The organism is Kribbella sp. NPDC104218 (genome assembly GCF_055584105.1).
In genome coordinates, this window is sequence record NZ_JBVJMQ010000005.1 from 1 (window position 1) to 114,390 (window position 114,390).

The following is a 114,390-nucleotide window of genomic DNA, read 5'->3' on the forward strand; positions in this document are numbered from 1 at the left end:
GAAGTTAAGCCCTTCAGCGCCGATGGTACTGCGATCGGGAGGTCGTGGGAGAGTAGGACGCCGCCGGACTTTCACACTGTTAAGGGCCACCCCGTTCCGGGGTGGCCCTTGGCATATCCACAGCCTTTTGTGCGCCCCGCAGTAACCTGCCGCCGGCGAACTCACGCATCCTCACCCCCGGCCAGCGCCGCAAACACAACAACCCGCGATCTGCCGACCCCAACACAACCGCCGGCCCGCCCCAACCCCCTCGTCTCCACCGCGCTGCCCCTCAACCGCGGCACACCGGCACCATCCAGTCGTCCCACGACTGCCGATACCTACCCTCGGTCGCGGGCATCCGCCGTCCCCCTCACCGCAAACGTCGCAGCACGCTGCAGACATCAGCCGGCGACGGTCTCTCCGGCTCCTCAACGCGCCGTACCGGCACAAGACGCACCCGTTCAACTGCCTGCCCGCAATGGCTTCCGTCCCACCTCCCCCGCTCACCAGGCCGATACGTTCGCCCAGCGCACCCAAACCGTGCCCGCCGGCTACGCCCCCGCTGCCTCGCTCTCCCCACCAACGCAAGATCCCGCGAATAGTCGAACACAGCGCCCCACAGGCCCACCAACAATTCCCATCGCCAACCCCGGTCGCGCGCCACCGCATCAGCCGGCGCCATTCGTCGTCCCACCGCACGCCCGCTAGCCGCCCACAATCGCGAACCCGCCCATCCCAACAACATCCCGGCGCGTTCCCGGCCCACGAGCCGTCGGCGGCCCTCGTCAATCTGACAAACCGAAACGGCCGAACATCGCACAGCCCCGCCCGACGACCTGTCCGCGCTCGCAACCCCCGCCGTCCACCTCCCCAGCTCCCCAAACCGGAACAGTCGCCCAGTGCGTCGGAGCCCGATCCGCACGTGGCGCCTATCCGCCTCGCCGGGTTTGTCGACGGCGTCGATCCCAGGGCGGGCCTATAACCCCAGACACAACAGCCCGCCTCCGGCCTCCCGCCGGCTACCTCTTTCGCGTCGACTTCGGTAGCCCTTCAAACGCCATCAACCGGAGCGGCCGATCGGCGTCGGCCTTCGGGAACGCGAAGACGCCGAGGTCGTCGCCGAGCGCCTTCTGCATCGCGGCGCACCGCGGCCGATTACCCGTCCGCGGTCGCGACCCCGCCGTCCGCCTGGCTTGACCCGCCAAGCCGAGAACAGTCGTCCAGTGCGTCGGAGTCCGATCCGCACTTGGCGCCGACCCTCGCTATCCGCCTCGCCAGCCGATAGCCCCAGACACAGTCAACCCGCTCCCGCTGGCTACCTCTTCGCGTCGACCTCGGTCGCTCTTCAAACGCGATAGGCCGGAGCGGTCGAACGCGGCGCCACCGCCGGCCGACTACCTGTCTGCGCTCGCGACCCCCGCCGTCCACCTCCCCAAACCGGAACAGTCGCCCAACGCGCCGAGTCCGATCCGCACGTGCCGCCTACTCTCTTTCCGCCTAGCCGACCCATAACTCCAGACACAATCAGCCCGCTCCCGCTCCCGCTCCCGCTCCCGCTCCCGCTCCCGCTCCCGCTCCCGCTCCCGCTCCGCGTCCCGCTCCCGCTCCCGCTCCCGCTCCCGCTTGGTACCTCTTCGCGTCGGCCTCGGTCGCCCTTCAACGCGAAAGGCCGGAGCGGCCGGTCGCGACGCACCGCGACCGACTACCCGTCCGCAGCTGCGACCATCGCCGTCCACCTCGCCGGCTCGCCAAACCGAGAACAGTCGCCCAGCGCGCCGGAGCTCGATCTGTACGTTGCGCCTACTCTCGCTATCCGCCTCGCCAACCCGTAACCCCAGACACAATCAGCCCGCCTCCCGCCTCCCGCCTCCCGCCTCCCGCCTCCCGCCTCCCGCCTCCCGCCTCCCGCCTCCCGCCTCCCGCCTCCCGCCTCCCGCCTCCCGCCTTCCCTGGTTCCCTGGTTCCCCGCTCCCTGGCTCGCCGCTGGTTACCTCTTTGCGCCGACCTCGGTTGCGCTTCAAACGCGATCAGCCGGAGCGGCCGATCGCGGCGCGCCGCAGCCGACTACCTGTCCGGGGTCCCTGCCCCCAGGGTCCGTGTCGTTGGCCTGTCGGGCGTGGCAGGGCGGGGGTGGGCAGCCCAGGGTGCTGCGGGCCTGCTGCCTCGCAGGCGATTGCTACCTCCCGCCTGCCAATACCTCTCGAACGCGAGACGCTGGGAAGGTTCGGCCCGCCCGCCGAGGGCCCGTTGGCCGCCCGCCGCCGCTGCCATCGCCCGTCTTGTTGGGCGTCCAGTTCGGCAGGCCGGGGTGGGGCAGCCCAGGGTGCCGCGGGTCTGCTGCCCCGCCGATTGCCACCTCCCGCCGCCGATACACCCATCAAACGCGAGAAGCTCGGACCGTTCGGCCGGCCCGCCGGGGCGCGCTAGCCGCCCGCGGCCGCTGTCGTCGTCCGTCTCGTTGGACGTGGAGTGCTGCAGGCCGGGTGGGGCAGCCAAGCGTGCTGCGGGCCTGCGACCCTGCCGGCGACTGCCAGCCCTCGCTGCCGGCATACCCCTCAAACTCGAGAAGCTCGGAAGGTTCGGTGGTGCCGCTGAGGACCTGGCGTTCGTTCGGGATGGCTGCCTCGCCGACTTTGTTGCTGTCAGACCGGACGAGTCGGGATAGCCCGCCGAGCGGCCTGCTTGCCTACTGCCTGTGTGCGGCCGCTGCCCCAGCTCGCTCGTAAAGCGCGGCAGGGTGGGGCCCGATCGCGTAGGTCACCAGTCTGGGGGCGACTGGGCAGCCCGACGAGCGGCATGGCCCGCCGTGGGCCGTCGACTGGCTGCACGCTGCCTGCGGCGTCCGACTCGATGGGCCAGCAGGGTCAGACGCCGCGGGCTGCCGAAGTAGGTTCGCCTGTTCGCCTGTTCGCCTGTTCGCCTGTTCGCCTGTTCGCCTGGGTGGTGGGGGTGTGGGGGTGGTTTGGTGGGTGGGGAGTGGCTCGATGCGGGAGGTTGGGGGGTTGGGCGGTAAGTTTGTGCGGTTACAGTTCTTCGGTTTGAGCATCAGCGGCTGATTGTCAGCAGCGTTAGGAGTCACCTGTGGCTACGCCACCTCGTAATCCCCGCTCCGGGTCCGGGGACCGTCGCGGTTCGTCCGGGGGCGGTGGACGCTCCGGGGGGAGCTCCGGGTTCGGCGCCGGACGGTCGGGGGCCGGTCGTTCGGGAGGCGGTGGCGCTGGGCGCTCCGGTGGGGGCCGGTCCGGTGGGTCGGGTGGCTCGAGCGGTGGGTCGCGGAGTGGTGGTGAGCGGGGCGAGACGCGTCGCGGGTTCGCCGGCTCGCGGGGTGACGACAAGAGTGAGCGGGATCCGTTCGGCGGCCAGTTGGCCGGTCGGGACGATCGGTCCGGTGGGTACCGGGGGCGCTCCGGCGGCCCGCGCCGCGACGACCGCTCCGGCGGCGACCGCGGTGGGTTCCGGCGGGATGATCGCGGTGGACGTGATGAGCGGCCGGCCGGTGGTGGGTTCCGTCGGGACGATCGCGGCGGGCGTGACGAGCGGTCGGGTTCTGGCGATCGCGGTGGGTTCCGCCGGGACGATCGCGGCGGGCGTGACGAGCGGTCGGGTTCTGGTGACCGTGGCGGGTTCCGTCGGGATGATCGCGGGGGCCGGGACGAGCGGTCCGGGTCTGGCGATCGCGGTGGGTTCCGCCGGGATGACCGTGGTGGGCGTGGGGAGCGGCCTGCTGGTGGTGGGTTCCGTCGGGACGAGCGGTCTGGTGCTGGCGATCGCGGTGGGTTCCGTCGGGATGATCGTGGTGGGCGCGATGAGCGGCCGGCGTATGGGGATCGCGGTGGGCGGGATGAGCGGTCTGGTGCTGGTGAGCGGGGTGGGTTCCGCGGGGATGCGCGTGGTGGGTCTCGGGCCGGTGGGCCGGCTCGGGGTGAGCGTGGGGCGTTCCGGCGGGATGAGCGTGCGGGCGAGCGTGGTGGGCCGCGGCGCGATGAGCGTGGGGTTGCTGGGCGGCGGGATGAGCGGGGTGCTGGGCGTGGTGGGCCGCGGCGGGATGACCGGCGTGGTGGGTTCGGGCGTGAGGAGCGCGAGGAGAAGGCTGGTCCGCGTCGCGACGACCCGGTGATCCCCGAGGGCATCACGGGCGCCGAGCTGGACCGGGGCGTGAAGGCAGAGCTGCGGTCGTTGCCGCGCAGCCTGGCGGACCTGGTCGCTCAGCACCTGGTGGCTTCCGGCCGGTTCCTGGACGACGACGCCGAGCGTGCCTACCTGCACGCGCGGACGGCCCGACGGCTGGCCGCGCGGCTTGGCGGCGTCCGTGAGGCGGTCGCGATCACGGCGTATCTGGCTGAGCACTACGACGAGGCGCTGACCGAGTTCCGCGCGGTCCGGCGGATGACGGGTAACCACGAGGTCATCGCGATGATGGCGGACTGCGAGCGTGCGCTCGGGCGGCCGGTCAAGGCGCTCGCGCTGGCGCAGGACAAGCATGTCCGCGATCTGTCCGAGGCCACGCAGATGGAGCTGCTGATCGTCACGGCCGGTGCGCGCCGCGACATGGGCCAGACCGCTGCCGCCGTCCAGATGCTCGAGGTGCCGGAGCTGTCCAAGCGGACGCGGGCGGAGTGGCTGCCGCGGCTGCGGTACGCGTACGCCGACGCTCTCGAGGCGGCCGGGCGGACCGAGGACGCCGTGATCTGGTTCCACCGTGCCGCGGGTTCGGACGCCGACGGCTCGACCGGCGCCGCTGAGCGCGCGGCCGCGCTCGAGGGGCTGGAGTTCACCGACCTCGACGCCGACGAGGACGAGTACGTCGACGAGAAGCCGGCCGACGACACCGTCGCCACCGCCGGAGCCGACGAGGATGACCTCGACGAGGACGACGAAGACGACCTCGAGGCGGATGACGACGACCTCGAGGACGACGTCGACGGTGACTCGGATGACGACGAGGATGACGGCGACGAGGGCGACTCGGACGACGAAGGTGACTTCGATGCGGCCGGGGACGGCGACGAAGACGGAGACGGCTCGGCGGAGGTCGGGTCGGGTGCGACGGCCGATGAGACCGATGGCGGGAAGTCCAAGGAGTAAGCGACTCGCGTGAGTTCTCCCGGGGGAGCGGGAACCCCGGGAGAATGGTGCGATGAGTGAGAGCGTGAGGTCGTGGAGCGGTCCGCCGACGGCGGACGCTCCGGTGGGTGTACTGGTGGCGAGCGCGCTCTCGAAGGGCGCTGTGCGCCTGCAGCGCGCGATCGGGATGGTCGAGAAGGACGAGGACGACGCCATCCATCAGGTGCGGGTTTCCTGTCGGCGGCTGCGCAGCAACCTGAAGCTGTTCAAGAAGGTCCTGGCCGGCAGCTGGTCGACCGGACTGCGTGCCGACCTCGCTGCGCTCGCTCTGGCCTGCGGGGAAGCGCGTGACCTAGAGGTGATCGCCGCCCTCGTCCAGGAGACAGCCGGCGGTGAGGACGACGCCGCACGCGTCGAGTGGATTCTGGGCACGCTGCGGGCCGGTCTGACCGAGGCGGCGACCAGAGCCAACGCAGTGGTGACCAGCGAGGCGACTGCGGCCTTGCTGGTCCGGCTCCAGCAGGCAGCGGCTGCTCCGGAGCTCAAACCGCGAGCTGACGAGCGCTGCGGCGACGTCCTACCTGAGCTGCTGGCCGGCGCTGTCGGAGCGTTCGCCCAAGAGGCCGACAAGCTTCAGCCCTGGACTCCGGACGACGATTGGCACGAAGTCCGCCTGTTGGCGAAGCGGTCGCGGTACGCGGCCAAGACGTGTGCCGCCGTCCTCGGTGAGGAGGCGCTGGCGACCGCTGTGCAGGCCGCCAAGTACCAGGAGCTGCTCGGCCAGCATCAGGACCACTGCGCCGCCGCAGATGCCCTGACGGCGCTTGTACCGGCTGCTGAGCCGGAGCTGGCCTTCACCCTGGGCCGACTGGTCGAGCGGCACCGAGCAGCCCGCAAACCGCTGCGTGAGGAGTTCCTCAGCCTGTACCACCGCTCCTGAACGAGCTCACAGCATTCTGAAGAGCAGGCCGACGCGCGGTTTGGGGCCGAAAGAGGTCGCCTTCTGCGGCAGTACGACGCCCTGGATCGCTGAGGCGAGTACCTGCTCCAGATGGGGTGCGGTGAGCTCGATCGCAACCTGCTCAGGCGTAGCCAGCGCCAACGCGTCCGACCAGGTGTGATGGAAGGTGACGTCGTCCTCGATGGCTCCCCAGGCGGGGAGCAGGTGCTCGTGCAGTGACGAGACGACCGGGACTGTCTGGCCGTTGGACGGGCGGACAGTAAGCCAGGTGCTGCCGTCCGTGATGGCGAGGCGGTCGCGCAGCTCGTCGGACCGGCCAGGGAGCACGTTCCAGCCCGCAGGTGTGCGGGACCGCACCATTTCCAGCGTCAGCCCGGGAACGACGCGGTGGATCGGGTCCAGCGTCAGGGGGTGCCGGTTGTAGTCGACCAGCATGGCAAGGCCTACCGACGTGCTGGCGCGCCCCGGCTCCCGGCGCTGGCGTTCGAGGTACGCCGCGTAGCGGTGGTGACCGTCAGCGATCAGCGCCTCATGCTGACCGATCTCAGCTGCGATTACTGCGAGCGTTTCTGGGTCGTCGATCCGCCAGATGCGGTGCTCGGCGCCGTTCTCGGTCTCGGCCTCCACCCACGGCTCACCGGACCGGGCCGCGTCCACAGCGTCGCTGGCGGCGTGGCCGTCGCCGTACGCGAGCAGAATGGGCTCCAGATCGGCGTCCGTGGCTTCCATCAGTTCCAGCCGGTCGTCGACCCAGTGCGGCATCACGTTCTCGTGCGGCAGCACTACCTGGCGCTGCGGATCCAGACCAAGCGAACCGACCAGACCGCACAGGACGGCGTCGCCCAGCGTCTGCTCGTAGACGTACAGCGCCGGCCGCTCGTCCTGGACGACGATGCCGTCGCGCTGCCAGCCGGTGAGCCGCTCCGCGGGCTCGTCGTACCGGCTCGGACCCAGGTCAGGGTCGCGTGGAAGGATGAGCCTCACCATGTTGTGCAGATCAGACGCAGTCAGCCGCCGGACGATGGCGGGTTCCAGCACGTCGTACGGGGGAGAGGTGACGGCGCCCAGCGCGCTCACCTTCCCAGCGACGAACCGCCACGCGCGCAGCGGTTCCAGCCGCAGCACGCTCGCCTTCGCATCCGGCATGAGCGGCATCGTACGGGCGGACGCATGAGCCCGCACGGCGAAGCGCCAGCACCTTTGTCGGAGTGTGATGAACCGCTCGCGAGCCGGTACGACGTCGCGCTGCTCGACCTGGACGGCGTTGTGTACGTCGGACCCGACCCGGTCCCGGACGCCCCGGAGAACCTGCGCCACGCCGCCAAAGAGGGCATGCGGATCGGGTACATCACTAACAACGCCAGCCGGCCGGCACGGGTCGTAGCCGAGCATCTGGCGTCGTTCGGGCTCGATGTGATCGCGGACGACGTCGTGACGTCCGCACAGGCCGCTGCGAAGCTGATCGCGAGTGAGTACCCGAAAGGCTCGCCGGTGCTCGTCATCGGCGGTGAGGGCCTGTACGCGGCGCTGGAGGAGTACGAGCTGACGCCTGTGCGCAGCAGCGACGCAGACCCGGTGGCTGTCGTGCAGGGCTTCCACCCGGACGTGAACTGGGTGATGCTCGCCGACGGCGCGCATGCGATCAACGAGGGCGCCAAGTGGTTCGCCACCAACCTCGACCTGACCATTCCGACCGCAGGTGGGATGGCGCCGGGCAACGGCACGCTGGTGCAGGCGGTGCGTGCCGCCGTCCAGATCGACCCTGTAGTCGCGGGCAAGCCTGCTCCGCCGCTGCTGGAGACCAGCATCGAGCGGCTGTCGGCCAAGAAGCCGCTGATGATCGGCGACCGGCTGGACTCAGACATCGCAGGCGCCCACGCGGTCGGCATTGCGAGCCTTTGGGTCGCCACCGGCGTACACGACGCGCATGACCTGGCCAGAGCACCGAAGGACGAGCGCCCGACGTACATCTCGCCTGACCTGGGTGGGCTGGCGCAGAAGCACCCAGGCGTTCAGGTCGACGGCGGCCGGCACACCTGTGTCGGCTGGACCGCTGAGGTAGTGAACAACGCAGTCACGGTCAAAGGTGAGGGGGAGCCGTACGACGGCCTCCGGGCGATCCTGTCCGCGGTCTGGTCTGCTGTCGACGCTCCGGCCAAGCCGGTCACCAAAAAGGCGACTGGACGCGGCAGCCGCCGTCCGCTGCCCAAGCCGGGACCGGCGCTGGGCACGATCGACATCAACGCCGCGCTGCACCGGGTCGGCCTGGACAAGTGAACCCGAAGCGCTACCGTTGCTGGAACGAAGCGAGGAGGCAGTCATGGTGATGGACGCACTGCGCGGCTACGTACAGCTGGCGAACGGCCTGACCGAGGTCACCAAGCAGAGGGCGCAGGCGGCAGCGAAGGCATTGCTGCAGCAGACCGGTGCGGACGCGCTGACGTCCGGGCTGACCACCAAGGTGAGCGACCTGGCCGACGAGATCGTTGCCACCAGCAAGAGCAACCGCAAGCTGCTCGAGGCGATCGTGACCAACGAGGTCGAGGGCGCGGTCGCGCGGCTCGGGTTCGTCCGGTCCGAGGAGGTCGACGCGCTGACCCGTCGGGTGACGACGCTGGAGTCGGAGCTGGCGGACGCCCGTGCGGAGACCGCTGCGGCCTCGGTGGCCGCTACCGCGCCGGCCCCGGTGCAGACTCCGGTCAAGAAGGCGCCGGCCAAGAAGACCGCGGCCAAGAAAGCCCCGGCGAAGAAGGCCGCTGCCAAGAAGGCTCCGGCGAAGAAGGCGCCTGCGAAGAAGACGACGGCGAAGAAGGCCTGACGTGACCGAACACCCTGGCGAGCAGTTCCCCCCGGACGTCGATCCCGACGTGGAGCCGGACTACGCGCCGGACGGCGAGGAGACCCCCGCCCAGCCCGACTACGACGCCGAACCGGCGCCGGAGAGCTTCGAGTACGCCGAGGAGCCGCAGCAGCACCTGGACCCGGCTGAAGTCGAGTTCGGCCCGGAGTTCGCCCGGGAGCCGGGTGAGCAGCACGAGCGCCCGTTCACCGCGGAGTCCGCTGACGACGAGGCGGAGTCCGGGCATCCGCTGGTCGAAGAGGTGATGAGCCGGCTGGACGACCTGCGCGAGCGGCCGGTCGGGGAGCACGCCGAGGTGTACGCCGACCTGCACGAGCGGCTGCAGACCGCGCTCGTCGAGGCGGACTCCGACCAGAGCGACAGCAGGTAAGTGGCCAAGGGAGTCAAGCGCTCGCGGCTCGACGCTGAGCTGGTCCGGCGGGGGCTGGCGCGGTCGCGCGAGCAGGCGAGTGAGCTGATCGCCGCCGGCAAGGTGAAGGTGTCCGGGACAGTCGCGTCCAAGCCAGCGACCGGTGTCGGAACGGACGCTCCGATCGTGGTGGACACTTCTGACGCCGACGACCCGGGCTACGCCAGCCGCGGTGCGCACAAGCTGATCGGCGCGCTGGAGGCGTTTCCGGAGGTACAGGTCAAAGGGCGGACCGCTCTGGACGCAGGTGCCTCTACTGGCGGTTTCACCGACGTACTGCTCCGCAACGAGGCCCAGCACGTGTACGCCGTTGATGTCGGCTACGGACAGCTGGTGTGGGCGCTGCAGACCGACGAGCGAGTCACAGTCATGGACCGGACCAACGTCCGGACGCTGACGCTGGAACAGATCGGCGGCGAGCCGGTCGACCTGGTGGTCAGCGACCTCAGCTTCATCTCGCTGACGCTGGTGCTGCCGGCGCTACTCGCGGTGGTGAAACCGGACGGCGAGCTGATGCTGATGGTGAAGCCGCAGTTCGAGGTCGGCAAGGAGCGGCTCGGCAAGGGCGGCGTCGTCCGGGAGCCGGAGCTGCGCGCGGACGCCGTCCGCGGAGTCGCTGCGAAAGCGAGCGAGCTGGGCTGGGGGATCGCCGGGGTCGCGGCCAGCCCGCTGCCGGGTCCGTCGGGAAATGTCGAATACTTCCTGTGGATACGGCGTTCCGCGCCGCCGCTGGATGAGACGATGCTCCAGACCGCCATCGAGCGCGGACCCCAGTGAGTTGGAGGCGGAGTGGCTGAGGTTGAGCCGCGGTGCGTGCTGCTGGTGACGCACACCGGTCGGGACGAAGCGGTCGAGGTCGCGCGCGCCGCGCACCGGCTGCTGACCGACGCCGGGCTGCAGGTCCGGCTGCTCACCGATGAGGCCGAGGCGCTGAAGCTGGAGCCGGTCGACATCGCGGCGGATCCGGAGAAGGCCGCTCAGGACGCCGAGCTGATCATCGTGCTCGGCGGCGACGGCTCGATCCTGCGCGGCGCCGAGCTGGCCCGCCCGCACGGGACGCCGGTGCTCGGCGTGAACCTCGGCCATGTCGGGTTCCTGGCCGAGGCCGAGGTCGACGACCTGGAGCGGATCGTCCAGGTCGTGGTCGACAAGAGCTACACCGTCGAGGAGCGGATGACGCTGGCCGTCGACGTCCGGCTGGACGGCGAGCTGATCGTCGAGTCCTGGGCGCTGAACGAGGCGAGTGTCGAGAAGGCCGCCCGCGAGAAGATGCTCGAGGTGCTGGTCGAGGTCGACGACCGCCCGCTGTCGCGCTGGGGGTGCGACGGCGTCGTCGTCGCGACTCCGACCGGGAGTACGGCGTACGCGTTCTCGGCCGGCGGGCCGATCGTGTGGCCCGAGGTCGAGGCGATCGTGCTGGTGCCGGTCAGCGCGCATGCGCTGTTCTCCCGGCCGATCGTGGTCGCGCCCTCGTCGCGGCTGTCGATCGAGCTGGTCCGCAGCTGGAACGGCCGCGGCGTCCTGTGGTGCGACGGCCGCCGGATGGCCGAGGTGCCGCCGGGGGCCGAGATCGTCGTCCGCCGCGGCGCCCGCCCGGTCCGCCTGGCCCGCGCCCACGAGGCGCCCTTCACCGACCGGCTGGTCGCCAAGTTCGATCTCCCCGTGCTCGGCTGGCGTGGTGCCGCCGAGCGCAAACGCAACCCCAACGGAAACGGGAACTGAGTCAGATGCTTTCTGAGATCCGCATCACCGGCCTGGGTGTGATCGAGGACGCGACCCTGGACCTCGACCCCGGGTTCACGGCCGTGACCGGTGAGACCGGTGCGGGTAAGACGATGGTCGTCACCGGCGTGAACATGTTGCTGGGCGGGCGTGCCGACAGCGGCCTCGTGCGGCACGGCGTCCGGCGGGCCCGGGTCGAGGGCCGGGCGACCGCCGTACCGAAGTCCATCGTGCAGCAGGCCGAGGACCGTGGCGGCGAGCTGGACGACGAAGAGCTGCTGATCGCGCGCGAGCTGTCGTCGGAGGGGCGGTCGCGGGCGTTTCTGGGCGGCGCCTCGGTGCCGGTGTCGGTGCTGGGTGAGGTGTCGGGTGACCTGGTCGCAATCCATGGCCAGGCCGACCAGTGGCGGCTGCTGCAGCCGGCCCGGCAGCGCGAGACGCTGGACACCTTCGCCGGTAAGCCGGTTCTGGTGCCGCTGCAGGAGTATGTGACCGCCTACAAGCGACACCGTGAGGTGGAGGCGGAGCTGACCGATCTGACCACCAGACAGCGCGACCGGCTCGCAGAGGCGGATCTGCTGCGTTTCGGCCTCGAAGAGGTCGCCAAGGCTGAGCCGCTGCCCGGTGAGGACACTGAGCTCGCAGCGGAGGAGGAGCGGCTCGCATACGCCGACGGACTGCGGACTGCGGCCACCACCGCGGCCGACGCGCTCGCGTCCGAAGACCTCGATTCCACCCGGCCAAACGACGTACTAGGCCTGCTGTCGTTGGCGAAACAGGTCCTGGACGGCGAACGCGAGCATGACGCGAAGCTGGCCGAGCTGGCCGATCGGGCCGGTGAGCTGGGCTATCTGGCCGCAGACCTGGCCGGAGAGCTTTCGTCGTACGCCGCTGACGTCGACACCGACCCGGCGCGGCTGTCCGTCGTCAGTGAACGCCGTGCCTTGTTGACCACGCTCATCCGCAAGTACGGCGCTGACGCGGGCACTGTCGATGAGGTGCTCGACTGGTCGAAGCGGTCCGCTGCGCGACTGACTGAGCTGGACGGCAGCGACGAGCGGGTTGAGCTGCTGACTGCGGAGCTGGCCGAGCTGGCTGCGACGCTGACCGAGCTGGGCCGACAGATCCGGGAGGCGCGGATCGATGCGGCGCAGCGGCTCGGCGTCCTGGTGTCGGAGGAGCTGACCGGGCTGGCGATGCCGCACGCGACGCTGTCGGTCGAGGTACACGAAACGGCCGCTGGTCCGTTCGGGATCGACGAGATCGAGTTCTGCTTCGCGGCGAACCCGGGCAGCCCCGCGCGTCCGCTGCAGAAGTCCGCCTCCGGCGGTGAGCTGTCGCGGGTGATGCTGGCGCTCGAGGTGATCCTGTCCGACACCCACAAGGTGCCGACGCTGGTCTTCGACGAGATCGACGCCGGCATCGGCGGCCGCGCCGCGGTCGAGGTCGGAAAGCGCTTGGCCCGCTTGGCGGAGAAGGCCCAGGTCATCGTCGTCACCCACCTGCCGCAGGTCGCGGCCTTCGCCGATCGGCACGCCGTCGTCCTGAAGAGCGACGACGGATCCGTCACCACCAGCGGCCTGGTCGCCCTCGACGACGAGGCCCGGCTCAAGGAGCTTTCCCGGATGATGGCCGGCCTGGAGAACTCCGACGCCGCCCAGGCGCACGCCGAAGAACTCCTCGCCCTGGCCGCCGAACGCCACAAGAAGCCCCGAAAGGGTCGTTCCAAAGGATGAATTGACTGTTCGGTCCGGTGAAATCGGCGGCTGATCGGCCGCCGGGAGCAGGAATGCGCCGGAACGGGCTGCCGGACGTGGCAGGATGAGAGCGCGATGAAACTGCCCAGCCTGCGGAGAGCACGCCCGACTGAACTGCCCGGCATCACCGGTGTGGTCCGGCTCGATCGCCGTACCAAGAATCTCACCAAACGGCTCAAGCCGGGGGAGATCGCGGTGATCGATCACGTCGACCTCGATCGGGTGAGCGCCGAGGCGCTGGTCGACTGCAAGGTGTCCGCGGTGGTCAACGTGGCGGACTCGATCAGCGGCCGCTACCCGAACCTGGGCCCCGAGATCCTGGTCGGCGCCGGCGTCCCGCTGGTGGACGGCATCGGCCGCGAGGTGTTCTCGGTGCTGCACGAGGGCGAGCGGGTCCGGGTGCACGACGGCGCGCTGTACCGCGGCGACGAGGTCGTCGCGAAGGGCGTCGCGCAGGACACGCAGAGTGTCGCCGAGATGATGGACGACGCGCGCGCCGGGCTCTCGACGCAGCTGGAGGCGTTCACCGCCAACACGCTGGAGTACCTGCGCCGCGAGCGCGATCTGCTGCTGGACGGCGTCGGCGTCCCCGAGATCCACACGCACATGGACGGCCGGCACGTGCTGATCGTCGTCCGCGGGTACGACTACCGCGACGACCTGGTCGCGCTGAAGCCGTACATCCGCGAGTACCGGCCGGTGCTGATCGGCGTCGACGGCGGCGCCGACGCCCTGGTCGAGAACGGCTACGTCCCGGACCTGATCGTCGGCGACATGGACTCGGTCCGCGACGAGACGCTGAAGAGCGGCGCCGAGGTCGTCGTCCACGCCTACCGCGACGGCCGCGCGCCGGGCTCGGAGCGCCTGGAGCGCCTCGGGGTGGACTCGATCGAGTTCCCCGCCACCGGCACCAGCGAGGACGTCGCGATGCTGCTGGCCGACTCCAAGGGCGCCTCGCTGATCGTCGCGGTCGGCACCCACAACTCGCTGGTGGAGTTCCTCGACAAGGGCCGCTCCGGAATGGCCAGCACCTTCATCACCCGCTTGCGCGTCGGCGCCAAGCTGGTCGATGCGAAGGGCGTCGGCCGGCTCTACCGCAGCCGGGTCTCGACGTTCCAGATCGTCGCGCTGGTCGTGGCCGGTCTGTTCGCCCTCGGTATGGCGATGGTCGCCATCGACGCCGACGAAGTGCTGTGGTCGATCCTGCGGGCGCGCTGGAACGACTTCACCTACTGGATCCGGGAGCTTTTCACGTGATCGACTTTCGCTACCACATCGTCTCGATCGTGGCGATCTTCTTCGCCCTGGGCGCCGGTGTGGTGCTCGGCGCCGGCCCGTTGAAGGGCACCGGCAGCGACATCATCCAGAACCAGGCGAACGTCGACCGCGCGAACCTCGTCGCCGCCCGGGACGAGATCAACCAGCTCAAGGCGCTGAACAAGTACCACGAGGACTACGAGGCCAAGGTGACGGCCGGGCTGGCCGACAACAAGCTGAACGGCAAGCGGATCGCGATCGTCACGATGCCGAACGCCGACGGCGACGAGGTGAACACGATCGCCGACGAGCTGCAGGCCGCCGGTGGCCAGGTCACGGTCCGGGTCGCGCTGGACGCCAAGCTGCTGGACTCCGGCCAGCGGCAGCTGGTCGAGCCGCTCGTGCAGAACCTGGTCGCCGCCGATCTGGACTTCCCGCAGAACTCCACCACCTACGAGCGCGCCGGGCTGATCCTGGCCCGCGGCGTCGCGGCCAAGGACGAGGGCCGGACGGTGGACGCCGACGCGACCAAGATCATCAGCGGGCTGACCGGCTCGAAGCTGGTCTCGCTGAAGCCGTCGCAGGTCAAGGACCGGGCCAGCCTGATCGTCGTGGTGGCCGCGAAGCCGCCGACGCCGGCGCCGGACAACTCGACGTACAACGACGCGATCGATCTGATCGAGGGGCTGGACCAGGGCAGCGGCGGCGTCGTCGTGGCCGGCACGGCGGAGACCGCGAAGGACGGTGGGCTGCTGAAGGCGTTGCGCAGTGACTCCGACGCGACCAAGATCGTTTCCTCGGTGGACGTGGCCGATCTGCCTGCCGGGCAGATGACGGTCGTCTTCGCGCTGGTCGAGCAGACGACCGGAAAGGCCGGCCAGTACGGCGCCTTCGACGCGAAGAACGGCATCGCGCCGGCGGACGTACAAGTGAAGGACAACTGACGTGGGACTTTTGAGCGCCGTCGTAGCCGCGGCCGCCACTGCCGCACTCGAGAAGGCCGCGGAGAAGCTGCCGAAGGAGAACCGGCAGCCGTTCGAGCGGACCAACCACCGCGGCGAGACGGTCACGCTGCTGGAGGGGCCGGTCGCCGTTCTGGGCGCGCTGGCCGGTGTCGTCGCCGCACCGTCGACCCCCGGCAAGGTGAAGGCCGCTGCGCTGCTCGCCGGGTCGGTGTCCGGTGCAGTCGGCGCGTACGACGATCTGCGCGGGACTACCCAGGCGAAGGGGTTCCGTGGTCACCTGACCGCGTTGAAGCGCGGTGAGGTGACCAGTGGCGCCGTGAAGATTCTTGGCGTCGGAGCCGCTGGTCTGGCCGCTGCGGCCTTGCTGCCGCGCAAATCTTCCGGTGTGAAGGCGCTGGCCGGCGTCGTGGCCGACGGTGCCCTGATCGCCGGTACGGCCAATCTGACCAACCTGCTCGACCTGCGGCCCGGCCGAGCCCTGAAAGCAGTAGCGGCCGTCAACGCGCCCCTGGCTGTCGTCAACGGCCCAGCCGGCGCAGTAGTAGGTGCCGCCACCGCCTCAGCTCCCTCCGACCTCGGCGAACGCTCCATGCTCGGTGACTGCGGAGCCAACGGCCTGGGAGCCATCACCGGCACCGCCCTCGCCGCCTCCCTCCCGCGCCCGCTGAAGACGCTCGCCCTGGCCGCCGTCGTAGCTCTCAACCTGGCCAGCGAAAAAGTCAGCTTCACCAAGGTCATCGCCGAAAACCCCACTCTCGACAAAATCGACCAGTGGGGCCGACGCCCCCGGTGAACGACCAGACGCCGGGCGCCAAGCGCCCGGCCGACGCCGAGCACGACCAAGCAGGAGATGGAGCCGGTCCAACCAGCAGCTCTTCCTTGGGGTCGCGCTTAGCGCGGGCGGTCTTGTTGGTGGCTGTGGTGACCGTGCTGGCTCGGGTGGTGGGGTTCGGGCGGTGGCTGGTCTTCTCGAAGACGGTGGGCGCCGGGTGTCTGGCTGAGGCTTATACGACGGCGAACCAGCTGCCGAACATCTTGTTCGAGGTGGTTGCGGGCGGTGCGCTGGCCGGGGCGGTGATTCCGGTCCTGGCGGGGCCGGTGGCCCGGGGGGATCGGGCGGCGCAGGGGCGGATCGTGGGCGCCTTGTTGTCGTGGTCGTTCCTGTTGCTGGCGCCAGTAGCTGTGCTGTCGTGGGTGCTCGCGTCGACGTACACCGATGTGATGCTGGACGACTGCGGTGGAACGGCCGGGACGGCCACGCGGATGCTGATGATTTTCGTGCCGCAGGTGTTCGGGTATGCGGTGGCGGTGATTGCTACGGCGGTTCTGCAGTCGCACAAGCGGTTTGGGGCCGGTGCGTGGGCGCCTCTCATTTCCAGCCTGGTCGTGGTCGCGACCTACTTCGCCTTTGCGGCAATGGCTCCGGACGCCGACCGCGCGTCCGGTGCTGCACATGACCTCCTCGCATGGGGGACGACGGCCGGCGTGGCCGCGCTGGCGCTCACCGTGCTGATTCCGATGCTGATGCTGCGGCTGCCGATCAAGCTCACGCTCAGGCTCGACCCCGGTGTCGGTCCGGTGCTGCGCAAGCTCGCGCTGGCCGGTATCGCCGTACTGGTCGCGCAGCAGCTCACCTTCGTCGTGACGACCTACCTGGCCAACCACCGCGGCGTAGCGGGCAGCATCGCGGTCTACACCTGGGCGAACGCGGTCTACCTGCTCCCGTACGCCGTACTCGCAGTCCCGATCACCACCGCGGTGTTCCCGCGACTGGCGGCGGCGTACGAGGCGGGGGAGCGGTTCAACAGCTACGCGGCTGGTTCGACGCGTGCGGTGATGCTGGCCGGCGGTGCGGGCGCAGCACTACTCGTAGGCACCGCCGTCCCGGTAGCGCGCATTTTCGCGTACGACGACGGCGCAGTGCGCGAAGCGCAGGCCACCTCACTCGGTGACGCGCTGGTCGCCTTCGCTCCAGCTGCCATCGGTTTCGCAGTGCTCATGCACATCGGCCGCGTGCTCTACGCGAGGCAATCCGGCCGCCAAGTCGCCGTCGTCACCTCAGCGGCCTGGGTGCTGGTCGCAGCCGCTGGCATCGCGCTCACGACCCAGTGGGACGCCGTACCGGCGCTGGCAGCCGCGATGTCGATCGGCATGGTCCTGGGAGCGGTCGTGCTTCTCGGCGTACTGCGCAAGGACGCCGGTCCGGACGCGTTGGCCGGGCTGGCTCGTGCCACGTTGGCTGCCGTCGTCGGCGCCGTACTGGCTGGTGCTGCGGGCTGGGCGGTCGCACTACCTGCACAGGACGGCGGAGTCGGCAGCGCAGTCCTGTTCGCGGCGCTCTCCGGCCTGGCTGTCGTCGCTGTGTACGCCGTCGTCGCCGTAGTACTGGATCGCGCAGACGCGCGCGCTCTGCTTCGTAGAGGTGTTGTGGAGGAGACGTCATGAAGATCGGTCTGCTGCTCGCGGAATCGCGAGGCGGGATCGGACAGCACGTAGCCTCCCTGGTGCCGCGCTACCTGGCCGCCGGGCACGAGGTGGTCGTTTGCGCCCCGCCCGGCACCGCAGAGCATTTCGACTTCGGTGCGGCGTCCGTAGTCACCCAGGCGCCGGCGCTCCGCGGCTCGGACGTCATCCATGCCCACGGCTACCGCGCCGGTATGACCGCGCTGCGCGACCGCGCCAACCTGCGCCCGCTTGTCGTCACCTGGCACAACGCGGTGATCGCTGCCGGCCCGCGTGGCCTGGTGATGCGCCTCGGTCAACGCCTGGTCGCCAAGGGCGCAGACCTCACGCTCGGCGCATCCAGCGACCTGGTGGAGCTCGCCACCAGCCTCGGCGCCCGTGACGCCCGTCTGGCGCCGGTAGCCGCGCCGACGATGCCGCAGGCGACCGTGAGCGCCGCCGACGTCCGCCAGGAGTTGGGCGTCGGTGACCGGCCGCTGATCCTGACTGTCGGCCGCCTCGCGCCGCAGAAGGACTACCCGACGCTACTGTCCGTCGCCGCTTCCGTCCGCGAATCGACCCCGGACGCCGTTTTCGTCGTGGTTGGTGACGGTCCGCTCAAGGACAACCTCCAGGCTCGCGTCGACGCCGAGCAGCTGCCGGTCCGCCTGGTCGGGCACCGCAGCGACGTCGCAGACCTGCTCAACGCCGCCGACGTCTTCCTGCTGACCTCGCACTGGGAGGCCCGCGCGCTGGTGATCCAGGAGGCGATGCAGGTCGGCGTACCGGTCGTGGCGACCTCAGTCGGCGGCATCCCGGAGCTGGTCGACGACAGCGCCGTACTGGCGTTTCCGGGCGATTCCGACGGTCTGGCCGACGGAGTCCGCGCGGTGCTCGCCGAGCCCGACACGGCGAACGCTATGCGGACACGTGGCCGCGAGCTGGCCGCCAGATGGCCGGACGAGGACGCCGTCGCGAAGAATCTGCTCGACATCTACGCGGGTCTCGTCGCGACCACCCCTTGACAGCAGGTAGGCTGGAGGCCCGTGGACAGGGTTTCGAACTCTCAGCAGACCAAGCACGTTTTCGTCACCGGCGGCGTCGCCTCCAGTCTCGGTAAGGGGCTGACGGCATCGAGCCTCGGCAGTCTGCTGACGGCACGGGGCATCCGGGTCACCATGCAGAAGCTGGATCCGTACCTCAACGTCGATCCCGGCACGATGAACCCGTTCCAGCACGGCGAGGTGTTCGTCACCAACGACGGCGCCGAGACCGATCTCGACATCGGCCACTACGAGCGGTTCCTGGACCGCGACCTGTCACAGGTCGCGAACGTGACGACCGGCCAGGTCTACTCCCACGTGATCGCCAAGGAGCGGCGCGGCGAGTACCTCGGCGACACCGTCCAGGTGATCCCGCACATCACCAACGAGATCAAGGAACGGATGCTCGCGATGGCGGGCCCCGACGTCGACGTCGTCCTGCACGAGATCGGCGGCACGGTCGGTGACATCGAGTCGCTGCCGTTCCTGGAGGCCGCGCGCCAGGTCCGGCACGACGTCGGCCGCGACAACGTCTTCTTCCTGCACATCTCGCTGGTGCCCTACATGGCGCCGGCCGGTGAGCTCAAGACCAAGCCGACCCAGCACTCGGTGGCCGCGCTCCGCTCGATCGGTATCCAGCCGGACGCGATCGTCTGCCGCGCCGACCGCCCGATCCCGGACGGCGTCAAGCGCAAGATCTCGCTGATGTGCGACGTGGACGTCGAGGCCGTGGTGGCCGCCGCCGACGCGCCGAGCATCTACGACATCCCGAAGGTGCTGCACGCCGAGGGCCTGGACGCGTTTGTCGTCCGCCGCCTCAACCTGCAGTTCCGCGATGTCGACTGGACCCGCTGGGACGAGCTGCTGAAGGTCGTGCACCACCCGAAGGACGAGGTCACGGTCGCGCTGGTCGGCAAGTACATCGACCTGCCGGACGCGTACCTGTCGGTCGCCGAGGCGCTGCGGGCCGGCGGTTTCGGCAACGACGCCAAGGTCAACCTGCGCTGGATCGCCTCCGACGAGTGCGCCACCCCCGAGGGCGCCGCGAAGCTGCTCGGCGAGGTCGACGCGATCTGCGTCCCCGGCGGGTTCGGCGTCCGCGGGATCGAGGGCAAGATCGGCGCGATCCGGTTCGCCCGCGAGAACGGCGTCCCGATCCTCGGCCTGTGCCTGGGCCTGCAGTGCATGGTGGTCGAGGTCGCTCGCGACCTGGCCGGCCTGACGGTGGCGAACTCGACCGAGTTCGCCCCGGACGCCGAGCAGCCGGTGATCGCGACGATGGAGGAGCAGAAGCACATCGTGGCCGGCGGCGGCGACCTGGGCGGCACGATGCGCCTCGGCCTCTACCCGGCGAACCTGGCCGACGGCTCGATCGTCCGGGAGCTGTACGGCGCTCCGCAGATCCAGGAGCGGCACCGGCACCGCTATGAGGTGAACAACGCCTACCGCGACAAGCTGGAGGCTGCCGGCCTCGTGTTCAGCGGCCTGTCGCCGGACCACGAGCTGGTCGAGTTCATCGAGCTGGACCGCGCCCAGCACCCGTACTTCGTCGCCACCCAGGCGCACCCGGAGCTGCGCTCGCGGCCCACCAAGCCGCACCCGCTGTTCGCCGGTCTGGTCGCGGCCGCTCTGGTCCGCCAGCGCGAGTCCCGCCTCCCGGTGGAGGAGCCGACCACCCCGAAGAAGCCCGCGAGCAAGGCCAAGGCCGAAGCGGTCAAGGCCTGATGGACCACCCCGAGCTGCGCTTCGGCGCCGGTCTGGCCGACGTACCGGAGAAGTGGCCGGTTTCGGCGTCCGAAACGGTGCACTCGACGGGCCGGGTCATTTCGGTCCGTCGGGACACCATTGAGCCTCCTGGCGCCGAGGCGTTCGTTCGGGACGTCGTCGTGCACCCTGGCGCCGTAGGCGTCGTGGCGCTCGACGACAAGAACCGGATGCTGCTGGTACGCCAGTACCGGCACCCGGTCGGCTACCGGCTCCTGGAGCCGCCTGCTGGGCTCCTCGACGTCCAGGGCGAGCAGTACCGCCTGGGCGGCGAACGTGAGCTCTGGGAGGAGACAGGCACCAAGGCGGCCGACTGGCGCGTTCTGGTCGACGCCTTCACCTCCCCGGGCCTCACCAACGAGGCGGTCCGCATCTTCCTCGCCCGCGACCTGTCCCCGGCCGACGAGGCCTACGACCGCCTCCACGAAGAAGCCGACATGGAGACCGTCTGGGCCCCGCTGGTCGAGGTAGTCGGCGCAGTCCTCGCCGGCCACCTCCAAAACCCCATCCTCGTCATGGGCTCGCTAGCCGCCTGGACAGCCCTCAACGGCCCCGGCTTCGAATCCCTCCGCCCAGCCGACTCCCCCTGGCCCGCCAAGGACCTGTAGTGCGCTGAGTACTTGACCTGGAACGGTCGGTAAGGGCATCTTCTGCTGACGTCGAAAGACCCCGCTGCAGCAGGAGGACAGTGATGAGAGGTGTGATCGCAGGCGCGACGCTGGTGGTTGCGAGCTTGCTGATGGCCACTCCGGCCAGCGCGGCTCCGGCCGAGGCTTCCGCGCCCCCGACCGGTACGAAGGGTCCGTGCGGTTACACCACGACCCCGGACGAGCCGCCGGCCCGGCCGGTCTCGCTGCCGCCGGACCCGAAGCGCACGCCGGACAAGGGCGTGGTGAAGGTGCTGATCGCGACGAACCAGGGCCCGATGCTGCTGTCGCTGGACCGCGCGAAGGCGCCGTGCACGGTGCAGAGCTTCCTGCACCTGGCCAAGAGCCGGTTCTACGACTTCACCACGTGTCACCGGCTGACGCTCTACCCGACGCTGAAGGTGCTGCAGTGCGGCGACCCCAGCGGCACCGGCTCCGGCGGCCCGGGCTACTCGTACAAGGACGAGCTGCCGACCGACCTGCCGAACTGGCCGGACGACCCCACCGGCACCCGCAAAATCTACGCCCGCGGCACGCTCGCCATGGCGAACGCCGGCCCGAACACCAACGGCAGCCAGTTCTTCCTGGTCTTCGGCGACTCCCGCCTGCGTCCCGACTACACCGTCTTCGGCTCGGTCGACCGCCTCGGCCTGAAAGCCCTCGACAAGGTAGCCGCCGGCGGCATCAACCCCACCGCCGAGGACCCAGCCCCCGTCGACGGCCCCCCGGCCCGCAAGACCGACATCCTCGTCGCCCGCTCACTAGGCGTCTGGTAACACCGAGCCGCCGCCCTCCGCAAGGGCGGCGGCCACGGTCCGCCTGTTCACCACGAACTCACCCTCCGGCACCTTCGGCAACATGTCGTCCCAGAACGCGATCCCAGCGCCGCGTAGCTGCATCATCCCGACCGGCCGCGCCAAGAACCACATGTGGAAGTGCTCGCTCCCATCACCCCACCGGTTGATGTGAGTCCGTCCCACACCCTCGATACGCCCGACAGCACCAGCCACCCGCTGCAGCACCGGCCCCAGCGTCGCAGTCAACTCAGCCGGCAGCGTGTCCAGCCGGTGGTGCTCGCGCGACACGAGCAATGCGACCAGCGGCAGCCCCGTCGGACCAAACACCTTCAGCAGCCACTGCTCGTCACCCCACACCGCGTCCTTCGTCGGTTCGACACACGTAGGGCACTCAGCACCACCCGGCGCACCCGCCCGCGGCGGCTCCGGCAGCGTCAACTCAGCCAACGGAGCCACCGTCACCTGCTCGAACGGAAAGAACGGGTGCCCGAGTAACGGCTCCGCCGACAGCCGTTCGCCGTACGGGAGCCTGCGGTGATAGTCAGACGGCAGTTCGCTCATGCGCCGTACTGTGCCCGAGGGATCGGGCAGGTGTCAGCAGGACCTGAGAATGAACTGGCAAGCGCTGCAGCTCACGCCGCCACCGGGGAGGGTGCGGCAGGTGCGGTACCACTCCATTCGCTGCGGCGTCTCGTCGGTCGGCCTGCACCAGCAGTACTCCGTCCACTCCTCGCCGGCCTCCGCTGTCACTGCCGGTACCAACTTTCCGACCAGACGGTCAGCCATCGACATGACTTTGTCGAGCATTCGCATACTCCTTCGCTAGCACCGGTTGAGGGGTCCAACGGGCTGATGATAGGCAGCGCGTGAGGGCATCGGCTCGATAATCCGGTGGGCCATTCGAGCAGGGTCGAAACGGCCTCCGGTGAGCCGTTCCCGCTCTAGCCTGACTGGCGGGCCGGACGAGCGCGAGGAGCACAAATGGCAGTACTGACCGCCGCGGTCGTTGCCGTCGGCATCTTGGTTCTGTTCGACCTGTTGCTGACCCTCGGAGTGATTCGCCGGCTACGGCAGCATGCCGGTCTGATCGATCAAGCCCTGACGAACCGCCGCTCGGGTGTCGCCGACACCTCCGGCACACCGCGGCCCGGCGCTGTGGTGGCTGACTTCGCCGCGGTGACGATCGATGGTCGGCAGGTCTCGCGAGACTCACTCGCCGCAGGCGCGACGGTCGGGTTCTTCTCGACGTGGTGCAGCGCCTGCGCGGAGCACCTGCCGGGATTCGTGACGTACGCCGAGAAACTCGGCCGCGACCGTGTCGTCGCGGTTGTCCAAGGCGATGAGCCCGCCCTCGCGGATCTGGTCGCCGCGCTCGCTCCAGTCGCGCAGGTGATCGTCGAGCCCGACCGGGGTCCGGTCGCCACTGCTGTCGGTGTCGAGGGGTTGCCGACCATGGTCGTACTCGACGGCGGACGGGTGCGGGCGAGTGGGTTCAGCGCCGACCAGTTGACCGCCGGCCACGGATGACCGAGCGGCTCCGCGGGTGGGCCGCTTCGTGGCGCGAGCTGAGGACGGCAGTCAGCAGCTCCTTCACCCTGGCCTGGAAGTCCGGTCCGGTTCAGCTGCTGGGCTACGTCCTGAGCACGGTCCTGGCCGGTTTGATGCCGGTGGGCGTGGTGTGGCTGACCAAGCTGGTCCTGGATCGGCTCGTCAGCGGGAATACGGCAGCGGGGCCTCTTCTGCTGCTGGTCGGGGGCCTGGCCGCGGCAACCGTCGTCGCCGGGCTGATGACGGAGCTCAACCGCTTTCTCGGTGCTGAAATCGGCCGCCGGGTCAGCTGGCTTGGCCGCGAGCAGCTGTACGCCGGCCTGGACCGCCTGCCCGGGCTGGCGATGCTGGAGAGCCCCGCTTTCAGAGACCGGCTGCGGATGGCGGAGCAGCACAGCGACTCCGGGCCGAGGATCATCCTGGATGCGGTCATCGGCGGCCTACAGGCGATGCTGACCGCGGTGGGTCTACTGGTCACCTTGCTGACACTGAATCCCGCGATGGCGCTGGTTGTGCTGGCCGGGGCGGTGCCGGCCCTGATCGCCGAGATCAGGCTCGGACGGCGCCGCGCCACGGTCGCGATCGGGCTCAGTCCGGTCGAGCGGCGCGAGGCCTTCTACCGGCATCTGATGACCGACCTCCGTGCCGCACAGGAGTTCCGGTTGCTCGGGCTCTCCCGGCTGTTCCGGCGCCGGATGCTTTCTGAACTCGGCCGGTCACAGGCCGCCCGCCGGCGCCTGGATCAGCGCGATCTGATGGTCCAAGGCCTGCTGGGCGTGCTGGGCGCGGTGATTGCCGGAGCAGGCCTGGCCTGGGCGGTCCTCGAGGCACACGGACGACAGCTGACGGTTGGTGACGTCGCCATCGTGGTTGCGGCGATCACCGGCGTCCAAGCGGCCCTGCTCGGGCTGGTCGCCCGCGTCGGGACGGCGTACCAGGCGATGCTGCTGTCCGGCCACTATCAGGCGGTGATCGAGATTTCGCCGGACCTGGCGGTCGCGGCCGATCCAGTCCCAGTTCCCGAGTTGCGGCACGGGATCGAGTTCCGCGACGTGTGGTTCCGCTACAGCCCGGAGCACCCTTGGGTACTGCGCGGAGTCGACCTGTTCGTGCCGTTCGGGCAGTCATTGGCCCTGGTCGGGCACAACGGCGCCGGGAAGAGCACGATCGTGAAGCTGCTCTGCCGGTTCTACGACCCGACCAGAGGCGCGGTGCTGTGGGACGGCGTCGATCTGCGCGCCCTCGACGTCCTGGAGCTGCGGCGGCGGATCGCAGCGGTCCTTCAGGACTTCATGTGCTACGAGCTGACGGCCGCCGAGAACATCGCGCTGGGACTGGTCGACGGCGCCGAGGACGTCGACGACGCGCCCCGGGAGCAGATGCGGGCCGCGGCCGCCGAAGCCGGCATCGATGAGGTGCTGACGGCGTTGCCGCGCGGATACGCGACGTTGTTGTCGCGGATGTACGTCGATCAGCAGGACAAGGAAGATCCCGCGACCGGCGTACTGCTCTCGGGCGGCCAGTGGCAACGGGTGGCGTTGGCCCGGGCCTTCGTTCGCGGCGGACGAGACCTGCTGATCCTCGACGAACCGACCGCCGGTCTCGACCCCGATGCGGAGCACGAGATCCACAGTGGGATCACCCGCCATCGAACCGGCCGCACCAGCGTTCTGATCTCGCACCGGCTCGGCTCGGTCCGGAACGCCGACCGGATCGCCGTCGTCCAGGCCGGCCGGGTTGCCGAGCTGGGGAGCCATGAGGCGTTGCTGGCCGCAGACGGCAGCTATGCCCGGATGTTCGCCCTGCAGGCGCAGAACTACGTCGGCGCGGGCGAGGGCGACTGATGGCCGGCCGGTGGCTGCGGGCTGTCGCCGTCCTCGTGACGGCGGGTATAGGGCTGGGGGTGTGGCTACTGGCTCGCAGTCGGTTCGTGGTCACGGTTTCCGGGCGGAGTATGGAGCCGACGCTGCTGAACGGGGACAGGCTGCTTGCGGGCCGTCTCCGGTCGCAGACCGGTCTGCGAGTGGGAGAGCTGGTTGTCCTGGTGGAACCGCGGGTGACGCGGTCCGGCCGGGACGAGCAGCGGTGGCTGGTGAAGCGCGTCGCGGCGGTGGCGGGCGACGCCGTACCGGCTGCGGCAGCGGGAGCAGTAGCGGCTGGACAGGTGGTGCCGGCCGGGCATCTGATGGTGCTTGGCGACAATCCGGACGTGAGTTACGACTCGCGCCAGACCGGGTTCGTCGCGCTGGAGCGCGTCGTCGGGCGAATCATCCGGCCGCTCCATGGCGGAGAATCGCGGTATGGAGAAGCCGGAGCTTGCTGAACTGCTGGGACTAGAGGCGCATCCTGAGGGTGGGTGGTATCGGGAGACGTGGCGGTCCGGGGTGGGGTTCGAGCCGGAGGGGTATGGCGGGGAACGGGCCAGTGCTACGGCGATTTACTTCTTGTTGGGGGTGGGGGAGGAGTCGCGGTGGCATCGGGTGCGGTCGGCGGAGATCTGGTTGTGGCACTCGGGTGGGCCGTTGACGTTGGAGTACGGCGAGTCGCCGGAGAGTGCGGTGGCGGTGACGCTGGGGCCCGACGTGCGGGTGGGCGAGCAGCCGCAGGTGGTGATCCCGGCCGGGGCGTGGCAGGCGGCGCGGCCGGCCGGGGATCAGGCGGTGCTGGTGTCGTGTGTGGTGTCCCCGGGGTTCGACTTCGAGGACTTCACGTTGTTGTGAGCAGTTAGGCCAGGACGGTCGCCAGGGCCTCGTAGCCGGGCAGCAGGTCGATTTCCTCGCGTCCGAGCTGTTGGATGGCCACGTGGTCCGCGCCGGCGTCCAGGTGCGCTCGTAGGCCCTCGGCGACCTCTACTGCGGAGCCGTGCAGCACCAGGGCGTCGATCAGCCGGTCGCTACCGCCGTCCGCGATGTCGTCGTCGTTGAAACCGAGGCGCTTCAGGTTGGCGACGTAGTTGTCCAGCTGCAGGTAGGTGGCGAGGTAGTCGCGTGCTGTGGTCCGGGCGATCTCCTCGTCGGTCTCGAGGACGACCTTCTGCTCCGGCGCGAGCAGAACGCCCCCTCCGAGGACGCGGCGCGCCTCCCGGGTGTGCTCGGGGGTGGTCAGGTACGGCAGCGCTCCGGTCGCTCTGGTGCCGGCCAGGTGCAGAACCTTCGGACCGAGCGCGGCCAGCGCCCGTCGCTCGACGGGGACCTTCGCGTCGTCCAGCTCGTCCAGATAGCTCACGATCGTCTCGTACGGCGACCGGTACTCCGCCGTGTGCTCCGGGTGCCCGATCCCGACCCCGAGCAGGAAGCGCCCCGGAGCGGCGTCTTCCAGCCGGTGGTAGGACGCCGCCACGTCGGCCGCCGGCGACTTCCACATGTTCACCACGCTGGTGCCGACGGCAACCGAATTCGTTGCGGCGAGCAACACCTCCGCATCGCGCAGCCCCGCGTCCGGGGAGGACCCCAGCCACAGCGCGCCGTACCCGGCCGCTTCCAGACCGGCGGCCAGTTCCGGGCCCCAGTGCTGCGCACCGTGCCAGACCCCGAACCGTCCCAGTTCGATCGCCACGTCGTACCCCTCTCGTCATCCCACTGTCCAGGCGCGACCCGGGGCGGACGGGTCGGGTCATCCTCTCCGACGAGGCCACACTCCCGTCAATGATGGTTGTCACGTCAAGGTGACTTGCCATCACGGTCCGTTCGGGTGCCCTACTCGCGAGTCACCAGCCGATGGGACCAACCGATCGGGTGGTATGGCCCCGACGGGCATACACTCGGCAGCGACCTGGCTGTCCCCTCGGTGCCGGGTCGCGGACACAACGAGGTGAGCCGCACACCGGGAAGTGAAAGAAGGACACGCAGTGAAGGTCGGAGTTCCGAAGGAAGTCAAGAACCACGAGTACCGGGTGGCGATCACGCCGTCCGGGGTGCACGAGTTCGTGCGCAACGGTCACGAGGTTCTGATCGAGCAGAGCGCGGGCAGCGGATCGCTGATCCCCGACGAGGAGTTCGTCGCCGCCGGCGCGCGGATCGTGCCGACCGCGGACGACGTCTGGGCCGAGGCGGAGCTCGTGCTGAAGGTGAAGGAGCCGGTGGCCGAGGAGTACCACCGGATGCGCAAGGACCAGGTCCTGTTCACCTACCTGCACCTGGCCGCGAGTCGTGAGTGCACCGACGCGCTGATGGCCTCCGGGACGACCGGTATCGCCTACGAGACCGTCCAGCTGCCGGACGGGTCGCTGCCGTTGCTGGCGCCGATGAGCGAGGTCGCGGGCCGGCTCGCGCCGCAGTCCGGCGCCTACCACCTGATGCGCAGCGGCGGTGGCCGCGGCGTCCTGCTGGGCGGTGTCTCCGGCACGCACCCGGCCCGCGTCGTCATCCTCGGCGCCGGCGTGTCCGGTATGAACGCCGCCGCGATCGCGCTCGGCATGCAGGCCCAGGTGCAGCTGTTCGACCGCAACATCGCGCGGCTGCGCCAGGCCGACCAGATCTACCAGGGCCACCTGCTGACGATCGCCTCGAACGCCTACGAGATCGAGCGCGCGGCCCTCGAGGCCGACCTGATCATCGGCGCCGTGCTGGTCCCGGGCGCGAAGGCGCCGAAGCTGATCGACAACGAGCTGGTCAGCCGGATGAAGCCGGGCAGCGTGCTCGTCGACATCGCGATCGACCAGGGCGGCTGCTTCGAGGACTCGCGTCCGACCACCCACGCGGACCCGGTCTACCAGGTGCACAACTCGCTGTTCTACTGCGTCGCCAACATGCCCGGCGCCGTCCCGAACACGTCGACGTACGCGCTCACCAACGTGACGCTGCCGTACGCGATCGAGCTGGCCAACCTGGGCTGGCGCGAGGCGCTGAAGAGCGACCACAGCCTGGCGCTGGGCCTGAACACCTTCGACGGCCACGTCACCTACGGCCCGGTCGCCGAGGCGCACGACCTGCCGCAGCTGAAGCTGGACGAGGTGCTGGTCTGAGCGTCAGCCGTGCGGTTGGCGCTTATTTGGACCACCTGACGGTGGAGCGCGGCCTCGCCGCGAACACTCTGGCGTCGTACCGGCGTGACCTGCGCCGGTACGACGCGTACCTCTCGGGGACCGGGATCGACGATCTCGGCCGGGTCACCGAGGCTGTGGTCAGCGACTTCCTGATGCGGTTGCGGGAAGGCGATGAGGACCACCCGCCGCTGACGGCGTCCAGTGCGGGGCGGACTGTCGTGGCGGTGCGCGGATTCCACAAGTTCTGCCTGCGGGAAGGGCTCACCGCGGTCGACCCTGCGGCCGCGGTGAAACCGCCGGCGCCGCCGCAGCGGCTGCCGAAGGCGCTGTCGGTCGATGAGGTGACCCGCATCCTCGCTGCGGCCGCAGGAGCCGAGGCGGAGCCCGCAGTACTCGCTACGCGGGACGCTGCGCTGCTGGAGTTCCTCTACGGGACCGGTGCGCGGATTTCGGAGGCTGTCGGGCTCGACGTCGACGACATCGATCTGGAGGCCGGTGCGGTCCTGCTGCGCGGTAAGGGCAGCAAGGAGCGGGTAGTACCGGTCGGCACGTATGCGCTGAACGCGCTGTCCGCCTACCAGGTACGTGGCCGGCCGGATCTGGTCTCCCGTGGGCGCGGTACGCACGCCCTGTTCCTCAACGCACGTGGCGGCCGGCTCTCGCGCCAGAGTGCCTGGACCGTACTGCGACGCGCGGCGCAACGAGCCGGGATCGCGAAGGAGATCTCTCCGCACACACTGCGGCACTCGTTCGCCACCCATCTGCTGGACGGCGGCGCCGACGTCCGCGTGGTGCAGGAGCTGCTCGGCCACGCGTCGGTGACCACCACCCAGGTCTACACGCTGGTGACGGTCGACAAGCTCCGCGAGGTCTACGCGACGTCACATCCGCGGGCGCTGTCGTCATAAGGTGGACCCGATGCACGGCGGATCGAAGCGATGTGCAATGATCTGCTCACAGTCGGTCACCAGTCCGGGGTGATCGGCCTACCGTGGATTGCCGAGGGAAAACCACTCGACCCGGGTGCGGAGTGGCCGCTTGAGAGTGCTTGAATGCACGCTTACAGTCGCAAGCGTCGCCCGTATCGGTTGAAAGGTTTGGCGAGTCATGAACGAGTCGACATTCCCGGGCACCGAGCAGCAGTTCAACGGCTCTGAGCAGTACCCGAGCTCCGAGCCGCCGACGCCTGCGCAACCGATCGCGCCGCCGCCCCAGCGGAACCTGACCCCACCCGACAACTATGCGGCGATGCCGAGGCCGACGGCCAAGCTCACCGCGGAGGACCTTGCACCTGTGAGCGATCCCAGCGGCCCGCGCAAGATCGGGCCGACCGGCCGTCCGGTCCCGGACCTGCCGGAGCCCTTGCCGCCGACCCGAACCGGTCCGGCGCAGGTGATCGCGATGTGCAACCAGAAGGGCGGCGTCGGTAAGACGACGACCACGATCAACCTCGGCGCCGCGATCGCCGAGACCGGCCGCAAGGTGCTGCTGATCGACTTCGACCCGCAGGGGTCGGCCTCGATCGGGCTCGGCGTCCAGCCGCACGATCTGGAGCTGTCGGTCTACAACCTGCTGATGCAGCGCGACATCACCCCCGCCGAGGTGATCCAGGCGACCCGGGTGCCGAATCTCGACCTGCTGCCGGCCAATATCGACCTGTCCGCGGCCGAGGTCCAGCTGGTCCAGGAGGTCGCTCGCGAGTACACGCTGCAGCGCGTCCTCGAGCCGATCATCCCCAACTACGACGTGATTCTGATCGACTGCGCTCCGTCGCTCGGTCTGCTCACGGTGAACGCGCTGACCGCGTCGAACGGGATCGTCGTCCCGCTGGAGTGCGAGTTCTTCGCGCTCCGCGGGCTGGCCATGCTGACCGACACGATCGGCAAGGTGCAGGACCGGCTGAACCCGAAACTGGAGATCGTCGGGATCCTCGGCACCATGTTCGACGGGCGCACCACGCACGCGCGTGAGGTGCTCGACCGCGTCGTCCAGGCTTTCGACGAGCGCGTTTTCCACACCGTCATCCGGCGTACCGTGAAGTTCCCCGAGACGACTGTCGTCGGCGAGCCGATCACGACGTACGCCCCGTCCTCGTCCGCGGCCACGCAGTACCGCGATCTTGCCAAGGAGGTGCTGGCGCGTTGTCCCGCCGGGTGAGCCTGCCAGGTGCCAGTGAACTCTTCGGGGGTGCGGCACCGCAGCAGACCAGACCCGAGAAGCGCACCACCACAGAAGGACCGTCATCGGTACGGTCCCGGACGACGGTCGCCGACGACCGGAAGTCCAGTGGACGGATCCGCCACGACACGAAGATCACCGTGTACGTGACGGAAGAAGAGCTGCTCGGATTGGAACAGGCGCGGCTGGCGCTGCGGGCCGAACACGGCCTCAGCGCGGACCGCGGCCGGATCGTCCGGGAGGCGATCGACGTCCTGCTGGCCGACTTCGTCGACCACGGGCCGGACTCCGTCCTGGTACGGCGGCTCAAGGCTTCGGAGTGACGGTGTCGGATCCCTTGCCTGTTGAGGTTCCAGCCGTGGACGACGCCGTCCCGACTGTTGCTGAGGGCAAGAGTTTCGAGGTTCACCTGGAGAACTTCGACGGGCCGTTCGACCTGTTGCTGCAGTTGATCAGCAAGCACAAGCTGGACATCACCGAGATCGCGCTGTCCGTCATCACCGACGACTTCATCGCGCACATCAAGGCGCTCGGCTCGGAGTGGGACCTCGACCAGACGTCGGAGTTCCTGCTGATCGCGGCGACGCTGCTCGACCTGAAGGCGGCGCGGTTGCTGCCCAAGGGCGAGGTCGAGGACGACGAGGACCTCGCGCTGCTCGAAGCGCGGGACCTGCTGTTCGCGCGGCTGCTGCAGTACCGCGCCTTCAAGCAGATCGCGGCGCTCGTCCAGGAGCGGATGGCGCAGGAGGGCAAGCGATTCCCGCGCGCCGTCGGCGTCGAGCCGCGGTTCGCGGAGCTGCTGCCGGAGGTGCTGCTCGGCATCGACCCGGCCGGCCTGGCCGCGCTCGCCGCGAAGGCGCTGGCGCCGAAGGACAACATCCCCGAGGGCGTCTCGCTCGCCCACCTGCACGCGCCGGCGGTCACCGTCCGCGAGCAGGCCCTCGTCATCGTCGACCGGCTGCGCCGCCAGCGCAGTACGACGTTCCGGATGCTCGTCTCCGACTCACCGGACACCGTCACCACGGTCTGCCGCTTCCTCGCCCTCCTCGAGCTCTTCCGCTCCGCCGACGTCTCCTTCGACCAGGTCACCCCCCTGGGCGAGCTGACCATCCGCTGGACCGGCACCGACGAGGGCGACATCTCCGTCAGCGACGAGTTCGACGAAGAGAACCTCCCCGCCGCCGACGACGGCGAAGCCCCCGTGGTCACCGACGACGACTCCTTCCTCGAACCCGGCGACTCCCACACCGAACACCAGGACCCTGAGGCTCCCGCCCAGCCCGAATCACCCCCCGAAACGGTGCCCCAGTGACCCACCCCACCACCCCCAACCAGCAAAGCGCCCCAGCCGACGCCGTACACCCCATCCCGGATGCGAACGTCGAGCAAACCGCCGGAGATGCGGACGCCGAGCACGCGGCCGGCACCGACCCTCAGCTGACTGCAGGTGACACGGGGGCTGCTGACGCGCCCAACCCCGAGGCGGGTGGCGGTGATGTGGTCGGAGTGGACGCCGAGGAGGCTGTCGCGGCCGCGGCCGCGGGTGTGGACGCTGGCGTACCGGGTGTGGACGCCGAGCAGACTGCCGGGGATGTGGACGCCGAGCACACCGAAGGCGCAGATGCGGATGCCGAGCACGCGGCCGGTGCCGACTCCCAGCTGACTGCCGGTGACGCGGGGACTGCTGACGCGCCCAACTCCGAGGCGGGTGGCGGTGATGTAGTTGGAGCGGATGCCGGGGAGGCTGCTGCGACTGCGGGTGTGGACGCCGGCGTACCGGATGTGGACGCCGCCGAGCAGACCGGCGGGGATGCGGACGCCGAGCAGACTGTCGGGGATGTGGACGCCGAGCACACGACTGGTGCCGACTCCCAGCTGACCGGCGGTGACGTGGGGACTGCTGATGCGCCCAACCCCGAGGCGGGTGGCGGTGATGTGGTCGGCGCGGACGCCGAGGAGGCTGCCGCGACTGCGGGTGTGGACGCCGACGTACCGGGTGTGGACGTCGCCGGGCAGGCCAGCGTGGGTGCGGACGGCGAGGCTGTCGCGACTGCGGATGTAGTGGGTGGGGTGGATGAGGATTACTTGGCGCCGGGGCAGACTGAGGTGCCGGTGGGGGATGAGGTGGTTGTTGATGACGCCACCATGCGGCGGGCGCTCGAGGCGATTTTGATGGTGACGGATGAGCCGTTGCCGGTGTTGACGTTGGCGCGGGCGGTGGGGCGTCCGACGGCGGATGTGTCGGGGGCGCTGGCGGAGTTGTCGGCGGAGTACGGCGAGCAGGGGCGTGGGTTCGACCTGCGGGAGATTGGCGGGGGCTGGCGGTACTACACGCGGCCTGAGGCTGCTGTGTACGTCGAGCGGTTTGTTCTGGACGGGCAGCAGGCGCGGCTGACTCAGGCCGCGCTGGAGACGCTTTCGGTTGTCGCGTACAAGCAACCGGTCAGCCGCGCGCGCGTGTCCGCCATCCGTGGAGTGAACGTCGACGGCGTCATGCGCACGCTGATCGCCCGCGGTCTGGTCGAGGAGGCCGGTGCGGACACGGAGTCCCAGGCGACGCTCTACCGCACGACCACCTACTTCCTCGAGCGGATGGGCATGCAGTCCCTCGACGACCTCCCCGAGCTCGCCCCCTACCTCCCCGACATGGACGACATCGAGGAAGAGCTGGCCGCCCAGTCCGCCCCCGAAGCGCCCACCCCACCCGCCGAACCCGAAGAAGCCCCCGGCCCCCTCGAGAACGACCTCGCCCCCGAACCCCAGTCCCCACCCCAGGACGACGACGAGGACGACGAATCCGAATACGGCGCCACCGCCGGCCCCCCACAGCCAGCCGTCACCGAAGACGAGTCGGCCGGGGAGGTGGACGCCGCCGAGAGCAGCTCCGTAGCTGACGAGGAGCCGGAGTCCGGTGACGCTGGTGGGTCCGAGTTCGGCGTTCCGGAGTCAGGCGGCGTGGAGGACGAGTCGGCGGGGGAGGTGGATGCCGCCGAGGGCAGCTCCGCAGCTGACGAGGAGCCGGAGTCCGACCGCGCTGGCGAGTCCGAGTACGACGTCCCGCAGCCAGCTATCGCGGAGGACGAGGACTCCGAGGAGGTGGACGCCGCCGAGGGCAGCTCCACACCTCACGAAGAGCCGGAGTCCGGCGAGGCTGGCGGATCCGAGTTCGGCGTCGCGCAGTCGGCTGTCGCGGAGGGCGAGTCGGTCGAGGAGGGGGATGTCGCCGAGGGCAGCTCTGTAGCTGACGAGGAGCCGGTGTCCGGTGACGCTGGTGGGTCCGAGTTCGGCGTTCCGGAGTCAGGCGGCGTGGAGGACGAGTCGGCTGCGGGCGGCTCTGTAGTTGATGGGGAGCTGGCGTCTGGTGGCGCTGGTGGGGCTGGGGATGGCGGTTCGCAGTCGGGTGGCGTGGGTGAGGTGCGTAGTCGGTGGTATCCGTACGACCGGACGGCGGAGGAGATCGCCGCGGAGGGTGATGGGGAGCGGCGTGGTTGAGGACGAGGGCATTCGGCTGCAGAAGGCGTTGGCGCAGGCGGGGGTTGCCAGCCGGCGGAATGCGGAGCTGTTGATCGAGCAGGGCCGGGTTGAGGTGGACGGCGCTGTGGTGACGGAGTTCGGGACTCGGGTTGATCCGGCGGTTTCGGTGATTCGGGTGGACGGGGAGCGGATTCCGCCGACGAGTGCGCATGTGTACCTGGTGCTGAACAAGCCGCGCGGTGTGGTGACGACAATGGCCGACCCGCAAGGACGCTCGTGCATCGCGGACTTCGTGCAGGACCGCCCCGAGCGCCTCTTCCACATCGGCCGCCTCGACACCGACACCGAGGGTCTACTCCTCCTGACCAACCACGGTGAGTTCGCGCACCGGCTCGCGCATCCGTCGTACGAGGTTTCCAAGACGTACGTCGCCGAGGTCGAAGGCAACGTCAAACCGGGAACGCTGCGCCGCCTGCTCGACGGCGTCAAGCTGGAGGACGGACCGGCCCAGGCCGACACCGTCAAGGAGATCTCCAGTATCCGCGGCCGCACCCTCATCCAGATCACCCTGCACGAGGGCCGCAACCGCATCGTCCGCCGGATGTTCGACGAGATCGGCCACCCGGTCAAACGCCTGACCCGCACCGCCATCGGCCCGGTCCGCCGCGGCAACCTGCACACCGGCGACCTCCGCGAGCTCGACCAGAAGGAGCTCGGCCAGCTCCTCGACCTGGTTGATCTCTAGCCCGGACGTCCGCCACTCACCAACACCGCGGAGTAGCTGCCGCGCCCGCTCAGCCGCGCGCCGAAAACACCTGTCGGCGCGAGTTGGTGAGTGGGGGCGGTCCGGTGCCGATGACATCAAAGGGGTAACGCCGACGGGCGGCGCGCCTGAGACAGCGCACGGTTGTCGGAGGTGCGACGTAGTGTGGGGGATGTGAACCGGCGAATCTTCGGTCTGGAGAACGAGTACGGCGTCACGTGTACCTTTCGCGGTCAGCGCCGACTGACCCCTGACGAGGTGGCGCGGTACCTGTTTCGGCGGGTTGTGTCCTGGGGGCGGAGCAGCAATGTGTTCCTCCGCAACGGGGCGCGGCTCTACCTCGACGTGGGCTCCCACCCGGAGTACGCCACCGGCGAGTGCGACTCGGTCACCGACCTGATCGCGCACGACAAGGCCGGTGAGCGGATTCTGGAGGGCCTGCTGGTCGATGCGCAGAAGCGGCTGCACGACGAGGGCATCTTCGGCGACGTCTACCTGTTCAAGAACAACACCGACTCGGCGGGGAACAGCTACGGCTGCCACGAGAACTACCTGGTCAGCCGGCACGGCGACTTCGCGAAGCTCGCCGACGTGCTGATCCCGTTCCTGGTCACCCGGCAGCTGATCTGCGGGGCCGGCAAGGTGCTGCAGACGCCGCGGGGCGCGGTGTACTCGGTGAGCCAGCGGGCCGAGCACATCTGGGAGGGCGTCTCCAGCGCGACGACGCGGTCCCGGCCGATCATCAACACCCGTGACGAGCCGCACGCGGACGCCGAGCGCTTCCGCCGGCTGCACGTGATCGTCGGCGACTCGAACATGTCCGAGACCACGATGCTGCTGAAGGTCGCCAGCACGGACCTGGTCCTGCGGATGATCGAGGCCGGTATCGTCATGCGCGACCTGACGCTGGACAACCCGATCCGGGCGATCCGCGAGATCAGCCACGACATGACCGGGCGCCGCGAGGTCCGGCTGGCGAACGGGCGTGAGGCGAGTGCGCTCGACATCCAGACGGAGTACCTGACCAAGGCGCGGGACTTCGTCGACCGCCGCGAGCTGGGGACGCCGGCCGTCGAGCGCGCGCTGAACCTGTGGGAGCGCTGCCTGAAGGCGATCGAGTCCGGTGACCTGTCCGGGATCGAGCGTGAGATCGACTGGGTGATCAAGTACCGGCTGATCGAGCGCTACCGCCAGCAGAACAACCTCGGCCTGGCCAGCCCGCGGGTCGCGCAGCTCGACCTCGCCTACCACGACATCCACCGGCCGCGCGGGCTGTACTACCTGCTCGAGCGCAAGGGCGCGGTCACTCGCGTCGTCGACGACCTGCGGGTCTTCGAGGCCAAGTCGGTGCCGCCGCAGACGACGCGGGCCCGGCTGCGCGGCGAGTTCATCAAGCGCGCGCAGGAGCGTCGCCGCGACTTCACCGTCGACTGGGTGCACCTCAAGCTGAACGACCAGGCGCAACGAACCGTGCTGTGCAAGGACCCCTTCAAGTCCCATGACGAACGCGTCGAGAAGCTCATCGCGAGTATGTGAAGGGAAGGCGGGGCGGTGGGGCGTTCCCCCGACGAACGCGTCGAGAAGCTCATCGCAAGTATGTGAAGGGGCGGTGGGGCGTTCCCACGACGAGCGCGTCGAGAAGCTCATCGCGAGTATGTAGCTGAGGGTTAATTCGGGTGACCGGCTGGATCGGACCGTCTAGACAGTTCCTATGACGATCGAGATCCGGCCGATTACCCGGGCCGAGGCTGTGGAGTACTTGCGGGTGTTGCCGTACGTGAACGGTTTCCCGCAGGAGGAGCCAGAGCCGGCGGCCTGGTACGCCGGGCGCGCGGCGTGGTCACCGCAGAGCCCGGCCGCGCCTGCTGAGGTGGAGCGTTACGCCGAGGGTTTGCTCAGGGAGGGGTTCCGCCCGCAGGCTGCGTTCGTCGACGGCAAGATCGCGGGTGGCTCGGCGATCGTGTCGGTTGAGCTCACCCTGCCCGGTGGTCGTCAGGTTCCGATGGGCGGTGTCACGGCGACCGCGGTGCTCCCGACGTACCGACGACGCGGTCTGCTGCGCCAGATCATGGGTGCGATGCTCGACGACTGCCGTGAGCGCGGTGAGTTCGTCGCTGGGCTCAGTGCGAGTGAGGCGACCATCTACGGCCGCTACGGCTTCGCACCGGCGACCTTCGCGCACCGGTGGGAGGTTCGGCGTACGGACGCCGTCTTCAGCCGGCCGCATGACGACCCGGGCGCGCTGGAGCTCGTGGACGCCGCCGCGGCGTCCGCACTGTGGCCAGTACTCCACGAACGCGCCCGCGCGGTTCGAGTAGGCGAAATCAGCCCACTACCTGGCCGATGGTCGAGCTTGGACGAGCTGCCGGCAGATGGCTCCGGCCGCGCCCACCACCTCGTCCACCGTGACGCAGCAGGTGAGGTGGACGGCGCTGCGATCTTCCGACTGCCCTGGTCACCAGACCCGGAGTACGCCGGTGAGCTGCAGGTAGAGGCGTTCGAAGCCCTCACCCACGACGCCTACCGCGCCCTCTGGGGCCTGCTGCTCGATTTCGACCTCACCAAACGCGTAGTAGCCGGACGCCGCCCGGTCGACGAGCCGCTGCGCTGGATGCTGAAGAACTCACGGGCCCTCAAGCTGACCCGGACGCGCGACAACCTCTGGCTGCGCATCCTCGACGTCCAGCGAGCGCTGGAGGCCCGTACGTACGCCGCATCTGACGCGCTGGTGCTGGAGATCGACGGAAAGACCTGGCAGCCGGACGCTGACCCGGCAGGTGCCACCTGCAACCCCATCTCCCGGGAGCCCGATCTGAGCCTGTCGACCAACGAGCTGGGGTCGCTCTACCTCGGCGGCGTCCGTGCGACCGAGCTCCGGGACGCCGGATGCGTGCAGGAGCACACCAGCGGCGCAGTGTCCCGTCTGGACGCGTTGCTACGGCCGGACCGTGCTCCGTACAACGCGGTGGGCTTCTGAAGCCCGTGACTGTACGTGGTGTGACGTAATGGTGACGCAGGTGTCGCGGGGTGAGGTTGCGCTTGCAGGCTAGGGTGGTCCGCGTTGTTGACCGTGGATCGCGAGAGGCGCTGACCGCGCCGGGATGTTTCGAGGTGCAGGTTCGTGCGCAAGTTGCTGAGTCTGGTCGCAGTGGTGGCCCTGGGGTCGTCGCTGGCGGCTTGTGGTTCCGACAAGAAGGACGACTTCGGAGCCGGTGGAATCAAGGTGACGTCGGAGTTCGGCCAGAAGCCGACCATCACGCACCGCGAGGGTGACCCGGACAAGGCCCTGGTGACCGAGGTCCTCAAGGAGGGCGACGGTCCCGAGGTGAAGAAGGGCGAGCTGCTCACCGCGAACTACCTCGGCCAGATCTGGCGGGACGGCAAGGTCTTCGACAACTCCTACGACCGCGGCGCGCCGTCGTCGTTCCCGATCGGTATCGGCGGCGTCATCGGCGGCTGGGACGAGGGGCTGGTCGGCAAGAAGATCGGCAGCCGCGTGCTGCTGTCGATCCCGTCCGACAAGGGCTACAAGGAGAAGGGCAACGAGCAGGCCGGGATCAAGGGCGACGACACGCTGATCTTCGTCGTCGACCTGGTCGGTTCGGCCGCCAACGACACCAAGCTGGACGCCGACCCGGTCGCGCCGGCCGCCGATGCCAAGATCAAGGTCAGCGGCGAGCTGAACGCGGCGCCGACGGTCACCGTCGCCGCGGGCCTCAAGGCGCCGGCCAAGCCGGGCAAGCCGGTCGTCATCGCCAAGGGCAAGGGCAAGGCGATCGAGAAGGGCAGCCAGCTGATCGGCCGGTACGTCGTCTTCGACTACACCGGCAAGAAGCAGGCCAGCACCTGGGACGGCCAGCCCGCCAGCCAGACCGCCCCGGCGCAGCCGGGCGCCCCGACCGACCAGCTCCAGGTCGGCCCGGGCCCGAACGGACAGGCCGGCGCCCTCGACGCGCTCGCCGGGGTTCCGGTCGGTAGCCGCGTCCTGGTCGAGCTGCCGGCGTCCAAGGACGCCAAGGGTAAGTCCGTCAGCGCCTTCGCCGTCATCGACGTGCTGAACGCGTTCCCGGCCCCGAAGCAGCAGGGCCAGTAGTTCCTCGCAGACCGCCTGACCACACCCGTGGTCAGGCGGTTTTGTGTTGCCGGAACCAGCTGTTGGTGTCGGCGTGGAAGGAGAAGGCCAGAGCGGTCAGGACGGCGGTCAGGTGCACGCTGCGCAGTGCGAATGTCAGCACGTACGACGGCGTCCAGTCGAGGCTGTTGAGGTCGTGGTCCAGCAGCCAGGTGATTGGCCCCCAGACGAGCGAGGCGACGCCGACGGTCCCGAGGAGACCCGCGAGCAGGTAGCGGGACCAGCGGACGCCGTTCCGGAAGTAGCGGTCGATCACGACGAACAGGGCGCCGTACAGGAGCGCGCGGACGGCGACCTGAGCGGCCAGGGCGGGTATCGCGACGCCGTCCTCGATCGCACCGACGACTCCGACCACGGACTCCGCGACTCCGGCCCCGACGGCGAGCAGCCACAGCATGGTGGCCCACCGTGCGGTCAGTGGGGCTTGGAAGGGGTTCATGCTTCCAGAGTCGGCCGAAAGGCCGTCGCAATCAGGAGTACTGCGACTACACCCCGGGTGGTGGTACATCCACCAATCGGGCCGCATGCCGGCCAGCAGCGGCCGCAGCCTCGAAGTACGCCCGGTCCTGGTCCAGCGAGCGGCCCATCGTGGACAGCTTCACCGGCGCGGCCTGGAGGACGTCGTACAGGCCCTCGACTCCGACGCGGACGACGCGGTGCCGCGCCTTGAGCGGCTCGGCCGCATCCCGGACGGCATCGCCGAATTCGCCGTCCAGGTCCGGCACGACGACGTCCGCGGGCTGGAGGGCGACCCGGCCGTAGGCGGTCAGGCTGTGGTGCGAAATACCGCGGTGGCGCGGCCGGGGGTCCGCCTCGGAGATGCGGAGCGACGCCACAGCGCGTCCGCCCAGGGTTCCGACTGCGTTGACGGCCTCACCCGACTGCACACCGCTGAACCCCCAGCGAGTGCCCGTCCCCAGGTTGCCCGGCCCCTGTGTCAGGACGACGAGCTCGGCGGTCAGGACGTGCACAGCGGTCAGAAGGCCGGTGTGGACCGTCACAGCTTCCCGATCGCCGCCGTACGCCTGGCCGACGGTCACAGTGCCGCTCAGCCAGCTGCAGTCGCGCAGCGCTGCCACAGTCCGCGAGAAGGCGAGGGGGAGTGCACCGCCGTCGGTCATCACGTAGACGACCCGTGTGTTCGGCCGGGCCTCGTACACCCCGGCCAGGACGGCGGGTAGTGCTGAGTGCAGGTCAGCCACGACGACCGGCGTCCCGAACAGGTCGTCGGCGTCCCTCAGTACTGCGTGGTCGGGGGAGTCCTGCTCGTCGGCGCCCAGCACCATCGCCTGCAGCGGCGTGTAGCGCGCTTTGACCAGATGTCCGCTTTCCGGTGGGTCCTCCGGCAGGCGGTCCGGCAGGGCGACCACCAGTGCGTAGCCGCCGGTGCCCAGCCCTTTGGCCAGGGCTCCGACGTTCAGCAGCACCCGGTCGCCGGCAACCGGCGTACCGACCAGCTCCGGGTAGGCGAGCGCCCGGACCGGCTGCTCACCGACCTGCACTGTCAGCTCGACCGCACCGGCCCAGCTCCGACCGACCTGCGTCACCACGCCATCGCGCCACCGAATCACACGGTGACTCTAAGGGACCGGACTGCGGTCCGAACACTTGTTCGGTGGCGGAGAGGGGTTTTGGCGCGGTCAGGCCGTAAGGTGGTCGGGTGTCGGCGCGCAAGAGTGAGCGACTGCTCAACGTGGTCATCTGCCTCCTGGTGGCGCGCACCTACGTGACCAAGGAGCGCATCCGCGAGGTCGTCGAGGGGTACGCGGGCCAGACCGACGACGCCTTCGAGAAGATGTTCGAGCGCGACAAGGACGAGTTGCGCGACCTCGGCATCCCGATCGAGATGGGCACGATCGACAAGTTCTTTTCCGACGAGGTCGGCTACCGGATCCGCCGGGACGTGTTCGAGCTGCCCGAGGTCCAGCTCGAGCCGGATGAGGCGGCCGTCCTGGGCGTCGCTGCGCGCGTCTGGCAGCATGCGGGGCTTTCCGAGGCGACGACGTCCGCAGTGCTCAAGCTGAAGGCCGCAGGGATCCAGACCGACCAGTCCGCGCTCAGCGCGATCGAGCCGCACGTCGGTGCCTCGGAGCCGGCGTTCGACCCGCTGTGGGCCGCAGTGGTCAGTCGGCGGGCGGTGCGGTTCCAGCATCTCCGCAGCGGTGCTTCCGAGCCCACGACCCGCACGCTCGAGCCCTGGGGCATCGTCTCCTGGCATGGTCGCTGGTACGTCGTCGGCCGGGACAGGGACCGTGAGGCGACCAGGATGTTCCGGTTGTCGCGCATCGGCGGCGACGTGAAGACTGTCGGTGAGGCCAACGCGTTCACCGTCCCGGAGGGCACAGACCTGCGTTCGCTGGTCTCCGAGCTCGCACCGCCGCGGCCGACGTCCGAAGCCAAGGTCCGCGCGCGCACCGGCTCTTGCGTCAGTCTGCGCCGCCGTTCGAACGCCATCGAGCCGTACGAGGAGGGCTGGGACCTGCTGCACGTCCCGTACGCCGATTCCGCCGTACTCGCCGAGGAGATCGCGTCCTACGGTCCGGACGCCGTGGTCGAGGGCCCCGGTGAGGTCCTCGACGGAGTGCTGCGGAAACTCCGGACGGTGGCCGGTGTCTAACGCGCGCGACCAGGTGCAGCGGCTGCTCGCCCTGGTGCCCTACCTGCGGGAGAACGACGGCGCCCGTGTCGAGGACGTCGCGAAGGAGTTCGGCGTCCGCCCGAAGCAGATTCTGGCCGACCTGAAGGTGCTCTGGTTCTGCGGGCTGCCGGGCGCCCAGATGGGCGATCTGATCGAGATCGACATCGAGGCCGCCGAGGGCGACGGCGTCATCCACATCAACAACGCCGACTACCTGGCCCGCCCGCTGCGCCTGGCCGCGGACGAGGCGCTGGCCTTGCTGACCGCGCTGCGCACGCTGCGTGAGGTGACGGCCGGCCACGACCGGGACGCCGTTGACCGGGCGATCGCGAAGCTGGAGCGCGCCGCCGGGGAGGCCGCGGCGGCGCACGAAGGCGCTGCCGCGCACGTCCACGTCGAGCCGGCCGACCCCGAGATCGCCGCAACGGTCAACCGGGCCCTCGCCGGGAAGCGGCGGCTGCACCTGACGTACGACGTCCCGTCGCGCGACGAGACCACCGAGCGGGATGTGGACCCGATGCGTCTGGTCGTCTCCGACGGCCGCAGCTACCTGGAGGCCTGGTGCCGGCTGGCTGAGGACGTGCGGCTCTTCCGGCTGGACCGGATCGCCGGGGTGAAGCTGCTCGACCTGCCGAGTGAACCGCCGCCCGAGGCCACCCCGCGGGACCTGTCCAACGGCATGTTCCAGCCCTCCGAGCGGGACCTGCTGGCGACTGTCCGGCTGGCGCCGCCGGCGCGCTGGGTCGCGGAGTACTACCCCAACGAGTCGGTCGAGGAGGGCCCGGAGGGCTCGCTGATCGTCAAACTGCGTGTCGCCGACACTGCCTGGCTGCAGCGGCTGGTGCTCCGGCTCGGCGGTGCCGCCACCGTTCTGGACCCGGCTGACCTGTCGACCCAGATCGCAGCCACCGCACGCGCTGCGCTCGAGGCCTACGACTTCTGAGCGCTGATCTGCTTCTCCAGTGGGGAGCGGAAGCGCGGCGTGACACGGACGCCGGCCAGCCACGCAGTCCAGCGGGCGGCCTCGGCCTCGATCAGAGCCTCGGTTTCGCGGCCGACATCCGTCAGCAGCTGGTAGCGGACCTCACCGGACTCCGGCTGCCCCCAGGCGCCGACGATCCGCCCGTCCGCCCAGACCGTCGAGCCGATGTTGCCGGTCGAGTCGAACAGCTTGGACTTGTGGGCGCCGACGTACCAGTCGCGCTCCTTCCAGCCCATCGGTGTCGGATCCAGCGTCGGGAGGAACGCGACCCACGGCTCGACCGGGACCTCAGGCTCCTCGTCGCCGGGCAGCACGTACCCGATCTGGCCGTCCAGCTCGACGGCGACCGCCTCAACCGCGATCAGGGCCTTCTTGGTCTGCCCCGCCGTCCAGCCGGCCCACCACTGCAGATCGGCCGCCGTCCCGGGCCCGAACGCCGTGAGCCAGAAGCGCGCCAGCGTCACCCGCGCCTCCTCCGCAGCGGGCTTCACACCGAGCCCTCCGCTCAGCCAGCCCTCCACAGGGGACCACTGGTGCTGGCTGCTCAGCCACGTCCCCACTGGGCGGCCGCGGACGATGCGCCCGTCGACAGCGAGCTGGAACAGCACTCGGCTGGTCACGTACGGCGCTGCGGCGTACGGCTTGCCGTCGGCCATGCTGAGCCTGGTCCGCAACCGGGGCTCGTCAGCGGACAGCTCCTGCGCCGTAGCGGAGCCCCGCAGCGCCAGAGCGGTCGCAGTCGACTCTTCAACCGCCCGCAGCCACAGCCCGCAGGACTCCGCGTCCGCTGCGACGCCTGCCTCGGTCAGATGCTTCACGAGCAGTCGGCGCTGTTTGGCGGCGATGTCGTCGGCACAGGCGGCCTGCACGATCGGCGCGAACCCGGTCGGGACGACGAACACCGTACGGCGCATCCCGAGCAGCCGGATCAGCGTGCGATCGTCGTACAGGGCACGCTCGGTAGCCGCGACGTCACTGCCTGGTACGCGCGCGGCGACGGAGAGATGCACGGTCGCTGGATCCGTGGCATGGAGGGCGACCATCGACGCCGCCGCCTGAGCCGCGTCGGCCGCCTGCGCCGACGCGGCGAGCCGATGCCGCCGCCCGATCCGCCGTCGCCGCTCCTCGACCCCGATCCGCAGCACGCGCGCTCCCTTTCGCTCCTGTTCGAACACCGAGTTTTACCATCACGTTCCGACACCGGACGCCCCCGTGGACGTGGGTCCGGGCCGGGAAGGGGCTAGGCTCCTGATCATGTACTGGTTCCTGCTCTTCCTGGCAGTGGTGGCGGTGTGGCTCCTGGTCCTCGCCCTGCTGGCGCTGAAGCTGTGGGGTCAGGCCAAGGCGCTGACGCGTGAGTTGGTCGCCGCCCAGTCCAAGCTGGACGCTGCCCAGGCCCCGGATCGCGTCCGGGCGTAGTATTCGCCAGGCAGCTCCTGCGTCAGCCCATGAGTTGAAGTTCTGTGTAAGGGAGACCGAGATGAACCCGCTCATCACAATGCCCTCCGGTGCCGAGTGGCTCATTGTCCTCGCGATCGTCGTCCTGCTCTTCGGATCGACCAAGCTGCCGGCCCTGGTCCGCCAGCTGGGCAAGTCGAAGAAGATCTGGGAGGAAGAGGTCGGCCCCAAGAAGAAGAACGCCGAGCTGACCGACGAGACGAGCGCGCCGCCGGCGCAGGCTCCCGCGCAGCAGGCCCAGGCCCAGGCCCAGCCGAACCAGGCCAACGGCCAGGCGCCCGGCGACGTGCCGCCCAGCCACACGGCCAACTGAGCCGAGTTTCCAGCCTTGACGATGGTGAGGTTCGGGCGACGTAAGGAGAAGAAGGAGCGCCGCCCGAAGGACGAAGAGGGTCGGATGACCCTGCGCGAGCACATTGTCGAGCTCCGCAACCGGTTGGTCATCTCGGTGCTCGCGATCGTCGTGATGACGGTGGTCGGCTACATCTTCTACGATCACGCGCTCGAGTTCCTGAAGAAGCCCTTCGACGAGGGCGTCGCCGACCTGCTCGCCAGCAAGAACGGCGGTAAGCGGCCCGAGCTGACCTTCAACTCGGTGACCTCGCCGTTCACCTTCCAGATCAAGATCTCGCTGGTCTTCGGTCTGGTCCTGGCCAGCCCGATCTGGCTGTACCAGCTGTGGGCCTTCATCGCGCCCGGTCTGCACCGCGGCGAGAAGAAGTGGGCCTACCTGTTCGCGGCGATCGCCACCCCGCTGTTCGCGGCCGGTATCTGGGTCGCCTACTGGACGCTCCCCAAGGGCATCGAGATCCTGATCGGCTTCACCCCGGAGTTCGCGCAGAACCTGATCACCCTGCCCGAGTACCTGGACTTCGTGCTGCGCACGATGCTGGTGTTCGGGATCGCGTTCCTGCTGCCGCTGGTGGTCATCCTGCTGAACCTGGTCGGCGTCGTCCCGGCCGCGGCGCTGTCGAAGTCCCGGCCGTACATCATCATCGGGATCTTCCTGTTCGGCGCGATCGCGACGCCGTCCGGCGACCCGTTCTCGCTGATGTTCCTCGCGGTACCGATGTGCCTGTTGTTCTTCGGGGCCGAGATCATCGCCCAGCTGAACGACCGCCGGAAGCGTCGCCGTACCGAAGCGTTACTGGCCGACTGATGACCCGCAGGATCGCGCTGGTGGTGAACCCCACCAGCGGCAAGGGGCTGGGCGCCCGCGTCGCGCCGGTCGTCCGCGCGCGGCTGGAGTCGGCCGGTCTGAGCGTCGACACCTACGAGACGACCTGCGCCGAGGACGTCGGCCGGATCTCCGCCGACGTGATCGCCTCCGGCGCGGACGCCGTCACGCTGGTCGGCGGCGACGGCACGATCCACCTCGGCGCCCAGGTACTGGCGAAGTCCGGGATGCCGTTCGGCGTCGTCCCGGCCGGCACCGGCAACGACTTCGCGCGCGGCGTCGGCATCCCGCTGAAGGACCCGGCCGCCGCGGCCGACCTGATCGTCGCCGGGAAGACCCGCGCGGTCGACCTGGCCGTGGCCGAGGGCGAGTTCATCACCACCGTCGTGGCCGGCGGCTTCGACTCCCTGGTGAACAAACGCGCCAATGCGATGAGCTGGCCGAAGGGCAACTCCCGCTACACGGTCGCCACCCTCGCCGAGCTGCGCACGTTCTCCCCGCTCGAGTACGTCGTCACCGTCGACGGTGAGGTGATCGAGACCAAGGCCATGCTGGTCGCGGTCGGCACCGGGCCGACGTACGGCGGCGGGCTGCAGATCTGCGCCGGGGCCGAGATCGACGACGGGGTGCTGGACGTCACGATCATCGAGCCGGTGTCCCGGCTGACGCTGCTGCAGCTGTTCCCGAAGCTGTCCAAGGGCACTCACGTCGGCCATCCGGCGGTCCGCACGCTGCGCGGCCGGTCGATCCGGATCGAGTCGCCGGGGATCACGGCGTACGCCGACGGCGAGCCGCTCGGGCCGCTCCCGGTCGACGTCACGATCGCCCCGGGCGCGCTGACCGTCTTCGCGTAGGCCCGCAAAAAACATTTGTTCCCGAACTATTCTCACCTCCGGTCTCCGTCTGATAGTAAAGATTCCTATCAGTTAGTAATCCTTCGGACGCCCCACGGAGGTACAGATGGACTACCGCCCCACGCGCAGAAACGCGCTCCTGCTCGGCCTGAGCCTGGCCGCTGCCCCCGCAGCCGCGACGCTGCTCACCCGCTCCGCGAATGCCGCCGTCCAGGCGGTCAACCTCGACGATCCCGCGAAGAAGGAGATCGCGATGAAGATCGTCTGCAGCGCCGAGAACTCGTCGCTGAACTGGAAGAACTACTACAAGTACATCGAGGACATCGACGACGGCCGCGGCTACACCGCGGGCATCATCGGGTTCTGCTCGGGCACCGGTGACATGCTCGAGCTGGTCGAGCTCTACGCGAACCGCAAGTCCGGCAACATCCTGCAGAAGTACCTCCCGGCCCTGCGCCAGGTGGACGGCAGCGACTCGCACGCCGGGCTCGACCCGAACTACACCCGGGACTGGGCCACCGCCGCGCAGGACTCGGTGTTCCAGCAGTGCCAGAACGACGAGCGCGACCGCGTGTACTTCCGGCCGGCGGTCGCCCAGGGGAAGTCCGATGGCGTCCGCGCCCTCGGGCAGTTCGCGTACTACGACGCGATCGTCATGCACGGTCCCGGGAACGGCGGCACCAGCTTCGGCGGTATCCGCAGTCGCGCGCTGGGCAAGGCGAAGCCGCCGTCCCAGGGTGGTAACGAGACCACCTGGCTGAACGCCTTCCTGGACGCGCGCGTCTGGGCGATGAAACAGGAGGAGGCCCACAGCGACACCAGCCGCGTCGACACCGCGCAGCGCGTCTGGCTCCGCAACGGCAACCTCGACCTGAACACCCCGCTCGACTGGCAGGTCTACGGCGACAGCTACCACATCGGATGAGCCGACCGGCCGGGCTCCACGCGACGTGGGGCCCGGCCGGCGGTAAGTACGTGGGTTTTTGGGGGAGGGGTCGAATAGTGTGGACCCATGAGTACCCCGTCCGAGAAGTACGCCGTTTTCCGCTCGGACCAGGAGCATCCTGCGGTCAAGGAGTTCCGCGGCCTCTACGACTTCGCGCTGGACGAGTTCCAGCTGCGTGCGTGCGCCGCTCTGGAGGACGGGCACCAGGTGCTGGTGGCCGCGCCGACCGGCTCCGGTAAGACGCTGGTCGGCGAGTTCGCCGTCCACCTCGCGCTGCAGCGGGGGCAGAAGTGCTTCTACACGACCCCGATCAAGGCGCTGAGCAACCAGAAGTACTCCGATCTCGTCAGCCGGTACGGCGCCGACAAGGTCGGCCTGCTGACGGGTGACAACTCGATCAACTCCGAGGCCCCGATCGTCGTCATGACGACCGAAGTGCTGCGCAACATGCTGTACGCCGGTTCCAGCACGCTGCTCGGCCTGTCGTACGTCGTGATGGACGAGGTGCACTACCTGGCCGACCGCTCCCGCGGCGCGGTCTGGGAAGAAGTGATCATCCACCTGCCCGACTCGGTCTCGGTCGTCTCGCTGTCGGCGACGGTGAGCAACGCCGAGGAGTTCGGCGACTGGCTGGCGACGGTGCGCGGGAACACGGTCGTCGTGCTGGAGGAGAAGCGGCCGGTGCCGCTGTTCCAGCATGTGATGGTCGGCAAGCGGCTGCACGACCTGTTCGCGGGGGAGACGCCGACGGCGGGGGCCGGCGCGCAGGCGCAGTTCGGCCCGTCGGCCGGCCGGCCGAACCGCTCGGGCAACCCGGCGAAGGCAGCCGGCAAGGGCTCGACGACCGACCTTCGTGATCTGGTGAATCCGCAGCTGGTCAAGATCGCCCGGGACGACAACCGGATCTTCCGCGACGACTCGCGGAAGCCGCGCCGGCGCCGCGACCTGCCGAAGGGCCGGCCGACCCGCTCGCACTTCACGCCGTTCCGCTCGGATGTGGTCGAGGAGCTGGACGCCGGGGCGCTGCTGCCGGCCATCTACTTCATCTTCTCCCGCAAGGGCTGTGAGGACGCGATGCTGCAGTGCCTGCGCTCCGGGCTGCGGCTGACCAAACCGTCCGAGCGCGACGAGATCAAGCGCGTGCTCGCCGAGCGGACCGTCGACCTGCCCGACGAGGACCTCGGCGTCCTCGGGTACCACGATTTCGCCGAGGCGCTCAGCCGGGGCATCGCCGCGCACCACGCGGGCATGCTGGCGGCCTTCAAGGAGGTCGTCGAGGAGCTGTTCGCGCGCGGGCTGATCAAGGTCGTGTTCGCGACCGAGACGCTTGCCCTGGGCATCAACATGCCGGCCCGCACCGTCGTCCTGGAGAAGCTCTCCAAGTGGAACGGCGAGGCCCATGTCGACATCACCCCGGGTGAGTACACGCAGCTGACCGGCCGGGCCGGGCGGCGCGGGATCGACGTCGAGGGGCACGCGGTCGTGCTCTGGCAGCCCGGGTTCGACCCGCGCGCGGTCGCCGGCCTGGCCTCGACCCGGACGTATCCGCTCCGCTCGTCGTTCTCCCCGTCGTACAACATGGCGGTCAACCTGGTCCGCCAGGTCGGGCGGACGCGCGCCCGCGACATGCTCGAGCTGTCGTTCGCGCAGTTCCAGTCCGACCAGGCCGTGGTCGGTCTCGCGCGGCAGGTGCAGCGCAACACCGAGGCCCTCGAGGGGTACAAGGAGTCGATCGACTGCCACCTCGGCGACTTCCTGGAGTACGCCGCGCTGCGCCGCCGGATCGGCGATCGGGAGTCGTCCGGTTCGAAGGCCCGTAAGCAGGACCGGCGGGTCGAGGCGCAGGAGTCGATCGAGAAGCTGCGGATGGGCGACATCATCCGGATCCCGGCCGGCCGCAGCGCGGGCTGGGCGCTGGTGCTCGATCCGGGGATGCGCTCGGAGCGGGAGGGGCCGCGGCCGACCGTCCTGACGCTGGACCGGCAGGTTCGCAAACTGTCGATGATCGACTTCCCGACGCCGGTCGAGGCGATCGGGTCGCTGCGGATCCCGAAGAAGTTCAACGCGCGGAACCCGCAGCAGCGGCGTGAGCTCGCGCAGGTGCTGAGGGTGCGCAGCGACATGCTCGGCGAGGACGGTCCGCCCTCGCGGGCCCGCGGCCGGGACGCCGTCAGCCACGCCGACGACCCGGAGCTGCAGGCGATGCGGGCCGAGCTGCGCGCGCATCCGTGCCACGGCTGCTCCGACCGTGAGGACCACGCCCGCTGGGCCGAGCGGTACTTCCGGCTCGACCGGGAGAACCGCGACGTCCAGCGCAAGATCGAGCAGCGGACGAACACGATCGCCCGCCAGTTCGACCGCGTCTGCCAGGTGCTGGACGCGCTGCACTACCTCGATGGCGACAAGACCACCGAGGCCGGTGACCGGCTGGCCCGGATCTACACCGAGCTCGATCTGGTCGCCGCCGAATGCCTGCGTCAGGGCATCTTCGACGATCTCACCGTCCCCGAGCTGGCCTCGGCGCTGGCCGCGCTGGTCTACGAGTCCCGCTCGAAGGACGAGCCGACCTCACCGCGCCTGCCGCGCGGCGACGTCCGGATCGCGCTGGAGAAGATGGGGCAGATCTGGCGCGAGCTGTCCGCCCTCGAGCGGGACATGCGCGTCGACTTCCTCCGCTCGATGGATCTCGGGTTCTGCTGGGCGGCCTTCCGCTGGTCCTCCGGCGCCTCGCTGGCCGAGGTTCTCTACGAGTCCGACCTCGCCGCGGGGGACTTCGTCCGCTGGACCAAACAGCTCATCGACCTCACCGAACAGGTCGCCGACGCGGCCGGCGACACCCCGCTGCGGAAGACCGCGCGGGCCGTCGTCGAGGAGATCCGCCGCGGCGTCATCTCCTATGCCGCCGTGGTGGACGAATCGTGAGGGAGCTGTCCCGCCGCCGCTTGGGGAAGCTCACGATCGCCACCGGTGCGGCCGCGGCGATCGGGACGGCGGCAGCGGCGTCCGCCGAGGCCGCGACCTGGAAGGTGACCGGTACGGCGGTGCCCGCGCTGGCCGGTTTCGACAACCAGGTCAAGGCATTCATGCAGGCCCGCGGGGTCACCGGCGGGCAGCTCGCGGTCACCTACAAGGGCCGGCTGGTGCTTGCCCGCGGCTACAGCACGAGCGAGACGCTGGCCGTGCAGCCGACGTCCCTGTTCCGGATCGCCAGCCTGTCGAAGTCGCTGACCGCCGCGGCGATCCTGCGCCTCGAACAGGACGGCAAGCTGACGCTCTCGGCCAAGGTGGTCGATCTGCTCGGGATCACCGCGCCCGTCGATCCCCGCTGGTCGAACATCACGCTGTGGCGCCTGCTGCAGCATCTCGGCGGCTGGGACCGTGCCGTCTCCGGCGATCCGAACTTCAAGGACGCCGCGATCGCGCAGGCGCTCGGCGTACCGATGGAGCTGAAGCACGCCGACGTCATCAAGTACATGACCGCCCAGAAGCTGGATGTCGCTCCGGGGGCGAAGTACGCCTACTCGAACTTCGGCTACCTGCTGGCCGGGCGGGTGATCGAGAAGGTCAGCGGGCTGAGCTACGAGGCCTACGTCCAGCAGAAGCTCCTTACGCCGTTGAAGATCAAGCGGATGGCGCTCGGGTGGAGTATCGCGAAGCACAGTGGTGAGCTGTCGTACGAATCGCAGTACACCGGGCGGACCGTTCTCGACATGTCGGGCCAGACGGTCGCATCGCCGTACGGGACCTTCAGCATGCGGACGCAGGATGCGAACGGCGGCTGGATCGCCAGCGCACCGGATCTGGTCCGCTGGGCGAAGATGTTCGACGCGCCAGGCGCCGTACTGAACAGCACGTCGCTCGGTCGCGTCTGGGCCAAGCCGGAGACAGGTGTCGAGCCCGGCGGTGCGTACTACGGCCTTGGCTGGAGCGTGCGTCCCGTGACGACCGGCGGCACCGGCCGAAACACCTGGCACACCGGCAGCCTCCCGGGGACCTCTACTCTGCTCGTCCGCACCTATCACGGGATGAGCTGGGCGGTGCTGTTCAACCGGCGGGACGACCCGTCCGGTAAGCCGTACGGCGATATCGACGCGGCGCTGTGGACGGCGGCCAACGGCGTCACCACTTGGCCCACTCACGACCTCTTCCCGCAGTACTTCGCCTAGACGGTCTAGGTTGAGACTGATTGGTTTCAGCCGAGTGGGAGGTCGTGGGATGCCGGAGATCATCGAGGTGGGGGAGCGGCCGTACGTCGCGCTGCGCGGGACGGTCCGGATGGACGAGATCTCCGCGTTCGCGGATCGGATGCACGAGGTGATCGGCTGGCTGGCGGCGCGGGAGATCGCGCCGAACGACGCGCCGTTCTTCCGGTACGAGGTGGTCGACATGGAGGCCGGGCTCGTGCTGGAGATCGGGTTCCCGGTGGACGACGTCCACAGCGGTGAGGGCGAGATCGTGACCGGCGTGCTGCCGGCCGGGCGGTATGCGAGTGTCGAGCACCACGGCCACCCGGACGGGCTGCTGGAGGCCACCCGCGAGCTGCTGGCCTGGGGCGAGCAGGAGGGCATCGAGTGGGATGCCGTCGGTGACAAGTGGGTGTCACGGCTGGAGATCTACAAGTCTGACCCGCGGGAGGTGCCGAGCATGGCGGACTGGGACACCGAGCTGCAGTTCAAGCTGAAGGACTGACACTGCCTACCGTTCTCGCCGGAGCCGGCCGACTGGCGCCGGAGCGCATTCGGCACGTCGCCTCACCCCTGATCGAGCTCGGCTGCGCACTCCACGTGCTTGCGGCGCCAGGGCATCACGACCGGGCCGAGTGGGCGTCCGGCGTCCCCCTGTCTGTTTCGCTGCGCGAAGAGCTCGCTCAGTGGACGTGGACTGTGCGCGCCGTCCGAGCGCGGTTCTTCGTGACCAGTACGGCGACCGGCGTACCGGCCTGGGAGGACGAGCTGGCCGCGCTGCGCGCCCGTCCGGCGGCGGAGCTGGCTGCTGAGCTGGTGCGGCCACTGCGGGGCCGTCCGCTGAGTAGCCGCGAGGTCGACACGGACGCCGTCCGGCACTGGTCGCGTAGCCGCGGTCCGGAGGTCTACGGGCTGGTCACCGCGCTGCTGGATGCACCTGACGAGCCGGTACGTCGTTTCCTCGACCTGCTCGACTCCTGCTGGGCGACGTGGTTCCACGAGGTCTGGGCCGAGTCACGCGACGCTCTGGCCGCCCGCGGTCGCCAGGACCGTGACCTCGCCGTCCGCGACGGAGTCCTGGCGATGCTGAGCTCACTCGACAGCTCGATCGAAATCCGCGACAGCGACAGCGCCGTCGTCCAGAAGGTCCAGAACAAGCGCGTCGACCTCGCCGACCGCTCCCTCCTCCTCGTCCCCAGCAACCACATCGCCCCGCACCTCTTCCTCGGCGAGATCCCCGGCGAACCCCTCACCCTCATCTACCCCGCCACCGGCCGCGGCCCCGCCGTCCCCTCCGCCGCCCAGCTCCGCGCCCGCCTCGAAGCCCTCTCCGCCCCCGACCGTCTCCAAGTCTGCCGAGCCGTCGCCAGCGAACCCCGCACCGCCGGCGAAATCGCCGCCCTCTGGAACCTCCACCCCACCCAAGTAACCCGCCACCTCAAAGCCCTCACCCGAGCCGGCCTCGTCACCGCCGAACGCCAAGGCCGCTTCGTCACCTACCACCTCAACGAACCCACCCTCCAATCCCTAGGCCCCCACCTCCTAACCCTCATCCTCCGCTAACCACCCCCACCCCCGGCTGTAGTCGCCGGGGGCCTCCTGGGTGGGCGATGGGTTTAGTGGTCCCAGACGGTTGGGACGAAGCGGAAGGCGTTGCCGGCTGGGGCTACGTGGCAGACGGAGGGGAAGGGGAGGTGGGTGGCTACTAGTTGTTCGCCGCTGGCGGCGAGGTCTTGGAGGAGGCGGATGCGGACGCGGGCGGACTCCTCGGGGTCGTGTTCGAAGCCGTTGTACCAGCCGGGGTTGTCGAAGCCGGGCTGGAAGACGGCGTCGCCGGCGAAGGTGAGGCTCTCGCCGCCGGACTCCAGGCGGACGATGCTGTGGCCGGGGGTGTGACCGCCGGTACGCCGGATGAGGACGCCGGGCGCGACTTCGTACTCCGTTTCGAACGGACGGAGCTGGCTGCGGTACATGTCGAGGAAGCGGGCGGCCGTGGTCCGCAGGACTTCGGGGATGGGCGCGGGCATGACGGTGCGCGAGAAGTCGGGCGCCTGCCAGAACTCGGCTTCGGCGGAGGCCAGATGGACCTGTACGTCGGGGCGGAGCCGTCCGCGGAGGCCTTCGACGAGGAGCCCGCCGATGTGGTCCATGTGCAGGTGGGTGAGGATGACGTCGGTGACGGACGCCGGCTCGATTCCGGCGCCGACCAGGCGCAGAGCGAGCTGGCCGGCGCGTGGGAAGCCGGGGAACTCGGTACCGAGGCCGGAGTCGATGAGGATGGTCCGGTCGCCGCTACGGACTACCGCGACGTTGAGCGGCCAGTCGAGCATTTCCGGCGGCAGGAACATCTCGTCGAGCCACGCGGCCAGCTCGGCCGGTGCGGCGTTGGTGGCCATGGTGGTGGCAGTGATCGGCAGGACGCCATCGCTGATCACGAGGACGTCGATGTCGCCGACCTTCAGCGCGTAGCGCGAGGGGACCAGCTCGTCGGGGCGGGTGGGGTTGTTCAAACTCACGTTCAGCTCCTCGGGGATGTGTCGATCGACTGCGTCATCGTCACCGGAGCGGAGCGGGATTGACGGGGTGTGAGACTCCTACCGTTCGGCCAGCTCGCGGAGCGCATGCTCGGTCGTACTGCCAGGCGCGGCCTGGAACACTTTGAGGAGCTGCCAAGGCATGTCGTTCACCGTGAGCGTGTGATACGCCAGATCGAGCCGTCCGACCACAGGGTGCCGAATGCGCATGACCTCGTACTTCGTCCGGCGTACCTCGTGTTGCGCCCACAGCCGCGCGAACTCGGGGCTCTCGTCCGACAGCTCCTCGATGACTGCCTGCCGACGCAGAGGCGAGTCGGGTGCGGCGGCTCGCAGTGCTGCGACACCGCGGCTGGCCACGATCGGCCAATCGACGAAGAACTCGCGCGCCTGCGGGTCGAGGAAGGTGAACAGCAGCAGGTTCGGCCGCGGCCCTGCGGGTGCGTAGAGCGCCTGGCCGAGCGGATTGGCGATGAGGATGTCCAGCGCCGAGCTGACGACCAACGCAGGGGTGTCCGCCCAGGCCGTCAGCAGCCGCGCGAGATTCGGGTCAACCACCTCGGATCCGAAGCCGACATGCGCTGGCGGCGGATGAGCGAGCTGGTGCAGATGTTCCGTCGCTTCGGCGTCCAGCTGCAGTACCTCGGCCAGCGCCGCAAGGACGCGATGCGACGGACTACGCTCGCGCCCCTGCTCCAGCCGCGCAAGATAGTCCGTGCTGATACCCGCAAGCGTCGCCAGGTCGTCCCGCCGCAGCCCAGCCGTACGCGTACTCCGTGGTCCGGCGAGACCGACGTCCGCAGGGCTCAGCAAGTCCCGCCGAGCCCTGATGAACTCCCCAAGTCGGTTCCCCGCCGCCTCGTCTACGGCCGCCCCCAATGCGCTTCGAGCAGTACAACAGGCACAGCTGGCTCCTTGTGGTCAGGACGGGTACGTCGTCAACAGGGAGACAGGGCGGGGTGGGTGGGTGTGACGGGTGGGTCAGGGGTTGAGGAGGGTGCGGAGGGCTCGGGCGGCGGTGAAGCCGGCTCGGTTGGCGCCGATGGTGGAGGCGGAGGGGCCGTAGCCGATGAGGTGGATGCGGGGGTCGAGGGTGGTGGCGGTGGAGGTCATGCGGATGCCGCCGGAGGGCTCGCGGAGGTGGAGCGGGGCGAGGTGGGCCAGGTCGGAGCGGAAGCCGGTGGCCCAGAGGATGGTGTCGATGTGTTGGTGGCGGCCGTCGGGCCAGGTGGGGCCGTCTGGTGTCAGGCGGGCGAACATGGGGAGGCGGGTGTACACGCCGCGGTCCCAGGCGGACTGTTCTTGTGGGCGCAGGTGCAGGCCGGTGACGCTGACAACGCTCCGCGGCGGGAGGCCGGCGCTGACGTGCTCTTCGACCTTGGCGATGATCTTTCGGCCCAGCTCGGGGGTGAACTCCTCGTCGTTGTGCCACTCCGGCGGCCGACGCGTCACCCAGGTCGTCGACGCCACTGCAGAGATTTCGGCCAGCAGCTGGACGGCGGACGCGCCACCGCCGACCACGAGCACCTCCTGGCCTGCCAGCTCCGCCGCACCGCGGTAGTCCGCTGTGTGCAGCTGACGCCCGGCGAAGGTCTCAATGCCCGGGTACCACGGAATGAACGGCCGATCCCACGTCCCCGTTGCGTTCACGATCGCGGCCGTCCGGTACGTCGTACTGTCCGTGCGGACCTCGAAGCCGCCGTCGATCCGCTGCACGCTCTCGACCGCGACCGGCCGCAGTACCGGCAGCTCGAACCGCTTCTCGTACTCCGCGAAGTACGACGGCACAAACACGTTCGCTCGCTCAGAATCCGCGGACTCCGGTACGGACGTGCCAGGCAGGTTCGCAATGCCGTGGACGTCGTGCATGGTCAGCGAGTCCCAGCGGTGCTGCCACGCGCCACCCGGTGCGGCGTTCCGGTCCAGTACGACGACCTTGTCGTACGGCGCGAACCCCATCCGCACCAGGTGGTAGGCGGCCGACAGCCCAGCCTGTCCGGCTCCGATCACCACGACGTCGAGCATGTCAGGCACAACGCCGCCCGCCCCGAACCTCTTCCCGCAGTGGCGCCTCAGCTCAGGGAGAGAGGTTCAGAGCAGGCGGTCGATCTTGTCGTGGTACCGCTGGCCGGCCTTGCCGCCGATGACGGCAGTCAGCAGTGTGACGACCAGCATCGCCGCAGTGGCCAGCACACCGCCGGTAGTCATCGCCTCGGTGGACAGTGCGATGTCAGGACGGCGTACGTCGCTCAGCCAGTCGTACTGGCTGTTCAGCAGCGCACCGGCGCCAGCCGCGAGTACTAGTACCAGTAGCGCGACCATCCAGACGCCGAAGCCGTTGCGGGCGCCGTCGAAGCGAGCCAGGCGTCCGGCGACGTATCCGCCGCTGTAGAAGGCCACACCCATCACGACAATCGCCATGGTGGCTGCGGTGATCCCGGCGGCTGCGGGCTGTGCAGCAGCGTCACCGCGGCGGTAGTCGAGGATCTCCGCAGTCAGCGCGGCCACCGCGGAGACGGCTGCGGACAGCAGCACGCCCATCGCGATCGCGATCAGCCAGCCGAAGAAGGCTGCACCGAACTTGAACCCTCGGTAGACCAACAGCTCGTTGTCGGTCGCCGGCTCCGTGTCCGCTGCGACGATCGGTCGCTCCGGGACGGTCGTGACGTTGCTCATCGTCCGATCTCCTCACAGGTCAGCTTCCCCGCGACCAGTACCCGCCTGTGGTCGACCTGACACCGTGAGCGCGACAGATTTAACCTGGATAGCGACGCGGGGTGAAGACCAGCGGCCCGGCTGCTCGCTGGACCGTGCGCGTCTGCGAGGAGCCGATCAGCAGCAGACACCGCATGTCGACAGTCTCCGGATCCAGCTCACCCAGCGTCGTCACGGTAACCGTTTCACGCGCTCCGCCGACAGCACGCCCTACTACAACAGGCGTTTCGGCGGACCGATGCTCCAGCAGCAGGTCACGCGTTGCAGCGACCTGCCAGGTGCGTGTCTTCGAAGCAGGGTTGTAGATCGCGATTGCCAGGTCCGCCGCGGCAGCCGCGCTCAACCGCTGCGCGATCACCTCCCACGGCTTGAGCCGGTCGGACAGCGACAGCACACAGAAGTCGTGTCCAAGTGGCGCACCGACCCGGCTGGCCACCGCCTGCGCCGCGGTCATCCCAGGAAGGACCTGTACGGCGATGTCCGCGTACTCCGGCTCAGACGCGACCTCTGTCACCGCACTGGCCATTGCGAACACACCCGGGTCACCGGACGAGACCACGACCACTCTGGATCCCTTGCGAGCCAGGTCGAGCGCAAACGCGGCCCGCTCGGACTCCACCCGGTTGTCCGACCCGTGCTTGCGCTGTCGCGCCCGGTCCGGCAGGCGGTCGACGTACGGGCCGTAGCCGATCAGATCGTCCGCACCGGCGATCGCTGCGCGCACCTCCGGCGTCATCCACTCCGGCCCGGCCGGGCCGAGCCCTACGACCGTCACCGACCCCTCGACTGCAGTTGCAACAGTCGGAGCCGAGTGCGTGTTGTTGATCGGGCTCGGCAGCAACGCGAGCGAAAAGTACGGGACGTCGTCCGGATCGACATCTGTCAGCGGAGCGGTTCGCTGCGCTGAGGTGGTCGCGCGTTCGACGTACCAGGCCTCGTCGGCGCGGCCTGCCAGCTCGAAGGCCTCACGGACGTTGGCGAACGTTCGGCCGAGCTTCATCACCGCAGCGGCGTCCGTGTTCCGAAGTCGCTCAGCCAGGACATCCGGCGGCAGCGTCCCCGGCAGCACCGTCAGCACTTCGTCCCGCTCACAGAGCGGCCGTCCCAGGACGGCGGCCGCGGCACTCACCGAAGTCACACCCGGAACCACCTCACACGGGTAGCGATCGGCCAACCGCTTGTGCATGTGCATATAGGAGCCGTAGAACAACGGGTCGCCTTCAGCCAGTACGACGACGTCACGCCCCGCATCGAGGTGTGCAGCGAGCCGGGCGGCGCAGTCGGTGTAGAAGTCGTCCATGGCGCCCTGATAGCCGCCTGGGTGGTCAGTGGTCTCGGTAGTCAGCGGGTAGACCAGGTGCTCCTCGATCTGTCCGTCCCGCAGGTACGGCGCGGCTACCGAGCGCGCGATGCTCCGGCCGTGCCGCGCGCTGTGGAACGCGATCACGTCCGCAGCGCCGATCAGCCGGGCCGCCTTGACCGTTACGAGTTCAGGGTCGCCCGGTCCGAGCCCGACACCCCACAGCTGTCCGGTCACTCTTCCTCACTCGCAATCGCATTGACGGCCGCAGCGGTGATCGCACTGCCACCACGACGACCCCGGACCACCAGATACTCCAGCCCAAGCGTGTTGGCGGCCAGCGCCTCTTTGGACTCCGCAGCGCCAATGAAACCAACCGGAATGCCCAGGACGGCGGCCGGCCGCGGCGCGCCCGCTGCGATCAGCTCAAGCAGCCGGAACAGCGTTGTCGGCGCATTGCCCACTGCAACGACCGCACCGGCCAGATGGTCGAGCCACAGGTCGACAGCGGCCGCGCTGCGAGTTGTCTCGAGCTGCTGAGCCAGCTCGGGGACACCCGGCTCGCTGAGCGTGCAGATCACCTGGTTGTCTGCGGGCAGTCTGCGCCGGGTGATGCCGGCCGCCACCATCTGTGCATCGCACAGGATCGGCGCACCGCCTTGAAGGGCCGCACGCGCGTTCTTGACCACGCCGTCCGACCAGGCCAGGTCGGCGACCAGATCGGTCATGCCGCAGGCGTGGATCATCCGGACGGCGACCTGCGCGACGTCGGCCGGCAGCTCATCGAGCGCGGCCTCGGCCCGGATGGTCGCGAACGACCGCCGGTAGATCTCCGCGCCGTCGCGCACGTACTCGAACCCGCTCACCACTGCTCCCTCGGTTCCCCGTCGACCAGATATCCGTTGCCCACAGCAAGTACGTCGACGAAGTCGCCGACCGGCTTGCCGCACCGGCGCTCACAGCCCGACCAGTGCATCCGTCGTCCGTCCCGGGCCAGCCGCGGCAGGATGCGCCGCGCATCGGCCCGGACGTCGGCCAGCGCCTTGGCGCACCCCGGTCGGCCTGCACACGCTGTCACACCGTTCCACGGCGAGTTAGCGGTTGTGACTAACCCGACAGCTGCCAACGACTCAACATCGACTGCGGGAATCACGACAGAACGCCATGGCGTCACCCGAATCCACGCAGCGTGCTCAGCAAGCGCCACCGCCTGCTCCTGAGCGAGTGAACCCAGCGGAACGGTCACCGCCAGTGCACCGCCATACGCACCGGCCGCAACCGGCAGTCCGCGCACCGGCTGTTCGCTACCGGGCAGCAGACCGAGCCGCTCGAAGATGCGGCTTGCGCCGTCAACCACCTCGGCGATCCGCCACTCCTGCGCGTCCCGTACCGCCAGAAACGCTGCAGCGGCGTCCAGCAGAACTTCGACTGCGTTCTCCCAGGCCACCCGCACGCTGAGCGTTCCGATGCACAGCAAGGCCTCAGAAGCGTCGATGGCCTGCAGCAGCACGTCTGCGCCGAGCTGCGCCAGATCGCCACGTCCGTCGTCCACTGCGAACAAGAACCGCCCAGGCAGCCCGGCCAGCTCAGGCCGCGCGCAGAGCGCCCGGTCCAGCGCTAGGGCCACCGGAAGTACGTCGTGCCGGCCGTCGAGCCCGGACAGCGGTGAGGCGAGGATGTTGCGGACTCGCTCGTGCTCCAGCGACGGTAGTAGGCCGGCTGCAAACAGCCGGTCCGACAGCTCGCGTGGTCCGTCTGGTCGCAGCGCCCGAACCTGAAGGTTTCCGCGCGACGTCAGCTCCAGTCTGCCGTCGCCGAGCTCGGCACTCGCCAGCCGCAGCACCTCGAGCTGCGTCACACTCAGCAACCCTCCAGGCACTCGAACCCGAGCCAGCCCGCCATCGGCCGCCTGGTGCACTGCCAGCACACCCGGGCACCGGTCGCTCTCGGTCCTCGCCACACGCCGATGCTACGTCCCGAGCGCGGAGGTGATGATCTGACGCGGGATGATCCGGTGCGGGATGATCCCGAGCTACCCTCGACAGATGGCGAGTATGCGGACGGTTCCTGATCTCACCGGCTACCTGAACCATGCTGGGCATGTGCTGGAGACCCAGCTGCACGCGGCGCTGGCCGAGATCGGGTTGACCACGCGCATGCAGTGCGTGCTGGGCCACGCGCTGGAGGCGGAGCGGACGCAGATCCAGCTCGCCGAGCTGTCGTACCTGGACAAGACCACGATGGTGGTCACCGTCGACGCGCTGGAGAAGGCGGGGTACGCCGAGCGCAAGCCGTCGGCCACGGACCGGCGGGCGCGGATCGTGTCGGTGACCGAGGCCGGCGCCAAGCTGGCGCGGGAGGGGCAGGCGATCGTCGACCGCGTGCACCGGGAGACGCTCGCGGCCCTCGCAGCGGACCAGCAGGCGCCGTTCGTGGCGGCTCTGGAGACGCTGGTCGACGGCCACCTGGCCACGCCGGTCGAGGCGCAGCCCGTGCGCCGTGGGCGGCAGCGGGCCGGCTGAGCCCACTGCCTGGTGACATAGGCTGCCGCGCATGCGGGAGATCGTGGTGATCGGGATCGGGGCCGGTGATCCGGACCAGGTCACGCTGCAGGCCGTCAAAGCGCTCGGCCGGGCGGACGTGTTCTTCGTACTGGACAAGGGCGACGTCAAGCAGGAGCTGGTCGACCTGCGGACGGAGATCCTGAGCCGGCACGCGACCGGTACGCATCGGGTAGTGGTCGGCCGCGACCCCGAGCGGGACCGGACGACGTCGGCGTACGTCGAAGCGGTGGACGACTGGCGCCGCCGCCGGGCCGACGTCTGCGCGGAGCTGATCGCGGCCAACCTCGGCCCGGACGACGTGGGCGCGTTCCTGGTGTGGGGCGACCCGTCGCTCTACGACAGCACGCTGGCGATCCTCGACGACATCCTGGCTCGTGGCGAGCAGACCTTCGCCGTAGAGGTCATTCCGGGCATCAGCAGCGTCTCGACGCTCGCCGCCCGGCACCGGGTCCCACTGAACCAGGTCGGCCGCCCGGTCCAGATCACCACCGGACGCCGGCTGGCGCAGGCCTGGCCGGACGGCGTGGACGACGTCGTCGTCATGCTGGACGCACAGACCGCCTTCACCGCCCACACCGACCAGGACGCCGACATCTACTGGGGTGCCTACCTCGGGACGCCGGACGAGCTTCTGATCGCCGGACCGGTCAGCGAGGTCGCACCGGAGATCGAAAAGGTCCGCGCCGAGGCCCGCGACCGCAAGGGCTGGATCATGGACACCTACCTGTTGAGGCGCCGCAGTTAGACCAAAGGCGGTGGCGGCCTGACCGTCCGGCCGAAGCCGCCGACAGCTACTCCGGCCGAGGCTGTCAGGTATGAAACTCCTGACAGCATTCGCAGTCATCCCACTGCTGCTTCCCGGTAGCGCCCCACACCCGGACGACGTCGTCCAGACGGACGCCGGTCAGGTGCGCGCGAAATCCGTCGGCCAGGCCCGCGTGTACGACGGCATCCCGTACGCCGCTCCACCGGTCGGAAAGCTCAGGTGGCAGGCTCCGCAGCCGGTGCGGCCGTGGGACGGCGTCCGCGAGTCGAAACTTGGCAATCCGTGCCCGCAGCAGCCCAACTCCGAAGTACCCAAGGGCTCCAGCGTCGAGGACTGTCTGTACCTCAACGTCACCACGCCGGCGGCGAAGGCGAGCAAACCGCGCGCAGTCCTGGTCTGGTTCCCAGGCGGCGGGTTCTTCGAGGGTGCGGGTAACAGCTACGAGGCATCGAAGCTGGCGAGCCGCGGTGACGTCGTGGTGGTCACGGTCAACTACCGGCTGGGGATCTACGGCTTCTTCGGCTACCCGGGCCTGCCTGGGTCCGGAACGTTCGGACTGCAGGACCAGCAGGCCGCACTGCGCTGGGTGCAGCGCAATGCGCGCGCCTTCGGTGGCGACCCGCGGAACGTAACGATCGCGGGGGAGTCCGCTGGCGGCATGAGCGTCTGCGCTCAGCTGACCGCACCGGCCTCAGCAGGCCTGTACAGCAAGGCGATCATGCAGAGCGGCTCATGTGCCTTCGACTGGCCGGCCAACAGTCAGTACCCGGGCCAGGCTGCCGACTCCTTCTGGCACCCGGTTCGTCAGGTCGAGGCCGACGGTAAGGAGTGGGCTGCGGCGAAGCGACCCGAGCTGGCCTGCAAACCCGGTCAGTCCACGCTCGACTGCCTTCGGGCGACGAAATCCGACGTACTGCTCGCTGAGACGATGCAGTTCACTCAGAGCGCGTACGGCAGCGCGGTGCTGCCGCTGAGCCCGGCGAAGGCGCTGCGGGCCGGGCTGTTCCACCGGGTACCGATCATCTCCGGCAACAACCAGGATGAGGCGACGCCGTGGCTGGCCGCGTTCGGTGAGATCAAGGACTACCCGAAGCTGGTCACCGACATGGTCGGCGCCGAACAGGCAGCGAAAGTACTGCGGGAGTACCCGCTCGACCGCTACGAGTCGCCGGCGGCCGCGTGGGCCGCAGTCACCACAGACCGGATCTGGTCGTGCACGCAGGTCGCCAGCAGCAAGCAGGCGGCCCGCAAGGTGCCGGTGTACGCCTACGAGTTCGCCGATCAGCACTCACCACTCAGCCAGCCCGGACAGGGCGCTGCACACGCAGTCGAGTTGCCCTACCTCTTCCGGCTTGGCGGCCACGACTTTCCGCTCACTGCGACGCAGCAGCGTCTGTCGGACCAGATGATCGACTACTGGACGGCGTTCGTCCGTACCGGTAACCCGAATGGGCCGGGCCGGCCGCAGTGGTTGCCCAGTGCACCTAAAGGCCTTTCGCTGGCTCCGACCGACCAGACCGGCATTCGGCCGGTCGATCTGAGCCAGGAACATCACTGCGACTTCTGGGCCGGACTCACTCGATCGAGCACCCGCATCAGCACCGGCGACAGCAGGAGCAGCAGCAACGCGTAGAACGTCACACCTGGGACGAACGCGGCCAGCAGGAAGGCCAGCAGCGTCAGCCCGGTCAGCACGAAGCTGTTCCGCAGCTCTCGCCCGCTGACCGGGTCGTCCGGGTTCTCGAGCTCGCGATGGCCGCTGATCAACCAGGCGAGCGCGGTCTGACAGCTGCTGAGCAGCAGGATCCCGCCGGCGTAGAAGCCGGCCGTGAACTGGTCGCCCTTGTAGGCGCCGACGATCTCGGTCGGGAACGGCAGGATCACGATCGCCAGCAGCCACAGCAGGTTGAGCCGCAGGATGACCGAGTTGTAGGCGCGGACGTGCTCGAAGACCCGGTGGTGGGCGAGCCAGAAGTTCGCGATCACCGCGAAGCTGAGCAGGAACGAGAAGATCTGCGGCTTGTGCTCGGTGACCACCTCGACCGCCGTCAGCCCCTCGGCCCGGGACTCCGTGACCACCTCGACCAGCGGCAGGATCAGCAGCGTGATCGCGATCGCCACGACGGCGTCGGTGAACAGGATCAGCCGGTCCGGATTCCGTGTTCTACTCACGGCCGACAGACTAACTCCGGCGCAGCAGTGTCACCGTCAGCAGGAGACCCGTGGCGACGAATCCGGCGGCTGCGATCCACGCAACGCCGTACCCGTCGCGGAGCGCTGACAGGTCGCCCGCACCCGCCGACAGCCGGTCAGAAGTGGTCGCTGCGGCCAGAGTGGCCAGTACGGCGGTGCCGACCGCGGCCCCGGCCTGCTGTGCCGTGTTGGTGACGCCAGAGAGCAGACCGGCGTCACCGGCAGAGGCCTCGGACATGGCGAGCATGATGGCGGCCGGAATGGCCACACCGACCCCCGCGCCCATGACTGCGAGCACCGGTGCGACGTTGACGACGTACGTCCCGTCCACTGGTGCCTGGCTCAACCAGAGCAGCGCCAGCGCGAAGGCGACCAAGCCGCCGACCAGTACCCGGTGCGCGCCGAACCGGACGGTCAGCCGTGGCCCGAGTGACAGGGACATCAGTGCGTTGAGGATCGGCGCCGGCAGGAACGCGAGGCCGGTCGACAACGAGTCGTAACCGAGTACTCGCTGCAGATAGAGCGCAGTGGTGAACTGGAAGCCGAAACCGGCCGCGAACAGCAGCATGACCACCACGTTGGCCACCGTCACCTGACGGCTACGGAAGACTCGCAGCGACAGCAGAGGGTTGGCTACGCGGGCCTGACGGATAACGAACGCGGTCAGCAACCCGATGGCCAGCGCAGTCAGCACCAGGGTGCGCGGCAGCTCAGTGTGCGGCTCAGCGAGCTGAACGATCGTGTAGACCGCGACAGACAGTCCGGCAGTGACCAGCGCGGCTCCGAGGACGTCAGCGCCCTTGCCGAGGCCGAGCCCGGGTTGGCGGCGCAGCAAGCGCAGTGCGAAGCCGACCGCGGCCAGACCGATCGGAACGTTGATCAAGAACGCCCAGTGCCAGCCGATGGTCTCAGTGATGACACCGCCGAAGATGAGCCCGATCGAGGCGCCGCTGGCCGAGGTGAAGCTGTAGATGCCCATTGCTCGCGCCTGCTCACCAGGAGCGGGGAACAGACCGACGATCATCCCGAGGATGACTGCCGAGGCCAGTGCGCCGCCGACGCCTTGCAGGAAGCGCCCTGCGATCAGCAGCTCGGCACTACCGGCGACACCGCACAGCAGTGAGGCGGCTGTGAACAGTCCGAGCCCGGCGATGAACACCTGCCGTCCGCCGACCAGGTCGCCCAGCCGCCCGGCGAGCAGTAGTAGGCCGGCGAAGGCGATCAGGTAGGAGTTCATCACCCAGGCCAGCCCGGCGTCCGAGAAACCCAGCTCCTGCTGGATCGTCGGCAGCGCGACCGTCACCACGGTCCCGTCCAGGATGATCATCAGCTGCATCACGCACAGCACGACCAGGGCCTGCATCCGCCCGGTCGCCGGTACCGCATCGGTCGTCGTCATGGGTGTGACCATAACAGATAGTTCGATAACAGACGATCTCTTAATGACCTATGTATCGGGAAGTGAGAACAGTGACCAGGTGACGCGCTGCTTGTCGGGCCGCTCGTCGAGATAGGGATGGAAGGCGGCCATGATCCGGCTCCGCAACTCGGCGAGATCGTCGTCGTCGACGTACAGGGCGAGCTGGCTGTAGCCGAGCTGATGGATGTGGTCCGCGAGGTCGCCGCGGGCGAGCATTCGGTCGAAGTCGGCCGCCAAGGCGGTCAGCAGCAGCAGGAAGGCCTGGCGATGCTGGTCCGGGCTCATCGCGCGTGCCTCGGCCTCGCTCAGCCGGCCGCCGGTGGTCTGGTCCAGCGTGAGGGTGCGCTCGGTCGTGCCGCGGACCTTCCGCTCGCGGACGACCGTCAGGACGCCGCCCTCGATCAGCGCGGCCACGTGCCGGTAGAGCGTCGTGACCGGGATGTCCGGCAGGTCGGCCTTGAGGTCGGTGGTGGTCACCTCCCGGCCGAGCACCCGCTGCGTGATCCGCCAGCGCACCGGGTGCAGCAGCAGGTCGGCCAGCGGAGTTGAGGGTTCGGTCATGGTCTACCCCTATTGTTTCCAACTCTGGAAATAATATCTTTGGTGGCATCAAAGCCTACTGATTCAGGAGACTGCCGTGTCACCTCACTCGCAGCCCGATAGTCCGGCTCGATCCACCGGCCCGTCCCGACGGACCGTACTCGCCGCGGCGGCCGCGGCGGTGCCCGCCGCCGCGCTGACCGCGTCCAGCGCTACCGCGGCGCCTGCCGTGCTGCCCACCGGCACCGCTCGGACGGCGGGGTCGCGCGAGCCGGCCGCGATCGGCCGGCTGTTCGACAAGGTCGAGGCGGCCATGGCGGCGTCCGCGATCCCTGGTGTCGGCCTCGGCGTCTGGTACCGCGGTCGGGAGTACGTCCGCGGATTCGGCGTGACGAACGTCGACAACCCGTCGCCGGTGACCGCGGATACCGCCTTCCGGGTCGGCTCGACGTCCAAGACCTTCACGGCGACGGCCCTCATGCGACTGGTCGAGCGCGGCAAGGTCAATCTCGACCACCCGGTCCGCAGGTACCTGCCAGACTTCCGGACCGCCGACCCGTCCGTTGGCGGGCGGGTGACCGTCCGGCAGCTGCTGAACCACTCCGCCGGCTGGCTGGGCGACGACTTCACCGACAAGGGCGCGGGCGACGACGCACTGGCCCAGTACGTCGCCAGCCTCGCTGACCTGCCGCAGGTGACGCCGCTCGGCAAGGTCTTCTCCTACAACAACGCAGCGATCGGAGTGGCCGGTCGGATCATCGAGGTCGTCACCGGGAAGACCTACGAGGCGGCCGCGCGTGAGCTCGTCATCGACCCGCTCGGACTGAACCACAGCCGCTTCTTCTACAGCGAGCTCGCCGGACAGAGCGTGGCCACCGGACACGACTTCATCGACGGCAAGACGGTGGCGGTCCCGGCGTACGACCAGATGCCGCGCACGCTGCACTCGTTCGGCGGTCTGATCTCCAGTGCGCGCGACCAGCTGCGCTACGCCCGCTACCACCTCGGTCACCGCGCTCTGCCGCAGTTGCTCCGGGACAGGTCGCGGCTGGCGATGCAGTCCAACCCTGGTCCGGGCGGCACGCTGTTCGTCGAGCTGAACGGCGCAGGTATCGGCTGGATGCTCCGCCCGACGGCGGAAGGCCCGATCGTGGTGCAGCACGGAGGCGACTGGACCGGGCACCACTCCGGCTTCCTGCTCGTGCCGAAGCGCGACTTCGCCATCACCGTGCTGACGAACTCCGAGAGCGGCCCCGACCTGGTGAGCCAGCTGTGCGTCGACGACTGGGCGTTGCGCGAGTTCGCGGGCGTCAGCAACCAGCGGGCCGTTGTGCGAGACCTGGCGCCACACCGGCTTGCGCAGTACGAGGGGACGTACGTCAGCGGCAGCATCGGCGTCAACGGACAGTATGAGGAGTTCGGCTTCGACCTGGTCGCCGACAAGGGACAGCTCGCCGGAAAGTTCGAAGGCGAGGTAGCGCTGAAGCTGGGCTTCTACCGGCACGACTACGTCAAGCAGTTCCTGCCGGACGGTACTGACCTGGTCGGCCGTGCCAACTTCGTCCGTGGCTCCAACGGTCAGGTGGAGTTCCTGCGCTTCGGCGGCCGCTTGTTCCGCCGGGAGACCTCAGCGCGGCGTACCAGCGGCGTACGTCGGGACCTCACGAAGATGCCGCAGCTGACGAGACCCGTCCGCTGATCAGCAGTACCAAGTCCTGAGCGGTGCCGGTGACCAGTTCACCGGCACCGTAGGACCAGTCCAGATCCGAGGCGCGCAGCGAGGTGTTGGTCAGGTCGACGCCGAAGTACTTCGCCTGCCGAGACCGCAGTCCATCGAGGATCGGTCGCAGCCGGTCGAGTGGCACCTGCCGATCGATGCCCAGCGCAACGGTGATATCGAGCCCGTGGATCACGTCATGTGCCAGTGCGTCCTCGTAGCGCCCGCCCGGCGGCTTCCAGACGTTGCCGAGGTTGGTGCGCAAACAGCTGAGCAACTCGGCCGTACTCAACGCAGCTGCGTCAGCCCGCGCCGCACGGTCGGCAAACCGGTTGAAGCTACCCCCGGCCTTCGCCATCCCGAGAAGCACGCGGGGCCCCGAGTAGCGGTAGGCCATGGTGATGTGGGCTACTACTTCGCGCACGCGCCAGCCGGCGCACAGGCTCGGTTTGTCCCAGTCCTCGGCAGGCAGTGCGGTCAGCAGGTTGAGCAGGTCAGCCCGCTCGGCCGCGATGGTCCCTTGAATATCCGTCATACCCCACCGACGGACGAGGTCAGCTCGGAACGGACACCTCTGCGAATCTTTTCGCCAGGTACTTCCGGTCGCTGTCGGTCGGGGCCAGCTGGAGGGCTTCCTGATAGGCCACAGCGGCTTCGGGGTAGCGGTTCAAGCGGCGGAGCAGGTCGGCGCGGACGGCGGGGAACAGGTAGTAGTCGGTGCTGAGGCGGTTGAGGAGCTGGAGGGCCACTGCGGGGCCGTCGGCCATTCCGATGGCGACTATCCGGTTCAGGGCGACTACTGGGGTTTGGGGGAGTTGAGAGTAGAGGGCGGCGATCTGCGGCCAGTCTGTGTCCGCTGCGGTCCGGGCGGTCGCATGACAGGCGGCGATGGCTGCCTGGACCTGATAGGGGCCAGGACGACGTTGCTGCAACGTTCGGTCGAGTAGCTGCTCGGCTTCGGCGATCAGTACGGCGTCCCAGCGGGTGCGGTCTTGTTCGTCGAGGGGGACGAGCGTGCCGTCGGCGGAGAGGCGCGTGTCGCGGCGGGCGTCGTGGAAAAGCATCAGCGCGAGCAGCCCGGCCGCTTCTGGCTCGGCCGGCATCAGCTGGACCAGTAGGCGGGTTAGGCGGATCGCCTCTGCAGACAGGTTGCTCCGGAGCACGTCGGAGTACCCCTCGTTGAAGAGCAGGTACAACACCGCGAGTACGGCAGGTGTGCGTTCTGGCAGCAGGTGTGCGGGCGGAACGCGGTACGGGATCCCGGCATGCCGGATCTTCTGCTTGGCTCGAGTCAGCCGCTTCGACATGGTCGTTTCACCGACCAGGAACGCCTTCGCGATCTCCGCGGTACTCAGACCGGCCAGCGTCCGCAACGTCAGCGCGACGCGGGCCTCCATCGCCAGCGCCGGATGGCAGCAGGTGAAGATCAGCCGCAGCCGATCGTCCTGGACGTCGTACGCGGGCTCCGGCTCCGGCGTCCGTGCGGCGGCCTCTTGAAGCTTCGCAGCACCGACCGCCTCCCGGCGGAGCCAGTCGATGGCCCGGTTCCGCGCCACTGTCGTCAGCCAGGCACCAGGCCGATCCGGTACGCCGTCGCGCGGCCACCGCTCAAGAGCGGCAGCACACGCCTCTTGGGCGCACTCCTCAGCCAGCTCCCAGTCCCCGGTCACCCGGATCAGAGTGGCGACCACCTGGCCCCACTCCGTCCGGAAGACCTCGGCGTACGTCACACCACTCCCGGCGGCAGCTCCAGGATGGGCCGGATCTCGATCGTGCCGTACCCGGACGCGGGATGCTTCGCGGCGATCTCGATGGCCTCGTCCAGGTCCGCGCAGTCGATCAGCACGAAGCCGCCGACTTGCTCCTTCGTCTCCGCGTACGGGCCGTCCGTGAGCAGCAGCTCGTCGTCCCGGACCCGGACGGTGGTCGCCTCATTCGGCGGGTGCAGCCCAGCGCCGCCCTCGATGACGCCGCGAGCCGTCATCTCCTCCGACCAGCCGTCGCAGCCGTCATATGCGTGCGCTTCGGCGCTCTCGTCACCGGCGATCAGCAACAGGTACTTCACAGTCGTCCTCCGGGGTTGTTCTCGCCTTTACAGTTCACCGACGAACCACCTGATCGAAAACAGACACGACCTACACTGCCGTTATGCCTGACCGTACCCAGACCATCGCCTATCCGTCTCCCGGATCGCGGCCGTCGCGACGGGATCCGGAGCCGCTGGCGCCGCATGTAATCGTCCTGTTCGGCGCGACGGGCGACCTGGCCAAGCGCAAGCTGCTGCCCGGGCTGGCATACCTGCAGCAGTCCAAGTTCGCGCCGGACGTGCGGATCATCGGGTCCGCCACGGAGGATCTGACCGCCGACGAGTTCCGCGAGCGGGCCAAACAGGCCGTCGAGACCTACGGCACGCACCGGATGAGCGACGAGGAGTGGGCCCAGTTCGCGAGCCGGCTCGACTACGTTTCGGTGTCGGCGGGCGCGGAGGCGCTGGCGGCGACGGTGCACCGCGCGGAGGAGCTGCTCGGCGAGGGCGTCTGCCGGTTGCACTACCTGTCGGTGCCGCCGAAGGCCGCGCAGGCGGTGATCGCGATGCTGCGCGACGCCAAGCTGGTGGAGCGGGCGCGGGTGGTGATGGAGAAGCCGTTCGGCGACGACCTGGCCAGCGCGATCAAACTCAACGACTTCGTGCACGAGACCTTCGACGAGGCGCAGGTCTTCCGGATCGACCACTTCCTCGGCAAGGAGGCGGCGCTGAACATTCTCGCGTTCCGCTTCGCCAACGGCCTGTTCGAGCCGATCTGGAACCGCAACTTCATCGATCACGTGCAGATCGACATCCCCGAGGAGCTCGGCCTGGACCAGCGGGCCACCTTCTACGAGCCGACCGGCGCCTTCAAGGACATGGTCGTCACGCACCTGATGCAGGTGATGTCGTTCGTCGCGATGGAGCCGCCGACGGCGCTCGAGCCGCGGGCCATCTCCGAGGAGAAGAACAAGGTCTTCCGGTCGATGCTGCCGATTCAGCCGACGGACGTCGTCCGCGGTCAGTACGCCGGGTACCGCGGTGAGGAGGGCGTCGCGCCGGACTCCGACACCGAGACGTTCATCGCGCTGAAGGTCGAGATCGACAACTGGCGCTGGGCCGGCGTGCCGTTCTTCCTGCGCACCGGCAAGCGGATGGCGCAGGGGCAGCGGATCATCTCGATCGCGTTCAAGGAGGCGCCGCGGACGATGTTCGGCGTCGGCTCGGGCGTCGGCTCCGAAGGGCCGGACCACCTGACCTTCGACCTGGCCGACTCGTCGCGGGTGTCGCTGTCCTTCTACGGCAAGCGGCCCGGCCCGGGGATGCGGCTGGAGAAGCTGTCGATGCAGTTCTCCACCCAGGAGACGAAGAGCGCCGGCGACGTCCTGGAGGCCTACGAGCGCCTGATCCTGGATGCGATGCGCGGCGACCACACGCTGTTCACGACAGCCGAGGGCATCGAGTCGCTCTGGGACCGCTCGGCCCTCCTGCTGGAGGACCCGCCGCCCGTGAAGCCCTACCAGCCCGGCACCTGGGGGCCGAACGCGATCCATCAGCTGATCGCGCCGCGGGCGTGGCGGCTGCCGTTCGAGCGCGAGTGGCGCGAGAAGAAGTCCTAGACGTGTACTGCGGCCACCGCGTCCCGCACGGGGCCGCGGTGGACGCCGCCGTGCCCCGGCAGGATGACGTCCGCGTCCAGCTCCGCTAGCGGCTGGACGGCGGCGACCAGGTCGGCCGGGTCGCCGTGCTGGAACAGGTACGGGATCAGCTGCGGGCCCTGTGCGGACACGATCTTGTGACCGGTGACCAGTGCGTCGCCGGTGATCACGACGCCGGCTGTAGGGACGTAGTACGCCGTGTGCCCGGCGGTGTGGCCGCGTGTCGGGACCGGCACCGGCTTACCGGGCAGGTCCAGCGCGCCGACGTTCGGGAACGCCTGGACGTGCGGCGCGGCGACGTCCTGCATGGCGCCGTTGCGGACGATGCCGACGGCCCAGGGCAGGACTCCGGGCCGCCACAGGTTGGCGATCAGTTTGGCCGGTGCGAGCTGGTCCAGGAACTCACGGTGCGCGTGGGCCACCTCTGCCTGATCGGCGTACGCCGGTGTCCCGTAGCGCTCGTGGAACGGGTTCACCGACCCCATGTGGTCGACGTGCGCGTGTGTCAGCAGAATGGCGCGCACGTCTTCGGGACGGCGTCCGATCGCGCGGATCGACTCCTCGACCGCGGTCACGTCACCTGGGTAGCCGCCGTCGATCAGAGTGAGGTCTTCGCCCTCACGGATCAGCACCCAGTTGACTGCAGACCCCTGGACGAAGAAGACCCCGTCCGCCACCTCGACCAGCTCGCTGTAGTTCACGGCTACATCTTACGAACGGCGTCGCAAACTGAGCTGGGCGACGTCGAGATAGCCAGAAGCGAAGCCGGCCTCGCAGTACGCCAGGTAGAACTCCCAGGTCCGTTGAAACGTCTCGTCGAAGCCCTCGGCGCGGACGACCGAGCTGTTGGCGTGAAAGCGGTGTCGCCAGCGGCGCAGCGTTTCGGCGTAGTCCAGGCCGAAACGGAAGTCGTCGTCCACTACGAGTGAGGTGTGCTCGGCCACGGTCTGGTCGATCGCAGTGCGCGAGGGGATCAGGCCGCCGGGGAAGATGTACTTCTGGATCCAGCCGTAGGAGTTGCGGGTCGCCTGGAGCCGGTCGTGATCCATCAGGATCGCTTGGATCGCAATGGTGCCTCCGGGCGCCAGAAGCCCTTCCAGGGCACGGAAGTAGGTCGGCCAGTACTCCTCACCGACAGCCTCGATCATCTCGACGCTGACGATCGCGTCGTAGGTACCGGTGACTGAGCGGTAGTCCTCGAGACGCAGGTCGATGCGGTCGGTCAGCCCGGCCTCTGCGGCGCGTTTGCGTGCCAAGTTGACCTGTTCGATTGCCAGGCCGATTCCGGTGACCAGTGCGCCCCGACGGGCCGCAGCGATCGCCAGTGTGCCCCAGCCGGCGCCGACCTCCAGTACGCGGCTGCCCGGCCCGACACCGGCCAGATCGAGGATGCGGTCGACCTTGCGCTGCTGAGCGGTCTCCAGGTCCGCATCGGCGTTTTCGAAGAGCGCTGAGCTGTAGGACATGCTCGGGTCCAGGAAGGCGGCGAAGAGCTCGTTGCTGAGGTCGTAGTGCGCGCTGATGTTGTCGCGGGAGCCTGCTGGTGTGTTACGCGTCCGCCGGGGGAGACGCCGGTCCACCACGCGCCGGAAGCGCGTCAGCTGCGGCGGAATGAGCTCGGTGAGCCGGGCGGCGAACGGCGTCATCAGCTCGCCGAGATCGGTGCCGTCGGCCACAGTCCAGTCGCCGGCCATGTAGCCCTCGCCGAGGCCGATCTTCGGGCTTTTCGCCAGCCGCTCGAACATGGCCTGCGGGCGGACGATCCGGAGCGCCGGCGAGTCAGCCGCGCCGGCACCGCGAACAGTGCCGTCCGGGTAGATCGCCCGGACCGGAACCTGATCGAGCATCCGGTCGACTACCAGCCGCGCGAGCCGGGCCCTCATCGGACAGCCTCTCGCGGGACCACCGGCAGGCCTCGCGCCCACAGCCAGACACCATGCAGCCGGATCAGCGCGGACACGCGTTGCGGCATCAGCGGCATCCGCAGCACGACACTGCGGACTGTGCGGGGCGTTGCCGGGGTGGGGACACCGTCGAAGCTCGCACCGAAAACAGTGCGGCCCTCACGCGACAGACTCACCTGTACTCGGACCCGCTCGGGGTCCAGCTCGAACTGGAGCCGGTAGCGACCGGATACGTCGTTGAACGGCGACACGTAGAACTCCTTGGCGGTTTCGGCAGCGCCGTCGCTGTCCGGGGTTAGCAGATAGGTGTGGCGGCCGCTGTAGGTGTTGTGGACCTCTGCGACGACATACGGGCTGTCGACGCACCAGAACACCGTCAGCGGATCGAAGACGTGACCTAATACCCGAGCGTTGGCGAGCATTAGGACACGTCCGTCGAACTCGATGCCCTGACTGCGCAGATAGCGCAGGAGGTCGGCCTTGATGGTCGGACCGGTGCCGCTGAGGTGATCACGGGCGTCGAACCGGCTGAACGGTCGCAGGTACCACGGCAGGCGGGGCAGGTCGTCGAGGTCGACCAGCCACTGGTAGACGCGGTACTTGAACCGGTGCCGGATCGGAATGGATCGGCCGTGGCCGACATGCCCAGTGACGATTGCCGGCAGGGTTGGCAGACTCACCATTCGACTCCGAAGGCGGACGCCGCAGCAACGCCGGACCGGCACCCGTCCTCGTGGAACCCCCAGCCGTGGTAGGCCCCGGCGAATGCCGTCCGGGTGCTGTTGAGGGCCGGCAGCCGGCGCTGTGCGGCGACGGCCTCCGGTGTGTAGACAGGGTGCGCGTAGTTCATCCGTGCGAGTACCTTCGCCGGGTCGACGGCCTCTGCGCCGTTCAGCGTGACCAGATACGTCTCATCGGTCTCGAGCGCCTGCAGACGATTCATCCAGTACGTCGTCAGCGGCGCACCGGGCCGGATGACGTAGTTCCAGGAGGCGCGGGCGTTCTTCGTTGCTGGGAGCAAAGAGTCGTCGGTGTGCAGCACTGTCTCGTTCTGGCTGTACTCGAATGCGCCCAGCACGTTCTTCTCGGCCGGTGTGGCATCGGTGAGCAGGTCGAGGGCCTGATCGGCATGCGTCGCGAACACCACGCGGTCGAACTCGACGATGTCGCCGTCCGCGACGGCCAGGCTCACACCATCAGGGTGACGCTGTACGGACCGGACCGGCGTGCCGCTGCGGATGGGGCCGAGTTTGGCGGCGACAGCGTCGACGTACCGGCGGGAGCCGCCGGTGACGGTCATCCACTGCGGTGAGCCGCCGATCGAGAGCATGCCGTGGTGGTCGAGGAAGCGGAACAGATAGCGGGCCGGGTACTCCAGTGCGGAGCGGCCGCCGCACGACCACACGCATGCCACGACCGGTACGGCGTACAGCCGGATGAAGCGCTGGCTGAACCGCTCGGCCGTCAGAAAGTCGCCGAGGGTGGTCAGGTCGTCGTCACCGGTACGGGCGATGTAGTCGGCGGCGCGGTGGTGAAAACGGCGCACCTCGGTCAGCAGGGCCACGAAACGGGCGTCCAGCAGACGCCGACGCTGTGCGAACAGGCCGGGCGCTCCACGCCCGCCGGCGAACTCCAGGCCGCTGGCGGGGTCGCTGATACTCATGCTCATTTCGGTCGGCTGAGCCTGGACACCGAGCTCGGCGAAGAGCCGGCGCAGCAGCGGGTACGTCCGGTCGTTGTGCACGATGAAGCCGGTGTCGATCGCCAGCGGGCGCCCGGCGGGGTCGGTGATGTCGTGGGTGTGCGCGTGGCCGCCGAGCCGCGGCTCGGTCTCGAACAGGGTGACGTCGTACTGCCGGGTGAGCAGGTACGCGGCAGTCAGGCCCGACACACCGGCGCCGATCACGGCTACGGATTCGGTCATGGGCGAGGGCCTCCAGCTGTCTAGGGTCTGTCTAGAGATTAGGCAGGTTCGACAGGCTCCGTCAAAGGTCTGTCTAAGGTCTGTATAGTGACGCTGTGGAGACTTCGGTACCCAACGGGCTCCGGATCGGTGCGCTGAGCAAACGCGCCGGGGTCAGTGAGCACGTGCTGCGGGCTTGGGAGACGCGGTACGGGCTGCTGTCGCCTGCCCGTTCGGCCGGTGGCTACCGGCTGTACTCCGAGGCGGACGTGCGGCGCGTGCAGCGGATGCGCGCCTTCCTCGCCGACGGAGTCTCCGCGGCTGAGGCCGCCCGCGCCGTCCTGGCGGAGTCGGCGCCGTCCCCGGCATTCATCCCGGTCGCGGGACCGTCGACTCGGCCGGTCGGTGTGGCTGCCCTCAGCGAGGCTCTGGAGCAGCTGGACGAGCCGGCCGCGCACATCGTGCTGGACCAGCTGTTCAGCACGCTGACCATTGAGGCCGTGATCCGTGACGTGCTGCTGCCCTATCTGCATGGGCTGGGAGAGCGTTGGGCTCGTGGCGAGGTCACCATCGGCCAGGAGCACTTCGCGAGCCAGATCATCCGTACTCGACTCGCAGCGATGGCGCCCGGGGCCAGCGGGGGTCGTAGCGGTCGTGCGCTGCTCGCCTGTCCGCCCGGAGAGCTGCACGACATTGCGCTGCTGTCCTTCGGTCTGGTGCTCCGGCGCGCCGGCTGGCGCGTGGTGTTCCTCGGCGCCGACTCGCCGATCTCCGAGATCGAAAGCACCGCAGCGATCCTGATGCCGGATCTGGTGATGCTGGCGGCGTCCGATGCGGCGCTTTTCGAGGCAGTCCGGCCAGAGCTTGTTCAGCTGGCCGCAGAACGGGCACTGGCACTCGCCGGGCCCGGCGCCTCTGTCGAGCTCGCTACCGCGGTCGGCGCCGAGTACGTCGACGTCGACCCGGTCACTGCCGCCCAACGCTGGAGTGAACGATGAGTCGCGTACTGGTCACCGGAGCCACCGGGTACATCGGTGGACGGCTGATACCGGAGCTGCTGGCTGCCGGGTACGACGTGCGCGTGCTGGCCAGACATCCCGATCGGCTCGCCGACCGGCCGTGGCGGTCGCGCATCGAGGTCGTCGAGGGCGACGCGGTGGACTCCGCCGTCCTCGTCAAAGCGCTCGATGGTGTGGACGTCGCCTACTACCTGATTCACGCGTTGGGCACTGGGCGTCGGTTCGAGGAGTTGGACCGGCGGACTGCGCTTGCGTTCGGTGTAGCCGCACGTGAGGCCGAGGTAGGCCGGATCGTGTACCTGGGTGGGCTGCACCCGGAGGGGCAGGAGCTGTCGCCACACCTCGGTTCTCGGCGCGAGGTGGGTGAGATTCTGCTGGCCAGTGGCGTTCCGACCACAGTGCTGCAGGCTGCGGTCATTCTGGGCTCTGGCTCGGCGTCGTTCGAGATGCTGCGCTATCTGACCGAGCGGCTGCCCGTGATGGTCACACCACGCTGGCTGGACACGCGGATCCAGCCGATCGCCGTTCGCGACGTACTGCGTTATCTGGTCGGTTCGGCGCAGATGCCGGCTGAGGTCAGCCGAGCGTTCGACATCGGCGGGCCTGACGTTCTGACGTACCGGGAGATGATGCAGCGGTACGCCGCGGTCGCCGGCCTGCAGCGACGGCGGATCGTCGCGTTGCCGCTGCTGACGCCACGGCTGTCGAGTCACTGGGTCGGGCTAGTCACTCCGGTGCCGAGTGGGATCGCAAAGCCACTGGTCGACAGTCTGGTGCACGAGGTCGTCTGCAAGGACGCAGACATCGATCAGTACGTCGAATCGGCTGAGATCGGTTTCGATCGCGCTGTGGAGCTGGCACTGAAGAAGATCCAGGACCTCGACGTCAGCACGTCCTGGGCGTCCGCCTCCACTCCCGGTGCGCCGAGCGACCCGCTTCCCGGCGACCCGGACTGGTCCGGCGGTTCTCTGTACGTCGACGAACGCGAAAGCGTTGTGGACACGACGCCGGAGCGCCTCTGGCAGATCATCGAGGGCATCGGCGGCCGACGCGGCTGGTACTCCTGGCGGCTCGGCTGGTGGACCCGCGGCGTCCTGGACCGGGTGGTCGGCGGCCCAGGTCTCCGCCGCGGCCGCCGTCACCCGGACTCCCTCTCGGTCGGTGACCCGCTGGACTGGTGGCGGGTCGAAACGCTTGAGCGCGGCCGCCTCCTCCGGTTGCGCGCCGAGATGCGGCTGCCGGGTGAGGCCTGGCTCGAGCTGTACTGCGGCACCGACGCCGAGGGGCGCACCGTGTTCCGCCAACGCGCCCTCTTCCATCCGCGCGGCCTGCCCGGGGAGCTGTACTGGGCCGCCATCCGCCCGTTCCACGACGTCGTCTTCGGCGGCATGCAGCGCAACCTCGCGCACGCGGCCGAAGCCCCGAAGGAGCAGTCATGATCGTCATCGAACGCGAAGTCACCGTCGCGGCCCCCGCCGAGCGCGTCTTCGACTACCTCGCCAACTTCGAGACCACCGAGGAGTGGGATCCCGGCACGGTCCGGACGCGACGCGTCTCCGGAGCCGGTGACGTCGGGACGACGTACCAGAACATCTCGCAGTTCTCGGGCCGGGAGACGCAACTGACGTACGTCGTCGAGGAGTTCGCTCGGCCGGAGCGGATCGTGTTGCGCGGCGAGAACAAGACAGTGGTCGCGCGCGACACCATGACGTTCGACGGCGCCGCCGGTACGACTCGGGTGACCTATCGGGCCGAGTTCCAGCTGAAAGGGCTCGCCCGGTTCGCGGAACCCTTTCTGCGCAAGGCGTTCGACCGCCTCGGTGAAGAGGCCGAGGAAGGGTTGCGCAACGCACTGGGGAAGCTGGCTGCATGATCGACACGTTGTTGGACCGCAGTGTCGTCCTGGGCTACTCGCGGCTCGGCTACGAGCTCCGCAGGCGCGGTTGGTCAGCGGCCGACCCCCGAAGGGATGCACTGGCCGGCAAGACGGCGGTCGTCACCGGTGCGCGCTCGGGCCTGGGTAAGGCGACGGCGGCCGGGCTGGCGCGGCTGGGAGCGACCGTCCACGTCGTCGTCCGCTCTGCTGACAAGGCGGTCGATGCGGTCGCGGACTTACGCAGTGAGGTGCCGGGCGGCGAGTTCGTCGTCGATGAGTGCGATGTGTCCGATCTGAACGCAGTAAGGGGTTATGTCGACAAGGTGACCGGCCGCGTCGACGTACTGGTCCACAACGCCGGTGTGATGCCCGCGCAGCGGGCCGAAAGCGCGCAAGGTCACGAGCTGACGTTGGCGACGCATGTGCTGGGCCCGCTGCTACTGACTGAGCTTCTCCGCCCACAGCTCACCAATGGGCGCGTCATTCTGGTTGCTTCGGGCGGGATGTACACGCAGCGGCTTCCGGTCGATCTCGAGTACCGCGATGCGCCGTACAAGGGTGCTGTTGCTTACGCTCGCTCGAAGCGGGTGCAGGTTGCCCTGACGGCACTGCTTGCTGCGCATCTGCCCGAGCTGACTGTTGCGACGATGCATCCTGGCTGGTCGGCCACTCCGGGCCTGACAGACTCGCTGCCGCTGTTCACCAAGGTCACAAAGCCGGTACTGCGTACTCCGGCTCAAGGCATCGACACCACGCTCTGGTTGGCCGCTACGCACCCAGCTCCGCCGTCCGGCCATTTCTGGCATGACCGAGACATTCGGCCGATGCACTACTTGAACCGGACTCGTGACACCGCGGCCGAGCGCCGCCAGGCTTGGGACTACTGCCGCGCCGCGCTATCGCTGTAGGAGTGCGCGGACCCGTGCTGCAGCGACCAGCAGGCCCGCGGCGGCTGTGAGGCCGGCTGCGGCCAGAAAGGTCGGCCAGATGTGGGAGAGCAGTAGAAACGTGACTCCGCGGCCGCCGGTGACCAGCTCGAGGATGCGGGGCAGGAAGGCGATGAAGGGCGTGGGTAGCAAGTAGGGCAGGGTTCGCAGCGCCGCCGTCCACCAGCTGCGTCGACGCTGCGCCCAGCGGCCGGCTCGGCGTACCGCTACTACTGCGCCGACGGCGAGCAAGGTGGCGCCGCCAAGGACGATCGCATCGGCCAGGAAGGCTATTGGTAGTGACGCACCCGGTGGGGGAGTTCCCTGGGTGAGAGCGATGAGGCCGGCCATGATCGCCTCTGCGTCGGCCTCCAGCGGCATGCGGCTGTTGGAGAGCAGGGCGATGCCGTAGCCGGTGCTGGGGAACAGGACCATCGTGGCGGTCGAGGTGAACGACGAACCGTTGTGGGCGACCTGCTCCGGTACCGGGTTGTCCCAGCCGAGCGCGTAGCGGCCGTCTGGCGCGCTGGGGCGGTGTGACTCGCGCAGTCCGGAGGGGGAGAGGACTGGGGACGTTGTTTTGCTGGTGTGTAGGGCGAGCCAGGCGGAGAGGTCTGCCGCGGTGGTGACGATGCCTGCGGAGCCGGCAACGAAACGGTGTGGCTCGGAGCGTGCTTGGGTGAAGCCGAGAAAGCGGTTGTGGCCGTCGACCAGACCTGGGACCGCGGCGCCCCAGTCGTTGACGGTCTGAGTCGCCGACATCCCTAGTGGGTGGAAGACCTGTTGCTGCAGGTAGGCCGCGAAGGGCTGCCCGCTCAGCACCTCGACCAGTCGCGCAGCGACCCAGTAGTTGGGGTTGTGATAGGCGTGCCGCTCGCCGGGTGCGCTGGCGAGTTTGACCTGGCGCAGGTCGGCGACTGCTTGCTGCAGCGACTCGGGTTGGCGGACTGCCGCTTCGGGGTAGCTCTCATCCGACATGCCGGAGCTGTGGTCGAGCAACTGCCGGATGGTGATCTGCGCGGCTCTGGCGTCCGCCATCGCGAACTCCGGGAGGCGTCGTACGACGGGGTCGTCGAGCCGCAGCTTGCCGGCCTCGGCCAGCTGCTGCACGGCCAGCGCGGTGAACGACTTGGACAGCGAGGCGATGCGCATCGGCGTCCGGTCGGTGACGGGTTCGTCGTTGGCTTGGTGGCCGTAGCCGCCGGTGTGGACGACGCGGCCGTCCTTGACCACTGCGACCGAGACGCCGGGGAGGCGGGTCGCGCCGAGGTTGCGCTCGACCACTGCGGCGATTGAGTCAGGCTCTGGTTGTGGGGCTGGCAGGCCGGTCCACAGAGTGGCGACAGCCGTGCAGACAGCCAGGAGCATGGTGTGCACCGGCGAAAGTCCTTTAAGCGTTGAGAAAACGGATGATGGCCAGAGCGCGGCGGTTGTAGCCGTCGGCGTCGTTGAGCCGGAGTTTGTCGAAGATTGCGTTGGCGTGTTTCTCGACCGCGCTGCGCGAGATGTAGAGCCGGCCGGCGATGGAGTCGTTGGTGTGGCCCTGGGCCATCAGCTCCAGCACGTCGTGCTCGCGGGTGGTGAGTCTGGCCAGCGCCTCGGTGTCGCGGGCTCGGTTGAGCAGTCGGCGGACCACCTCGGGGTCGAACGCCGTCCCGCCGGTCGCTACGCGCTGCAGGGCGGCCAGGAAGTCTTCGACCTCGACTACCCGGTCCTTCAGCAGGTAGCCGACGCCGCGGACCTCTCCGTCGAGCAGCTGGCCGGTGTACCGCTTGTCGACGTACTGCGAGAGGACGAGGACGCCGATGCCGGGGTGCGCCTGCCGGATCGTCAGGGCGGCTTGGAGGCCTTCGCTGGTGAACGTCGGGGGCATGCGGACGTCGGCGATCACTACGTCGGGGAGGTGCTCGGCACACGCGGCCACGAGCGCATCGCCGTCGCCGACTGCCGCCACGACCTCATGCCCGGCTTCGCGCAGCAGACTGATGAGGCCGGCCCGGAGCAGGGTGCTGTCTTCGGCGAGCACTATCCGCATGGCAGCTCCACTCGTACGGTCGTCGGCCCACCGGTCGGGCTGGTCAGCACGAACTGGCCGTCGTACGCCGCCACTCGGCGCGCCAGGCCGGACAAGCCGCCACTGCGGGTCCGGGCGCCGCCGATGCCGTTGTCGGTGACTTGCACGTGCAGGACGTCGTCCGCTCGGTGGACGGTGATGTCGACCTGGCTGGCCTGGCTGTGTTTGAGGGCGTTGGTGAGGGCTTCGCGGATGACGAAGTACGCGACGGTCTCTTGGGCCGCGGGTGGTTGTGCCGGGACGTCGTACGTGAGGGTGATCGGGACGCTGGAGCGTTCGGCCAGCTCCTCCAGAGCGGCGGACAGGCCGCCGTCGTCCAGTGCGACGGGGTGGATGCGCCAGGAGACCTCTCGGAGCTCAGCCAGCGCGCGCTGGGTCTCCTCCTGTGCCTGACGGACCAGCGTCGTCGCAGCCTCCGCGTCGAGTCGCTGCGCGCGGCCGAGCAACATCCCCAGCCCAACCAGCCGCTGCTGTACCCCGTCATGCAGGTCCCGCTCGATCCGCCGCCGCTCACTGGTCACCGCCTCCAGCACCTCGGACCGGCTCCGCGTCAACTGCTCAACCCGCAGCCGCCAAGCCTCCCGCTCCCCAGGCGTCAACCCCCAAACCCGCACCCACCGCCGCACCCCGACCAGCCCAACAACCCCCACCACAACCAAAAACCCCACCACCACCGCAAACCCGACCCAAGTCACCGGATCCCACCAACTCGCCCCCGCCTCCCCACCCCCCAGCGCCCGCACACTCAAAACCACCCACAACACCACCACCCCACCCCCCAACCCACCCAAAACCCCAAGCCCCACCCCACCAACCCACCGCCGCCACAAACCCATCCCCAAACCGTAATCACCCCCCACCCCCACCACCCTGCGGTTTCCCCCCAACTTCCCCTCACTACGCCAGGTCGGACGCGGGCGGGAGGTGGGCACGGGTGGGGTGAGGGGAGGGCCGGGGGTGGGCACGGCGGGGGTCCGGGGGGCGGAGCCCCTCCGGGTGGGGTGTGGGGGCTGCGCCCCCACAAAGCACGGCGGGCGATCCACGGTCAGCGCACTTTGCTGACATGGATCGCCCAGATCGTCCGCGCCCCCGGCAGGATTCGAACCTGCGCACCCGCCTCCGGAGGGCGGTGCTCTATCCCCTGAGCTACGGGGGCTCAGGAACGAGGTGAACAGTAGCAGCATGTTCGTGCCAAGTTCGAATTGGGGGCTGGTCGAGGGGGTAGAACTCTGGGCATGCGCAGACTGGGGATTGTCTTCATCGTGTTGATGGTTGCCGTGTTGTGGCCGGCTCAGGCTCATGCTGTGGACGGGTGGCGGTTGGTGGGGTCGGACAATGCCCGGCCGTTGGACGAGGGGCAGGGGCTCGCGACTGTTACTCGGGGCGGGGTGACGCAGTACCGGTACACGGGGTCGGGGACGGTGCCGGCGGATCTGTTGTTCCGGGGGTGGAACCACGTGGGGGATCCGGGGGCGGCGGAGGGTTGGTACGTCGAGCCGTACCAGCGGGACGACCGGGGCGGGAAGTTGTTCCGGGTGCAGTCGCCGACGGGTGCTTGGGCCAACTACACGCATGCGCTGGAGTCGTGGGAGGCGACCAACAACAGCTGGTCGGCGGTGTCGCCGGACACGCAGTGGATGGTGAACGGCGAGTGGGGGACGATGGACCGGCTGCTCGTGTTCCCGATGCCGGGTGTGCGGGCGACCAATCCGGCGCAGAACCTGCCGCTGGCGTCGCGGGTGAACCTGGATCGCCCGGTGCGCGACGTCCAGGGCTGTGACTTCGTGACGGCGACGCGGCTGCTGTGTGCGTCCGACGACCCGGCCGGGACGCTGTTCGGTACGACGAAGCCGCTGCTGCAGGTCGACCTGTCGGGCCCGGTCGGTGCGAGTGATGTGACCGGACGGGTCACCTCGCTGGGCCAGCTCCCGCTGAAGAGCGGCTGCACCGGCAGCTTCGAGGTCGAGGGCATCGACTACTACGAGCCCGACGGCACGCTCCGCGTCATCGTCCTCTCGCCGAGCGTCTGCATCACCATCGACAGCAAGACCTACCGCTTCCAGCGATAAGGGCTCTCCCTGACGAGACCCTGGAACACCGGTGCGTCGGGATCCCCATGGGTACCAGCGTCGTCATAGTGGACGTAAGCCCCCACGAAAGGATGTTGGTACTCATGGCTAGCGCTCTGGTTCGCCCGTCGCGCGGTCGCTGGTTCGGCGGTGTCTGTGCCGGACTGGCCCGCAGGTTCGACATGAAGCCGAACACGATGCGGCTGATCTTCGTGGTCAGCTGCATCCTGCCGGGACCGCAGGTGCTCATCTACCTCGCACTCTGGATCATGATGCCGGCCGAGAAGTACTAATCTGACCTCTCGTGAGAGCAGGAGTGGGTGCGCTGGCCGCGGTACTTCTGCTCGCCAGTTGCGGAGTCGGCCCCGCCGAACCGGCGGCGGCCGACCTCCGCACCACCGCGCCCCCCTGGGACGCCCCCCGGGACGCCGTCTCCTACATCGAGAAGGCCGGCTTCGAACGCCTCCCGCTCGACTTCTCCGGACCGTCGCCGTACACGCTGCGGGTCAAGGTGACCGTCGACGGGAGCCAGGTCCAGATCCCGGCCGGGATCGGCGTCGACCGCATCCGCGCCGAGCAGGCCGCCGTCCACACGCACACCACCGACGGGCTGGTGTACGTCGAGGCCAAGACCACCGCCGAGAAGCCGACGCTGGCTCAGTTCTTCACGCTCTGGGGCCTCAAGTACGACGAAAAATGCCTCGCCGGAGCGTGTCAGAACCTCAAGATCACCGTCGACGGGCAGCCCGCGCCGTGGGATGTCCCGTTCACCGGTGGCGCCAAGATCACGGTGAGTGTCGAGCGCTGAGCCGTTCCGGGCTGTGGATGGTGGGTCAAAGGATGGGGCCGGTCGCCATTAGGCTGGGGCGGTGACCCCGGAACAGCTCGCTGAGAAGATCCTGCAGGCCCTGACCGCACTCGCCGCCGACGGCGCCATCACTGTCGAGGGCGGGCTGCCGCGCGAGCTGAAGGTCGAGCGACCCAAGAACCCCGAGCACGGGGACTACGCGACCAACGTCGCCATGCAGCTCGGCAAGCGCGCCGGGATGAACCCGCGCCAGTTCGCCGAGCTGCTGGCCGCCCGGCTGACCGACGACGAGGCGATCACCGAGGTGTCGATCGCGGGCCCCGGCTTCCTCAACCTGCGGGTGGCGGCCGATGCCCAGGGCAAGATCGCGCAGGTGATCCTGGACGCCGGCCCGGCGTACGGCAGCACCGACACCCTGCAGGGCGTCGCGGTGAACCTGGAGTTCATCTCCGCCAACCCGACCGGCCCGCTGCACCTCGGCCACACCCGCTGGGCCGCCGTCGGCGACGCGCTGGCCCGGGTGCTGATCGCGGCCGGCGCGAAGGTGACCCGCGAGTTCTACATCAACGACCGCGGCAACCAGATGGACAAGTTCGGCGCCAGCCTGAAGGCCGCGGCCAACGGCGAGCCGATCCCCGAGGACGGCTACCACGGCGAGTACATCGGCGAGCTGGCCCAGCGGATCGTCGCCGAGGTGCCCGGGATCACCGAGCTGCCGGCCGACGAGCAGACCGTCGCGTTCCGCGAGGCCGGGTACGAGCGGCAGCTGAAGGAGCAGCAGAGCCAGCTGGAGCACTTCCGGACGAAGTTCGACGTCTGGTACTCCGAGCGCAGCCTCCACGAGCAGGACGGCGTCGGTCACGCGATCGAGAAGCTCCGGGCCCAGGGCCACCTGTACGACGCCGACGACGCGCTCTGGATGCGGACGACGGACTTCACCGACGACAAGGACCGGGTGCTGATCCGGTCCAACGGCGAGCCGACGTACTTCGCCTCCGACGCGGCCTACTACGTGAACAAGCGCGACCGCGGGTTCGAGGTCTGCATCTACCTGCTCGGCGCCGACCACCACGGCTACGTGAACCGGCTGAAGGCGATCGCGGCCTGCGCCGGCGACGACCCCGAGCACAACATCGAGATCCTGATCGGCCAGCTGGTGAAGATCCTCAAGGGCGGCGAGGAGATGCGGCTGTCCAAGCGGGCCGGCACCATCGTCACGCTGGCCGAGCTGGTCGAGGAGGGCGGTGTCGACCCGCTGCGGTACACGCTGTGCCGCTACCCGGTCGACTCGCCGCTGACGCTGGACATCGAGGAGATGACCAAGCAGGTCTCGGAGAACCCGGTCTACTACGTGCAGTACGCGCACGCCCGGCTCGCCTCGATCCTGCGCAACGCCGACGAGCTCGGCGTCAAGCTGGACGAGTTCGCGCCCGGCCTGCTCAGCCACGAGCGCGAGGGCGACCTGCTGCGCGCGCTGGCCGAGTTCCCGCGGATCGTCGCGACGGCGGCCGAGCTGCGCGAGCCGCACCGGATCGCCCGCTACCTCGAGGACACCGCCTCGGCGTTCCACAAGTTCTACGACAGCTGCCGGGTGCTGCCCCGCGGCGACGAGGAGGTGGAGCCGGTGCACAAGGCTCGCCTGACCCTGGTGTCCGCGACGCGGACCGTGCTGGCCAACGGCCTCGACCTGCTCGGCGTCTCCGCTCCGGAGCGGATGTGAGGGCCCACGAGGCGGGCGCGCTGCACGCCCAGGCCGGCCAGCGCGGCCCGGCCTGGCTGAGCACGCCGAGCGATGTCAACGAGCTCGTCCCGCAGCTGTGGTCGGCCACCGCGAAGAAGACCGCCGAGGGCTCGCTGGTGGTCGGCGGCGTCGACGTCCGCGACCTGATCGCCGAGCACGGCAGCCCGGCGTACGTCCTGGACGAGGAGGACTTCCGGGCCCGGGCGCGCGCCTTCCGGACGGCGTTCAAGGACTTCGACGTCTACTACGCCGGGAAGGCCTTCCTGAGTACGACGGTCGTCCGCTGGGTGATGGAAGAGGGGCTGAACCTCGACGTCTGCAGCGGCGGCGAGCTGGCCGTCGCGTTACGCGCCGGGGCCGACCCGAAGCGCCTCGGGCTGCACGGAAACAACAAGTCGCCGGCCGAGCTGACCCGCGCGCTGGACGCCGGCGTCGGCCGGATCATCGTCGACTCGCTGTACGAGATCGACCGGCTGATCGAGCTGGCCCGCGCGCGCGGCGTCGTCGCGCCGGTGATGGTCCGGGTCACGGCGGGCGTCGAGGCGCACACCCACGAGTACATCGCGACCGCCCACGAGGACCAGAAGTTCGGCTTCTCGATCACCTCCGGCGCGGCCTTCGAAGCCGTTGCCCGGGTCAACGAAGCGGCCGAGCTGGAACTGCTCGGCCTGCACTCGCACATCGGCTCGCAGATCTTCGACTCGGCCGGTTTCGAGGTCGCCGCGAAGCGGGTGATCGCCTTGCACGCAAGGGTTTCGGAGGAGCTCGGCGTCGATATGCCCGATCTCGACCTGGGCGGCGGCTTCGGGATCGCCTACACCACCCAGGACGACCCGGCCGACCCCGCGCAACTGGCGACCGAGATGGGCAAGATCGTCGAGCACGAGTGCCGCGCGTTCGGCGTCGCCGTCCCGAAGGTCTCGATCGAGCCCGGCCGCGCGATCGTCGGCCCGGCGATGTGCACGGTCTACTCGGTCGGCACCGTCAAGGAGGTCGCGCTGGACGCCGGCGCCGCCCGGACGTACGTGTCGGTCGACGGCGGGATGAGCGACAACATCCGCGCGGCGCTGTACGACGCCGACTACTCCTGCACGCTCGCCAATCGGTACTCCGACGCCGTCCCGACCCTGGCGCGGGTCGTCGGCAAGCACTGCGAGTCCGGCGACATCGTCGTGAAACACGAGTTCCTGCCGTCGGACGTCGTCCCCGGCGACCTGGTCGCCGTCCCGGGTACGGGCGCCTACTGCCGCTCGATGGCGAGTAACTACAACCACGTACCGCGGCCACCGGTGATCGCGGTCAAGGACGGGCAGACGCGCGTCGTACTGCGCCGTGAGACCGAGGACGACATGCTGCTGCTGGACATGGGGGTCGAGGGATGAGCGACAAACCTCTGAAGGTTGGCCTGCTCGGTTGCGGTGTGGTCGGCACCGAGGTGGTGCGGATCCTGACCGAGCAGGCGGATCATCTGCAGGCCCGCGTCGGCGCCCGGCTGGAGATCGCCGGGATCGCCGTCCGGCGGGCCGGCCGGGAGCGCGACATCGCGGTCGACCCGGCGCTCGTCACGACCGACGCGCAGGCGCTGGTGTCGCGCGGCGACCTGGATCTGGTGATCGAGGTGATCGGCGGCCTCGAGCCCGCCCGGAGCCTGATCCTGACCGCGCTCGAGCACGGCGCCTCCGTCGTCACGGCGAACAAGGCGCTGCTCGCCGAGGACGGCCCGACGCTGTTCGCGGCCGCGGAGAAGTACCAGCGCGACCTGTACTTCGAGGCCGCGGTGGCCGGCGCCATCCCGATCCTGCGGCCGCTGCGCGAGTCGCTGGCCGGTGACGACGTGACCAAGGTGATGGGCATCGTCAACGGCACCACGAACTACATCCTCGACAAGATGGACTCCACCGGCGCCGGGTTCGACGAGGCGCTCGAGGAGGCCCAGGCCCTCGGGTACGCCGAGGCCGACCCGACCGCCGACATCGAGGGTTTCGACGCGGCCGCGAAGGCCGCGCTGCTGGCCAGCCTGGCCTTCCACACCCGGGTCTCGATCGCCGATGTGCACCGCGAGGGCATCACCGAGGTGACCGCGACCGATATCGCCTCGGCCCGGGAGATGGGCTGTGTGGTGAAGTCGCTGGCGATCTGCGAGCTCGACGAGGCGACCGACTCCGTCAGCGCCCGGGTCTACCCGGCGATGATCCCGCTGACCCACCCGCTGGCCAGCGTCCGGGACGCCTACAACGCCGTTTTCGTGGAAAGTAAGGCGGCCGGGCGGCTGATGTTCTATGGTCGTGGTGCCGGCGGCGCCCCGACGGCCAGTGCAGTCCTCGGGGATCTCGTGTCCGCCGCGCGGAACCGGCTCAGGGGTGTGCCGGGGGTCGGCGAGTCGTCGTACACCCAGCGGGCCGTGCGTCCGGTGGGCGAGGCGATGACCCGCTACCACGTGTCCCTGGACGTGGCCGACAAGGCCGGTGTGCTGGCGGCCGTGGCCCAGGCCTTCGCCGAGCACGACGTGTCGATCCAGACCGTCCGCCAGGAGGGCCGGGGCAGCGACGCCGAGTTGGTGGTCGTCACCCACACCGCGACCGACGCGGCGCTGTCCGGAACCGTGGAGGCCTTGCGGGACATGGACATCGTCCGTGAAGTCAGCAGTGTGATGCGGGTAGAAGGCGAGTAGACGAATGGCTCACCAGTGGCGTGGCGTGATCGAGGAATACCGCGACCGGCTCCCGGTCTCGACGGACACCCCGGTGGTCACGCTCGGCGAAGGCGGTACGCCGCTGGTGGCCGCGCAGTGGCTGAGCGAGCAGACCGGGTGCGAGGTCTGGCTGAAGATCGAGGGCAACAACCCGACCGGCTCGTTCAAGGACCGCGGGATGACGGTCGCGATCTCGCTGGCCGCGCAGGCCGGTGACAAGGCCGTGGTCTGCGCCTCGACCGGGAACACCTCGGCCTCGGCCGCGGCGTACGCGTCCCGGGCCGGGATGCTGCCGCTGGTGCTGATCCCGGCCGGCCGGATCGCCAAGGGCAAACTCGCGCAGGCGATCCTGCACGGCGCCAAGCTGGTCTCGATCGACGGGAACTTCGACGACTGCCTGCGGATCGTCCGCGAGCTCGGCAAGAACTACCCGGTCGCGCTGGTGAACTCGGTGAACCCGGTCCGCCTCGAGGGGCAGAAGACCGCGGCGTTCGAGGTCTGCGACGCACTCGGCGACGCCCCGGACCTGCACCTGCTGCCGGTCGGCAACGCGGGTAACCTGCCGGCGTACTGGAAGGGCTACCGCGAGTACGCGAAGGACAAACTGGCCACCAGGACGCCGCGGATGTGGGGTTTCCAGGCCGAGGGCGCGGCGCCGATCGTCCGCGGCTCGATCGTCGAGCGGCCGGATACCGTCGCGACCGCGATCCGGGTCGGCAACCCGGCGTCCTGGACGCTGGCCGAGGCCGCGCGGGACGAGTCCGGCGGGCGGATCGAGATGGTCGCCGACGCCCAGATCCTCGAGGCGCAGCGGGAGCTGGCGGCCAAGGAGGGCGTGTTCGTCGAGCCCGCGTCGGCGGCCGGCGTCGCCGGTCTGCTGCACGCGAAGGCGCAGGGCTGGCTGCCCGGCGGCTCGACCGTCGTCATCACCGTCACCGGCCACGGCCTGAAGGACATCGACACCGCGCTCGACCACGCCAAGGTGGACAAGTCGCCGGTCACCCCCGCCGACACGGACGCCGTCGCCCGCGTCGCAGGTCTGGTCTGACGGCGTGGGGGACGATCGCCGTCCGTGTGACCAGGTCCGCGTGCGGGTGCCCGCGACGAGTGCCAACCTCGGCCCGGGCTTCGACGCCTTCGGGCTCGCGCTGAGCCTGTACGACGAGCTGGTCGTCACCCCGGGCGGTTCCGGGGTGACCGTCCAGGTGACGGGTTGCGGGGCGGACGACGTCCCGTTGGACGAGTCGCATCTGGTGGTCCGGTCGATCCGGGCCGGGCTGGCGGCGCTCGGCGTACCGGTGCCGGGGTTCACGCTGCGCTGTGAGAATCGGATTCCGCACGGTCGTGGGCTCGGGTCGTCGTCCGCGGCGATCGTCGGCGGGCTGGCCGCGGCGTACGGGCTGGCCGGTGAGCCGCTCGATCGGGAGCGGCTGCTCCTGCTGGCCAACGAGATCGAAGGCCACCCGGACAACGTGGCCGCCGCGGTGTACGGCGGTTTCACGGTCGCCTGGGTGGACGGCGACGCCGGCCGGGCCGTGCGGCTGGAGCCCGCGGAGGGCGTCGGCGCGGTGGTCTATGTGCCGGCCAATCGCGTGCTGACGAAGGAGGCTCGGGGTTTGCTGCCGAGCGCCGTCCCGCATGCGGATGCCGCTGCCAACGCCGGGAAGGCGGGGCTGCTGGTCGCGGCGCTGACGCAGCGGCCCGAGTTACTGCTGACCGCGACCGAGGACCGGCTGCATCAGGAGTTCCGGGAGCCCGCGATGCCCGAGAGTCTGGCCCTGGTGCACAAGTTGCGGGGCAGCGGACTCGCGGCGATCGTGAGCGGCGCGGGCCCGACCGTCGCCGTCCTCGGCGGCAGCGCCGCGCCGCCGGCGCCGGACGGGTGGGAGCGGCACGAGCTGCGGATCGACCCGGTCGGCGTCCAGGTCTGGTCGATGGAGGCCGGGTGAGGCGCGGAATACGCCGGAGCTGACACGCGTTGTACCCCCTGAGTCGGCCCGGCGACCCGCCGAGGTGCTAGTCTCGACTCACCCGATCCCCTCCAGGTGATCGGTGAACTCTCGTCACGATCCGGGCTGTGCTCCCGGCACCCTGTGTTGTGTGGCGACCTCCCAAGTGAATGTGACCTTGCGCCGCCTGCGCCGGGGATGTCCGGGGGGACTCAGATCGAACGAGAGCCTGTGAACCCACGTGCCGTTTCGTTCGGCCGTGGCGATGAAACGGTCGATGGTGCTGTCCGCATCTCGACGATCCGTGTGGGAAGGACCTCACGTGACAGAAACTGTTGAAGCCGCCGGATCCGACGCCGCCTCGCCGGCGCGTCGGCGCAAGGCCGGCGGCGGCCTCGAGGGCATGCTGCTCCCCGAGCTCAAGCAGCTCGCCGGGACGCTCGGCATCAAAGGCACCGGCGCGCTGCGCAAGGGCCAGCTGATCGAGGCGATCAAGGCCGCCCAGACGGGCGGCGCCGCGGGTGGTTCCACCGGCGGATCCCGGGCGAAGGCGACCCAGCCGACGCTCGACGAGAGCGTGGCGGCCCCGGCGGCGAAGACCGCTCCGGCCAAGCGCGAGGGGGGCAGCCGGCGGACGCGTGCCGCGGCCGCGGCCGAGACCCCGAAGACCGAGGCTCCGAGCGCGGAGGCCCCGAAGACCGTGGCCGCCGAGAGTGCTCCGGCCGCCGCCGAGGCGCCGGCCGTCCAGGTCGCGACGCAGAACGGCGCGACCGTCGAGAGCCGCGGCGAGCAGACCGCGGACCGCGGCGAGCGGGAGCAGTCCCGCAACTCCGGCCGGGAGCGCAACCGCGACCGCAACGACCGCAACCGGGAGCAGAACCGGGACGGCAACCGCGACAACTCCGCCCGCGACAACCAGGCCCGGGACAACTCCGGCCGGGACAATTCCGGCCGCGACACCGCGGGCCGGGGCGAGCAGAACCGGGACAACTCCGGCCGGGGCGACTCCGGTCGCGACCAGGGCCGGGACAACCGCGACAACCGGCAGGACCAGGCCGGCGAGGAGGGCGAGGGCCGTCGCCGGCGCCGCCGGGGCCGCGACCGGGACCGGGACCGCACCCGCGAGGGCCAGCCGGTGGCCGGCGGCCGTGAGCGCGACCGCGACCGGGACTCCAGCCGTAACCGGGGCCGCGGCGAGCGGTTCGACCCGGAGCCGACGATCAGCGAGGACGACGTGCTCGTCCCCGCGGCCGGCATCCTCGACGTCCTCGACAACTACGCCTTCGTCCGGACCAGCGGCTACCTGCCCGGCCCGAACGACGTGTACGTCGCGCTCTCGATGGTCAAGCGCTACGGCCTGCGCAAGGGTGACGCGATCACCGGCGCGGTCAAGCAGCCGCAGGAGGGTGAGCGCAAGGAGAAGTTCAACCCGCTGGTCCGGATCGACACCGTCAACGGGTCGGACCCGGAGATCGCCAAGCAGCGCCAGGACTTCAACAAGCTGACCCCGCTGTACGCGACCGAGCGGCTGCGCCTGGAGACCGAGCCGGGCGTCCTGACCACCCGGATCGTCGACATCGTCAGCCCGATCGGCAAGGGCCAGCGCGGTCTGATCGTCTCGCCGCCGAAGGCCGGTAAGACGATGGTCCTGCAGGCGCTCGCGAACGCGATCACCACGAACAACCCCGAAGTGCACCTGATGGTCGTGCTGGTCGACGAGCGGCCCGAAGAGGTCACCGACATGCAGCGCACGGTCAAGGGTGAGGTCATCGCCTCCACCTTCGACCGCCCGGCCGACGACCACACCACGGTCGCCGAGCTGGCCATCGAGCGCGCCAAGCGGCTGGTCGAGCTCGGCCACGACGTCGTCGTCCTGCTCGACTCGATCACCCGGCTCGGCCGCGCGTACAACATCGCGGCGCCGGCCAGCGGCCGGATCCTGTCCGGTGGCGTCGACTCCTCGGCGCTCTACCCGCCGAAGCGGTTCTTCGGCGCGGCGCGCAACATCGAGGACGGCGGTTCGCTGACCATCCTCGCCACCGCGCTGATCGAGACCGGCTCGAAGATGGACGAGGTGATCTTCGAGGAGTTCAAGGGCACCGGCAACATGGAGCTCCGGCTGCGCCGCGAGTTCGCCGACCGCCGGATCTTCCCGGCCATCGACGTCGTCGCCTCCGGCACCCGCCGCGAGGAGCTGCTGATGTCGAAGGACGAGACCCAGGTCGTCTGGAAGCTCCGCCGGGTGCTGTCCGCCCTCGACGGCCAGGCCGCCCTGGAGCTGCTCATCGGCAAGCTCAAGGAGAGCAAGTCGAATATCGAGTTCCTGCTCCAGGTCAACAAGACCACCCCGTCCGCCGGTTCGACCCACAGCACCACGAACGGCGACTGAAAGACGGAAGGGACGGGGGGTGGTCAACAAGACCACCCCGTCGGCCGGCGCCACGATCGGCGACTGAAAGACCCCTGATTACCGGTTTGCCGCTGCAAAGTGGCAAACTGGTACGTCGGTTCCGGTTCACGTTCACGCCGTGGACGACCCGGAGCACCTGATTCCTAGGAGATTGTCTTGAAGAGCGACATCCACCCGACGTACGTGAACACGAAGGTGACCTGCTCCTGCGGCGCGTCCTTCGAGACGCGGTCCACGGCCGAGAGCGGCGCGATCCACTCCGACGTGTGCTCGCAGTGCCACCCGTTCTACACCGGCAAGCAGAAGATCCTCGACACCGGCGGCCGGGTGGCTCGCTTCGAGAAGCGCTACGCCGCCAAGAAGTAGCTTTTCCACCGCGCGCCGGTTCGCCCTCAGGGGTGGACCGGCGCGCGGTTCGTATGTCCAGGGGTTTCCCGAGAGGAGGAGTGCGGCATGTTCGAGGCGGTTGAGACGCTCAAGGCGGAGTACGCCGAGCTGGAGCGGCAGATGTCCGACCCGGAGCTGCACTCCGACCAGGCGAATGCCCGGCGGGTGGGTAAGCGGTACGCGGCGCTGGCGCCGGTGGTGCGGACGTACGACGAGTGGCTGCAGACCGGGGACGACATCGAGGCGGCCCGCGAGCTGGCGGCCGAGGACCCGGCGTTCGCCGAGGAGGCGACCAAGCTGGCGGCCCGGCGCGAGGAGCTGAGCGAGAAGCTGCAGGTCCTGCTCGTCCCGCGGGACCCGAGTGACGACAAGGACGCGATCCTCGAGATCAAGGCCGGTGAGGGCGGCGACGAGTCGGCGCTGTTCGCGGGCGATCTGCTGAAGATGTACCTGAAGTACGCCGAATCGCAGAACTGGAAGACCGAGGTGCTCGACTCGGCCGAGTCCGATCTCGGCGGGTACAAGTCGATCACGGTCGCCGTGAAGGCGAAGGGGACGCCGGAGCCGGGCGAGGCGCCGTACGCCAAGCTGAAGTTCGAGGGCGGCGTGCATCGGGTGCAGCGGGTGCCGGTGACCGAGTCGCAGGGCCGGATCCACACGTCGGCGGCCGGCGTGCTGGTGCTGCCGGAGGCCGAGGACGTCGACGTCGAGATCGATCTGAACGACCTGCGGATCGATGTGTTCCGCTCGTCCGGTCCGGGTGGTCAGAGCGTCAACACGACGGACTCCGCCGTCCGCATCACCCACCTGCCGACCGGCATCGTCGTCTCCATGCAGAACGAGAAGTCGCAGCTGCAGAACCGGGAGCAGGCCATGCGCGTGCTCCGTGCCCGCCTGCTGGCCGCTGCGCAGGAGGCGGCCGACCAGGAGGCTTCTGACGCCCGGCGCTCGCAGATCCGCACGGTTGACCGCTCCGAGCGGGTCCGTACCTACAACTTCCCCGAGAACCGGTTCTCCGACCACCGCGTCGGCTACAAGGCCCACAACCTCGACCAGGTCCTCGGCGGCGATCTCGCGCCCGTCATCCAAGCCCTCACCGAAGCCGACCTCGCCGCCCGCCTGGAAGCCGTAGAGGCCCAGTGAGACCTCTGGTTGCGGCTGCTGCGGAGCGGCTGCGGTCTGCGGGGGTTGCCTCGCCTGAGTACGACGCGGCGGAGTTGCTCGCGTTTGTGACCGGCTCCAGCCGGTTGAACCTGCGGGACCCTTCGGACGACGAGCGGCGTACGTACGACGAGCTGGTTGCGCGGCGGGCTGAGCGGGAGCCTCTGCAGCATCTGACTGGGACGGCGGCGTTCAGGTACCGGGAGCTGGCTGTCGGTCCGGGGGTGTTCGTGCCGCGGCCGGAGACCGAGGTGATGGTCGGCTGGGTGCTGGAGCGGATTGCGGGGCTGACGGCGCCGCTAGTGGTGGATCTGTGTTCGGGGTCGGGGGCTATCGCGGGGGCCGTGGCTACCGAGCGGCCGGACGCCGTGGTGCATGCGGTGGAGCTGTCGGCGGAGGCCTGCGTGTGGGCCCGCCGGAACCTGGCTGGTACCGGTGCGACGCTGCACGAGGGTGACATCGACGGATGCCTGCCAGAGCTCGACGGCCAGGTGGATGCGGTGATCAGCAACCCGCCGTACATCCCGTTGACCGCATGGGAGTCCGTCACGGCCGAGGTGCGCGACCATGACCCAGCGCTCGCGCTGTGGTCCGGGGACGACGGGCTGGACGAGATCAAGGTCGTCGCGGCGACCGCGGGCCGGCTGCTCAAGCCGGGCGGCTGGTTCGCGTGTGAGCACGCGGATGTCCAGGGGGAGTCGGCGCCGGCGGTGTTCGCCGCGACCGGTCTGTACGCCGAAGTCCGCGACCAGCTCGACCTTGCGGGCCGGCACCGGTTCGCGACCGGTCGCCGGGTCTGACCCTGTGGCCAGGATCGAATAACTCGCCCCTGACCTGTTGTATACCGCAGGATACGCGGTATGTGATTGGTTCGTCGCCCACTGTCAGCACCCGGCTGCCAGTCGAGCCGGTCACCGGTGAGGAGCACGCGAGTCATGTCCGTCCTGTCCAAACTGGGGGTGCTGGCCGCGACGGTCGCGCTGATGACGCCGGTGCTGGCCGTGCCGGCCGAGGCTGCCCCGCCGAGTCCGCAACCGAAGACCGAGACAGAGCTCTGCGCGGGCCTGCAACGCGTGGCACTGGCCGGAATGGACCAGTGCACCCGCGGCCCGGAGGTGCTGCCGAACGCCGATCTGAGCGAGCGGGCCCAGCCCCTCCCGAAGGCGGTCGCGGACGCGACCATGGCCGCCAACCAGATCGTCTGCGACGGCAACGGCACCAGCGGTAAGCGAGTGCAGATCCTGTACGCACGGGAGTCCCAGCAGGCCAGCCGCTTACAGCTGTTCTTGCCGTCCTTCCGCGCCTGGGCGCACGAGATCGATGCCGCGTACAACGACAGCGCCTTCCAGACCGGCGCCAGCCGACACATCCGGTACGTGACGGACGCGGTGTCCGGCGGCTGCCAGATCAACGTGCGCGAGGCCGTCGTACCGACAGGTGGTCTGGAGACCTGGAACTCCATGGTCACGGCCCTGCAGAACCTCGGCTACCGCGACAGCGCCCGCAAGTACCTGGTGTACGCCGACGCCCAGAAGGTCTGTGGGGTCGGCACGCTGTACAACGACGACCGTCCGGGCCTGGACAACGCGAACAACACCAACACCGGCTACGCCCGCGTCGACGCGTCAGCGAACTGCTGGGGCTTCAACGCCGCCGCCCACGAGCTCGGTCACACCTTCGGCGCCGTCCAGTCGTCAGCGCCGAACTACAACGGTCACTGCAAGGACGAGTACGACCTGATGTGCTACGGCTCGGACACCCGGGTCGTGTGCGCCGACAAGGACAACGACCGGCTGCTGGACTGCAACAAGGACGACTACTTCAACACCAACCCACCGGCGGGCAGCTACCTCGCCACTCACTGGAACCTGGCCAACAGCGATTGGCTGATCAAAAGCGCCACACCGGACTCGCGGCCCGGCCCACGACACGGACAGGTCTACGAGTTCGTCAACCCGGCCACCGGCGAGGCCATCGACGTGGCCAACGGTTCGGTCGACAACCTGGCGGCCGTGAGCCACCGGCCACGCAGTGGGGCGACCAGCCAGCAGTGGCGGTTCCGCTACGAGACCGGCTGGCAGCTGCAGAACGTGAACAGCGGCAAGTGCGCCGACAGCGCCTACAGCGGCACGGCGCCCGGTACCAAGGTGATCCAGTACACCTGCAACAACCAGGACGGCATGCGCTGGACGCTGCACCCGCAGGGCGGTGACGTCTACGGCATCGTCAACACCCTCAACGGGTTGGCCATAACGGACGCCGGAGCTCACCCCGCTGCGCTCGAACAGCACCCCTTCACCGGCGCTGCGAACCAGCAGTTCCAGCTGCGCCCGGTCAGCGTGCCGAACGGCACCTACCGGATCCGCTCCGAGCTAGGCAAAGACCTGGACGTGACCAACTGCCAGAGCCAGAACGGCGCCGACGTCCGGATGTGGGACCGCGTCACCGGCAGCCCCTGCCAGCGCTGGCAGGTCACCGCGGTCGACGGCAACGTCTACAAGGTCGTCGACAGCAACACCGGCAAGGCAGTCGAGGTGGCGGGCTGCGTCACCACCGACGCCAAGCCGGTGCAGCTCTGGGACTACTACGGCGGCACCTGTCAGCAGTGGCGGATCACCGCCCTGTCCAACGGCGCCTACCAGCTACTGGGCGTCGGCAGCGGCAAGTCGCTCGACGTAGCCGGCTGCAACGCCGCAGCAGGCTCCGACGTGATCATCTGGCCGTTCCACGGCGGCGCCTGCCAGCGCTGGTACTTCGACCCGGTTTAGGCGTTCTCAGCGACGTACGCGTCGATCTCGGCCGTCAGGGTGTCCTTCAGTGCGTCATCGGCGAAGGACACCCGGACGGCGGTCTTCGCGAGCTCGCCGACGCCCGCCGCGTCGAGCTTGAGGAGGTTGGCGGCGACGGCGTACTCGTTGTTCAGATCGGTGCCGAACATGGGCGGGTCGTCGGTGTTGATGGTGACGACGAGCCCGGCGTCGACCATGGCGGGCAGCGGGTGGACGTCGTAGGACGCGACCGCCTGCGTGGCCAGGTTGGAGGTGGGGCTGACCTCGAGCGGGATGCGGTGCTCGCCGAGGTAGTCGACCAGCGCCGGGTCCTGCATGGCCGACGTGCCGTGGCCGATCCGCTCGGCGCGCAGGACGCGCAGCGCGTCCCAGATCGTCTCCGGGCCGGTGGTCTCACCCGCGTGCGGCACGCTGTGCAGGCCCTCGGCGATCGCCGCGTCGAAGAACGGCTGGAACTGCGGCCGCGGGACGCCGATCTCCGGCCCGCCGAGCCCGAACCCGACCAGACCCTCCGGGCGGATCTTCGTCGCGATCCGCAGCGTCTCCTCGGCCGCCGGCAGGCCGGATTCGCCGGGGATGTCGAAGATCCAGCGCAGCGTGATGCCGAGTTCCTTCTCGGCCGCGACCCGGGCGTCCTCGATCGCCTCGCAGAACGCCTCGGCCGGCATCCCGCGGAGCACCGAGGTGTACGGCGTCACGGTCAGCTCGGCGTACCGCAGGCGCTGCTCGGCGGCCATCTCGCGGGCGATCTCGTAGGTGAGCAGCCGGACGTCGTCCGGTGTCTTGATCAGGTCGACGACGGTCAGGTAGATCTCGATGAACTTCGCGAAGTCGGTGAACTGGAAGTACGCCGCCAGCGCGGCCGGGTCGGCAGGGACCGGCGAGCCCGGGTGCCGGGCGGCCAGCTCGGCGACGATCCGCGGCGAGGCGGATCCGACGTGGTGGACGTGCAGCTCGGCTTTCGGCAGTCCGGCAAGGAATTCACGCGTCACGGTCATGGCCGGGATCCTAGGGAGTCGGCGGCCCGGAGGGGAGGAAAGTTGACAATCGAGTGTCAACTCAAGGCTGAGCGGAGCCCGATTGACGCGATCGGCCGCGTGAGTGGCACGATTCGGTGCGTGAGTGAGCGCTTCGACTTCACCGGTGATGAACTGGCCCCCGCGTACCGCGCGGCCGTGGACGCGATCGAGGCCGGCGACCTGGTCGTCCTGCCGACCGACACGGTCTACGGGATCGCCGCGGACGCCTTCAAGGCGGACGCCGTCCAGCGGCTGCTGGACGCCAAGGGGCGTGGCCGGGACATGCCGCCGCCGGTGCTGATCTCGGTCGTCGAGTCGCTCGACGCGCTGGCCACCGACGTCCCGGAGGCCGGGCGGAAGCTGTGCGAGAAGTTCTGGCCGGGGCCGCTGACGGTGATCTGCCACGCGCAGGGCTCCCTGATGTGGGACCTGGGGGAGACGCAGGGCACGGTCGCGCTGCGCGTCCCTGACCACGAGAACACCCGGGAGCTGCTGTCCCGCACCGGCCCGCTCGCGGTCAGCTCGGCCAACAAGAGCGGTCAGCCGGCCGCGCTCGACGTGTACGACGCCGAGGAGCAGCTCGGCGACTCGGTCGCCGTCTACCTGGACGGCGACGCGGTCACCGGCGGCGAGCCGTCGACGATCGTCGACATCACCACCGACACGCCCCGCGTCATCCGCCTCGGCGCCCTCAGTCTGGCCCAGCTCCGCGAGGTCGTCCCCGAGGTCGCCGCCGCCGACGAGCCCGTCGCCGACCAGCCGGCCGAACCGGTCGCGGACGACAAGCCGGCCGAACCGACCGACGACAAGCCAACCGAAGCGGTCGACGAAGCGTCCAAAGAAGAGCCGCCCAAAGCCGAGGCGGCCACCGAAGAGCCGCCCAAAGACAGCAAGAAGCCGACCGATCCTGATGTGAGGCCTGCGGACTAGTGCGCGAGTACCTGCTGGTCCTGTTCGTGGCGATGGCCACGACCTTCCTGCTGACCGGCGTGGCCCGGAAAGTCGCTCTTCGGTACGGCGCCGTGGCGCGGGTCCGGGCCCGGGACGTGCACAAGGTGCCGATCCCGTACTTCGGCGGTGTCTCGATCCTCGGCGGGCTGATCGCCGCGTTCGCGGTCGCGTCCAGCCTGCCGTTCCTCGGCGACAGCCTGCAGGTCGCGCACGACGGCCGGGCGATCCTGATCGGCGGCGCGGTGATCTGTGCGGTCGGCGTGATCGACGACCTGTACGAGCTGGACGCGATCACCAAGCTGGCCGGTGAGGTGCTCGCAGTCGGCGTGATGGTTGTCCAGGGCATCCAGTTGTACTGGCTGCCGCTACCGGGCGGCGTCATCTCGCCGTCCGCGGCGCTGCTCGCCGTCCTGACCGCGGGGATCCTGCTGGTCTCCTGCAACGCGGTGAACTTCGTCGACGGCCTGGACGGCCTGGCCGCCGGCGTCACCGCGATCGGCGCGCTCGCGTTCTTCACCTACTCCTACCTGCTGAACGTCGAGCAGGACCTGGACCGCGCCACGACGTCCACCCTCATCACGGTCGCGCTGGCCGGCGCCTGCCTGGGCTTCCTGCCGCACAACTTCTTCCCCGCAAGGGTTTTCATGGGCGACTCCGGCGCGCTGCTGATCGGCCTGATGCTGGCCGCGTCGACCATCAGCCTGACCGGCCAGATGGACCCGAACGCCGTCCCGTACGAGGTCGGCGGCTCGAGCCTGCTGCCGGCGCTGCTCCCCTTGGTGCTGCCGATCGCCGTCCTCGCGATCCCCGCCCTCGACCTCACCCTGGCCTACATCCGCCGCACCAAAGCCGGCCAGTCGCCGTTCGCCGCCGACAAACTGCACCTGCACCACCGCCTGATGCAGCGCGGCCACTCGCACCGCAGAGCAGTCCTCCTGATGTACCTGTGGACGATCCTGATCGCCTTCGGCGTCGTCGTCCTCGGCCTGGTCCTGACCTGGTGGACGGCGCTGATCGTGCTGGCCATCGCCGTCGCCGCCGTCCTCCTCACCACCGGCTCCCCGCGCGGCGTCCGGAAACCGCTCGCCAAGGTCTGATCCGGCCCCGGCGGGGACCAGACCACTGGGCTGTGTGGCCTACCGATAGTGTGGGGCTGTACAGCGGCAGGGGCCTTCGTTTTGCTGACGGTGCAGACTTTGTGCTAGTTTTCACAAGCACCCGCAGAACAACAGCGATACCCCTGACCCCGCCCAACCCGACGACCTGGCCGCGAGACCTGGTCGCCAGCAGGACGGAACCACCAGATGGCTCCCTCGGCTCACAGCCCGGACGTCGCCGGCCAAGCCACCAGGCACCCGGCGCTGGCGATGCTGCGCGGCGCTCTTGTCGCCGCCGTTGTCGTCGGTGTGAACGCGATCGCGATCTCGGCGGTCGCCGCCGGGATGCCCGGTCTGTGGGGCGCGCTGCTCGGGTTGCTGATGGTGATCTTCTTCTCCGGCGTCGGTCTGCTCGCGATGCACCTGTCCCGTAAGGCCGATCCGACCATGCAGCTCGCGGTCGCGATGGCGTCGTACACGGGCCGGATCGCGATCTTCGGCGGCCTGCTCGCGCTCGCGCTGAGCTCGGAGACGCTTGAACGGCACGTGAACCTGACCGTGCTGGGGATCGTCGCGCTGGTGGTGATCCTGGGCTGGATGGCCGGCGAGATCTGGTCCTGGTCGCGGCTGCGGGTGCCGATCTACGACCTGGACAAAGAGGTCAACCAATGACCACGTCCAGTAACGGTTTCCGGGCTGTGACGGAGGTCGCCGGTGCCGATGTGACCCGGCGTGTCGCGGGCTGGTACCTTTCGGGTGCCAATGAGCGAGCACAAGGATCCGAAGCCGACGCCGGACACCTCCGGGGACGGCTGGCGGGTCCTGTCCTACTTGATCGGCGGTGTCCTGGTCTACGGGGGCATCGGGTTCGGGCTGGATCGCTTGTTCGGCACCCAGTTCCTGGTCGTGATCGGCATCGTGCTCGGTGCCGGGCTGACCATCTTGTTGTTGAACTTCCGGTACGGGTCGAAGTCCTGATCCCTGCCGGGTCTGACGTTATTGACCGCCATGCCCTGAGCCGCCCTGCCCTTTGCTACAAGGCGTCCGACTTGAGCACGACGCGAGAGGAGACCCGGTGATCACCGGCGTTCCGACCGAATTCACCCCGCCCGGTCCCGGGAGCTTCGAGACCCCGCCGATCATCCACGGCGTGGAATGGTTCACCAAGCCTGTGCTGGTGGCCGCGCTGAGCGTTGTCGTGATCATCTGGTTCTTCTGGGGCGCGTCCCGTAAGGCCGCCGTGGTCCCGAGCAAACTGCAGTTCGCCGGCGAGCTGGGCTACAACTTCGTCCGCAACTCGATCGCGCGGGACGCGATCGGCAGCAAGGACTACATGAAGTACGTGCCCTACCTGACCGGGCTGTTCTTCTTCATCCTGCTGAACAACGTCGCGGCGACGATCCCGCTGATCCAGTTCCCGACCTTCAGCCACATCGGCTGGGCGTACGTGGCCGCGATCATGAGCTGGGTCATCTACAACGCGGTCGGCATCAAGAAGAAGGGCCTGCTCGGCTACCTCAAGCACCAGACGATGCCGTCCGGTGTGCCGGCCTGGCTGATGCCGCTGATGATCCCGATCGAGTTCATCTCGAACATCCTGGTCCGGCCGGTCTCGCTGAGCCTGCGGCTGTTCGCGAACATGTTCGCCGGCCACATCCTGCTGCTGGTGTTCGTTCTCGGCGGCGAGTACATGGTCTTCGAGTCCGGCAGCATCGGCCTCGGCGGCGTCGGCATCCTGACCTTCCTGATGGGCTTCGCGATCGCCGGGCTGGAGCTGTTCGTCCAGTGCATCCAGGCCTACATCTTCGTCGTGCTCACCGCGCAGTACATCGGCAGCGCCATCGCCGACGAGCACTGATCAGCACCACCCCCACAAACCCGTAGTAACGGAAACCCGGATAGGCCCTCTATCCGTACTGAAAGGAAATACCGGAACCATGGTTACTGAGCTGGCCCTCGCACTGGGCGGCAACATCGCGGTCCTCGGTTACGGCCTTGCGGCCATCGGCCCCGGCGTCGGCGTCGGTCTGATCTTCGCCGCCGTCATCAACGGCACCGCGCGGCAGCCGGAGGCCCAGGCCAAGCTGCAGTCGATCGCCTGGATCGGCTTCGGCGTCACCGAGGTTCTGGCGATCATCGGTATCGCCCTGGCCTTCGTGTTCCGCTCCAGCGGCGCCTGATCCACTCCTCTGACTGACAGGACCTAGACATGACGACGTTGGTGCTACCTCTGGCTGGGGCAGGCGAGGAAGTCAACCCGCTGCTGCCTCACACCGCAGAGATCATCTTCGGTTTCGTCTTCCTGATCCTGCTGGCCATCGCCTTCGCCAAGGTTGTCGTACCGAAGTTCGAGAAGGCGTACGCCGATCGGACCGCGGCGATCGAAGGCGGGATGAACGAGGCCAAGCAGGCCCAGGCCGAGGCGAAGGCGGCTTTGGAGAAGTACAACGCGCAGCTGGCCGAGGCCCGCTCGGAGGCTGCGAAGATCCGCGAGGACGCGCGTGAGCAGGGTGCGCAGATCATCGCGGAGATGCGTGAGCAGGCGAACGCCGAAGCCGAGCGGATCGTCACCCACGCGCGCACGCAGATCGACGCCGAGCGGTCGCAGGCGGTTGCCTCGCTGCGCAGCGAGGTCGGCACGATGGCGACCACGCTGGCCGGTCGCATCGTCGGGGAGTCGCTGGAGGACGAGGCCCGGCAGCGCCGGACCGTCGAGCGCTTCCTGGCCGATCTCGAGGCATCGGAGTCGGCCCGCGCGGCCGTCGGAACGGACGGCTGATGCGCGGCGCATCGAACGAGTCACTCGCCCGGGCCCAGGAGGCCCTGGCGAGTGTCGCCGTGACCGAGGGGCTGGGCGCCGAGCTGTTCGCGGTCGCCCGGCTGCTGGACGGGACGGGCTCGCTGCGGCGCGCGCTGACCGATCCGGCCCGCTCGCGGGACCAGCGCGGCGCGCTCGTCCAGCAGCTGTTCGGCGGCAAGATCTCCGCCCAGGCGCAGGAGCTCCTGACCGTCGCCGTGTCCGGCCGCTGGGTCAGCGGTCGTGACCTCGGCAACGCGCTGGACCAGCTGAGCGTCGAGGCCGAGGTGGCCTACGCCGACAGCCGGCGCAAGCTGGACGACGTCGAGGACGAGCTGTTCCGGCTGGAGCGGATCGTCGCGTCCGAGCGCGGCCTGAGCGACAAGCTCAGCGACCGCAACATCCCGGTCGCGGCCCGTCAGGAGCTGCTGGCGGGTCTGTTGCGCGGCAAGGCCGACCCCGCCACCGTGCGGCTGGCCGAGCGGGCCGTCGACGGCCGGGGCCGCGGTTTCGCGGCGTCCCTGCGCTCGTACCAGGTCGCGGCAGCCGCCCGGCGCAGCGCGAGTATCGCCGTCGTCCGGGTCGCCACCGACCTGTCCGAGGCCGACCGCACGCGGCTCTCCTCGGCGCTGGCGCGGCAGTACGGCCGCGACATCCAGCTGAACGTCATCGTCGACCCCAAGGTCGTCGGCGGCGTCCGGGTGGACATCGGCGACGAAGTGATCGACGGAACCATCGCGGCCAGGCTCGACGAGGCGCAACGGCGCATCGCGGGCTGAACCCCCTTAACGACAGAACAGCGGCGCTAAGGGTCGGTCAAGCCTCTTAGAGCCACAACAGGCCAGCAAGGGTCAAGGAAGCAGGAAACGCACAATGGCTGAGCTCACGATCAGGCCGGAGGAGATCCGGGACGCCCTGGATCGGTTCGTCACCGACTACCAGCCGGCCGAAGCGGCCCGCGAAGAGGTCGGCACCGTCATCGACGCCGGTGACGGTATCGCGCACGTCGAGGGCCTGCCCTCGGTGATGACCAACGAGCTGCTCGAGTTCGAGGACGGCACCCAGGGCATCGCGCTGAACCTCGACGTCCGCGACATCGGCGTCGTCGTGCTGGGCGAGTTCGGCGGTATCGAGGAGGGCCAGCAGGTCCGGCGTACCGGCTCGGTCCTGTCGGTCCCGGTCGGCGAGGGCTACCTGGGTCGCGTCGTCGACCCGCTGGGCAAGCCGATCGACGGCCTCGGTGAGATCACCGGGATCGAGGGCACCCGCGCGCTGGAGCTGCAGGCGGCCGGCGTGATGGACCGCCAGGAGGTCCGCGAGCCGCTGCAGACCGGCATCAAGGCGATCGACGGCATGATCCCCGTCGGCCGCGGTCAGCGGCAGCTGATCATCGGCGACCGCAAGACCGGTAAGACGGCGATCGCGGTCGACACGATCATCAACCAGAAGGCCAACTGGGAGTCCGGCGACCCGAAGAAGCAGGTTCGCTGCATCTACGTCGCGATCGGCCAGAAGGGCTCGACGATCGCCTCCGTGCGCGGTGCGCTCGAAGAGGCCGGCGCGATGGAGTACACCACCATCGTCGCCTCCCCGGCGTCCGACGCGGCCGGCTTCAAGTACGTCGCGCCGTACACCGGCTCGGCCATCGGCCAGCACTGGATGTACCAGGGCAAGCACGTCCTGATCGTGTTCGACGACCTGACCAAGCAGGCCGAGGCCTACCGGTCGATGTCGCTGCTGCTGCGCCGCCCGCCGGGCCGTGAGGCCTACCCGGGTGACGTCTTCTACCTGCACAGCCGGCTGCTCGAGCGTTGCGCGAAGCTGAGCGATGAGCTCGGCGCCGGTTCGATGACGGGTCTGCCGGTCATCGAGACCAAGGCGAACGACGTCTCGGCGTTCATCCCGACCAACGTCATCTCGATCACCGACGGCCAGATCTTCCTGCAGTCGGACCTGTTCAACGCCAACATCCGCCCGGCCATCGACGTCGGTATCTCGGTCTCCCGGGTCGGCGGCGCCGCGCAGGTCAAGGCGATGAAGAAGGTCTCCGGCTCGCTGAAGCTCGACCTCGCGCAGTTCCGCGCGATGGAGGCCTTCGCGATGTTCGCCTCCGACCTCGACGCCACCTCGCGCCGTCAGCTGGACCGCGGTCAGCGGCTGGTCGAGCTGCTCCGGCAGCCGCAGTACTCGCCGTACGCGGTCGAGGACCAGGTCGTCTCGATCTGGGCCGGCACCACCGGTAAGTTCGACGACGTCCCGGTGGCCGACGTGCTGCGCTTCGAGCGGGAGTTCCTCGAGTACCTGCGCCGCGACAGCAAGGTGCTCGACGGCATCCGCGAGTCCAACCTGTTCGAGGACGACGCCCAGCAGGCCGTGACGGACGCGCTGGCGACGTTCAAGTCGACCTTCCAGACCTCCGACGGGCAGCTGCTCGTGGGCCGCGAAGAGGCCGAGGCGCTGGACGAGAGCGATGTCGAGCAGGAGCAGATCGTCCGGCAGAAGCGGGGCTGATCGTCCATGCCAGCAACCCAACGCGAGCTGAAGGATCGGCGGAGCTCCGTCTCCACGATCAAGAAGCTCACGCGCGCGATGGAGCTGATCGCGGCGTCCCGGATCGTCAAGGCGCAGCAACGCGCCCAGGCGGCCGGTCCGTACGCGCGTGAGCTCACCCGCGCCGTGTCGGCGGTGGCGACGTTCTCGAACGTCGACCACCCGCTGACCACCGAGAAGCCCAACCCCAAGCGGGCCGCGGTGCTGTTGATCACCTCGGACCGCGGCCAGGCCGGCGCCTACTCGTCCTCGGTCATCCGCGAGGGGGAGCGGCTGAACCAGCTGCTCCGCGAGGACGAGAAAGAGATCGTCCCGTACCTGACCGGCCGGAAGGGGATCGCCTACTACACCTTCCGGCAGCGTGAGGTCGCGCAGTCGTGGAGCGGCGAGTCCGACGCGCCGTCGTTCGCCCGGGCCCGGGAGGTCGCCGACGCGCTGATCGAGGCCTTCCTCACGCCGACCGAGGAAGGCGGCGTGGACGAGATCCACATCGTCTTCACCCGGTTCGTCTCGATGCTGACCCAGAAGCCGGATGTCATCCGGCTGCTGCCGTTGGAGGTCGTCGAGGGCGCCGAGGCGCCGGCGGCCGACGACGTACTGCCGCTGTACGAGTTCGAGCCGTCCGCCGAGGACGTCCTCGACGGGCTGCTGCCGAAGTACGTCGCGAGCCGGATCCACTTCTGCATGCTGCAGGCAGCGGCGTCCGAGCTGGCCAGCCGGCAGCGCGCGATGAAGTCGGCCACGGACAACGCGCAGGATCTGATCGAACGACTGACCCGTGAGTACAACCAGGTGCGGCAGTCGGCCATTACCCAGGAAATCAGCGAGATCGTCGGTGGCGCCAACGCGCTGGCCGACGCATCCGCCGGGAGCGAGTGAGAGAGATGACAGCGACGGTTACCGAGAAAGACAACAGCGGCGCGGCGGCTGCCGTAGGCCGTGTTGCCCGGGTCATCGGCCCGGTCGTCGACATCGAGTTCCCTGCGGACGCGATGCCCGACATCTACAACGCGCTCGAGGTGGACATCACCTTGGCCGAGGTCACCACGACGATCACCCTCGAGGTGGCGCTGCACGTCGGTGACAACATCGTCCGGGCGATCTCGATGAAGCCCACCGACGGTCTGGTCCGCGGCGCCGAGGTGCGCAACACCGGCGCGGCGATCTCCGTCCCGGTCGGCGACGTCACCAAGGGCCGCGTGTGGTCCGTGACCGGCAAGTGCCTGAACCAGGACGAGTCCGAGTTCGAGATCACCGAGCGCTGGCCGATCCACCGCAAGGCGCCGGCCTTCGACCAGCTCGAGTCCAAGACCGAGATGCTCGAGACCGGGATCAAGGTCCTCGACCTGCTCACCCCGTACGTCCAGGGCGGCAAGATCGGCCTGTTCGGCGGTGCGGGCGTCGGCAAGACCGTCATGATCCAGGAGATGATCTACCGGATCGCCCACAACTTCGGTGGCACCTCGGTGTTCGCCGGCGTCGGTGAGCGCACCCGTGAGGGCAACGACCTGATCGGTGAGATGGAAGACGCGGGCGTGTTCAAGGACACCGCGCTCGTCTTCGGCCAGATGGACGAGCCGCCGGGCACGCGTCTTCGCGTCGCGCTGTCGGCCCTCACGATGGCGGAGTACTTCCGCGACGTGAAGGAGCAGGACGTACTGCTCTTCATCGACAACATCTTCCGGTTCACCCAGGCCGGTTCCGAGGTCTCCACGCTGCTCGGCCGGATGCCGTCGGCCGTTGGTTACCAGCCGAACCTCGCCGACGAGATGGGCGTTCTGCAGGAGCGGATCACCTCGACGCGCGGTCACTCGATCACCTCGATGCAGGCGATCTACGTGCCCGCCGACGACTACACCGACCCGGCACCGGCGACGACGTTCGCTCACCTGGACGCGACCACCGAGCTCTCGCGTGACATCGCGTCGCGTGGTCTGTACCCGGCCGTCGACCCGCTGACCTCCACGTCGCGGATCCTCGACCCGCAGTACATCGGCCAGGAGCACTACGACGTCGCCGTCCGCGTGAAGCAGATCCTGCAGAAGAACAAGGAACTGCAGGACATCATCGCGATCCTCGGTGTCGACGAGCTCTCCGAAGAGGACAAGATCACCGTCGCCCGCGCGCGCCGGATCGAGCAGTTCCTCTCGCAGAACACCTACATGGCGGAGAAGTTCACCAACACGCCGGGTTCGACGGTGCCGCTGAAGGACACCATCGAGTCGTTCAAGAAGATCACCGAGGGCGAGTGCGACCACATCGCCGAGCAGGCCTTCTTCAACGTCGGTTCGCTCGACGACGTCGAGCGGCGTTGGGCCGAGCTCCAGAAGGAGCTGTAAATGGCCGAGGAGTCCGGTAAGCACCTCGAGGTCGCGCTGGTCGCGGCCGAGCGGGTGGTCTGGGAGGGGCAGGCGACGATTGTCATCGCCCGCACCACCGACGGTGACGTCGGTATCCTCCCCGGGCACGCGCCGCTGCTGGGCCTGCTCCAGGGCGGCACCGTTCAGGTGCGGACCGTCGACGGGGACTTCCTCGTCGCCGCCGCGCCGGACGGCTTCATCTCGGTGGCGAACGACCGGGTCTCGATCCTGGCCGAGAACGCCGAGATGGGTCACGACATCGACCTCGAAGAGGCCCGTCGTGAGCTCGAGCTGGCGCTGAAGACGGGGACCGCGAGCGAGGCCGACGCGGACGAGGTCCGCCTCGCCGAGGCGCGCGTCCGGGCTGCCGAAACAGCCTCCTGAAACGCCGTGGGTGGGGTGGGGCCGATACCGGTTCCACCCCACCTGCCATAATCGAACAACGTCACTGACAGCACGGTTCTCCGGCGGTGCCGGACGCTTGGCACCGGAAATGGGGTCGCAAGGTATGAGGACAGTCCTCGATGTCGTCGGGGTCTGTCTGGCTGCCGTCGTACTGCTCATCATCGCTTTCGCGTGCCGCCGCCGCTGGTTGACCAGGGCCGGCGGCACCTTCGATTGCAGCCTCCAGCTCGCCGAGAAGGACCACGGCCGAGGCTGGGCCCTCGGCCTGGCCCGCTACGTCGGCGACGACCTCCAGTGGTTCCGCGTCTTCAGCCTCGCCTGGTGGCCCAAACTCACCGTCAACCGCCGCCAGCTCGAGAGCATCAGCACCCGCCGTCCAATGGGTAACGAACCCCTCGTCACCTACGCCGGCCACGTCATAGTCGACGCCCAGCTCCGCGACAAAACCGTCCACTTCGCCATGACCGAAGAAGCCCTCACCGGCGTCCTGGCCTGGATGGAATCCGCACCCCCCAGCACCCAGACCTACCTCTAGCCGCCACACCCAGCCCCGAATTCGGGAGGCGGCGGCGCGCGGTCTTGGGGAGGATGGGGGCATGCTCCTGGTGCCTGCCGATCCGTTGAACCCGCGTCGGGTCGATCCGCATTTCGCCGCGCAGGGTGCTGCCGCGCGGGGCATCGGCGTGCCGGTGGCGCGGATCGATCACGATGCGGCCGGCCGACCGGGGGAGGCGGTTGGCGGGGTGCCCGCGTCCGGGGACGCGGTGTATCGCGGGTGGATGATGTCGGCGGCGGAGTACGACGGGTTGGCGGGTGCGCTGGCCGGTCGTGGGGTGGTGTTGCGGACCGGGGCCGAGAGTTATCGGGCGGCGCACGAGTTGCCGACTTGGTACGACGCGTTGCGCGCGGTGACGCCGGAGACGGTGTGGACCGAGGGGGACGACGTCAGCAAGCTGGTGGCGGCCGCGGGCGAGCTGCCGGGGCCGGCTGTGCTGCGGGACTACGTGAAGTCGATGAAGCACTACTGGGACGAGGCGGCGTACATCCCGGACACTGCGGACGCCGCTGGCGTGGAGCGGGTCGCCCGGCGCTTCCTGGAGCTCCGCGAGGAGTCCTTCACGGGTGGGTTCGTACTGCGGCGCTTCGAGAAGTTCACCGGCGCCGAGGCCCGCACCTGGTGGATCGGCGGCCGCTGCGCGCTGGTCACCCCGCACCCCGACACCCCCAACGCCCTGCCGGAGGGCCTCGACCTGGTCGAGATCGAACCCCTGGTGGCTGACCTCGCCCTTCCGTTCGTCACCGTCGACCTCGTCCGCCGCTCCGACGGCGCCTGGCGCGTGGTCGAGCTGGGCGACGGCCAAGTCAGCGACTGGCCCACCTCGCGCGACCCGGCCGACCTGATCAGCGCCCTGTTCGCCGAAAACCGCTAGGGGACGTCGTACCGCACATGTGATCATGCCGGGCATGTACGCGTTCTTCTTCCCGGCCGCCTGACGAGCCGCCGGCCGGACCCGAGGCACCAGCCCGTGGTCGGCGATGCGGGAGTGACCACTTGGCCGCTCCCGATTGCTCACCGGGAGATTTCGCATGCCCTTGGTGCTGGTACGCACTGTGTCGGGTCTGGAGTGGATGGCGGCGGAGGAGCTCGCAGCCGCCGGGCATCGAGTGGTCGAGGTGTCCAGACGGCAGCTGATCGTCGACGGCGCTGCCGAGGTGGTTCGAACGCCGCCGCGGCTGGCTGACGACCTGTTCGTCGTCCGAGCGGTGGTGGACGACCCGGGACGGACTAAGGCCGGGTTGCGGGATGCGGTCTCAGAGCTGGCCGTTGGGACGGACGGCGTGTTCGCGGTGTCCGCGTCGTTCGACGGGCGGCGGAACTTCAGCCGGTTCGACATCGAGGATCTGGTGGGAGCCCGACTGGGCCCGGGGTACTGCTCGCGGCGGGATGGGGGTCGGCCGCCGAGTGCGCGTGTGGATTGGCGGGTTGTGCTGGACGGGAAGGCGATGTGGGTAGCCGAGCGTCCGTACGCCGTTCCGCTGCACCGACGCCCCTGGCGACAGCAGACCGTCATCGGAAGCCTGCACCCGCCAGTGGCCGCCGCTATGGCTCGGCTGGCCGGCATCCGACCCGGCATGCGCGTACTGGACCCGTTCTGCGGTGCAGGCACCCTCCTCCTAGAGGCGTGTCGGGCCGAGCCTGCTGCGGAGTACGTCGGTGTGGACCGGGATCCGAAGGCGATCGCGGCGTCCCGGGCTAATGCGGTTACCGCACACCTGACTCACACCGCGTGGCTCCGGGGGGATGCTGCGCGGGTGGAGGGGAGGTGGGATCGGGTTCTGAGTAACCCGCCGTGGAATGTGCGGCTTGGGGTTGGGGAGTTGCAGCCGTACTTCGACGGCTGGCGGGATGCGCTGCGGGCGGAGGGGGTGGTGGTGGCGTTGGCGATGCCTGAGCAGGTGGTGGGGATGCGGGTTCGGGAGGTGGGCGAGGTTGTGGTGGGTGGGCGGCGGGCGCGGATTGTGGTGCTGGGACAATGGGGGTGATGACGCTGACCGAGAAGTTGCCGGGGACCACTGAGCCCGACGCGTTGTACGACGCGTTCGCCACTTGGGTGGGGGAGCAGGGGATCACGTTGTACCCGGCGCAGGAGGAGGCGCTGATCGAGGTGATGACGGGGTCGAACGTGATCCTGTCGACGCCGACCGGCTCCGGGAAGAGCCTGGTCGCCACCGGGTCGCACTTCGCCGCGCTCGCGAATGGGAAGCGGACGTTCTACACGGCGCCGATCAAGGCCCTGGTGTCGGAGAAGTTCTTCGCGCTGTGCGACGTGTTCGGCGCGGAGAAGGTCGGCATGCTGACCGGTGACGCCTCGGTGAACGCGGGCGCGCCGATCATCTGCTGTACGGCGGAGGTGCTGGCGAATGTCGCGCTCCGCGAGGGCAGCGCGGCCGACGTCGGCCAGGTCGTGATGGACGAGTTCCACTTCTACTCCGAGCCGGACCGCGGCTGGGCCTGGCAGGTGCCGCTGCTCGAGCTGCCGGACACGCAGTTCATCCTGATGTCGGCGACGCTCGGCGACGTCGAGCGGTTCAAGATCGACCTGTCCCGGCGGACGGGCCAGCCGACGGCAATCATCTCGTCGGGCGAGCGCCCGGTGCCGCTCATCTACAAGTACGTCACCACGCCGCTGCACGAGACGCTGACCGAGCTGCTGGTCACGCACCAGGCGCCGGTGTACGTCGTCCACTTCACCCAGGCGTCGGCTCTGGAGCGCGCGCAGGCGTTGACCAGCATCAACGTCTGCACGAAGGAGGAGAAGGACAAGATCAAGGAGCTGATCGGGCATTTCCGGTTCAGCTCCGGGTTCGGCCGGACGCTGCAGCGGCTCATCATGCACGGTATCGGCGTCCATCACGCCGGCATGCTGCCGAAGTACCGGCGGCTGGTCGAGCAGCTCGCGCAGGCCGGTCTGCTGAAGGTCATCTGCGGGACGGACACCCTCGGCGTCGGCATCAACGTCCCGATCCGGACGGTGCTGCTGACCGCGCTGAGCAAGTACGACGGCCGCCGGCAGCGGATCCTGAAGGCGCGTGAGTTCCACCAGATCGCGGGCCGCGCGGGTCGCGCCGGGTACGACACCTCCGGGACGGTCGTCGTCCAGGCGCCGGACCACGTGGTGGAGAACGTCAAACTGCTCGCCAAGGCCGGCGACGACCCGAAGAAGCAGCGGCGGGTGCAGCGCAAGAAGCCGCCGGAGGGGTTCGTCACCTGGGGTGAGGAGACCTTCGAGCGACTCGTCGCCGCCGAGCCGGAGCCGCTGCAGTCGCGGATGCGGGTCAACCACGCGATGCTGCTGAACGTGATCGCCCGCGACGGCGACGCCTTCAACAGCATGCGGCACCTGCTGCAGGACAACCACGAGGACACGAAGGCGCAGCGCCGGCTGATCCGGCGCGCGATCCAGATCTACCGCACGCTGCTGACCGCGGGCGTGGTCGAGCGGCTGCCGGAGCCCGACGAGTTCGGCCGGTCGCTGCGCCTGACCGTCGACCTGCAGAAGGACTTCAGCCTCAACCAGCCGCTGTCGACGTTCGCGCTCGCCGCGCTCGATCTGCTCGACCCCGAGGACCCGCTCTACGCGCTCGACGTCGTCTCGGTCGTCGAGGCCACGCTGGAGGACCCGCGCGCGATCCTGATGGCGCAGCTGCACCACGCCAAGGGTGAAGCGGTCAGCTCGATGAAGGCCGACGGGATCGAGTACGAGGAGCGGATGGAGCTGCTCGACGAGATCAGCTGGCCGAAACCGCTCGAAGAGTTGCTCGAGGCAACTTTGGAGATGTACCGGCAGACGCATCCGTGGATCGCCGAGGCCGGGCTGTCGCCGAAGGCCGTCGTCCGGGACATGTTCGAGCGGGCGATGACATTCGGCGAGTACATCCAGTACTACGGGCTCTCGCGCTCGGAGGGTATCGTCCTGCGCTACCTCAGCGACGCCTACAAGGCGCTGCGGCAGACCGTCCCGCCGGACAAGGTGAACGACGATCTCACCGACCTGATCGAGTGGCTCGGCGAGGTCGTCCGGCAGACCGACTCCAGCCTGCTCGACGAGTGGGAGGAGCTGACCAACCCGGTCACCGAGGAGGTCGAGGTCACGCCGGTCGGCCCGCGCCGCATCACACTCAACTCACGCGCCTTCCGCGTACTGGTCCGCAACGCCGTCTTCCGCCGGGTCGAGCTGGTCGCCCGGCACCGCTGGGCCGAGCTCGGCCAGCTCGACACCGACGCAGGCTGGGACGCCGGCCGCTGGGCCGAGGCCGGCACGGCGTACTACGCCGAACACGAGACCCTCAACACGGGCCCGGCCGCGCGGGGCCCAGCGCTGTTCCTCGTCGAGGAGCTCCCCGGCTACTGGGAGGTCCAGCAGATCATCGACGACCCCGACGGCAACCACGACTGGCGAATCACGGCGTCCGTCGACCTGGCAGCCTCCGACGAGGCCGGCGAACTCGTCCTCGAAATGCTCTCCTTCAAACCGCTCTAAAGTCCGTAGCGGCATCCGGACGGCGTGTTTACGCTCGACGGATGGCCGAACTCGTCTCGAAACGCGCCCACGTCGCGCGGATCCGCCGGAGCGCGATCCGCGCCCTGGCGGCGTACGCGATCGACGATCCGCGACTGACCTTCATCACCCACGGCGAGAACACGACGTTCCGCGTCGACTCCGCCGGCGGTCGCTTCCTGCTCCGGGTGCATCGGCCGAATCGGCACGGTCCGGACGTCGACTCCCGCCTGGCCGTCGGCTCGGAACTCGACTGGCTGGCCGCGCTCCGAGCCGGCACCGACCTGAGCGTCCCGACCCCGATCCGAACCCACGGCGGGCAATGGACCGCGGTCGCCGACGGCCTGGTCTGCTCCCTGCTCGGCTGGCAGCCCGGTCGCATGCAGGCGACCAACCCACGCCCGATCCACTTCCACCGCTTGGGAACCGTGCTCGCCACCCTGCACGATCAGGCAGCCAACTGGGCCCTCCCACCCGGCTTCGTGCGCATGCGCTGGGACTGGGAAACCTACTTCGGCAACACCATGGAGTACGGCGGCCTCTCCGCCGCCGACTGCTGGGACCTCCTCCCGCCCCCGGTCCGCAAGCAGTTCGACGAAGTCGCCGGCCGCATGCGGTCCATGATGGCGAAACTAGGCACCGACTCCGATGTCTTCAGCCTCATCCACGCCGACCTCCACCTGGAGAACGCCCTCTTCGACGGCCCCGCCGTCCGCCTGATCGACTTCGACGACTGCGGCTTCGGCTATCACCTCTACGACCTGGCCGTCCCCCTCTGGGAATACCTCGACCACCCCAACTACTCCGCCTACCGAGCCGCCCTCCTCACCGCCTACGGCCCGGTCGCCCACCTCAACCACCTCGAAGACTTCCTCGCCACCCGCTTCGTAGCCTTCGGCCTCTGGTACACCGGCCAGGCCCAACTCAACCCAACCTTCGCCGCCAACCTCGACCGAACCACCAGCTGGATCAACCGCTCTCTTGAGCAGCTACTCGGCTAGTTGGTGGGCCAGTCGACGTCTACTTCTACTGGGGCTTCGTAGTTGACGCCGGGGACGTCGAAACCGTAGAGGCGGCGGACTTCGGTGTAGAACCAGTCGGTGTCGGCGACGGTGGCGAGGTTGTCTTGGGTGGCTGAGTGCCAGGCCTGGTGGACGGCGGCCTGGGTTTCGGGGGTGAGCTCCCAGCGGTCGAGGCGGATGCGGCCTTCGTCGTCGAGGTCCGTGGGTGTTCCGGTGAGTTGGCTCCAGAGGTTGACCGACTGCTGGATGGGGGTCTGCATGGCGTCGCCGAGGGTTTTGTGCAGGAGGCTGGTGTAGAGGCCGATGCCGGGGATGGCGGAGGAGGCCTGGGTGACGGCGGCGCCGTTGACCGAGGTGTAGGCGCGGATGCCTTGTTTGCTGAGGTGGAGCGCGGTCTGCTCGAGGTCGGCCTTGGCCGCGCCGATGGAGCCTTGGCGGTAGATCGGGCCGGTGATGTCGGAGCCGATGTAGGTGAGCGCGACGGTGTTGAAGTACTCGTTGATCAGGTCGCGCTCCTGCAGCGCGGCGACCCAGCGGGCCCAGTCCTCGCCGCCCATCACCTTGACGGTCTGGGCGAGGTCGTCGTCGGTGGCCGGGTCGACCGTGACCTCGGTCAGCTGCGGCTCGGCTCCGTCGTACGCCAGGGATTTGGTCGTGTAGGGCTCGCCGATCGTCTTCAGCGCGGACTGGTAGGTCTCGCCGGTGCGTGGATCGGTACGCCGCGGGGCCGCGACGCTGTAGATCAGGTGGTCGATCTTGCCGAACTTCTCGGCGATCAGGTCGAGCACCTCGTCCTTGGTGGTGTCCGCGAAGGCGTCCGCGTTGACGAAGGTGAAGCGCGAGCGCCGCTCCTGAGCCAGCTTCGCGGTCTCCGCCGTCCGGTACCAGCCGGCGGACGCCGTCCGCCGGGCGTTGGCCGGTTTCTCGAAGGAGACCCCGACGCCGGTGACGTCGAACGCCGTCAGCCCGGCGATCGTCATCGCCAGCCCGTAGCCCGAGC

General features: G+C 69.1%; 109 protein-coding genes, 1 tRNA gene and 1 rRNA gene (1 of these 111 only partly in view). 82 read left to right on the top strand and 29 right to left on the bottom strand.

Annotated elements, in window-relative coordinates:
• The 4 genes from rrf to ACZ6ZD_RS33420 form a co-directional block, all read left to right on the top strand.
• Positions 1-69, top strand: a 5S ribosomal RNA gene (rrf, locus tag ACZ6ZD_RS33405); the annotation flags it as partial.
• A gap of 3,376 nt (positions 70-3,445) precedes the next feature.
• Positions 3,446-4,099, top strand: coding sequence for a hypothetical protein (locus ACZ6ZD_RS33410; RefSeq protein ID WP_465678194.1), 654 nt, complete (start codon positions 3,446-3,448; stop codon positions 4,097-4,099).
• A 38-nt stretch (positions 4,100-4,137) separates the two neighbouring features.
• A complete protein-coding gene (locus ACZ6ZD_RS33415; RefSeq protein WP_465678196.1) occupies positions 4,138-5,067 on the top strand; it encodes a hypothetical protein in 930 nt (309 codons plus the stop codon).
• A gap of 52 nt (positions 5,068-5,119) precedes the next feature.
• Positions 5,120-5,986 carry a CHAD domain-containing protein gene (locus tag ACZ6ZD_RS33420; protein ID WP_465678198.1) on the top strand — a complete coding sequence of 289 codons (867 nt, stop codon included), beginning with the start codon at positions 5,120-5,122 and terminating at the stop codon, positions 5,984-5,986.
• A gap of 6 nt (positions 5,987-5,992) precedes the next feature.
• Here ACZ6ZD_RS33420 and ACZ6ZD_RS33425 read toward each other — a convergent pair whose 3' ends face one another.
• Positions 5,993-7,153, bottom strand: coding sequence for a DUF1015 domain-containing protein (locus tag ACZ6ZD_RS33425; protein ID WP_465678200.1), 1,161 nt, complete (start codon positions 7,151-7,153; stop codon positions 5,993-5,995).
• A 24-nt stretch (positions 7,154-7,177) separates the two neighbouring features.
• Here ACZ6ZD_RS33425 and ACZ6ZD_RS33430 point away from each other — a divergent pair, with 24 nt between their 5' ends.
• The 14 genes from ACZ6ZD_RS33430 to ACZ6ZD_RS33495 all read left to right on the top strand — a co-directional run bounded on the left by ACZ6ZD_RS33430 (position 7,178) and on the right by ACZ6ZD_RS33495 (position 21,649).
• Positions 7,178-8,284 carry an HAD-IIA family hydrolase gene (locus ACZ6ZD_RS33430; protein WP_465678202.1) on the top strand — a complete coding sequence of 369 codons (1,107 nt, stop codon included), beginning with the start codon at positions 7,178-7,180 and terminating at the stop codon, positions 8,282-8,284.
• 43 nt (positions 8,285-8,327) lie between these two features.
• A complete protein-coding gene (locus ACZ6ZD_RS33435) occupies positions 8,328-8,825 on the top strand; it encodes a phasin family protein (RefSeq protein ID WP_465678204.1) in 498 nt (165 codons plus the stop codon).
• Between the two features lies 1 nt (position 8,826).
• Positions 8,827-9,237, top strand: a complete 411-nt coding sequence (locus tag ACZ6ZD_RS33440) for a hypothetical protein (protein WP_465678206.1) — start codon at positions 8,827-8,829, stop codon at positions 9,235-9,237.
• Positions 9,238-10,053, top strand: a complete 816-nt coding sequence (locus ACZ6ZD_RS33445; protein WP_465678208.1) for a TlyA family RNA methyltransferase — start codon at positions 9,238-9,240, stop codon at positions 10,051-10,053.
• Positions 10,054-10,065: 12 nt separating this feature from the next.
• Positions 10,066-10,998, top strand: coding sequence for an NAD kinase (locus ACZ6ZD_RS33450; RefSeq protein ID WP_465678210.1), 933 nt, complete (start codon positions 10,066-10,068; stop codon positions 10,996-10,998).
• 5 nt (positions 10,999-11,003) lie between these two features.
• Positions 11,004-12,734, top strand: coding sequence for a DNA repair protein RecN (gene recN / locus ACZ6ZD_RS33455; RefSeq protein WP_465678212.1), 1,731 nt, complete (start codon positions 11,004-11,006; stop codon positions 12,732-12,734).
• Positions 12,735-12,830: 96 nt separating this feature from the next.
• Positions 12,831-14,012, top strand: a complete 1,182-nt coding sequence (steA, locus tag ACZ6ZD_RS33460; RefSeq protein WP_465678214.1) for a putative cytokinetic ring protein SteA — start codon at positions 12,831-12,833, stop codon at positions 14,010-14,012.
• Positions 14,009-14,956 (top strand): copper transporter, encoded by a 948-nt coding sequence (locus ACZ6ZD_RS33465; protein WP_465678215.1) that lies wholly within the window; start codon positions 14,009-14,011, stop codon positions 14,954-14,956. Before steA ends, ACZ6ZD_RS33465 begins: the two co-directional genes overlap by 4 nt.
• 1 nt (position 14,957) lies before the next feature.
• Positions 14,958-15,770: a hypothetical protein gene (locus ACZ6ZD_RS33470; RefSeq protein WP_465678217.1), complete on the top strand. Its 813-nt coding sequence runs from the start codon at positions 14,958-14,960 to the stop codon at positions 15,768-15,770.
• A 119-nt stretch (positions 15,771-15,889) separates the two neighbouring features.
• Positions 15,890-17,422 carry a murein biosynthesis integral membrane protein MurJ gene (gene murJ / locus ACZ6ZD_RS33475; RefSeq protein WP_465678219.1) on the top strand — a complete coding sequence of 511 codons (1,533 nt, stop codon included), beginning with the start codon at positions 15,890-15,892 and terminating at the stop codon, positions 17,420-17,422.
• Entirely contained in the window at positions 17,419-18,444 is a 1,026-nt protein-coding gene (locus ACZ6ZD_RS33480) for a glycosyltransferase family 4 protein (RefSeq protein ID WP_465678221.1), read from the top strand. Before murJ ends, ACZ6ZD_RS33480 begins: the two co-directional genes overlap by 4 nt.
• 21 nt (positions 18,445-18,465) lie before the next feature.
• Positions 18,466-20,187 (top strand): CTP synthase, encoded by a 1,722-nt coding sequence (locus tag ACZ6ZD_RS33485; protein ID WP_465678222.1) that lies wholly within the window; start codon positions 18,466-18,468, stop codon positions 20,185-20,187.
• Entirely contained in the window at positions 20,187-20,834 is a 648-nt protein-coding gene (locus ACZ6ZD_RS33490) for an NUDIX domain-containing protein (protein WP_465678223.1), read from the top strand. The genes ACZ6ZD_RS33485 and ACZ6ZD_RS33490 overlap by 1 nt, the downstream gene beginning before the upstream one ends.
• 83 nt (positions 20,835-20,917) lie before the next feature.
• Positions 20,918-21,649 (top strand): peptidylprolyl isomerase, encoded by a 732-nt coding sequence (locus ACZ6ZD_RS33495; RefSeq protein WP_465678224.1) that lies wholly within the window; start codon positions 20,918-20,920, stop codon positions 21,647-21,649.
• Here ACZ6ZD_RS33495 and ACZ6ZD_RS33500 read toward each other — a convergent pair.
• On the bottom strand, positions 21,635-22,231 hold the full coding sequence (locus tag ACZ6ZD_RS33500) for a hypothetical protein (protein ID WP_465678225.1): 597 nt from the start codon (positions 22,229-22,231) through the stop codon (positions 21,635-21,637). The genes ACZ6ZD_RS33495 and ACZ6ZD_RS33500 overlap by 15 nt on opposite strands.
• Before the next feature lie 420 nt (positions 22,232-22,651).
• On the opposite strand from ACZ6ZD_RS33500, the gene ACZ6ZD_RS33505 reads away from it, so the two are divergent.
• Genes ACZ6ZD_RS33505 through ACZ6ZD_RS33520 form a run of 4 tightly spaced genes read left to right on the top strand, consistent with a single transcriptional unit; the run spans position 22,652 to position 25,938 of the window.
• Complete coding sequence (locus ACZ6ZD_RS33505; RefSeq protein WP_465678226.1) at positions 22,652-23,197, top strand: TlpA family protein disulfide reductase; 546 nt, start codon at positions 22,652-22,654, stop codon at positions 23,195-23,197.
• The gene (locus ACZ6ZD_RS33510; RefSeq protein ID WP_465678227.1) at positions 23,194-25,062 is read left to right on the top strand and encodes an ABC transporter ATP-binding protein; all 1,869 of its coding nucleotides are present in this window, start codon (positions 23,194-23,196) and stop codon (positions 25,060-25,062) included. The genes ACZ6ZD_RS33505 and ACZ6ZD_RS33510 overlap by 4 nt, the downstream gene beginning before the upstream one ends.
• The gene (locus tag ACZ6ZD_RS33515) at positions 25,062-25,541 is read left to right on the top strand and encodes a S26 family signal peptidase (RefSeq protein WP_465678228.1); all 480 of its coding nucleotides are present in this window, start codon (positions 25,062-25,064) and stop codon (positions 25,539-25,541) included. The genes ACZ6ZD_RS33510 and ACZ6ZD_RS33515 overlap by 1 nt, the downstream gene beginning before the upstream one ends.
• Positions 25,519-25,938 carry a cupin domain-containing protein gene (locus ACZ6ZD_RS33520; RefSeq protein ID WP_465678229.1) on the top strand — a complete coding sequence of 140 codons (420 nt, stop codon included), beginning with the start codon at positions 25,519-25,521 and terminating at the stop codon, positions 25,936-25,938. Before ACZ6ZD_RS33515 ends, ACZ6ZD_RS33520 begins: the two co-directional genes overlap by 23 nt.
• 4 nt (positions 25,939-25,942) lie before the next feature.
• Here ACZ6ZD_RS33520 and ACZ6ZD_RS33525 read toward each other — a convergent pair whose 3' ends face one another.
• A complete protein-coding gene (locus ACZ6ZD_RS33525) occupies positions 25,943-26,773 on the bottom strand; it encodes an LLM class F420-dependent oxidoreductase (protein ID WP_465678231.1) in 831 nt (276 codons plus the stop codon).
• Between the two features lie 292 nt (positions 26,774-27,065).
• Here ACZ6ZD_RS33525 and ald point away from each other — a divergent pair, with 292 nt between their 5' ends.
• The 10 genes from ald (at position 27,066) to ACZ6ZD_RS33575 (ending at position 38,710) form a co-directional block, all read left to right on the top strand.
• Entirely contained in the window at positions 27,066-28,181 is a 1,116-nt protein-coding gene (ald, locus tag ACZ6ZD_RS33530; RefSeq protein WP_465678233.1) for an alanine dehydrogenase, read from the top strand.
• Complete coding sequence (gene xerD, locus ACZ6ZD_RS33535) at positions 28,178-29,110, top strand: site-specific tyrosine recombinase XerD (RefSeq protein ID WP_465678852.1); 933 nt, start codon at positions 28,178-28,180, stop codon at positions 29,108-29,110. The genes ald and xerD overlap by 4 nt, the downstream gene beginning before the upstream one ends.
• A 340-nt stretch (positions 29,111-29,450) precedes the next feature.
• Positions 29,451-30,359, top strand: a complete 909-nt coding sequence (locus ACZ6ZD_RS33540; protein ID WP_465678853.1) for a ParA family protein — start codon at positions 29,451-29,453, stop codon at positions 30,357-30,359.
• Positions 30,344-30,703 carry a hypothetical protein gene (locus ACZ6ZD_RS33545; RefSeq protein ID WP_465678235.1) on the top strand — a complete coding sequence of 120 codons (360 nt, stop codon included), beginning with the start codon at positions 30,344-30,346 and terminating at the stop codon, positions 30,701-30,703. The genes ACZ6ZD_RS33540 and ACZ6ZD_RS33545 overlap by 16 nt, the downstream gene beginning before the upstream one ends.
• 35 nt (positions 30,704-30,738) lie before the next feature.
• The gene (locus tag ACZ6ZD_RS33550; RefSeq protein ID WP_465678236.1) at positions 30,739-31,692 is read left to right on the top strand and encodes a segregation and condensation protein A; all 954 of its coding nucleotides are present in this window, start codon (positions 30,739-30,741) and stop codon (positions 31,690-31,692) included.
• The gene (scpB, locus tag ACZ6ZD_RS33555) at positions 31,689-33,872 is read left to right on the top strand and encodes an SMC-Scp complex subunit ScpB (RefSeq protein WP_465678238.1); all 2,184 of its coding nucleotides are present in this window, start codon (positions 31,689-31,691) and stop codon (positions 33,870-33,872) included. The genes ACZ6ZD_RS33550 and scpB overlap by 4 nt, the downstream gene beginning before the upstream one ends.
• The gene (locus ACZ6ZD_RS33560) at positions 33,865-34,599 is read left to right on the top strand and encodes a pseudouridine synthase (RefSeq protein ID WP_465678240.1); all 735 of its coding nucleotides are present in this window, start codon (positions 33,865-33,867) and stop codon (positions 34,597-34,599) included. The genes scpB and ACZ6ZD_RS33560 overlap by 8 nt, the downstream gene beginning before the upstream one ends.
• Before the next feature lie 192 nt (positions 34,600-34,791).
• On the top strand, positions 34,792-36,153 hold the full coding sequence (gene pafA / locus ACZ6ZD_RS33565; protein ID WP_171677278.1) for a Pup--protein ligase: 1,362 nt from the start codon (positions 34,792-34,794) through the stop codon (positions 36,151-36,153).
• Positions 36,154-36,328: 175 nt separating this feature from the next.
• Entirely contained in the window at positions 36,329-37,594 is a 1,266-nt protein-coding gene (locus tag ACZ6ZD_RS33570; RefSeq protein ID WP_465678241.1) for a GNAT family N-acetyltransferase, read from the top strand.
• Positions 37,595-37,738: 144 nt separating this feature from the next.
• The gene (locus tag ACZ6ZD_RS33575) at positions 37,739-38,710 is read left to right on the top strand and encodes an FKBP-type peptidyl-prolyl cis-trans isomerase (RefSeq protein WP_465678243.1); all 972 of its coding nucleotides are present in this window, start codon (positions 37,739-37,741) and stop codon (positions 38,708-38,710) included.
• A gap of 31 nt (positions 38,711-38,741) precedes the next feature.
• Here ACZ6ZD_RS33575 and ACZ6ZD_RS33580 read toward each other — a convergent pair whose 3' ends face one another.
• Positions 38,742-39,188, bottom strand: coding sequence for a hypothetical protein (locus ACZ6ZD_RS33580; RefSeq protein WP_465678244.1), 447 nt, complete (start codon positions 39,186-39,188; stop codon positions 38,742-38,744).
• Positions 39,189-39,234: 46 nt separating this feature from the next.
• On the bottom strand, positions 39,235-40,320 hold the full coding sequence (locus tag ACZ6ZD_RS33585; protein WP_465678246.1) for a DUF3866 family protein: 1,086 nt from the start codon (positions 40,318-40,320) through the stop codon (positions 39,235-39,237).
• An 89-nt stretch (positions 40,321-40,409) separates the two neighbouring features.
• Here ACZ6ZD_RS33585 and ACZ6ZD_RS33590 point away from each other — a divergent pair, with 89 nt between their 5' ends.
• A complete protein-coding gene (locus ACZ6ZD_RS33590) occupies positions 40,410-41,366 on the top strand; it encodes a helix-turn-helix transcriptional regulator (protein ID WP_465678248.1) in 957 nt (318 codons plus the stop codon).
• Entirely contained in the window at positions 41,359-42,330 is a 972-nt protein-coding gene (locus tag ACZ6ZD_RS33595) for a helix-turn-helix transcriptional regulator (RefSeq protein ID WP_465678250.1), read from the top strand. The genes ACZ6ZD_RS33590 and ACZ6ZD_RS33595 overlap by 8 nt, the downstream gene beginning before the upstream one ends.
• Here ACZ6ZD_RS33595 and ACZ6ZD_RS33600 read toward each other — a convergent pair.
• Positions 42,318-43,514 carry a winged helix DNA-binding domain-containing protein gene (locus tag ACZ6ZD_RS33600; protein WP_465678252.1) on the bottom strand — a complete coding sequence of 399 codons (1,197 nt, stop codon included), beginning with the start codon at positions 43,512-43,514 and terminating at the stop codon, positions 42,318-42,320. The genes ACZ6ZD_RS33595 and ACZ6ZD_RS33600 overlap by 13 nt on opposite strands.
• 109 nt (positions 43,515-43,623) lie before the next feature.
• On the opposite strand from ACZ6ZD_RS33600, the gene ACZ6ZD_RS33605 reads away from it, so the two are divergent.
• The 9 genes from ACZ6ZD_RS33605 to ACZ6ZD_RS33645 all read left to right on the top strand — a co-directional run bounded on the left by ACZ6ZD_RS33605 (position 43,624) and on the right by ACZ6ZD_RS33645 (position 52,551).
• Positions 43,624-43,788: a hypothetical protein gene (locus ACZ6ZD_RS33605; protein ID WP_465678254.1), complete on the top strand. Its 165-nt coding sequence runs from the start codon at positions 43,624-43,626 to the stop codon at positions 43,786-43,788.
• A gap of 61 nt (positions 43,789-43,849) precedes the next feature.
• Entirely contained in the window at positions 43,850-44,140 is a 291-nt protein-coding gene (locus ACZ6ZD_RS33610) for a twin-arginine translocase TatA/TatE family subunit (RefSeq protein WP_465678256.1), read from the top strand.
• 21 nt (positions 44,141-44,161) lie between these two features.
• Complete coding sequence (gene tatC / locus ACZ6ZD_RS33615) at positions 44,162-44,986, top strand: twin-arginine translocase subunit TatC (RefSeq protein ID WP_465678854.1); 825 nt, start codon at positions 44,162-44,164, stop codon at positions 44,984-44,986.
• Positions 44,986-45,858: a diacylglycerol/lipid kinase family protein gene (locus ACZ6ZD_RS33620; protein ID WP_465678258.1), complete on the top strand. Its 873-nt coding sequence runs from the start codon at positions 44,986-44,988 to the stop codon at positions 45,856-45,858. The genes tatC and ACZ6ZD_RS33620 overlap by 1 nt, the downstream gene beginning before the upstream one ends.
• Positions 45,859-45,964: 106 nt before the next feature.
• Positions 45,965-46,783 carry a chitosanase gene (locus ACZ6ZD_RS33625; protein ID WP_465678260.1) on the top strand — a complete coding sequence of 273 codons (819 nt, stop codon included), beginning with the start codon at positions 45,965-45,967 and terminating at the stop codon, positions 46,781-46,783.
• 87 nt (positions 46,784-46,870) lie between these two features.
• Positions 46,871-49,726, top strand: a complete 2,856-nt coding sequence (locus tag ACZ6ZD_RS33630) for a DEAD/DEAH box helicase (protein WP_465678262.1) — start codon at positions 46,871-46,873, stop codon at positions 49,724-49,726.
• On the top strand, positions 49,723-50,970 hold the full coding sequence (locus ACZ6ZD_RS33635; RefSeq protein ID WP_465678264.1) for a serine hydrolase domain-containing protein: 1,248 nt from the start codon (positions 49,723-49,725) through the stop codon (positions 50,968-50,970). The genes ACZ6ZD_RS33630 and ACZ6ZD_RS33635 overlap by 4 nt, the downstream gene beginning before the upstream one ends.
• 49 nt (positions 50,971-51,019) lie before the next feature.
• A complete protein-coding gene (locus ACZ6ZD_RS33640; RefSeq protein ID WP_465678266.1) occupies positions 51,020-51,493 on the top strand; it encodes a GyrI-like domain-containing protein in 474 nt (157 codons plus the stop codon).
• Between the two features lie 32 nt (positions 51,494-51,525).
• Entirely contained in the window at positions 51,526-52,551 is a 1,026-nt protein-coding gene (locus ACZ6ZD_RS33645; protein WP_465678856.1) for an ArsR/SmtB family transcription factor, read from the top strand.
• 53 nt (positions 52,552-52,604) lie between these two features.
• On the opposite strand, the gene ACZ6ZD_RS33650 is transcribed toward ACZ6ZD_RS33645, so the two are convergent.
• The 7 genes from ACZ6ZD_RS33650 to ACZ6ZD_RS33680 form a co-directional block, all read right to left on the bottom strand.
• Positions 52,605-53,504 carry an MBL fold metallo-hydrolase gene (locus tag ACZ6ZD_RS33650; RefSeq protein ID WP_465678268.1) on the bottom strand — a complete coding sequence of 300 codons (900 nt, stop codon included), beginning with the start codon at positions 53,502-53,504 and terminating at the stop codon, positions 52,605-52,607.
• A gap of 78 nt (positions 53,505-53,582) precedes the next feature.
• Positions 53,583-54,401 (bottom strand): helix-turn-helix domain-containing protein, encoded by an 819-nt coding sequence (locus ACZ6ZD_RS33655; protein WP_465678270.1) that lies wholly within the window; start codon positions 54,399-54,401, stop codon positions 53,583-53,585.
• Positions 54,402-54,503: 102 nt separating this feature from the next.
• Entirely contained in the window at positions 54,504-55,547 is a 1,044-nt protein-coding gene (locus ACZ6ZD_RS33660; RefSeq protein WP_465678272.1) for an FAD-dependent oxidoreductase, read from the bottom strand.
• 66 nt (positions 55,548-55,613) lie between these two features.
• The gene (locus ACZ6ZD_RS33665) at positions 55,614-56,198 is read right to left on the bottom strand and encodes a hypothetical protein (RefSeq protein ID WP_465678274.1); all 585 of its coding nucleotides are present in this window, start codon (positions 56,196-56,198) and stop codon (positions 55,614-55,616) included.
• Between the two features lie 79 nt (positions 56,199-56,277).
• Entirely contained in the window at positions 56,278-57,774 is a 1,497-nt protein-coding gene (locus tag ACZ6ZD_RS33670) for a precorrin-2 C(20)-methyltransferase (RefSeq protein WP_465678275.1), read from the bottom strand.
• Entirely contained in the window at positions 57,771-58,406 is a 636-nt protein-coding gene (locus ACZ6ZD_RS33675) for a precorrin-8X methylmutase (RefSeq protein WP_465678277.1), read from the bottom strand. Before ACZ6ZD_RS33675 ends, ACZ6ZD_RS33670 begins: the two co-directional genes overlap by 4 nt.
• Positions 58,400-59,497: a precorrin-3B synthase gene (locus tag ACZ6ZD_RS33680; RefSeq protein WP_465678279.1), complete on the bottom strand. Its 1,098-nt coding sequence runs from the start codon at positions 59,495-59,497 to the stop codon at positions 58,400-58,402. Before ACZ6ZD_RS33680 ends, ACZ6ZD_RS33675 begins: the two co-directional genes overlap by 7 nt.
• 85 nt (positions 59,498-59,582) lie before the next feature.
• Here ACZ6ZD_RS33680 and ACZ6ZD_RS33685 point away from each other — a divergent pair, with 85 nt between their 5' ends.
• The 3 genes from ACZ6ZD_RS33685 (at position 59,583) to ACZ6ZD_RS33695 (ending at position 62,500) form a co-directional block, all read left to right on the top strand.
• Positions 59,583-60,059, top strand: a complete 477-nt coding sequence (locus ACZ6ZD_RS33685; protein WP_465678281.1) for a MarR family winged helix-turn-helix transcriptional regulator — start codon at positions 59,583-59,585, stop codon at positions 60,057-60,059.
• 31 nt (positions 60,060-60,090) lie between these two features.
• Positions 60,091-60,846 (top strand): precorrin-6A synthase (deacetylating), encoded by a 756-nt coding sequence (gene cobF, locus ACZ6ZD_RS33690; RefSeq protein ID WP_465678283.1) that lies wholly within the window; start codon positions 60,091-60,093, stop codon positions 60,844-60,846.
• Between the two features lie 70 nt (positions 60,847-60,916).
• Positions 60,917-62,500, top strand: coding sequence for a carboxylesterase/lipase family protein (locus ACZ6ZD_RS33695; RefSeq protein ID WP_465678284.1), 1,584 nt, complete (start codon positions 60,917-60,919; stop codon positions 62,498-62,500).
• On the opposite strand, the gene ACZ6ZD_RS33700 is transcribed toward ACZ6ZD_RS33695, so the two are convergent.
• Genes ACZ6ZD_RS33700 through ACZ6ZD_RS33710 form a run of 3 tightly spaced genes read right to left on the bottom strand, consistent with a single transcriptional unit; the run spans position 62,419 to position 65,041 of the window.
• Positions 62,419-63,039, bottom strand: a complete 621-nt coding sequence (locus tag ACZ6ZD_RS33700) for a TMEM175 family protein (RefSeq protein WP_465678286.1) — start codon at positions 63,037-63,039, stop codon at positions 62,419-62,421. The two genes, ACZ6ZD_RS33695 and ACZ6ZD_RS33700, sit on opposite strands and share 82 nt — an antisense overlap.
• A gap of 10 nt (positions 63,040-63,049) precedes the next feature.
• Positions 63,050-64,459, bottom strand: a complete 1,410-nt coding sequence (locus ACZ6ZD_RS33705) for an MFS transporter (protein WP_465678288.1) — start codon at positions 64,457-64,459, stop codon at positions 63,050-63,052.
• Between the two features lie 48 nt (positions 64,460-64,507).
• On the bottom strand, positions 64,508-65,041 hold the full coding sequence (locus ACZ6ZD_RS33710; RefSeq protein WP_465678290.1) for a helix-turn-helix domain-containing protein: 534 nt from the start codon (positions 65,039-65,041) through the stop codon (positions 64,508-64,510).
• A gap of 76 nt (positions 65,042-65,117) precedes the next feature.
• Here ACZ6ZD_RS33710 and ACZ6ZD_RS33715 point away from each other — a divergent pair, with 76 nt between their 5' ends.
• Positions 65,118-66,719 carry a serine hydrolase domain-containing protein gene (locus tag ACZ6ZD_RS33715; protein ID WP_465678292.1) on the top strand — a complete coding sequence of 534 codons (1,602 nt, stop codon included), beginning with the start codon at positions 65,118-65,120 and terminating at the stop codon, positions 66,717-66,719.
• Here ACZ6ZD_RS33715 and ACZ6ZD_RS33720 read toward each other — a convergent pair.
• The 3 genes from ACZ6ZD_RS33720 to ACZ6ZD_RS33730 are packed head-to-tail and all read right to left on the bottom strand — an operon-like array spanning position 66,682 to position 68,802.
• Complete coding sequence (locus ACZ6ZD_RS33720; RefSeq protein WP_465678293.1) at positions 66,682-67,272, bottom strand: maleylpyruvate isomerase family mycothiol-dependent enzyme; 591 nt, start codon at positions 67,270-67,272, stop codon at positions 66,682-66,684. The genes ACZ6ZD_RS33715 and ACZ6ZD_RS33720 overlap by 38 nt on opposite strands.
• A 19-nt stretch (positions 67,273-67,291) precedes the next feature.
• Positions 67,292-68,467: an RNA polymerase sigma factor gene (locus tag ACZ6ZD_RS33725; RefSeq protein WP_465678295.1), complete on the bottom strand. Its 1,176-nt coding sequence runs from the start codon at positions 68,465-68,467 to the stop codon at positions 67,292-67,294.
• Positions 68,464-68,802, bottom strand: a complete 339-nt coding sequence (locus ACZ6ZD_RS33730) for a YciI family protein (protein WP_465678297.1) — start codon at positions 68,800-68,802, stop codon at positions 68,464-68,466. Before ACZ6ZD_RS33730 ends, ACZ6ZD_RS33725 begins: the two co-directional genes overlap by 4 nt.
• 83 nt (positions 68,803-68,885) lie before the next feature.
• On the opposite strand from ACZ6ZD_RS33730, the gene zwf reads away from it, so the two are divergent.
• A complete protein-coding gene (zwf, locus tag ACZ6ZD_RS33735; protein WP_465678299.1) occupies positions 68,886-70,382 on the top strand; it encodes a glucose-6-phosphate dehydrogenase in 1,497 nt (498 codons plus the stop codon).
• On the opposite strand, the gene ACZ6ZD_RS33740 is transcribed toward zwf, so the two are convergent.
• From ACZ6ZD_RS33740 to ACZ6ZD_RS33755, 4 genes are read right to left on the bottom strand one after another with little or no spacing between them, the layout of a single operon-like run.
• Positions 70,379-71,122: an MBL fold metallo-hydrolase gene (locus ACZ6ZD_RS33740; RefSeq protein WP_465678301.1), complete on the bottom strand. Its 744-nt coding sequence runs from the start codon at positions 71,120-71,122 to the stop codon at positions 70,379-70,381. The genes zwf and ACZ6ZD_RS33740 overlap by 4 nt on opposite strands.
• Positions 71,123-71,131: 9 nt before the next feature.
• Positions 71,132-72,304, bottom strand: a complete 1,173-nt coding sequence (locus tag ACZ6ZD_RS33745; protein WP_465678303.1) for a class I SAM-dependent methyltransferase — start codon at positions 72,302-72,304, stop codon at positions 71,132-71,134.
• The gene (locus ACZ6ZD_RS33750; protein WP_465678305.1) at positions 72,301-73,005 is read right to left on the bottom strand and encodes a DUF1365 domain-containing protein; all 705 of its coding nucleotides are present in this window, start codon (positions 73,003-73,005) and stop codon (positions 72,301-72,303) included. The genes ACZ6ZD_RS33745 and ACZ6ZD_RS33750 overlap by 4 nt, the downstream gene beginning before the upstream one ends.
• Positions 73,002-74,249, bottom strand: coding sequence for an NAD(P)/FAD-dependent oxidoreductase (locus ACZ6ZD_RS33755; RefSeq protein WP_465678306.1), 1,248 nt, complete (start codon positions 74,247-74,249; stop codon positions 73,002-73,004). The genes ACZ6ZD_RS33750 and ACZ6ZD_RS33755 overlap by 4 nt, the downstream gene beginning before the upstream one ends.
• Before the next feature lie 95 nt (positions 74,250-74,344).
• Between ACZ6ZD_RS33755 and ACZ6ZD_RS33760 the strand changes: the two genes are divergently transcribed.
• From ACZ6ZD_RS33760 to ACZ6ZD_RS33775, 4 genes are read left to right on the top strand one after another with little or no spacing between them, the layout of a single operon-like run.
• A complete protein-coding gene (locus tag ACZ6ZD_RS33760) occupies positions 74,345-75,226 on the top strand; it encodes a MerR family transcriptional regulator (protein ID WP_465678308.1) in 882 nt (293 codons plus the stop codon).
• On the top strand, positions 75,223-76,686 hold the full coding sequence (locus ACZ6ZD_RS33765; RefSeq protein ID WP_465678310.1) for an SDR family oxidoreductase: 1,464 nt from the start codon (positions 75,223-75,225) through the stop codon (positions 76,684-76,686). Before ACZ6ZD_RS33760 ends, ACZ6ZD_RS33765 begins: the two co-directional genes overlap by 4 nt.
• Positions 76,683-77,120, top strand: a complete 438-nt coding sequence (locus ACZ6ZD_RS33770; RefSeq protein WP_465678311.1) for an SRPBCC family protein — start codon at positions 76,683-76,685, stop codon at positions 77,118-77,120. The genes ACZ6ZD_RS33765 and ACZ6ZD_RS33770 overlap by 4 nt, the downstream gene beginning before the upstream one ends.
• Positions 77,117-78,031 carry an SDR family NAD(P)-dependent oxidoreductase gene (locus ACZ6ZD_RS33775; RefSeq protein ID WP_465678313.1) on the top strand — a complete coding sequence of 305 codons (915 nt, stop codon included), beginning with the start codon at positions 77,117-77,119 and terminating at the stop codon, positions 78,029-78,031. Before ACZ6ZD_RS33770 ends, ACZ6ZD_RS33775 begins: the two co-directional genes overlap by 4 nt.
• Here the strand turns inward: ACZ6ZD_RS33775 and ACZ6ZD_RS33780 are convergent.
• The 4 genes from ACZ6ZD_RS33780 to ACZ6ZD_RS33795 form a co-directional block, all read right to left on the bottom strand.
• Positions 78,020-79,333 carry a serine hydrolase domain-containing protein gene (locus ACZ6ZD_RS33780; protein WP_465678315.1) on the bottom strand — a complete coding sequence of 438 codons (1,314 nt, stop codon included), beginning with the start codon at positions 79,331-79,333 and terminating at the stop codon, positions 78,020-78,022. The genes ACZ6ZD_RS33775 and ACZ6ZD_RS33780 overlap by 12 nt on opposite strands.
• Positions 79,334-79,439: 106 nt before the next feature.
• Positions 79,440-80,084, bottom strand: coding sequence for a response regulator transcription factor (locus ACZ6ZD_RS33785; RefSeq protein WP_465678316.1), 645 nt, complete (start codon positions 80,082-80,084; stop codon positions 79,440-79,442).
• On the bottom strand, positions 80,075-80,677 hold the full coding sequence (locus tag ACZ6ZD_RS33790) for a sensor histidine kinase (RefSeq protein WP_465678317.1): 603 nt from the start codon (positions 80,675-80,677) through the stop codon (positions 80,075-80,077). The genes ACZ6ZD_RS33785 and ACZ6ZD_RS33790 overlap by 10 nt, the downstream gene beginning before the upstream one ends.
• A gap of 530 nt (positions 80,678-81,207) precedes the next feature.
• Positions 81,208-81,279: transfer RNA gene (locus ACZ6ZD_RS33795), tRNA-Arg, on the bottom strand.
• 79 nt (positions 81,280-81,358) lie between these two features.
• Between ACZ6ZD_RS33795 and ACZ6ZD_RS33800 the strand changes: the two genes are divergently transcribed.
• The 13 genes from ACZ6ZD_RS33800 (at position 81,359) to ACZ6ZD_RS33860 (ending at position 96,108) form a co-directional block, all read left to right on the top strand.
• Positions 81,359-82,192 carry a hypothetical protein gene (locus tag ACZ6ZD_RS33800; RefSeq protein ID WP_465678319.1) on the top strand — a complete coding sequence of 278 codons (834 nt, stop codon included), beginning with the start codon at positions 81,359-81,361 and terminating at the stop codon, positions 82,190-82,192.
• A 104-nt stretch (positions 82,193-82,296) separates the two neighbouring features.
• A complete protein-coding gene (locus ACZ6ZD_RS33805; RefSeq protein ID WP_465678321.1) occupies positions 82,297-82,485 on the top strand; it encodes a PspC domain-containing protein in 189 nt (62 codons plus the stop codon).
• Between the two features lie 11 nt (positions 82,486-82,496).
• Positions 82,497-83,000, top strand: coding sequence for a hypothetical protein (locus ACZ6ZD_RS33810; RefSeq protein ID WP_465678323.1), 504 nt, complete (start codon positions 82,497-82,499; stop codon positions 82,998-83,000).
• Positions 83,001-83,061: 61 nt separating this feature from the next.
• Positions 83,062-84,720, top strand: a complete 1,659-nt coding sequence (gene argS / locus ACZ6ZD_RS33815; protein WP_465678324.1) for an arginine--tRNA ligase — start codon at positions 83,062-83,064, stop codon at positions 84,718-84,720.
• Complete coding sequence (lysA, locus tag ACZ6ZD_RS33820) at positions 84,717-86,123, top strand: diaminopimelate decarboxylase (RefSeq protein ID WP_465678326.1); 1,407 nt, start codon at positions 84,717-84,719, stop codon at positions 86,121-86,123. The genes argS and lysA overlap by 4 nt, the downstream gene beginning before the upstream one ends.
• Positions 86,120-87,412, top strand: a complete 1,293-nt coding sequence (locus ACZ6ZD_RS33825) for a homoserine dehydrogenase (RefSeq protein ID WP_465678327.1) — start codon at positions 86,120-86,122, stop codon at positions 87,410-87,412. Before lysA ends, ACZ6ZD_RS33825 begins: the two co-directional genes overlap by 4 nt.
• Positions 87,413-87,416: 4 nt before the next feature.
• On the top strand, positions 87,417-88,481 hold the full coding sequence (thrC, locus tag ACZ6ZD_RS33830; protein WP_465678329.1) for a threonine synthase: 1,065 nt from the start codon (positions 87,417-87,419) through the stop codon (positions 88,479-88,481).
• A gap of 46 nt (positions 88,482-88,527) precedes the next feature.
• Positions 88,528-89,382, top strand: coding sequence for a homoserine kinase (gene thrB / locus ACZ6ZD_RS33835; RefSeq protein ID WP_465678330.1), 855 nt, complete (start codon positions 88,528-88,530; stop codon positions 89,380-89,382).
• Positions 89,383-89,704: 322 nt separating this feature from the next.
• Positions 89,705-91,771: a transcription termination factor Rho gene (gene rho, locus ACZ6ZD_RS33840; RefSeq protein WP_465678332.1), complete on the top strand. Its 2,067-nt coding sequence runs from the start codon at positions 89,705-89,707 to the stop codon at positions 91,769-91,771.
• Between the two features lie 177 nt (positions 91,772-91,948).
• Positions 91,949-92,158, top strand: a complete 210-nt coding sequence (rpmE, locus tag ACZ6ZD_RS33845) for a 50S ribosomal protein L31 (RefSeq protein ID WP_171677233.1) — start codon at positions 91,949-91,951, stop codon at positions 92,156-92,158.
• 87 nt (positions 92,159-92,245) lie between these two features.
• Positions 92,246-93,322, top strand: coding sequence for a peptide chain release factor 1 (prfA, locus tag ACZ6ZD_RS33850; RefSeq protein ID WP_465678334.1), 1,077 nt, complete (start codon positions 92,246-92,248; stop codon positions 93,320-93,322).
• Positions 93,319-94,140: a peptide chain release factor N(5)-glutamine methyltransferase gene (prmC, locus tag ACZ6ZD_RS33855; protein ID WP_465678336.1), complete on the top strand. Its 822-nt coding sequence runs from the start codon at positions 93,319-93,321 to the stop codon at positions 94,138-94,140. The genes prfA and prmC overlap by 4 nt, the downstream gene beginning before the upstream one ends.
• A 135-nt stretch (positions 94,141-94,275) precedes the next feature.
• Complete coding sequence (locus ACZ6ZD_RS33860) at positions 94,276-96,108, top strand: RICIN domain-containing protein (protein ID WP_465678338.1); 1,833 nt, start codon at positions 94,276-94,278, stop codon at positions 96,106-96,108.
• Here the strand turns inward: ACZ6ZD_RS33860 and ACZ6ZD_RS33865 are convergent.
• Complete coding sequence (locus ACZ6ZD_RS33865) at positions 96,105-97,127, bottom strand: adenosine deaminase (protein ID WP_465678340.1); 1,023 nt, start codon at positions 97,125-97,127, stop codon at positions 96,105-96,107. The two genes, ACZ6ZD_RS33860 and ACZ6ZD_RS33865, sit on opposite strands and share 4 nt — an antisense overlap.
• Positions 97,128-97,247: 120 nt before the next feature.
• Here ACZ6ZD_RS33865 and ACZ6ZD_RS33870 point away from each other — a divergent pair, with 120 nt between their 5' ends.
• From ACZ6ZD_RS33870 to ACZ6ZD_RS33950, 17 genes are all read left to right on the top strand, one after another.
• Positions 97,248-98,078 carry an L-threonylcarbamoyladenylate synthase gene (locus ACZ6ZD_RS33870; RefSeq protein ID WP_465678341.1) on the top strand — a complete coding sequence of 277 codons (831 nt, stop codon included), beginning with the start codon at positions 97,248-97,250 and terminating at the stop codon, positions 98,076-98,078.
• A complete protein-coding gene (locus ACZ6ZD_RS33875) occupies positions 98,078-99,196 on the top strand; it encodes a glycosyltransferase family 4 protein (RefSeq protein ID WP_465678343.1) in 1,119 nt (372 codons plus the stop codon). The genes ACZ6ZD_RS33870 and ACZ6ZD_RS33875 overlap by 1 nt, the downstream gene beginning before the upstream one ends.
• A gap of 207 nt (positions 99,197-99,403) precedes the next feature.
• On the top strand, positions 99,404-99,868 hold the full coding sequence (locus ACZ6ZD_RS33880; RefSeq protein ID WP_465678345.1) for a hypothetical protein: 465 nt from the start codon (positions 99,404-99,406) through the stop codon (positions 99,866-99,868).
• Positions 99,869-99,958: 90 nt separating this feature from the next.
• Positions 99,959-100,174: an AtpZ/AtpI family protein gene (locus ACZ6ZD_RS33885; RefSeq protein WP_171677227.1), complete on the top strand. Its 216-nt coding sequence runs from the start codon at positions 99,959-99,961 to the stop codon at positions 100,172-100,174.
• 97 nt (positions 100,175-100,271) lie between these two features.
• On the top strand, positions 100,272-101,054 hold the full coding sequence (gene atpB, locus ACZ6ZD_RS33890) for a F0F1 ATP synthase subunit A (protein ID WP_465678347.1): 783 nt from the start codon (positions 100,272-100,274) through the stop codon (positions 101,052-101,054).
• 79 nt (positions 101,055-101,133) lie between these two features.
• Positions 101,134-101,376, top strand: coding sequence for an ATP synthase F0 subunit C (gene atpE, locus ACZ6ZD_RS33895; protein WP_465678349.1), 243 nt, complete (start codon positions 101,134-101,136; stop codon positions 101,374-101,376).
• Positions 101,377-101,405: 29 nt separating this feature from the next.
• Positions 101,406-101,975 (top strand): F0F1 ATP synthase subunit B, encoded by a 570-nt coding sequence (locus tag ACZ6ZD_RS33900; protein WP_465678351.1) that lies wholly within the window; start codon positions 101,406-101,408, stop codon positions 101,973-101,975.
• A complete protein-coding gene (locus tag ACZ6ZD_RS33905) occupies positions 101,975-102,772 on the top strand; it encodes a F0F1 ATP synthase subunit delta (protein ID WP_465678352.1) in 798 nt (265 codons plus the stop codon). The genes ACZ6ZD_RS33900 and ACZ6ZD_RS33905 overlap by 1 nt, the downstream gene beginning before the upstream one ends.
• A gap of 94 nt (positions 102,773-102,866) precedes the next feature.
• Positions 102,867-104,504, top strand: coding sequence for a F0F1 ATP synthase subunit alpha (gene atpA, locus ACZ6ZD_RS33910; protein WP_465678353.1), 1,638 nt, complete (start codon positions 102,867-102,869; stop codon positions 104,502-104,504).
• Between the two features lie 6 nt (positions 104,505-104,510).
• Positions 104,511-105,422 (top strand): F0F1 ATP synthase subunit gamma, encoded by a 912-nt coding sequence (locus ACZ6ZD_RS33915; protein WP_465678355.1) that lies wholly within the window; start codon positions 104,511-104,513, stop codon positions 105,420-105,422.
• Between the two features lie 5 nt (positions 105,423-105,427).
• Entirely contained in the window at positions 105,428-106,882 is a 1,455-nt protein-coding gene (atpD, locus tag ACZ6ZD_RS33920; protein WP_465678357.1) for a F0F1 ATP synthase subunit beta, read from the top strand.
• Positions 106,883-107,287 carry a F0F1 ATP synthase subunit epsilon gene (locus tag ACZ6ZD_RS33925; protein WP_465678359.1) on the top strand — a complete coding sequence of 135 codons (405 nt, stop codon included), beginning with the start codon at positions 106,883-106,885 and terminating at the stop codon, positions 107,285-107,287.
• Positions 107,288-107,411: 124 nt separating this feature from the next.
• Positions 107,412-107,843 (top strand): DUF2550 domain-containing protein, encoded by a 432-nt coding sequence (locus ACZ6ZD_RS33930; RefSeq protein ID WP_465678360.1) that lies wholly within the window; start codon positions 107,412-107,414, stop codon positions 107,841-107,843.
• Positions 107,844-107,904: 61 nt separating this feature from the next.
• Complete coding sequence (locus ACZ6ZD_RS33935) at positions 107,905-108,738, top strand: ATP-grasp domain-containing protein (RefSeq protein ID WP_465678362.1); 834 nt, start codon at positions 107,905-107,907, stop codon at positions 108,736-108,738.
• A gap of 157 nt (positions 108,739-108,895) precedes the next feature.
• Positions 108,896-109,852, top strand: a complete 957-nt coding sequence (locus ACZ6ZD_RS33940; RefSeq protein ID WP_465678364.1) for a methyltransferase domain-containing protein — start codon at positions 108,896-108,898, stop codon at positions 109,850-109,852.
• Positions 109,852-112,350, top strand: a complete 2,499-nt coding sequence (locus ACZ6ZD_RS33945; protein WP_465678366.1) for a DEAD/DEAH box helicase — start codon at positions 109,852-109,854, stop codon at positions 112,348-112,350. Before ACZ6ZD_RS33940 ends, ACZ6ZD_RS33945 begins: the two co-directional genes overlap by 1 nt.
• Before the next feature lie 41 nt (positions 112,351-112,391).
• Positions 112,392-113,369, top strand: a complete 978-nt coding sequence (locus tag ACZ6ZD_RS33950; protein WP_465678368.1) for a phosphotransferase enzyme family protein — start codon at positions 112,392-112,394, stop codon at positions 113,367-113,369.
• Here the strand turns inward: ACZ6ZD_RS33950 and fabV are convergent.
• Positions 113,366-114,390, bottom strand: partial view of an enoyl-[acyl-carrier-protein] reductase FabV gene (fabV, locus tag ACZ6ZD_RS33955; RefSeq protein ID WP_465678369.1) — the 3' portion only. Its footprint extends 166 nt past the window's final position; the window shows 1,025 of its 1,191 coding nt (coding positions 167-1,191); its start codon lies beyond the right edge, outside the window; it ends in the stop codon at positions 113,366-113,368. The genes ACZ6ZD_RS33950 and fabV overlap by 4 nt on opposite strands.

Coding starts and splice junctions, on each gene's coding strand:
- ACZ6ZD_RS33505 (WP_465678226.1), top strand. CDS start 22,652: ATGGCAGTACTGACCGCCGCGGTCGTTGCCGTCGGCATCTTGGTTCTG.
- ACZ6ZD_RS33800 (WP_465678319.1), top strand. CDS start 81,359: ATGCGCAGACTGGGGATTGTCTTCATCGTGTTGATGGTTGCCGTGTTG.
- ACZ6ZD_RS33515 (WP_465678228.1), top strand. CDS start 25,062: ATGGCCGGCCGGTGGCTGCGGGCTGTCGCCGTCCTCGTGACGGCGGGT.
- ACZ6ZD_RS33610 (WP_465678256.1), top strand. CDS start 43,850: ATGAACCCGCTCATCACAATGCCCTCCGGTGCCGAGTGGCTCATTGTC.
- ACZ6ZD_RS33705 (WP_465678288.1), bottom strand. CDS start 64,459: ATGACGACGACCGATGCGGTACCGGCGACCGGGCGGATGCAGGCCCTG.
- ACZ6ZD_RS33605 (WP_465678254.1), top strand. CDS start 43,624: ATGTACTGGTTCCTGCTCTTCCTGGCAGTGGTGGCGGTGTGGCTCCTG.
- ACZ6ZD_RS33640 (WP_465678266.1), top strand. CDS start 51,020: ATGCCGGAGATCATCGAGGTGGGGGAGCGGCCGTACGTCGCGCTGCGC.
- ACZ6ZD_RS33520 (WP_465678229.1), top strand. CDS start 25,519: ATGGAGAAGCCGGAGCTTGCTGAACTGCTGGGACTAGAGGCGCATCCT.
- ACZ6ZD_RS33410 (WP_465678194.1), top strand. CDS start 3,446: ATGATCGCGGTGGACGTGATGAGCGGCCGGCCGGTGGTGGGTTCCGTC.
- ACZ6ZD_RS33720 (WP_465678293.1), bottom strand. CDS start 67,272: ATGACGGATATTCAAGGGACCATCGCGGCCGAGCGGGCTGACCTGCTC.
- ACZ6ZD_RS33755 (WP_465678306.1), bottom strand. CDS start 74,249: ATGACCGAATCCGTAGCCGTGATCGGCGCCGGTGTGTCGGGCCTGACT.
- atpE (WP_465678349.1), top strand. CDS start 101,134: ATGGTTACTGAGCTGGCCCTCGCACTGGGCGGCAACATCGCGGTCCTC.
- atpD (WP_465678357.1), top strand. CDS start 105,428: ATGACAGCGACGGTTACCGAGAAAGACAACAGCGGCGCGGCGGCTGCC.
- ACZ6ZD_RS33930 (WP_465678360.1), top strand. CDS start 107,412: ATGAGGACAGTCCTCGATGTCGTCGGGGTCTGTCTGGCTGCCGTCGTA.
- ACZ6ZD_RS33710 (WP_465678290.1), bottom strand. CDS start 65,041: ATGACCGAACCCTCAACTCCGCTGGCCGACCTGCTGCTGCACCCGGTG.
- ACZ6ZD_RS33925 (WP_465678359.1), top strand. CDS start 106,883: ATGGCCGAGGAGTCCGGTAAGCACCTCGAGGTCGCGCTGGTCGCGGCC.
- thrC (WP_465678329.1), top strand. CDS start 87,417: ATGGCTCACCAGTGGCGTGGCGTGATCGAGGAATACCGCGACCGGCTC.
- ACZ6ZD_RS33940 (WP_465678364.1), top strand. CDS start 108,896: ATGCCCTTGGTGCTGGTACGCACTGTGTCGGGTCTGGAGTGGATGGCG.
- ACZ6ZD_RS33950 (WP_465678368.1), top strand. CDS start 112,392: ATGGCCGAACTCGTCTCGAAACGCGCCCACGTCGCGCGGATCCGCCGG.
- ACZ6ZD_RS33885 (WP_171677227.1), top strand. CDS start 99,959: ATGAGCGAGCACAAGGATCCGAAGCCGACGCCGGACACCTCCGGGGAC.
- atpA (WP_465678353.1), top strand. CDS start 102,867: ATGGCTGAGCTCACGATCAGGCCGGAGGAGATCCGGGACGCCCTGGAT.
- ACZ6ZD_RS33865 (WP_465678340.1), bottom strand. CDS start 97,127: ATGACCGTGACGCGTGAATTCCTTGCCGGACTGCCGAAAGCCGAGCTG.
- tatC (WP_465678854.1), top strand. CDS start 44,162: ATGGTGAGGTTCGGGCGACGTAAGGAGAAGAAGGAGCGCCGCCCGAAG.
- ACZ6ZD_RS33425 (WP_465678200.1), bottom strand. CDS start 7,153: ATGCCGGATGCGAAGGCGAGCGTGCTGCGGCTGGAACCGCTGCGCGCG.
- ACZ6ZD_RS33665 (WP_465678274.1), bottom strand. CDS start 56,198: ATGAGCAACGTCACGACCGTCCCGGAGCGACCGATCGTCGCAGCGGAC.
- ACZ6ZD_RS33880 (WP_465678345.1), top strand. CDS start 99,404: ATGGCTCCCTCGGCTCACAGCCCGGACGTCGCCGGCCAAGCCACCAGG.
- ACZ6ZD_RS33905 (WP_465678352.1), top strand. CDS start 101,975: ATGCGCGGCGCATCGAACGAGTCACTCGCCCGGGCCCAGGAGGCCCTG.
- ACZ6ZD_RS33500 (WP_465678225.1), bottom strand. CDS start 22,231: ATGAGCGAACTGCCGTCTGACTATCACCGCAGGCTCCCGTACGGCGAA.
- ACZ6ZD_RS33935 (WP_465678362.1), top strand. CDS start 107,905: ATGCTCCTGGTGCCTGCCGATCCGTTGAACCCGCGTCGGGTCGATCCG.
- ACZ6ZD_RS33770 (WP_465678311.1), top strand. CDS start 76,683: ATGATCGTCATCGAACGCGAAGTCACCGTCGCGGCCCCCGCCGAGCGC.
- ACZ6ZD_RS33510 (WP_465678227.1), top strand. CDS start 23,194: ATGACCGAGCGGCTCCGCGGGTGGGCCGCTTCGTGGCGCGAGCTGAGG.
- recN (WP_465678212.1), top strand. CDS start 11,004: ATGCTTTCTGAGATCCGCATCACCGGCCTGGGTGTGATCGAGGACGCG.
- ACZ6ZD_RS33765 (WP_465678310.1), top strand. CDS start 75,223: ATGAGTCGCGTACTGGTCACCGGAGCCACCGGGTACATCGGTGGACGG.
- ACZ6ZD_RS33695 (WP_465678284.1), top strand. CDS start 60,917: ATGAAACTCCTGACAGCATTCGCAGTCATCCCACTGCTGCTTCCCGGT.
- ACZ6ZD_RS33435 (WP_465678204.1), top strand. CDS start 8,328: ATGGTGATGGACGCACTGCGCGGCTACGTACAGCTGGCGAACGGCCTG.
- ACZ6ZD_RS33915 (WP_465678355.1), top strand. CDS start 104,511: ATGCCAGCAACCCAACGCGAGCTGAAGGATCGGCGGAGCTCCGTCTCC.
- ACZ6ZD_RS33745 (WP_465678303.1), bottom strand. CDS start 72,304: ATGAGGGCCCGGCTCGCGCGGCTGGTAGTCGACCGGATGCTCGATCAG.
- ACZ6ZD_RS33625 (WP_465678260.1), top strand. CDS start 45,965: ATGGACTACCGCCCCACGCGCAGAAACGCGCTCCTGCTCGGCCTGAGC.
- ACZ6ZD_RS33945 (WP_465678366.1), top strand. CDS start 109,852: ATGACGCTGACCGAGAAGTTGCCGGGGACCACTGAGCCCGACGCGTTG.
- ACZ6ZD_RS33900 (WP_465678351.1), top strand. CDS start 101,406: ATGACGACGTTGGTGCTACCTCTGGCTGGGGCAGGCGAGGAAGTCAAC.
- ACZ6ZD_RS33580 (WP_465678244.1), bottom strand. CDS start 39,188: ATGAACCCCTTCCAAGCCCCACTGACCGCACGGTGGGCCACCATGCTG.
- ACZ6ZD_RS33620 (WP_465678258.1), top strand. CDS start 44,986: ATGACCCGCAGGATCGCGCTGGTGGTGAACCCCACCAGCGGCAAGGGG.
- ACZ6ZD_RS33480 (WP_465678221.1), top strand. CDS start 17,419: ATGAAGATCGGTCTGCTGCTCGCGGAATCGCGAGGCGGGATCGGACAG.
- ACZ6ZD_RS33570 (WP_465678241.1), top strand. CDS start 36,329: ATGACGATCGAGATCCGGCCGATTACCCGGGCCGAGGCTGTGGAGTAC.
- ACZ6ZD_RS33630 (WP_465678262.1), top strand. CDS start 46,871: ATGAGTACCCCGTCCGAGAAGTACGCCGTTTTCCGCTCGGACCAGGAG.
- ACZ6ZD_RS33685 (WP_465678281.1), top strand. CDS start 59,583: ATGGCGAGTATGCGGACGGTTCCTGATCTCACCGGCTACCTGAACCAT.
- ACZ6ZD_RS33495 (WP_465678224.1), top strand. CDS start 20,918: ATGAGAGGTGTGATCGCAGGCGCGACGCTGGTGGTTGCGAGCTTGCTG.
- zwf (WP_465678299.1), top strand. CDS start 68,886: ATGCCTGACCGTACCCAGACCATCGCCTATCCGTCTCCCGGATCGCGG.
- ACZ6ZD_RS33860 (WP_465678338.1), top strand. CDS start 94,276: ATGTCCGTCCTGTCCAAACTGGGGGTGCTGGCCGCGACGGTCGCGCTG.
- ACZ6ZD_RS33490 (WP_465678223.1), top strand. CDS start 20,187: ATGGACCACCCCGAGCTGCGCTTCGGCGCCGGTCTGGCCGACGTACCG.
- ACZ6ZD_RS33825 (WP_465678327.1), top strand. CDS start 86,120: ATGAGCGACAAACCTCTGAAGGTTGGCCTGCTCGGTTGCGGTGTGGTC.
- steA (WP_465678214.1), top strand. CDS start 12,831: ATGAAACTGCCCAGCCTGCGGAGAGCACGCCCGACTGAACTGCCCGGC.
- ACZ6ZD_RS33775 (WP_465678313.1), top strand. CDS start 77,117: ATGATCGACACGTTGTTGGACCGCAGTGTCGTCCTGGGCTACTCGCGG.
- ACZ6ZD_RS33540 (WP_465678853.1), top strand. CDS start 29,451: ATGCCGAGGCCGACGGCCAAGCTCACCGCGGAGGACCTTGCACCTGTG.
- ACZ6ZD_RS33660 (WP_465678272.1), bottom strand. CDS start 55,547: ATGCTCGACGTCGTGGTGATCGGAGCCGGACAGGCTGGGCTGTCGGCC.
- ACZ6ZD_RS33430 (WP_465678202.1), top strand. CDS start 7,178: ATGAGCCCGCACGGCGAAGCGCCAGCACCTTTGTCGGAGTGTGATGAA.
- ACZ6ZD_RS33420 (WP_465678198.1), top strand. CDS start 5,120: ATGAGTGAGAGCGTGAGGTCGTGGAGCGGTCCGCCGACGGCGGACGCT.
- prfA (WP_465678334.1), top strand. CDS start 92,246: ATGTTCGAGGCGGTTGAGACGCTCAAGGCGGAGTACGCCGAGCTGGAG.
- cobF (WP_465678283.1), top strand. CDS start 60,091: ATGCGGGAGATCGTGGTGATCGGGATCGGGGCCGGTGATCCGGACCAG.
- ACZ6ZD_RS33785 (WP_465678316.1), bottom strand. CDS start 80,084: ATGCGGATAGTGCTCGCCGAAGACAGCACCCTGCTCCGGGCCGGCCTC.
- ACZ6ZD_RS33805 (WP_465678321.1), top strand. CDS start 82,297: ATGGCTAGCGCTCTGGTTCGCCCGTCGCGCGGTCGCTGGTTCGGCGGT.